This window comes from Nitrososphaerota archaeon, from assembly GCA_029785825.1.
Classification (GTDB): domain Archaea; phylum Thermoproteota; class Nitrososphaeria; order Nitrososphaerales; family Gagatemarchaeaceae; genus UBA183.
The window spans coordinates 791,574-906,916 of sequence record JAFLYY010000001.1; the positions used below are offsets into that span (position 1 = coordinate 791,574).

Annotated in this window: 117 protein-coding genes and 2 pseudogenes (2 of these 119 cut by a window edge); 44 read left to right on the forward strand and 75 right to left on the reverse strand. The window is 64.7% G+C overall.

Going from position 1 to position 115,343, the window contains the following annotated elements; translation table 11 throughout:
* Both JRN21_04335 and JRN21_04340 read left to right on the forward strand, forming a co-directional pair.
* Window positions 1–190 carry the end of a hypothetical protein gene (locus JRN21_04335; GenBank protein MDG6988536.1) on the forward strand. 455 nt of this gene lie to the left of the window's left edge, so the window shows 190 of its 645 coding nt (coding positions 456–645); its start codon lies off the left edge, out of view; the stop codon is at window positions 188–190.
* Window positions 191–321: 131 nt separating this feature from the next.
* Window positions 322–492, forward strand: coding sequence for a hypothetical protein (locus JRN21_04340; GenBank protein ID MDG6988537.1), 171 nt, complete (start codon window positions 322–324; stop codon window positions 490–492).
* 57 nt (window positions 493–549) lie between these two features.
* Here the strand turns inward: JRN21_04340 and JRN21_04345 are convergent, their stop codons facing one another.
* The 8 genes from JRN21_04345 to JRN21_04380 all read right to left on the reverse strand — a co-directional run bounded on the left by JRN21_04345 (window position 550) and on the right by JRN21_04380 (window position 6,279).
* Window positions 550–1,173, reverse strand: a complete 624-nt coding sequence (locus JRN21_04345) for a hypothetical protein (protein MDG6988538.1) — start codon at window positions 1,171–1,173, stop codon at window positions 550–552.
* Between the two features lie 276 nt (window positions 1,174–1,449).
* Entirely contained in the window at window positions 1,450–2,355 is a 906-nt protein-coding gene (locus JRN21_04350; GenBank protein ID MDG6988539.1) for a hypothetical protein, read from the reverse strand.
* 33 nt (window positions 2,356–2,388) lie between these two features.
* Window positions 2,389–3,090, reverse strand: a complete 702-nt coding sequence (locus tag JRN21_04355; protein ID MDG6988540.1) for an ABC transporter ATP-binding protein — start codon at window positions 3,088–3,090, stop codon at window positions 2,389–2,391.
* Window positions 3,078–3,560: a hypothetical protein gene (locus JRN21_04360; GenBank protein MDG6988541.1), complete on the reverse strand. Its 483-nt coding sequence runs from the start codon at window positions 3,558–3,560 to the stop codon at window positions 3,078–3,080. Before JRN21_04360 ends, JRN21_04355 begins: the two co-directional genes overlap by 13 nt.
* A gap of 62 nt (window positions 3,561–3,622) precedes the next feature.
* Window positions 3,623–4,297, reverse strand: coding sequence for a CdvA-like protein (locus JRN21_04365; GenBank protein ID MDG6988542.1), 675 nt, complete (start codon window positions 4,295–4,297; stop codon window positions 3,623–3,625).
* A 98-nt stretch (window positions 4,298–4,395) separates the two neighbouring features.
* Window positions 4,396–4,749 (reverse strand): hypothetical protein, encoded by a 354-nt coding sequence (locus JRN21_04370; GenBank protein MDG6988543.1) that lies wholly within the window; start codon window positions 4,747–4,749, stop codon window positions 4,396–4,398.
* Between the two features lie 44 nt (window positions 4,750–4,793).
* On the reverse strand, window positions 4,794–5,372 hold the full coding sequence (locus JRN21_04375; GenBank protein ID MDG6988544.1) for a hypothetical protein: 579 nt from the start codon (window positions 5,370–5,372) through the stop codon (window positions 4,794–4,796).
* A gap of 88 nt (window positions 5,373–5,460) precedes the next feature.
* Window positions 5,461–6,279: a hypothetical protein gene (locus JRN21_04380; protein ID MDG6988545.1), complete on the reverse strand. Its 819-nt coding sequence runs from the start codon at window positions 6,277–6,279 to the stop codon at window positions 5,461–5,463.
* 122 nt (window positions 6,280–6,401) lie between these two features.
* Between JRN21_04380 and JRN21_04385 the strand changes: the two genes are divergently transcribed.
* Window positions 6,402–6,791, forward strand: coding sequence for a hypothetical protein (locus tag JRN21_04385; GenBank protein ID MDG6988546.1), 390 nt, complete (start codon window positions 6,402–6,404; stop codon window positions 6,789–6,791).
* On the opposite strand, the gene JRN21_04390 is transcribed toward JRN21_04385, so the two are convergent.
* Window positions 6,763–7,965, reverse strand: coding sequence for a hypothetical protein (locus JRN21_04390; GenBank protein MDG6988547.1), 1,203 nt, complete (start codon window positions 7,963–7,965; stop codon window positions 6,763–6,765). The genes JRN21_04385 and JRN21_04390 overlap by 29 nt on opposite strands.
* Before the next feature lie 169 nt (window positions 7,966–8,134).
* Here JRN21_04390 and JRN21_04395 point away from each other — a divergent pair, with 169 nt between their 5' ends.
* Window positions 8,135–8,515 carry a hypothetical protein gene (locus tag JRN21_04395; protein ID MDG6988548.1) on the forward strand — a complete coding sequence of 127 codons (381 nt, stop codon included), beginning with the start codon at window positions 8,135–8,137 and terminating at the stop codon, window positions 8,513–8,515.
* On the opposite strand, the gene JRN21_04400 is transcribed toward JRN21_04395, so the two are convergent.
* Window positions 8,512–9,243 (reverse strand): AAA family ATPase, encoded by a 732-nt coding sequence (locus JRN21_04400; protein MDG6988549.1) that lies wholly within the window; start codon window positions 9,241–9,243, stop codon window positions 8,512–8,514. The genes JRN21_04395 and JRN21_04400 overlap by 4 nt on opposite strands.
* 54 nt (window positions 9,244–9,297) lie before the next feature.
* On the opposite strand from JRN21_04400, the gene JRN21_04405 reads away from it, so the two are divergent.
* The gene (locus JRN21_04405) at window positions 9,298–9,966 is read left to right on the forward strand and encodes a hypothetical protein (protein ID MDG6988550.1); all 669 of its coding nucleotides are present in this window, start codon (window positions 9,298–9,300) and stop codon (window positions 9,964–9,966) included.
* Here the strand turns inward: JRN21_04405 and JRN21_04410 are convergent.
* The 6 genes from JRN21_04410 to JRN21_04435 all read right to left on the reverse strand — a co-directional run bounded on the left by JRN21_04410 (window position 9,963) and on the right by JRN21_04435 (window position 18,027).
* Window positions 9,963–11,816: an Ig-like domain-containing protein gene (locus JRN21_04410; GenBank protein ID MDG6988551.1), complete on the reverse strand. Its 1,854-nt coding sequence runs from the start codon at window positions 11,814–11,816 to the stop codon at window positions 9,963–9,965. The genes JRN21_04405 and JRN21_04410 overlap by 4 nt on opposite strands.
* A 78-nt stretch (window positions 11,817–11,894) precedes the next feature.
* The gene (locus JRN21_04415) at window positions 11,895–13,472 is read right to left on the reverse strand and encodes a type II secretion system F family protein (protein MDG6988552.1); all 1,578 of its coding nucleotides are present in this window, start codon (window positions 13,470–13,472) and stop codon (window positions 11,895–11,897) included.
* A gap of 140 nt (window positions 13,473–13,612) precedes the next feature.
* Window positions 13,613–15,235: a type II/IV secretion system ATPase subunit gene (locus JRN21_04420; GenBank protein ID MDG6988553.1), complete on the reverse strand. Its 1,623-nt coding sequence runs from the start codon at window positions 15,233–15,235 to the stop codon at window positions 13,613–13,615.
* Window positions 15,236–15,245: 10 nt separating this feature from the next.
* The gene (locus tag JRN21_04425) at window positions 15,246–16,325 is read right to left on the reverse strand and encodes a hypothetical protein (protein MDG6988554.1); all 1,080 of its coding nucleotides are present in this window, start codon (window positions 16,323–16,325) and stop codon (window positions 15,246–15,248) included.
* Between the two features lie 6 nt (window positions 16,326–16,331).
* Window positions 16,332–16,946 (reverse strand): type IV pilin N-terminal domain-containing protein, encoded by a 615-nt coding sequence (locus JRN21_04430; GenBank protein ID MDG6988555.1) that lies wholly within the window; start codon window positions 16,944–16,946, stop codon window positions 16,332–16,334.
* A 634-nt stretch (window positions 16,947–17,580) separates the two neighbouring features.
* A complete protein-coding gene (locus JRN21_04435; protein MDG6988556.1) occupies window positions 17,581–18,027 on the reverse strand; it encodes a type IV pilin in 447 nt (148 codons plus the stop codon).
* A 108-nt stretch (window positions 18,028–18,135) separates the two neighbouring features.
* On the opposite strand from JRN21_04435, the gene JRN21_04440 reads away from it, so the two are divergent.
* A complete protein-coding gene (locus JRN21_04440; GenBank protein MDG6988557.1) occupies window positions 18,136–18,558 on the forward strand; it encodes a hypothetical protein in 423 nt (140 codons plus the stop codon).
* Here the strand turns inward: JRN21_04440 and JRN21_04445 are convergent.
* The 4 genes from JRN21_04445 to JRN21_04460 all read right to left on the reverse strand — a co-directional run bounded on the left by JRN21_04445 (window position 18,555) and on the right by JRN21_04460 (window position 22,289).
* Window positions 18,555–19,064, reverse strand: a complete 510-nt coding sequence (locus JRN21_04445) for a hypothetical protein (protein MDG6988558.1) — start codon at window positions 19,062–19,064, stop codon at window positions 18,555–18,557. The two genes, JRN21_04440 and JRN21_04445, sit on opposite strands and share 4 nt — an antisense overlap.
* 9 nt (window positions 19,065–19,073) lie before the next feature.
* Window positions 19,074–19,619, reverse strand: coding sequence for a hypothetical protein (locus JRN21_04450; GenBank protein MDG6988559.1), 546 nt, complete (start codon window positions 19,617–19,619; stop codon window positions 19,074–19,076).
* 133 nt (window positions 19,620–19,752) lie between these two features.
* Entirely contained in the window at window positions 19,753–21,435 is a 1,683-nt protein-coding gene (locus tag JRN21_04455; protein ID MDG6988560.1) for a VWA domain-containing protein, read from the reverse strand.
* A complete protein-coding gene (locus tag JRN21_04460; protein MDG6988561.1) occupies window positions 21,432–22,289 on the reverse strand; it encodes an AAA family ATPase in 858 nt (285 codons plus the stop codon). Before JRN21_04460 ends, JRN21_04455 begins: the two co-directional genes overlap by 4 nt.
* 265 nt (window positions 22,290–22,554) lie before the next feature.
* On the opposite strand from JRN21_04460, the gene JRN21_04465 reads away from it, so the two are divergent.
* Both JRN21_04465 and JRN21_04470 read left to right on the forward strand, forming a co-directional pair.
* Window positions 22,555–22,959 (forward strand): hypothetical protein, encoded by a 405-nt coding sequence (locus JRN21_04465; protein MDG6988562.1) that lies wholly within the window; start codon window positions 22,555–22,557, stop codon window positions 22,957–22,959.
* Between the two features lie 82 nt (window positions 22,960–23,041).
* The gene (locus tag JRN21_04470; protein MDG6988563.1) at window positions 23,042–24,193 is read left to right on the forward strand and encodes a hypothetical protein; all 1,152 of its coding nucleotides are present in this window, start codon (window positions 23,042–23,044) and stop codon (window positions 24,191–24,193) included.
* A 280-nt stretch (window positions 24,194–24,473) separates the two neighbouring features.
* Here JRN21_04470 and JRN21_04475 read toward each other — a convergent pair whose 3' ends face one another.
* From JRN21_04475 to JRN21_04490, 4 genes are all read right to left on the reverse strand, one after another.
* A complete protein-coding gene (locus JRN21_04475; protein MDG6988564.1) occupies window positions 24,474–25,052 on the reverse strand; it encodes a class I SAM-dependent methyltransferase in 579 nt (192 codons plus the stop codon).
* Window positions 25,049–25,792 carry a class I SAM-dependent methyltransferase gene (locus tag JRN21_04480; GenBank protein ID MDG6988565.1) on the reverse strand — a complete coding sequence of 248 codons (744 nt, stop codon included), beginning with the start codon at window positions 25,790–25,792 and terminating at the stop codon, window positions 25,049–25,051. The genes JRN21_04475 and JRN21_04480 overlap by 4 nt, the downstream gene beginning before the upstream one ends.
* A gap of 66 nt (window positions 25,793–25,858) precedes the next feature.
* Entirely contained in the window at window positions 25,859–26,224 is a 366-nt protein-coding gene (locus JRN21_04485) for a hypothetical protein (GenBank protein ID MDG6988566.1), read from the reverse strand.
* 457 nt (window positions 26,225–26,681) lie between these two features.
* Entirely contained in the window at window positions 26,682–27,710 is a 1,029-nt protein-coding gene (locus tag JRN21_04490; GenBank protein ID MDG6988567.1) for a hypothetical protein, read from the reverse strand.
* Between the two features lie 63 nt (window positions 27,711–27,773).
* Between JRN21_04490 and JRN21_04495 the strand changes: the two genes are divergently transcribed.
* Window positions 27,774–28,220, forward strand: a complete 447-nt coding sequence (locus JRN21_04495) for a hypothetical protein (GenBank protein MDG6988568.1) — start codon at window positions 27,774–27,776, stop codon at window positions 28,218–28,220.
* 48 nt (window positions 28,221–28,268) lie between these two features.
* The gene (locus JRN21_04500) at window positions 28,269–28,955 is read left to right on the forward strand and encodes a hypothetical protein (GenBank protein MDG6988569.1); all 687 of its coding nucleotides are present in this window, start codon (window positions 28,269–28,271) and stop codon (window positions 28,953–28,955) included.
* Between the two features lie 212 nt (window positions 28,956–29,167).
* On the opposite strand, the gene JRN21_04505 is transcribed toward JRN21_04500, so the two are convergent.
* Window positions 29,168–29,941 (reverse strand): hypothetical protein, encoded by a 774-nt coding sequence (locus tag JRN21_04505; GenBank protein MDG6988570.1) that lies wholly within the window; start codon window positions 29,939–29,941, stop codon window positions 29,168–29,170.
* Window positions 29,942–30,707: 766 nt separating this feature from the next.
* Here JRN21_04505 and JRN21_04510 point away from each other — a divergent pair.
* Window positions 30,708–30,995 (forward strand): GNAT family N-acetyltransferase, encoded by a 288-nt coding sequence (locus tag JRN21_04510; protein ID MDG6988571.1) that lies wholly within the window; start codon window positions 30,708–30,710, stop codon window positions 30,993–30,995.
* Between the two features lie 58 nt (window positions 30,996–31,053).
* Here JRN21_04510 and JRN21_04515 read toward each other — a convergent pair whose 3' ends face one another.
* From JRN21_04515 to JRN21_04555, 9 genes are all read right to left on the reverse strand, one after another.
* Window positions 31,054–31,383, reverse strand: a complete 330-nt coding sequence (locus tag JRN21_04515; protein ID MDG6988572.1) for a hypothetical protein — start codon at window positions 31,381–31,383, stop codon at window positions 31,054–31,056.
* Window positions 31,380–32,237 carry a CBS domain-containing protein gene (locus JRN21_04520; protein MDG6988573.1) on the reverse strand — a complete coding sequence of 286 codons (858 nt, stop codon included), beginning with the start codon at window positions 32,235–32,237 and terminating at the stop codon, window positions 31,380–31,382. Before JRN21_04520 ends, JRN21_04515 begins: the two co-directional genes overlap by 4 nt.
* 48 nt (window positions 32,238–32,285) lie before the next feature.
* Window positions 32,286–32,657 carry a hypothetical protein gene (locus tag JRN21_04525; GenBank protein MDG6988574.1) on the reverse strand — a complete coding sequence of 124 codons (372 nt, stop codon included), beginning with the start codon at window positions 32,655–32,657 and terminating at the stop codon, window positions 32,286–32,288.
* 147 nt (window positions 32,658–32,804) lie between these two features.
* The gene (locus JRN21_04530; GenBank protein ID MDG6988575.1) at window positions 32,805–33,887 is read right to left on the reverse strand and encodes a TIGR04084 family radical SAM/SPASM domain-containing protein; all 1,083 of its coding nucleotides are present in this window, start codon (window positions 33,885–33,887) and stop codon (window positions 32,805–32,807) included.
* Window positions 33,888–34,250: 363 nt separating this feature from the next.
* Window positions 34,251–35,027 carry a hypothetical protein gene (locus tag JRN21_04535; GenBank protein MDG6988576.1) on the reverse strand — a complete coding sequence of 259 codons (777 nt, stop codon included), beginning with the start codon at window positions 35,025–35,027 and terminating at the stop codon, window positions 34,251–34,253.
* Window positions 35,028–35,043: 16 nt separating this feature from the next.
* Window positions 35,044–35,592, reverse strand: a complete 549-nt coding sequence (locus JRN21_04540; protein ID MDG6988577.1) for a hypothetical protein — start codon at window positions 35,590–35,592, stop codon at window positions 35,044–35,046.
* Between the two features lie 3 nt (window positions 35,593–35,595).
* On the reverse strand, window positions 35,596–36,153 hold the full coding sequence (locus JRN21_04545; GenBank protein MDG6988578.1) for a type IV pilin: 558 nt from the start codon (window positions 36,151–36,153) through the stop codon (window positions 35,596–35,598).
* Between the two features lie 56 nt (window positions 36,154–36,209).
* Complete coding sequence (locus tag JRN21_04550) at window positions 36,210–38,060, reverse strand: hypothetical protein (GenBank protein MDG6988579.1); 1,851 nt, start codon at window positions 38,058–38,060, stop codon at window positions 36,210–36,212.
* Window positions 38,061–38,072: 12 nt separating this feature from the next.
* Window positions 38,073–38,615, reverse strand: coding sequence for a hypothetical protein (locus tag JRN21_04555; GenBank protein MDG6988580.1), 543 nt, complete (start codon window positions 38,613–38,615; stop codon window positions 38,073–38,075).
* A gap of 233 nt (window positions 38,616–38,848) precedes the next feature.
* Here JRN21_04555 and JRN21_04560 point away from each other — a divergent pair, with 233 nt between their 5' ends.
* The gene (locus JRN21_04560) at window positions 38,849–39,688 is read left to right on the forward strand and encodes an alpha/beta hydrolase (GenBank protein MDG6988581.1); all 840 of its coding nucleotides are present in this window, start codon (window positions 38,849–38,851) and stop codon (window positions 39,686–39,688) included.
* Here JRN21_04560 and JRN21_04565 read toward each other — a convergent pair.
* From JRN21_04565 to JRN21_04580, 4 genes are read right to left on the reverse strand one after another with little or no spacing between them, the layout of a single operon-like run.
* Complete coding sequence (locus tag JRN21_04565) at window positions 39,669–40,649, reverse strand: hypothetical protein (GenBank protein ID MDG6988582.1); 981 nt, start codon at window positions 40,647–40,649, stop codon at window positions 39,669–39,671. The genes JRN21_04560 and JRN21_04565 overlap by 20 nt on opposite strands.
* Window positions 40,650–40,656: 7 nt before the next feature.
* Window positions 40,657–41,520, reverse strand: coding sequence for a type II secretion system F family protein (locus JRN21_04570; GenBank protein MDG6988583.1), 864 nt, complete (start codon window positions 41,518–41,520; stop codon window positions 40,657–40,659).
* 1 nt (window position 41,521) lies between these two features.
* Window positions 41,522–42,418 (reverse strand): type II secretion system F family protein, encoded by an 897-nt coding sequence (locus tag JRN21_04575; protein MDG6988584.1) that lies wholly within the window; start codon window positions 42,416–42,418, stop codon window positions 41,522–41,524.
* Window positions 42,415–43,995 (reverse strand): type II/IV secretion system ATPase subunit, encoded by a 1,581-nt coding sequence (locus tag JRN21_04580; protein MDG6988585.1) that lies wholly within the window; start codon window positions 43,993–43,995, stop codon window positions 42,415–42,417. Before JRN21_04580 ends, JRN21_04575 begins: the two co-directional genes overlap by 4 nt.
* 457 nt (window positions 43,996–44,452) lie before the next feature.
* On the opposite strand from JRN21_04580, the gene JRN21_04585 reads away from it, so the two are divergent.
* From JRN21_04585 to allB, 3 genes are all read left to right on the forward strand, one after another.
* Window positions 44,453–45,238 (forward strand): hypothetical protein, encoded by a 786-nt coding sequence (locus JRN21_04585; GenBank protein ID MDG6988586.1) that lies wholly within the window; start codon window positions 44,453–44,455, stop codon window positions 45,236–45,238.
* Window positions 45,239–45,284: 46 nt separating this feature from the next.
* Window positions 45,285–47,210 carry a glycosyltransferase family 39 protein gene (locus JRN21_04590; protein MDG6988587.1) on the forward strand — a complete coding sequence of 642 codons (1,926 nt, stop codon included), beginning with the start codon at window positions 45,285–45,287 and terminating at the stop codon, window positions 47,208–47,210.
* A 102-nt stretch (window positions 47,211–47,312) separates the two neighbouring features.
* Window positions 47,313–48,710, forward strand: a complete 1,398-nt coding sequence (allB, locus tag JRN21_04595) for an allantoinase AllB (protein MDG6988588.1) — start codon at window positions 47,313–47,315, stop codon at window positions 48,708–48,710.
* Here the strand turns inward: allB and JRN21_04600 are convergent.
* From JRN21_04600 to JRN21_04620, 5 genes are all read right to left on the reverse strand, one after another.
* Entirely contained in the window at window positions 48,655–49,908 is a 1,254-nt protein-coding gene (locus JRN21_04600) for an amidohydrolase family protein (protein ID MDG6988589.1), read from the reverse strand. The two genes, allB and JRN21_04600, sit on opposite strands and share 56 nt — an antisense overlap.
* A gap of 8 nt (window positions 49,909–49,916) precedes the next feature.
* Window positions 49,917–50,351, reverse strand: coding sequence for a hypothetical protein (locus JRN21_04605; GenBank protein ID MDG6988590.1), 435 nt, complete (start codon window positions 50,349–50,351; stop codon window positions 49,917–49,919).
* Between the two features lies 1 nt (window position 50,352).
* Complete coding sequence (gene pyrB / locus JRN21_04610; GenBank protein ID MDG6988591.1) at window positions 50,353–51,264, reverse strand: aspartate carbamoyltransferase; 912 nt, start codon at window positions 51,262–51,264, stop codon at window positions 50,353–50,355.
* A 64-nt stretch (window positions 51,265–51,328) separates the two neighbouring features.
* Entirely contained in the window at window positions 51,329–52,213 is an 885-nt protein-coding gene (locus tag JRN21_04615; GenBank protein ID MDG6988592.1) for a polysaccharide deacetylase, read from the reverse strand.
* 73 nt (window positions 52,214–52,286) lie between these two features.
* Window positions 52,287–52,904: a pyroglutamyl-peptidase I gene (locus JRN21_04620; protein ID MDG6988593.1), complete on the reverse strand. Its 618-nt coding sequence runs from the start codon at window positions 52,902–52,904 to the stop codon at window positions 52,287–52,289.
* Between the two features lie 103 nt (window positions 52,905–53,007).
* On the opposite strand from JRN21_04620, the gene JRN21_04625 reads away from it, so the two are divergent.
* Window positions 53,008–53,961 carry a metallophosphoesterase gene (locus tag JRN21_04625; protein ID MDG6988594.1) on the forward strand — a complete coding sequence of 318 codons (954 nt, stop codon included), beginning with the start codon at window positions 53,008–53,010 and terminating at the stop codon, window positions 53,959–53,961.
* A gap of 4 nt (window positions 53,962–53,965) precedes the next feature.
* On the opposite strand, the gene JRN21_04630 is transcribed toward JRN21_04625, so the two are convergent.
* Window positions 53,966–55,663: an amino acid permease gene (locus JRN21_04630; protein MDG6988595.1), complete on the reverse strand. Its 1,698-nt coding sequence runs from the start codon at window positions 55,661–55,663 to the stop codon at window positions 53,966–53,968.
* 281 nt (window positions 55,664–55,944) lie between these two features.
* Between JRN21_04630 and JRN21_04635 the strand changes: the two genes are divergently transcribed.
* From JRN21_04635 to JRN21_04645, 3 genes are all read left to right on the forward strand, one after another.
* Window positions 55,945–56,622 (forward strand): hypothetical protein, encoded by a 678-nt coding sequence (locus JRN21_04635; GenBank protein ID MDG6988596.1) that lies wholly within the window; start codon window positions 55,945–55,947, stop codon window positions 56,620–56,622.
* Window positions 56,623–56,686: 64 nt separating this feature from the next.
* The gene (locus JRN21_04640) at window positions 56,687–57,310 is read left to right on the forward strand and encodes a pyroglutamyl-peptidase I (protein ID MDG6988597.1); all 624 of its coding nucleotides are present in this window, start codon (window positions 56,687–56,689) and stop codon (window positions 57,308–57,310) included.
* 10 nt (window positions 57,311–57,320) lie between these two features.
* Complete coding sequence (locus JRN21_04645) at window positions 57,321–58,499, forward strand: serine hydroxymethyltransferase (protein ID MDG6988598.1); 1,179 nt, start codon at window positions 57,321–57,323, stop codon at window positions 58,497–58,499.
* A gap of 113 nt (window positions 58,500–58,612) precedes the next feature.
* On the opposite strand, the gene JRN21_04650 is transcribed toward JRN21_04645, so the two are convergent.
* The 3 genes from JRN21_04650 to JRN21_04660 form a co-directional block, all read right to left on the reverse strand.
* Entirely contained in the window at window positions 58,613–59,974 is a 1,362-nt protein-coding gene (locus JRN21_04650) for an MFS transporter (protein MDG6988599.1), read from the reverse strand.
* Window positions 59,975–60,205: 231 nt separating this feature from the next.
* Window positions 60,206–60,562 (reverse strand): nucleic acid-binding protein, encoded by a 357-nt coding sequence (locus JRN21_04655; GenBank protein ID MDG6988600.1) that lies wholly within the window; start codon window positions 60,560–60,562, stop codon window positions 60,206–60,208.
* A complete protein-coding gene (locus tag JRN21_04660) occupies window positions 60,559–61,716 on the reverse strand; it encodes a thiolase family protein (GenBank protein MDG6988601.1) in 1,158 nt (385 codons plus the stop codon). The genes JRN21_04655 and JRN21_04660 overlap by 4 nt, the downstream gene beginning before the upstream one ends.
* 63 nt (window positions 61,717–61,779) lie before the next feature.
* Between JRN21_04660 and JRN21_04665 the strand changes: the two genes are divergently transcribed.
* Complete coding sequence (locus JRN21_04665) at window positions 61,780–62,532, forward strand: N-acyl homoserine lactonase family protein (protein MDG6988602.1); 753 nt, start codon at window positions 61,780–61,782, stop codon at window positions 62,530–62,532.
* On the opposite strand, the gene JRN21_04670 is transcribed toward JRN21_04665, so the two are convergent.
* Together JRN21_04670 and JRN21_04675 are read right to left on the reverse strand one after the other, a co-directional pair.
* Window positions 62,529–63,371, reverse strand: coding sequence for an enoyl-CoA hydratase/isomerase family protein (locus JRN21_04670; protein MDG6988603.1), 843 nt, complete (start codon window positions 63,369–63,371; stop codon window positions 62,529–62,531). The genes JRN21_04665 and JRN21_04670 overlap by 4 nt on opposite strands.
* Window positions 63,372–63,438: 67 nt before the next feature.
* Complete coding sequence (locus JRN21_04675) at window positions 63,439–64,629, reverse strand: CoA transferase (protein ID MDG6988604.1); 1,191 nt, start codon at window positions 64,627–64,629, stop codon at window positions 63,439–63,441.
* A 68-nt stretch (window positions 64,630–64,697) separates the two neighbouring features.
* On the opposite strand from JRN21_04675, the gene JRN21_04680 reads away from it, so the two are divergent.
* From JRN21_04680 to JRN21_04715, 8 genes are all read left to right on the forward strand, one after another.
* A complete protein-coding gene (locus JRN21_04680; GenBank protein ID MDG6988605.1) occupies window positions 64,698–65,741 on the forward strand; it encodes an NAD(P)-dependent alcohol dehydrogenase in 1,044 nt (347 codons plus the stop codon).
* A 215-nt stretch (window positions 65,742–65,956) separates the two neighbouring features.
* Window positions 65,957–66,820, forward strand: coding sequence for a ParB/RepB/Spo0J family partition protein (locus JRN21_04685; protein ID MDG6988606.1), 864 nt, complete (start codon window positions 65,957–65,959; stop codon window positions 66,818–66,820).
* A 353-nt stretch (window positions 66,821–67,173) separates the two neighbouring features.
* A complete protein-coding gene (locus JRN21_04690; protein MDG6988607.1) occupies window positions 67,174–67,983 on the forward strand; it encodes an Rrf2 family transcriptional regulator in 810 nt (269 codons plus the stop codon).
* A 55-nt stretch (window positions 67,984–68,038) separates the two neighbouring features.
* Window positions 68,039–70,324, forward strand: a complete 2,286-nt coding sequence (locus JRN21_04695) for a xanthine dehydrogenase family protein (GenBank protein MDG6988608.1) — start codon at window positions 68,039–68,041, stop codon at window positions 70,322–70,324.
* Window positions 70,321–71,214: a xanthine dehydrogenase family protein subunit M gene (locus tag JRN21_04700; GenBank protein ID MDG6988609.1), complete on the forward strand. Its 894-nt coding sequence runs from the start codon at window positions 70,321–70,323 to the stop codon at window positions 71,212–71,214. Before JRN21_04695 ends, JRN21_04700 begins: the two co-directional genes overlap by 4 nt.
* A complete protein-coding gene (locus JRN21_04705) occupies window positions 71,211–71,705 on the forward strand; it encodes a (2Fe-2S)-binding protein (protein ID MDG6988610.1) in 495 nt (164 codons plus the stop codon). Before JRN21_04700 ends, JRN21_04705 begins: the two co-directional genes overlap by 4 nt.
* A 22-nt stretch (window positions 71,706–71,727) precedes the next feature.
* Window positions 71,728–73,500 (forward strand): adenine deaminase, encoded by a 1,773-nt coding sequence (locus tag JRN21_04710; GenBank protein MDG6988611.1) that lies wholly within the window; start codon window positions 71,728–71,730, stop codon window positions 73,498–73,500.
* Between the two features lie 75 nt (window positions 73,501–73,575).
* Window positions 73,576–74,910, forward strand: coding sequence for an amidohydrolase (locus tag JRN21_04715; protein ID MDG6988612.1), 1,335 nt, complete (start codon window positions 73,576–73,578; stop codon window positions 74,908–74,910).
* 50 nt (window positions 74,911–74,960) lie between these two features.
* Here JRN21_04715 and arcC read toward each other — a convergent pair whose 3' ends face one another.
* A complete protein-coding gene (gene arcC, locus JRN21_04720; GenBank protein ID MDG6988613.1) occupies window positions 74,961–75,956 on the reverse strand; it encodes a carbamate kinase in 996 nt (331 codons plus the stop codon).
* Window positions 75,957–76,138: 182 nt separating this feature from the next.
* Here arcC and JRN21_04725 point away from each other — a divergent pair, with 182 nt between their 5' ends.
* On the forward strand, window positions 76,139–76,915 hold the full coding sequence (locus JRN21_04725; protein MDG6988614.1) for a hypothetical protein: 777 nt from the start codon (window positions 76,139–76,141) through the stop codon (window positions 76,913–76,915).
* 48 nt (window positions 76,916–76,963) lie between these two features.
* Here JRN21_04725 and JRN21_04730 read toward each other — a convergent pair whose 3' ends face one another.
* The 4 genes and pseudogenes from JRN21_04730 to JRN21_04745 all read right to left on the reverse strand — a co-directional run bounded on the left by JRN21_04730 (window position 76,964) and on the right by JRN21_04745 (window position 80,259).
* A complete protein-coding gene (locus JRN21_04730) occupies window positions 76,964–77,419 on the reverse strand; it encodes a hypothetical protein (protein MDG6988615.1) in 456 nt (151 codons plus the stop codon).
* A gap of 335 nt (window positions 77,420–77,754) precedes the next feature.
* Entirely contained in the window at window positions 77,755–78,234 is a 480-nt protein-coding gene (locus tag JRN21_04735; protein MDG6988616.1) for a methionine adenosyltransferase domain-containing protein, read from the reverse strand.
* A 285-nt stretch (window positions 78,235–78,519) separates the two neighbouring features.
* Window positions 78,520–79,452: pseudogene (locus JRN21_04740) on the reverse strand (hypothetical protein).
* An 18-nt stretch (window positions 79,453–79,470) separates the two neighbouring features.
* Window positions 79,471–80,259, reverse strand: a pseudogene (locus JRN21_04745) (methionine adenosyltransferase).
* 243 nt (window positions 80,260–80,502) lie between these two features.
* Here JRN21_04745 and JRN21_04750 point away from each other — a divergent pair.
* Window positions 80,503–81,075, forward strand: coding sequence for a CBS domain-containing protein (locus JRN21_04750; GenBank protein MDG6988617.1), 573 nt, complete (start codon window positions 80,503–80,505; stop codon window positions 81,073–81,075).
* Window positions 81,076–81,125: 50 nt separating this feature from the next.
* On the opposite strand, the gene JRN21_04755 is transcribed toward JRN21_04750, so the two are convergent.
* The 4 genes from JRN21_04755 to JRN21_04770 form a co-directional block, all read right to left on the reverse strand.
* On the reverse strand, window positions 81,126–81,347 hold the full coding sequence (locus JRN21_04755; protein MDG6988618.1) for a hypothetical protein: 222 nt from the start codon (window positions 81,345–81,347) through the stop codon (window positions 81,126–81,128).
* Window positions 81,348–81,399: 52 nt separating this feature from the next.
* The gene (locus tag JRN21_04760) at window positions 81,400–82,248 is read right to left on the reverse strand and encodes a UbiA prenyltransferase family protein (protein ID MDG6988619.1); all 849 of its coding nucleotides are present in this window, start codon (window positions 82,246–82,248) and stop codon (window positions 81,400–81,402) included.
* A gap of 43 nt (window positions 82,249–82,291) precedes the next feature.
* Window positions 82,292–83,188 carry a hypothetical protein gene (locus tag JRN21_04765; protein MDG6988620.1) on the reverse strand — a complete coding sequence of 299 codons (897 nt, stop codon included), beginning with the start codon at window positions 83,186–83,188 and terminating at the stop codon, window positions 82,292–82,294.
* A gap of 100 nt (window positions 83,189–83,288) precedes the next feature.
* A complete protein-coding gene (locus JRN21_04770) occupies window positions 83,289–83,963 on the reverse strand; it encodes an ABC transporter ATP-binding protein (GenBank protein ID MDG6988621.1) in 675 nt (224 codons plus the stop codon).
* A gap of 94 nt (window positions 83,964–84,057) precedes the next feature.
* Between JRN21_04770 and JRN21_04775 the strand changes: the two genes are divergently transcribed.
* The gene (locus JRN21_04775) at window positions 84,058–85,587 is read left to right on the forward strand and encodes a hypothetical protein (protein MDG6988622.1); all 1,530 of its coding nucleotides are present in this window, start codon (window positions 84,058–84,060) and stop codon (window positions 85,585–85,587) included.
* Window positions 85,580–86,083, forward strand: coding sequence for a hypothetical protein (locus JRN21_04780; protein ID MDG6988623.1), 504 nt, complete (start codon window positions 85,580–85,582; stop codon window positions 86,081–86,083). Before JRN21_04775 ends, JRN21_04780 begins: the two co-directional genes overlap by 8 nt.
* A gap of 13 nt (window positions 86,084–86,096) precedes the next feature.
* Here the strand turns inward: JRN21_04780 and JRN21_04785 are convergent, their stop codons facing one another.
* From JRN21_04785 to JRN21_04800, 4 genes are all read right to left on the reverse strand, one after another.
* Window positions 86,097–87,257 (reverse strand): glycosyltransferase family 2 protein, encoded by a 1,161-nt coding sequence (locus JRN21_04785; protein ID MDG6988624.1) that lies wholly within the window; start codon window positions 87,255–87,257, stop codon window positions 86,097–86,099.
* Window positions 87,258–87,306: 49 nt separating this feature from the next.
* Entirely contained in the window at window positions 87,307–88,950 is a 1,644-nt protein-coding gene (locus tag JRN21_04790; GenBank protein ID MDG6988625.1) for a hypothetical protein, read from the reverse strand.
* Window positions 88,947–89,909, reverse strand: coding sequence for a hypothetical protein (locus JRN21_04795; protein ID MDG6988626.1), 963 nt, complete (start codon window positions 89,907–89,909; stop codon window positions 88,947–88,949). The genes JRN21_04790 and JRN21_04795 overlap by 4 nt, the downstream gene beginning before the upstream one ends.
* A 204-nt stretch (window positions 89,910–90,113) precedes the next feature.
* Entirely contained in the window at window positions 90,114–90,671 is a 558-nt protein-coding gene (locus tag JRN21_04800) for a hypothetical protein (GenBank protein ID MDG6988627.1), read from the reverse strand.
* 199 nt (window positions 90,672–90,870) lie between these two features.
* Here JRN21_04800 and JRN21_04805 point away from each other — a divergent pair, with 199 nt between their 5' ends.
* The 3 genes from JRN21_04805 (at window position 90,871) to JRN21_04815 (ending at window position 91,920) form a co-directional block, all read left to right on the forward strand.
* A complete protein-coding gene (locus JRN21_04805; GenBank protein MDG6988628.1) occupies window positions 90,871–91,092 on the forward strand; it encodes a hypothetical protein in 222 nt (73 codons plus the stop codon).
* Window positions 91,062–91,205: a hypothetical protein gene (locus JRN21_04810; GenBank protein MDG6988629.1), complete on the forward strand. Its 144-nt coding sequence runs from the start codon at window positions 91,062–91,064 to the stop codon at window positions 91,203–91,205. The genes JRN21_04805 and JRN21_04810 overlap by 31 nt, the downstream gene beginning before the upstream one ends.
* 76 nt (window positions 91,206–91,281) lie before the next feature.
* The gene (locus JRN21_04815; protein ID MDG6988630.1) at window positions 91,282–91,920 is read left to right on the forward strand and encodes a hypothetical protein; all 639 of its coding nucleotides are present in this window, start codon (window positions 91,282–91,284) and stop codon (window positions 91,918–91,920) included.
* On the opposite strand, the gene JRN21_04820 is transcribed toward JRN21_04815, so the two are convergent.
* From JRN21_04820 to JRN21_04830, 3 genes are read right to left on the reverse strand one after another with little or no spacing between them, the layout of a single operon-like run.
* Window positions 91,917–92,429 carry a (2Fe-2S)-binding protein gene (locus JRN21_04820; GenBank protein MDG6988631.1) on the reverse strand — a complete coding sequence of 171 codons (513 nt, stop codon included), beginning with the start codon at window positions 92,427–92,429 and terminating at the stop codon, window positions 91,917–91,919. The two genes, JRN21_04815 and JRN21_04820, sit on opposite strands and share 4 nt — an antisense overlap.
* Window positions 92,426–93,310 (reverse strand): xanthine dehydrogenase family protein subunit M, encoded by an 885-nt coding sequence (locus JRN21_04825; GenBank protein ID MDG6988632.1) that lies wholly within the window; start codon window positions 93,308–93,310, stop codon window positions 92,426–92,428. The genes JRN21_04820 and JRN21_04825 overlap by 4 nt, the downstream gene beginning before the upstream one ends.
* Window positions 93,307–95,370 (reverse strand): xanthine dehydrogenase family protein molybdopterin-binding subunit, encoded by a 2,064-nt coding sequence (locus tag JRN21_04830; protein MDG6988633.1) that lies wholly within the window; start codon window positions 95,368–95,370, stop codon window positions 93,307–93,309. The genes JRN21_04825 and JRN21_04830 overlap by 4 nt, the downstream gene beginning before the upstream one ends.
* Window positions 95,371–95,467: 97 nt before the next feature.
* Here JRN21_04830 and JRN21_04835 point away from each other — a divergent pair, with 97 nt between their 5' ends.
* From JRN21_04835 to JRN21_04850, 4 genes are all read left to right on the forward strand, one after another.
* Window positions 95,468–96,250: a serine hydrolase gene (locus tag JRN21_04835; GenBank protein MDG6988634.1), complete on the forward strand. Its 783-nt coding sequence runs from the start codon at window positions 95,468–95,470 to the stop codon at window positions 96,248–96,250.
* 120 nt (window positions 96,251–96,370) lie between these two features.
* Window positions 96,371–99,160 (forward strand): hypothetical protein, encoded by a 2,790-nt coding sequence (locus JRN21_04840; GenBank protein MDG6988635.1) that lies wholly within the window; start codon window positions 96,371–96,373, stop codon window positions 99,158–99,160.
* Between the two features lie 42 nt (window positions 99,161–99,202).
* The gene (locus JRN21_04845) at window positions 99,203–99,415 is read left to right on the forward strand and encodes a hypothetical protein (GenBank protein ID MDG6988636.1); all 213 of its coding nucleotides are present in this window, start codon (window positions 99,203–99,205) and stop codon (window positions 99,413–99,415) included.
* A 62-nt stretch (window positions 99,416–99,477) separates the two neighbouring features.
* Complete coding sequence (locus JRN21_04850) at window positions 99,478–100,224, forward strand: stage II sporulation protein M (GenBank protein MDG6988637.1); 747 nt, start codon at window positions 99,478–99,480, stop codon at window positions 100,222–100,224.
* A gap of 47 nt (window positions 100,225–100,271) precedes the next feature.
* Here the strand turns inward: JRN21_04850 and JRN21_04855 are convergent, their stop codons facing one another.
* The 3 genes from JRN21_04855 to JRN21_04865 form a co-directional block, all read right to left on the reverse strand.
* The gene (locus JRN21_04855) at window positions 100,272–101,159 is read right to left on the reverse strand and encodes a hypothetical protein (GenBank protein MDG6988638.1); all 888 of its coding nucleotides are present in this window, start codon (window positions 101,157–101,159) and stop codon (window positions 100,272–100,274) included.
* A gap of 406 nt (window positions 101,160–101,565) precedes the next feature.
* The gene (locus JRN21_04860) at window positions 101,566–101,997 is read right to left on the reverse strand and encodes a hypothetical protein (protein ID MDG6988639.1); all 432 of its coding nucleotides are present in this window, start codon (window positions 101,995–101,997) and stop codon (window positions 101,566–101,568) included.
* 1 nt (window position 101,998) lies between these two features.
* Window positions 101,999–102,475: a hypothetical protein gene (locus JRN21_04865; GenBank protein ID MDG6988640.1), complete on the reverse strand. Its 477-nt coding sequence runs from the start codon at window positions 102,473–102,475 to the stop codon at window positions 101,999–102,001.
* 164 nt (window positions 102,476–102,639) lie between these two features.
* Between JRN21_04865 and JRN21_04870 the strand changes: the two genes are divergently transcribed.
* Window positions 102,640–103,584, forward strand: coding sequence for an AsnC family transcriptional regulator (locus JRN21_04870; protein ID MDG6988641.1), 945 nt, complete (start codon window positions 102,640–102,642; stop codon window positions 103,582–103,584).
* On the opposite strand, the gene JRN21_04875 is transcribed toward JRN21_04870, so the two are convergent.
* A complete protein-coding gene (locus JRN21_04875; protein ID MDG6988642.1) occupies window positions 103,529–105,310 on the reverse strand; it encodes an MFS transporter in 1,782 nt (593 codons plus the stop codon). The genes JRN21_04870 and JRN21_04875 overlap by 56 nt on opposite strands.
* Before the next feature lie 52 nt (window positions 105,311–105,362).
* Entirely contained in the window at window positions 105,363–106,196 is an 834-nt protein-coding gene (locus JRN21_04880) for a dienelactone hydrolase family protein (GenBank protein MDG6988643.1), read from the reverse strand.
* Between the two features lie 61 nt (window positions 106,197–106,257).
* Here JRN21_04880 and JRN21_04885 point away from each other — a divergent pair, with 61 nt between their 5' ends.
* The 4 genes from JRN21_04885 to JRN21_04900 are packed head-to-tail and all read left to right on the forward strand — an operon-like array spanning window position 106,258 to window position 111,530.
* On the forward strand, window positions 106,258–106,704 hold the full coding sequence (locus JRN21_04885) for a MarR family transcriptional regulator (protein MDG6988644.1): 447 nt from the start codon (window positions 106,258–106,260) through the stop codon (window positions 106,702–106,704).
* 23 nt (window positions 106,705–106,727) lie between these two features.
* On the forward strand, window positions 106,728–108,350 hold the full coding sequence (locus JRN21_04890) for a B12-binding domain-containing radical SAM protein (GenBank protein MDG6988645.1): 1,623 nt from the start codon (window positions 106,728–106,730) through the stop codon (window positions 108,348–108,350).
* A gap of 21 nt (window positions 108,351–108,371) precedes the next feature.
* The gene (locus JRN21_04895; protein ID MDG6988646.1) at window positions 108,372–110,084 is read left to right on the forward strand and encodes a B12-binding domain-containing radical SAM protein; all 1,713 of its coding nucleotides are present in this window, start codon (window positions 108,372–108,374) and stop codon (window positions 110,082–110,084) included.
* Between the two features lie 9 nt (window positions 110,085–110,093).
* Complete coding sequence (locus tag JRN21_04900) at window positions 110,094–111,530, forward strand: MFS transporter (protein ID MDG6988647.1); 1,437 nt, start codon at window positions 110,094–110,096, stop codon at window positions 111,528–111,530.
* Between the two features lie 211 nt (window positions 111,531–111,741).
* On the opposite strand, the gene JRN21_04905 is transcribed toward JRN21_04900, so the two are convergent.
* The 5 genes from JRN21_04905 to JRN21_04925 all read right to left on the reverse strand — a co-directional run.
* Entirely contained in the window at window positions 111,742–113,034 is a 1,293-nt protein-coding gene (locus JRN21_04905) for an ATP-binding protein (GenBank protein MDG6988648.1), read from the reverse strand.
* A 374-nt stretch (window positions 113,035–113,408) separates the two neighbouring features.
* Entirely contained in the window at window positions 113,409–113,795 is a 387-nt protein-coding gene (locus tag JRN21_04910) for a PIN domain-containing protein (protein MDG6988649.1), read from the reverse strand.
* A complete protein-coding gene (locus JRN21_04915; GenBank protein MDG6988650.1) occupies window positions 113,792–114,043 on the reverse strand; it encodes an AbrB family transcriptional regulator in 252 nt (83 codons plus the stop codon). Before JRN21_04915 ends, JRN21_04910 begins: the two co-directional genes overlap by 4 nt.
* 106 nt (window positions 114,044–114,149) lie before the next feature.
* Window positions 114,150–114,422: a hypothetical protein gene (locus JRN21_04920; GenBank protein ID MDG6988651.1), complete on the reverse strand. Its 273-nt coding sequence runs from the start codon at window positions 114,420–114,422 to the stop codon at window positions 114,150–114,152.
* 19 nt (window positions 114,423–114,441) lie between these two features.
* Window positions 114,442–115,343 carry the 3' portion of an oligosaccharide flippase family protein gene (locus JRN21_04925; protein ID MDG6988652.1) on the reverse strand. Its footprint extends 613 nt past the window's final position, so only the last 902 of its 1,515 coding nucleotides appear in the window; its start codon lies off the right edge, out of view; its stop codon occupies window positions 114,442–114,444.

Consider the following 115,343-nt stretch of genomic DNA (forward strand, 5'->3'; position numbering starts at 1 on the left):
AGGACTGGGCTTCACGTTCGCCGTTGCGACGGTCTTCGGGGCCGCGTCGGTGGTCGCGCTACTGCTCTTCCTCCTCCTCGGCATGACTGGACTGGGCGGGATATTCGAGAGGATACCCCCCGAATACAACGATGCAATCGTGGGATTCGTGATCGCGGTGGTCGGCCTCTATGTCATCGTCGTAGGATAGGCGGAGACTGCACAGAACCCCTCTGGCGCCACAAGGCCGGGCTAGCTTCTGGAGTGACCGTTTGTTGAGCTGTGACCCCACCCCTTTACACTTCCAATCCCAAATCACATTATCATATCGCTAGGAACGGATTGGCAAAGAAGGTGGCGATCTCCATCACGGTCGACCGGGACGTACTCCGGGACTTCGACAACGCGCTGCGTTCGGTGCAGTCGAGGGAGATAGAGAAGGGGAGGCTCTCGTCCAACCGGAGCAGCCTCATCGAGAAGGTCCTGAAGGACTGGGTCGACGGTCAGGTCTGAGCGGCCGAGCCGGTCACAGCGTCCGGGCACGTCGCTGACGTGGGTGTGACAGCGGCCCTAGCTGAACGTGAACTGAGCGGTCACCGTGGTGGTGTCGTTCAGGGAGGATGCTCCCCCTTCGCCGTACCCCCAGGCCAGGGTGAGCGTCACGGTGACAGTCCCGGGACCGACCAGGTCGAACTGGTAGCCGCTCCAGCACCCCGGAGTCGCAGCGGTTCCGCTCTGCCCAGGGGCGACTGGGGCAGGGGCCTCCGCGCAAAGGCAGCGGGGCCCAGCGTCCTGCTGCTCCAACACGCCTGAGCCTGCCGGGACGGCTGCGGTGAGGCTGCTCCCGCACCCCGTGACGGTGTAGATCGCGGAGGGGCCGACGTTCTCGAACCCAACATAGAAGGCGACCGTTTCCCCGGCCGAGCCCTGATACACGTCGGCCACGACAGAGTCTACCTTGACCGGGACGGACGACGGAGCCGAGAATGACCCCACGACGCTCGTACCCCCGGCCTGGGTGGAAGAGGCCGTGGTAGACTGCCCGGATGTGCAGGCGGTCCTGGTGGAGGTGGCCCCTCCTCCGGCAGCCGTAGGAGTTCCTCCGGTCGAAAGTCCACCGTAGAGGGAGGTGAACGCTCCGACGCCTATCACGGCCACCACCGCCACCGCGAGAGCGGGCCAGAAGGACGCCATGGCGGCGGATGTGGGGACCCTGGGTCTAAAAGACCAGAGGCAAGAACAGCGCGTTCAGGACCTCACATGGTTCTCTATAGAGAAAGGTGGAAGGGTTTTTATCCGCCTCAGCCGCTAGCCGTGATGTTCGTGGGGCAATCAGAACAGCCCGCCGCCTAACGACGGAGAAGCTCCGTAAAATCGGAGCCGGACATCTCTTCGGTTTCAGACTCGCAGGAAGAAGGATGCACCAGACTCCTCATCGACCTTGATATCGACATAGATAGAGGCTTGCCTTCAGCACGGTCCCGCAGGGTTGATCATCAGCTCCAGCGCGAGGGCTGCGAGCGCCGTGGTCTCGGTGTTCGGCCCTGAAAGCGGGGCGACCCCCGGGGCGCTCAGGCTGGTCGGGTTGGGACCGTAGGCGGTGGCGAACCCTCCGGTGGAGGCGGACTGCAGGCTGAGGAGGGTGCCTTCGGCCGCGCTCAGGCTGGTCGCGGTTGCCTGTTCCCCCAGGCAGTAGGTGGCGTAGACGTAGAGCGCCAGCTTGTATGTCTGGTAGACGTGTGGCGAGTTCGCGTTGGCTAGATCCACGATCCCGACGCCGTTGAAGTCCCGAGCGGCCAGCTGGTAGTAGTGCAGCGCCGCGGTTGCGTTGCCGAGCCTGTGGTAGTAGACGGCCTGGAGGAGGTAGAGGTCGGCGTAGTTCTGGGACGCGCATGCGGGGCTGCCGTCGTTGGAGGTCGTGGCGTAGACCACGGTCCCCCCGGGAGGCTCGCCGGACCAGGTGAGGACGTGGTTGGATGAGCAGTTGAACGAAGCCGTGGTGGAGTTCAGGGCTTCGTACTGGTTCCCGTCGAGGGAGGGAGGGAATGAAAGCGAGAAGGCGCCGACCGCGGATTCGAGGGCTCCCGCGAAGGCCTCCGTCGAGCTGTTCTGGGGGTCGTAGCGCGCGAGGGCCAGGGCAACCAGATAGTTGTCCGAGTAGATCCAGTATGTCTGGGTGGTGGGGGTCTCTGGGACGAGCGCCGTGGCCGGGCTGTAGTTCCTGACGAAGTAGGAGACCGCAAGGTCCAGCGGGCGCTGGTAGGGCGAGGCGCGTGGCGGGGAGGTCGTCGGGTACGCCGATACTACCGCCACCACTATGACGACAGCGATCAGCGCGACTAAAGGCCGCCTGTAGTTCCGCAGCCTATGCGACAACCCGCCCCCAGTTTCCAACCCCCTTAAGCCATCCTAGGGTATCTTCTTCGCGACCCTGATGGTCTTCCTCGCCAGCTGCGTCACCCGCCTGTCGTGGGTGGTGACGAAGATTGTCCGCCCGTCCGTCATGTTGTCCCCCCTCAGCACCCCCAGCATCACCTCCGACATCAGCGGGTCCAGGGCCTCGGTCGGCTCGTCTAGGAGGAGGATCGGCGGGTCGTTGGCCAGCGCCCTGGCGAACGAAACCATCTGCCTCTCCCCGACGCTGAGCGTCCCTACCACTCTGTCTGCCTCCCTCGATATCCCGACCCTCTGCATCACGGCCTCCGCCCTCCGCTTCCGGGCGTCCTTCCCGACTTTGGCGAAGTACAGAGGGAGCTCGATGTTCTCGTATGCCGTCAACTCGGGGATCAGAGTCTGCGTCTGAGGGACGAGCCCCACGTTCTTCGACCTGTAGGCTGCGAGGGTCTGTTCGTCCATCTGGGTGATCTCCTGGCCCATCACTTTGAGGCTCCCGGCCGTCGGCCGCTCGAGCCCGGCGAACATGTTCACCAGGGTGGACTTGCCGCTCCCGATAGGTCCGATCATGGCGACGAACGTCCCCCTCAGCAGCTGGAAGTGGAGGTCCGTGTAGACCTCGTTCTCGCCGTATGACTTCTTCACGTGCTTGACTTCGATGGAGTACCTGTCTCCGAGGACCGGCTGCTCCTGCTTGACCGCCGCTAGCTGCGCCACGAGAGCCTCCCCCCTGCGAACGCCCCTGTCGCGACAGCGGCCGACGAGGCGATGATCAGGGCGAGCGCGTCGAAGAGGGACGCTCCCGGCGGCGACGAGGACACCAGCGCGGCCAGCACCGCTCCTGCCGCTGCGCCGACCAGCGCGCCCCCCGCTCCGAACACGACCACGGAACTGGCGACGGCTCCCGATATCCTCCCCTGTGACGCCCCTATGGAACGGAGATTAGCCACCGCCTGGCTCGAACGCGACAAGACGTCGGCGGATAGGGCCGCAGTCACCCCAGCCAGCGAAACGAAGACCACCGCGACCACCGCCGCCTTCCCCGCTGCGCCCAGGGGCGCCGCTGCGAGCATCCCGTTGGCTGCGACAGCCGCCGCGAGCGATGCCACCACGGCGTAGGTGTAAGACGTGATCTTCAGGCTCTTCGCCACAGGTCCGCCCCACCGCAGCAGAGACCCTGGTTTCATCTGCCATCCTCTCCTTGGGGGTGCATGGAGTGCCTCAACAAACCCCGAGGACCAGCCCGGGCCTACTCTGCAGGCGCCTGGACTGCCTTCTGGACCGGGGGCTGAGCCACCTGCCTCTGCTGCTGCGCGGGCTGCTGTTGCTGCTGCGCCACCGGCTCTGTCATGGCCTTCAGCATCTTCGAGAGGTCCTCCATCTCCTGGGAGTTCCTCTTCTGCATGGACTGGCACGACTCTGCGGCCACCTTGAATGCGGCCTCGTCGACTTCACCGGCCCTGTACTGGACCTTGATCTCCACCAGGAACCTGTCGAGGGCCTCCCTCTGCCCCTCCAGCTCCCCTATGCGGACGACCATCCCCTCGGTGAGCGACTTGTACGACTCTTGGAACTTCGACGCCTCTGAGGAGTACCTCCCCGCCATCTCCTCGTAGAGCGCCCTCGGTATCTCCCCTTCCCTGGCCAGGTCCTGCAGCGCCTTCACCCTCCGCTTGACCCCGTCGAGCTCCTTCCCGAGCGCGTCGCACTCGACCTTCCAGGCCGGGATGAGGACGAACCCCTCTGCGGCAGACACGATCCTGACGCTCGGATACTCCGTGAACTCCCCGTTCCCCTGGTCCACGCCGACAGACTTCAACTCCCCGGAGGTGTCGACGGAGAACCCCACAACAAAACCGACGTACCTTCCGTAGGTGTCCTTCACTGGCTTGTCTACCAGCTTTTCGAGTGCTTCTGACCTCATAGGGGCGTAACGGCCGAGGTCGGGATATAGTGGAAAGTGTGAATTTAGGCGCGCCAACGGGTCAACAAAGAGCCATCACTTGACATCGGCCTCGATATCTACGTCGATGGGACCAGACTGGGCGGGGGACAGAGGACGCGCAGGAGGACCTCCCGCTCCGGCGCCGGAGCCGAGCGCTCGAGCCTCGCGGTGAGCGAGCTGACTATCAGGTCGACCGCCGCCTCGCTCCTGAAGATGGCGGTCAGGGTCTGCCTCGCCTTTACCGGGTCCCCCTTCAGCGCCTGGTAGAGCCCCAGGCCGACAGCGTCCCGGAAGTGGTGCTCCACCACCGCGGCGAACTCACCTCCGTAGATCCCGTTCAGGTACAGGTCCAGCAGCCTCGCAGCCTTCGCTTCCACCGCTTCCATGTCCACGGGCGATATGTCGGGGACGAGCGCGCGGACCGCCTGCATGCAACTCCAGGCGTCCGACCGCTTATAACGAGCCAGACCGCAGACTACCTTTCTTCTCCCGGAGGGACCCCGGCCCCGAGGAAGAGCCTCCCCAGCTTGGTCATGATGGACTGGCTCGGCTCCGTCTGGAAGTACAGGTCTAGGTTCACCAGCCCCCTCGGAGAGTTCGCGCCTGTGCCGAGCCTCAGCGAGGGCCTGTTCGTGCACTGCGCCGCGACCCCGGCGAGGAACCTTGTCCCGTCCACGGCAGACGCGTCCGGAGAGCCCTGGAACGACATGATCTCTCCCGAGTCGTAGTCCCTGGCCAGCCAGACGTAGTAGCTCCTCCCCTCCACGGTAGCGTCAGACCCGTCGATCGCGACTGTCCTCCTGTACCTCTTCTCTTCTCTGGGGAGACTGGTGAGAAGCGAGATGTAGGCGTCCCGGGCTGCGATGTGGGACATCCCCCCCAGCATCTTCGCCACGTCCCGGTAGGAGTATCCCGAGTTGCAGAGGGCGGCAGCGACCACCTTCTTGCTGGACGGGACTTTGTTCCTCCGGAACGCGTGGACCGATGCGGCCCACTCCGTCAGCACGAAGAGGGGCCCCTGGACCCCAGGCTCTGCCGGCCCTTGCGAATACATCTGGCGTTAAGTTGGTGCGGCACCGGCTTAGAGGAGAAGCTCGACTTATCTTAACAGACGAGACAGGGGTTGTTGACCCCGGTCCAGCCTAGAGTATCAGGGCCGCGACGTTGGTGTAGGCCAGGTACGTCGCCACTGCGAAAGCGGCGATGGCGACCCCCCAGACGACCTTGCTCCATCGGAAGACCTTGGCCCCGTCCAGGGGGCCGACCGGGAGGAGGTTGAACGCGCCAAGCTCGACGTTGACCCAGAGGCCGAAGCCTCCGATGAACTGCAAGACCCCGCCAGTGAAGAGGAAGATCGGGAGGAAGAGGGCGGCTATGACCGCGTTTGTCAGGGGCCCCGCCAGGGAGATGAGCCCGGTCTCCATCTTGGAGCTGTTCCCCCCGACTATGTACGTCGCGCCTGGGGCGGCGAAGAGGAACCCGACGAGCGCGACCAGTATCGCCATGGCGAGCATCTGCGGCCACATCCTGAACTCGGCCCAGAACCCGTACCGGCGGGCGACGAACTTGTGGCTCAGCTCGTGGAAGATGAACCCGGGGCCGACGGTCACCAGGGCTATCCCCATGGCCACGGCGAGGACGCGCGGGGAGAAGCTCCCGAACGCCCCTCCGGTGAACGCGATGGCGACGGCGAACCCTATCCCGAGCCAGGCGATGAGTATGTCCCGCACCTCGATCCTGGAGAAGACCTGCGCGGGCTTCGCCTGCTGAGCGTAAGGCGACGTGGCCCCCGAGGTCTGCCAGCTGAACGTCGTCTGGGGCGCGGTTATGGTTCGCTTCTGGGTGAGGTCTCCCCTGCACTGGTGCGCCTCGGGGAGCCTGTGGTCGGGGCAGAAGGCGCCGCCGCAGTAGTTGCAGACGAACGGGAGTGACTCGTCCTTGCCGCAGTAGTCGCACTTCATGCCAGAGCCTCCAAGAATAAACTAGGTGGTCGCCTTCCCCCCTGCTTTTAAATTTGTGAGACGGCCGCGAAAGAACAACTCCTCCGGAGGCTTTATGAACGAACGGGCCCTGTTCGGCGTTCGTGGGGGAGCACTCGGAGACATTCACCCTCGACGTGGAGAGGAAGAAGGTCAAGGACCTGATTGTCAAGCACCTTACGGGGTTCGGGTACAGGCTGACCAAGGAGCAGGGGTGGATACTCGTCTTCGAGAAAGGGTCGCTGAGGAAGAACATCTACACCACCTCCTTCGACTCCGCCTACAAGCAGGTCATCGTGTCGCTGGTAGGAGAGGAGTCGGTCCCCGTGACGACGGTGGCGATATCCTTCTCGCTCCCGTTCCTCATCCTACGCAAGAACGACATGCTCGCCATCAACAACCTCACGAAAGCGCTGAAGGACTACATAGTCATAACCACCGGGTACGCAGAAGTGGCCGAAAAGGCTAGGCGCCCGCTGCGACCGAGTTCCTGACCGCGGCTGCCGCGTCCACCGCGTCAGACCCGTCCACCACGGTCGCGCCCACCAGGCTCGCCAGGCTCTTCGTCCGCTCGTCGGGCTCGGGGCTCGCTATTATCAGGAGCCCGCTGTCCTTCAGGTCGAGCTTCTTCATGGCGGAGGCGGTCACCCTGTCCCCGACCGGAGACCCCTTCTGCCCTAGGACCACGTCCACCCCCACCCTTCGCCCGCCGGGGCCCGTGAGCACGGCGGCGAAGTCGTACTCCGTCCCCGACCCGCTCCTGATCCTCCCCGGCGACTCCACCCTCCACCCGCTCTCGGCCAGGGCCGTCCTGACCACGGCCACCATCGAGTCTATCTTCTCGCCGAACCGCATCTGGCCCCTGACGGCTGCGAGCCTGTCCGCCGCCGCTTCCGCCTTCGTGAAGGACACGCGGTAGAGCCCCTCCATGGTCTCGCCGTAGTCCCGGCTGTCGGTCCAGATGGCGATGTCCCTGTCGTTCTTGAGCCCCCTGGTGTCGTCCAGGACCAGAGAGACAAGGGTCTGGGCGCCGTCGGCCACCACCAGCCTGCTCCTCGGGGCTTCCTCCGAGTGCCTGAGCTCGACTGACTTCGCTATGGCGTCTGCGGCTTCGAAGGTCGTCGGGTCGATGGGCGCGACCATGGTCACCTTGACCCCGCGCCTGCGGGCCTCGACCAGCTTGTCGGCTATCCCGAGGACGTGGGCCTGGACCAGGTCGTTCTTCGTGAAGACAAGGTCGAGGGAGGCCGAGGCGAGCTCGACCATCTTGGCGACCGAGTTGTAGATCTGCTCCCTCCCCTGGATTATCCTGAACCTCTGCTCGAAGCTCTCGCGGGGGGCCCTGGGCATCTGCTTCCAGAGCGAGGAGAGCTCCTGCCTCGCGTCCTCCATCCTCCGGACGTACCCTTTCTGCTCGTCCGTCAGCAGGGAGATGACGCCCTCGAGGGACTCGGCCTGGTACTTGATCGGTTTCCCGGCGGTGGACACCACTATCCCCCGGTCGAGGAGGCGCTTGAGGAGGCGATAGGCCTCCATCCTCCTGATCCCCACGGCCTTCGCGAGCTCCCCCGCGCCGCAGGAGCCGTTCTTGGTGAGGAAGATGAACGTCTGCGCCTCCCGTTCGTTGAGGCCGTAGACCCCCAGGAGCTCTACGAGGCGCTCGTCCACGCCGCTCCGCGGCAGGTCAGGTGAGTTAAGGGTTGCACAGAGGCTGATACACCGGGCGTTTCATAGACGCCGCTGCTGAACGGGCGCTTGGGACACGCTCACCCTGGCGTTGTATGTCACTTCCGTGCTTACACCCCCTCTAATCCCCCCGGCCGGCACCCGGAGGCAGATGCTCCCGGCATACCAGACCGAAGAGCCAGCGCAGCAGGCCCAGGGGAACCTGAGGTCGAGGCTGTCCTCCCAGGCGAAGAACCGCGGGAGGCTGGATGTCGTGGCAGACATCCTCGGCGCGTGCGCCAGGCCGGCGACGAAGAACGCCATCCTGATCAGGGCCAACGTCAACTCCGTGACAGCCACCCACCTGCTGGCGCAGATGACGGACACCAGGCTGGTGGACACCGTGGTCGACGAAGAGGGCCGGGTGTCGTACATAGGGACGAAGCAGGGGGCCGCCTTCCTGGACTCTTATCGGAACCTGACGGCCATGCTGACGCCGGCGCTGCTCCCCGAGAGCAGGGCCGCGAGGCTGGAAGTCGGGCCCTTCGCCTAGAACATCTGTTCCGTCGGGAAGACCTCTATCCCGCCTTCGCCTATCTTGTACGGGTGCGGCTGGCTGTCGTTGTCTATCCCCCGCATCTTCTCGACGCTGAAGACCCGGGTGTAGGCCTGGCCGCTCAGCACCCTGGTCAGCACCAGGACGCCGTCGACCACGAACTCCTCGAACTGGAACTTGCGTTGCAGGGACGGGTCGCTCATCTCGGCCACCAGCAGGGTGGTGCACCTGCTCTTGACGGTCGCCGCCATCAGGTCGAGGAGGGCGATCCTCCGCTCGTAGTCCTCGGCATAGTGGACCACGAGGGTGGAGATGGGGTCGATGACGACCCGCTGGGCCCCCACCTTCTTTATGGCGTCCGTGACCGAGCTGATCAGGGTCGCGACCGCGAACTCCTTGCGCCCTATCTCGGTCGACCCGAGCTTGACCTTCGCCGGGAGGAGCCTGATTGGGGACGCGTCGACCATCGCTATCTTCTTGGCCGCTATCTGGTGCTTGACCCCCAGGCCGAGAGGCTCGGTGCTCTCTATCAGGCGGTCAGGGTCCTCGTCCAAGGAAACGTAAACGCCGTTTTCGCCCGCCTTTGCGCCGGCCACCAGGTACTGGAGCCCGAAGGTGGTCTTACCGCTCCCGGGCGCGCCGAGGACGAGCACGTTGTGCCCCTTGGGGATCCCCTTGTCGTCAAGGAGGTCGTCCACACCCTTGACCCCGACCCGGGTATACAACACCGGGATTTCTCATTGTAAACTCTTTAAGCGTTTCAGGAGGTGCGGTCGGGCGTGCAGAGGCTCAGGCTCGGGGTCTCCGAACTGGACCAGGCGATCTTAGGGGGTGTCCCGAAGGGGTCCCTCGTCCTCGTGCTGGGCCCGCCGGGGGCAGGCAAAAGCATCCTCGGGAAGCTCTTCCTCCACTCGGGGCTGGTCGGAGGGGACAGGGCGTTCCTGGTCTCCACGGCAGAGGCGGACTCGGCCATAGCGGAGACCATGGCGATGTTCAAATGGACGGAGGGGGTGTCAGAGAGGCTCCGGGTGCTGGATTGTTACTCGTGGAGGCTGGGGGGGAAGGGGTCGAAGTACGCAGTCCCGCTCACCTCCCTGACCGACGTCTCCGTGGCCCTGAAGACCCTCCTCGACGACGCGAAGGCGGCCCCGGAGAAGAACGAGAGGCTGGTTGTGGACTCGTTCACCGACTTCGTGAAGTATGCCGGGGTGGAGAAGTCTCTGAAGTTCCTGGACTACCTTAGGCAGAAGCTGAGGGAGTACGGCGTGACGGGGCTCCTCCTCCTGGAGGAGGGGGTGCACGCCCCGAGGACGATAGCGGCCGTCGAGTACTCCACGGACGGGACGGTCAGGATGCGGGTCTCTGATCAGGGGAGGTTCATGATGGCGAGCAGGATGCAGGCCACCCCGCTGGTCCAGAAATGGATCCAGTTCACGATAGGAAGCTAGACCCCCGGCAGACCGAAAGCCAGGCGGAGGTCATAGGCTGTCCCCTCTCCAGGCCCAGGCCCCAGCCCCAGCGAGTCCTCGTCCTCGACCGTCTCTCCGCGCCTCCGCCTCACCATAATCACCGCCACGATGGCCACGACCGCGGCGGCCGCTATGGCTCCCAGGTAGATTGGCGATTTGATCACTGTGGTGAGAAGCGAGGGGCGCACCTTCACCGGATACGGTATGACCAGTATGTTGGTCGTGGAGTTGACCGCCCCTATGGCCGGGTCTGTGGCTGTCAGCCGGATGGTCGCCTCGCCTGCTCCCGATGGGGTGAAGAGGGCTGATGCCGACCCGTCGGCGTCTGTGGTCGGCGACCCAGGCTTGATCGTCCCCCCGGTCGCCGTCCACGTGAGGGTGGCCCCCGCTGCAGGGCGCCCCTGATACTGGAGTGAATAGTATACGTAGGCCGTCTGGTTCGGGTAGATGGTACCCACCGATGGGCCTATGTTGGCGGTCACTCCCAACGGCGCTGCGGCGAACTGGACCGACGCGGAAAACAGGCCGTTTGAGATGGCGGTGAAAGTCCCTTCGGTCGCCCTAACTAGGGGAACACTCCCGTAGACGAGGTCAGTCCCCCTTGGGATGATCAGGTCGATGGGAGAAGACAGGAGGGTCGTGTTGGAGAACGACACTATCACGTTCGCCGAGGTCCTGGCTTCGGCAGGAAGCCCCTGGGAGTCCTGCAGCTGGACCACGAAGTCGAGGGCGTTCGCAGTCGGGGTGATTAGCCCTGAAGCGTCGGAGACGTACATCCCTAGCTTGGTGGGGGGGATGCTCACCGTGGTCACCGGGAGCGAGGCGGAGGTGAAGTTTACCGCCGACGCTGTGATGTACGCCTCCCCGGCCGCGAGGGAGGTGGATATGGGGACGGTGACGAAAGAACTGTTCGCCGGAATGCGCGCCGCCGGCTGCACCGAGACCAGGTCCGGCCTGGACGACGTCAGGAAGATAGGGATTGAAGCGTTCATGAAGGCCGGGCGGCTGCCGTTATCGGTTATCGACACGGTCAGGGAGTCATATGTGGCGCCATCGGCTGGCAGGGTTGCGGGGGCGGAAAGCGACAGCAGCGAGGGTTTTTCGCCGCCTCCGACGACCGAGATGAACGCCTCGGCCGTGACCAGCCCCGGGGCGGATACAGTGACGGACACCACCCCCGGCACCCCGGTGGTGCTCATTGTCCCATAGCCCACGGTTTTGTTTGCCGGGATGAGGGCGTTGCCCACCCTGACGACACCTGTGTCGGACGAAGTCGCTTGGATGGTGGCTTCCTGGATGGTCCTAGCAGGAAGGCCGGCGGCGTCCTCCACAATCACGGTGAAGTTCGAAGCGAACGCCTTCCCAGTAGGGAACTCGTCGGGCATCGGGTACACTTGCAGCTGGGTGGGGTAGCCTCTGGGCTCGTGCGTGCTGAATGTCGTGTAGGCCGCCTCGTACCCGGGGGCGACGGCCGTTATCGTGGCGCCGCCGGGGGTCGGGGACGCTGACACGGTGGCGATTGCGTACTGGTGCCCCGCCTCGATGATCACACTCGGCTCGACGGCCAGCACGGCTGGGTCAGATGAGGAGAGGTAGATCGTGATGTCGTTTGGCGCGACGGTCGGCTCGCCCTGCTGATTGGCGATGGAGACCACCAGGGCCGGGTACGACGCCAGTCCTCCTGAACTCGTCGGAAGCTCCGGCGGGAGGGAGGTCAGTGAGATATATCTGAAGGCGGAAGGAGCCGCGCCGAGCCCCTGGGGAGCCGAGCTCACGACGAAGAGGACGAGGGCGACGACCACACCGAAGGTGCGGAGACCGAGCCTCAAACTAGCTGCTTTTTCCTCTCTCAACGTATTTCAGCATGGAGGAATCGAAGTAAGAATTCCGAGTTCATGTCGGCCTGCCTACGTGACCGAGATGTGTAGGACCGCCTGGACCACGAGGACGGAGACCAGAGCTATGAGCACCAAGGCGAGGGCGTGCTTGAACCCCTCGGCGGTCCCTCCCTCTCCCATCTTCCCCGCGACCATGCCGATAAACCAACTCTCCACTACGGAGACGGTGAGGAGAATGCCTACCGTCGCGCCGCTGATCGTCGGCATAGGCGGCGCGAACTTGCTCGAGGGTCCGAAGTTGATCGGCTTGGCCACGAAATAGACCATGATGAACGTCGTGACCACGACCATTACCGAAGAGAAGTAACAGATGAACAAGTACGGCCTCAACGACGAGCGCTTCTCCGCCTCGAGGTCGTTCATCTTGCGGGTGAATTCGGCCATGTCGGAGAAGCTCCTCACTGTACCCCCTCCCACGTCTATCACCTCCGTCAGGAGCATGCCCGCTTCGCGGGTGACCCAGCTCTTCACCTCGCTCGCGAACGTGGAGATCACCTGGACGGTCGAGACCCCCCAGGAGACCTGGGCGCTCATCTTCTTGACATGCTTGGAGAGGAGCCCGTAGTGCTTGTCTGCCAGCGCCTGGATGGTCTGCTCCGGGGATAGACCGATCTTCCGTCCTTCGGAGATGTCTCTGATGAAGTCAGGGAGCGCCTTCTCTAGGGCGTTCCTTTCCCGCGCGGCCCTGCTTGCCACGACCGTCGGGGCGACTGTCATCAGTATCAAAGCGAAGGCCGTGTGCTCGAACAGGGACAGGGGGACCGGGATAAGGAAGAACGCGAGCCCTACAGGGATGGACGCCCCGAACGCGATGAACGGCTGGTAGTCCACGTATGGGTACCTGGCCTGGACAGCGTTGAGTAGATAGATGAAGAGGAAAGAGAACGCTGGGACGCCGACCAGACCAAAGACCTCAATCCCCTGAATCCCGGACGACGAGTGGCTTATCAGCGACTCCGACTGGAAGAGGACGAAGAGGCTTATCCCGAGGACGGAGGTGACCGTGACGTATCCTTCAGCAAGAGTCCCTATCGTCTCGGAGGACTTCTTGACCTTAAGCGCCCTGGTCTCGTAGATCTCTTTGAGTTTGTTGTTAAGGAAAGAGGACATGTCTCCGCCTGTCTTGATTATGGTCGTATAGCCATAAAGGAGCTCCGAGAACGCTTTGTTCGGGCTCGTCTCGGCAGCCTTCTCGAGCGCGGTCGTCGGGTCGAGGCCGAACACGTCGATGTCGAGCAGGATTCTTTTCGCCTCCTTAGCGGCGTTAGGGAAGATGTCAGACAACTTAGCGATCCGCCGGATGGAGGCGATGGGAGAAATGCCGCCTCCCGCCAAGACGACGATGAAGCCCACCATGAAGGGGAGCTCGTTGTCGAGCGCCGCCGACCTGGACCCCTGGCTGATACGCGGGGACCTCATTATGATTAGGAAGACGAGTGGAGGCGTCGCGGCAAACGCCCCTGAGACGAGCAAGAGCAGAGGGTTGGCGAGCAGGTAAGCGACGCCGATTTCAGCCACGAAGGCGACGGCGGAGAGGATGCTCCCCAGAAAGGCGAGCGATATCAGCCCTTCCGGGGTGATCCTCATGTTGGACCTCAGTATCTCGTCGCGGAGCCAGGGGGTGTTGGCCGCTATCCCTGTCGAATACCGGCCGAATATCCTGTAGGCGAACCCCGAGACGACGTCGAGAGGGCCCAGGTCGGCTTCCCCGGCCGCCTTCGCCGACTTCAGATCCTGAACCCCTCCGCGGCTATTGCCTCTGGGGTCCCGGCTATGCCGAGCTCCTTGACCGCTTTCTGGAAAACAGGGGCGGGCCTGGCAGCGTAGTCCTCAAGGACGGCGGACACCTCCCTGAAATTCCTTATGCCTCGCTCCTGGAGCCAGCGGAGGACCACAGCCCTCTTGTTGAGCTCCTCGGTGAGGTCGGCCAGCTGGACTCCCTGGTCCTTGGCCAGCCTCGTGAGCTTGGGGCTGTTGCGAAGCTCCGCGACCTTGAAGGTGTCGGTGGAAGGGTTCCATCTGAAGACGTTGAAGTACTCTCCCACCTTCGTCACCTCGTCTACGGAAACAATCCTCCTCACCGCCCTGAACCCGCCTCCCGGGTTCGGGACCGAGATCCTCCTGACGGTGAAGGTCAGGTCCAGGAACGGGATGAAGGCGGGAGGGACGTCCATAGGCTTCGACGTCAGCCTCTGGATGGCTGATTCGACGTCGTCGGCGTGTATCGTGCAAGCCCCTCCGTGCCCGGTGGAAATCGCCTGGAATAGGACGTAGGCCTCATCTCCTCTTACCTCCCCCACCACTATGATGTCGGGCCTCATCCTCATGGCCGCCTTGACGAGGTCGAAGAGGTTCACCTGGCTCGATGCCTCTCCCGTAGTCCCGTAGTTCTCCCTGGCAAGGAGGGCGGTCCAGTTGAAGTGGGGGATATTGACCTCCTGGACCTCTTCTATCGTGACGATCTTCGAGTTAGTCCTCGTCAGGGTGAGGAGGGCGTTGAGGAGGGTCGTCTTCCCGCTCCCGGTCGAGCCCACCACCAGACTTGTCGCCTTGTTCTCCATCATGAGCCAGAAGTATGCGGCCATCTTCTGGTCGATGACCCTGGCGTCGAGGAGGTCGACGAGGGTGAGGGGGTCTTCCCTGAACTTCCTTATCGTGAGGGTCGAGCCGTAGGGAGATATCTCACGCCTAAACGTCGCCAAGAGTCTGTGCCGCCCCGGGAGCGTCCCCTGAAGTATGGGGAATGCGGTCGAGATATGCTTCCCGGCCATGTGCGCTAGCCTTGTGATCAAGCTGTCCAAGTCGCTGTCCTTCCCGAAGACGAGGTTGGTGCCCAGGCTCTCGAACCTGCGGTGATAGATGAAAATCGGCTTCCCGACGCCGTCCACCGAGATGTCTTCGATGTTGGGGTCCTTCAACATCGCATCCAAGACGCCGAAGCCGACCAGGTCTCTCTCGGCGAAGTAGAGTATCTTCGCCCAGGGTAGCGGTGCGACCTTGATGCCGTACTTCTTCACTATCCTGTGTGCCTGCTCTGCGAAGTACCTTTTTGGGTCAACCTCCGTGCGGGGGATGGTGAGCTCAGTCTCCAGCTTGTCGAGGATGTAGCTGTAGACTCTCGCCTCCTGATTGGTGAGCGGCACCTCGTCAAGGTAGTATTTTCTGCCCCCGTTCTCGTCTTCGAGTATGGCTGCGTAGGCGTAAGGATTTGTCAGCGGGTACCTGTCGAGCAGGTTCCCTCCTGCAGGGATGGGGGTCCCGGTGAACGGGAACCTGACCACGTAGCTCCTCTCCTTTCCCGCGTCTGTCGGGAAACTCGGGTCCTTCGCCTTCTGTCCCCCGAGCCTCAATCTCTCGGCCTCAATAGTAGAGCACCGACACGTAGGGGGAGTTCTGTCCGTAGTTGTAGGGTGGAGGTGTGTCTCCCGTGATCGCTGAGTAAGAGTCACCCTCCCACCCGTGGGAGATGAGATTCACCGCGGCTAATGTCCCGCTCTTCGGGAGTGCGGACCATCCTCCGTTGGTGGGGGCAAAGCTGCCATAGCCTCCAGACGCGAAGACCAGGGTTCTGGGTTTGTCGTAAGTGAGCACTATGGGAGAGTAGGAGTTCACTATCTGGTTCGAGCTGTTGTCCACGATATACCAGACAGCGTTCAGGAAGCTGTTCCCCTTGGGGGCGTAATCCGCAATAAAGCTGTACTCGTCCAGAGTGATGTTGGCTTGCTGGGGATTCAGGTCGGTCACTGAGACCGAAAAAGCGACATTTCCAGATAGGTCTGATATCGGGACAGCGAACCCCTTCCCCTTGTAAGTGATGCAGTAGGGGCCGCTCGTCCCGCTGCAGTAGGCCACGGTGTAGAAGGAGTACGACTGGAAGTCTAGATACAGATCCCCGATGGCGCCGCTGGAGAGAGCTTGGGCTGCGAGGGAGACCCCGGTCTCCGGGTAGGTGGCGGTGAATACATTGCCGGTCGAGGTGATGAGCTTCAAGACGACTGTCCCTTTCTTGTAAGGATAATTCGTGACAAGGTACCCGTTCGATGGGGTCCCGACCCCTGGGTTGGCTACCGCTGGGAGTCCGGGAGTGGTGTTCTTGCATCCTTGGGTAGACGGAAGTCCGATGCCGTCACACTCGAGTACCGTCCCAGTGGCGTTAAGGAGGACCAGAGAGGTGACGTTAACCGTGCCACCCCCGGTGTTGTTCAGATAGAACTGAACGTAACCGGTAGAGTTGATGGAGGTGGAGATCTGCACGTCCTCCTGTAGCCTGGCTGCCAGGTCGTTCCCCCTGGCCACCAGGGACTGGGTCTCGACTGCGTTGGCATTGTTGATGAAAATGAAATACTCGCTCCCCACTGTGAAGAGCATGGTGAACAGGAACACCGCCCCGATTATCCCAGATATGGCTCGCCTCCGCTTCGTATTGAAGGGAATCTTCAACCCCGGTTAGCCCACCTCGCTGTAGGTGTAGGAGTTGCCGTAAATCCCGGCAATGGTGAAAAAGTACGTGTCGGTTGTGCTAATCGTCTGACCATACGACGGACAAGACTGACCCAGGGGGGCCGAGGATGGAATCCCCAGCTCGATGGTGGCGGTCTGGGTCATTGGATCTGCAAACGCCCCGGTGCCGTGGAGGGGCGGATTGGCATATGACGAGGTAGCGACCAGCGCGCACTGGCCGGCTCCCGTGATGACATCATCAACATAGTTGGTCCCGCTAGAACTGTAGTTGTAAAAGAGGTCGATCTTCCTAGCAGAGTCGTAGAAGCGTATCTGCAGGAGCGAGAGCTGGATGTTACCGGTGTTGTAGATCCAGACTGTCGCGCAGGCCGAAGTCCCCGTGGGGCAGGTGGCGGGCCAGCTTACGTCCACGACTGTGAACTTCTCTTCCAAGTACTGCACGCTGTTCCCGACCGATTGACCGTAAGCCTGTGAAGCGACTCCGGCCTCTCCGTTGATGTAACCCCAGACGGCAGCCGCCGCGATTATGGTCATAGAAACCACGAGCACCGTCCCGACGACCTCTGAGAGGGCTCGCCTACGTCGCTTCGATAGCCTCAACTTTGATGAAAGGAGGCTGCTCTTTAATTATTGGTTATGGACTCGGACTCTGGATTCCGTCTCTCGTAAACGAGGTAGGCGCTCCAAAGATAGGCAGACCCTGCAAAAGAGTAACTGGCAGACAAATGCCCGCGTGGCTCCGTCGTTGCGGGGGCCCACGCTTTGCGAGCGAAGCCCGGAACTACATGAAGGCTCGAACCGAGGATACGGTCAAATGATTCGCCCTGATATTCGTCCCCCTTCTGAGAAAGCGTGGAGTCTGCCTTCAGCGGCCTCAATAGTGACACCGAGACAGTCTACTTCGAGGTAACACCGAGAGTCTCCCGTAACGGTGGGAAGGATTGCGAAAACTCCGTCTCACACCGAGAATATGCTTCACTTGAACTAGTGCGCCTTCTCAAGCGTTGAGCACAAGTACATCCGCTGTCACTTCACTCTTCTTTCCCTTCGCTCTGCGCTTTGTTGACGTTTAGCCACCATACATGTCTGTTCTCTTGAGGAGGAACCGCCTGATCTGACTCGGAGAGTGGGGATCGGGAGGGTCAAAGGAGACACACATCGTTTTGCCCGACAGACTCCGAAAGAAAAGGGAGACGGTGGGTGGTTCTCATCCCACCGTCAAATGGGGATTCCCTTACGACATAGTCCCGGTGAACGAAGCTTCTGCTCCATTCGCCAGAGATATGTAGCCGTTAAACGTCTCGCCAGCGGAGCCCGACACGGTACCAGATACCGTGATAGTTCCAACTGTAAGTGGCGTGGTTGTTCCACCAGGGATGGAGACTGAAGCGAAAGTAAGTGTGTATGAAGTGCCTCCATATGTGATCGAGCCACCAGAAGCAGAAGTCGAACCGCTGCCAGAGTTGGTTACATATATTGTGCACGTTGGAGCAGTAGTTGCAGTACTGCCGTGGACACATGACGCACTCGAAACGGTCACATTCGCTGAGTTAGTTGAGCTGCCGAATATGCCGAAGATGTATCCAAGTACCGCCGCGAAGGCGATGAGTGTGGCTGCGATGATGAGGACTGTTGCTACGATTGGCGAGATAGCTTTTCTTCGCTGTCCCGATATCTTCATTGCCTCCACTTCCTTCCGGAGAATATTAACGGTTAGGGAGGGCGACTATGGATGTCGAATCCATATGTCTGAAAAGGGAGACCCCTATCATGCATCTCTGGCTGAATCTTGCGCTCCTGGACGACCCCTTTCGACAGGGAGAAGAGGTTCATCGACAGCCTCAACATGCCGCTCATCCAGAGGGCGCTTTGGCCTCTCCTAGCGGTGTATGTCCTCCTTAACTTCTCTGACGTCCTCACCACCTTGATAGCGTGGGCGACGGGCCCGGGGTTCATCGAATACAACCACCTCGGGTCGCTGATGTTCAACCTTGGGCCCATAGGATTCATGCTCGCCTACGCCCTCAAGTTCGTCACTATAGCGCCCCTTCTCTTCATGGCGTGGTACAGGGCCAAGCCCGGCACGGACGACTTCCAAGTCAAGCTCCTGAAGTTCGCTGCCTTCGTAGTGCTCGTCGCCGTCGACATCGGCCTAGGAGCGATAGTCGTGGGAAACAACCTCCCCGTCCTCTTGCGTCACGTAGGCGCCTAGACCGCCCTGAACCGGCCCGTGAAGGCGAAGACCTCTCTCTTCGCGATGCCTTCGACGATCACACCTTCGGGGACCCCCTTGTAGACGAAGAGCGTGTAAGAGCTCGCACCCGCCCTGCCCAGCGAGTCGACGTCGCTGAACGACTTCAGCGCCTCTGAGACCTTCTCCACCCTCGACTTGTAGTCTTCGACGATCCTTAGGGTGACCTGCGCCAGCGCGCCGAGCGGGTCAGAAGTATTCACCGGGAGGCTCCCCACCCTCGTCCACCCCTTCGCGACCGGCTGCTGGTCCTTCTTGTCCTTCTTGTCCTTCTTCTGCTCCTTCTCTTCGACCCTCTTCTGGGGCTGGGGCGACTGGGTGCTCCTCAGATGCTCCGCCAGCTGCTGCCCGTACTCTTCCTGGCGCGACTTGTAGTACTGGAGGAGGGTCTCAAGATACGCCGCAGCGCTCTCCCTGCTCTGGAACCTCACGAGCCCTGAGTTTAGCTCTAGGTTGTCGCGGAGCACCTGGAGCCCCTACTCCTTCTCTAGGGTGTCCTTGACGAGGTCTGACTCCACGGAGTCGTAGAACTGCTTGCGGGAGTCCTTGATGGCCGAGGTCCCCTCCTTGAACTCGCGGAGTATCTTCTCCACCAGATACAGCCTCTCCTCCGCCCCCTTCTTCCTCTCCGTTATCTTCACCCTGAGCTTCGGGGCCCACTCCTGGACCACGTTGAGTATGTCCACCGGCTTGAGGTCCGACAGCGGCCTGGAGAAGGGCTTGCCGTCGGCGTCAAGGCCTATGATCACCGCATCGGCGCCTATTATCGCCTGCTTGACATGGTTGAGGGGCTCGCCCAGCGAGACTGGCCTTATCGAGATGGCGGTCCCCACGCCGGCCTGGATGACCTTCATCGACTCCACAAGCTTCATCGTCTGCGAGTATTCCAACTCCTCTATCTCCGACAGCTGGGCCGCGTCGCTCTGGATCTCCCGCATCTCCCGTATGACCTCCTGCGGGTCGGGAGACTGCTCGTCCATCGCATCTTTCTCCTTCTCTTTAGCTTCCTGGGTGGCTGGCATTGGGAGCGAGATGCCCCGCCGTTGATAATAGGTTTGTGAACCCGTAATCCATACGTCGAGACCTGCAGAATCGCATAGCGGACGGAGCGCCCGCCCGTGCGTACCCCAAACTGGAAAGGGCGCCCGTCCGGTCTCACCCCTCCCCTACCCCGGAGAGCTCCATGTACGCCTTGGTGAAGAACTTCATCATCTCGTAGGGGGTGTTGAGGACCGAGTTGACCTTGAAGTACTTCTTGATCTCGGGGCTCTCCACCCCTATCCCGACGAGCATTATCCCCATCTTCCCGGTCTCCTTGACCTTGTCCAGCAGCTCTTCCTCGATCCCCGCGTACCCCGTCGGACGGCCGTCTGACACCACCACGAGATACTTGCTCTCTATGGGCCTCGAGTTCAGCGCCCTCGACGCGACCGCCAGGGCGTCGGGGAGGTAGGTCCCCCCCTTCTGAGAGAGCCCCCCGATCCTCGACTTCGCCTCGATGGAGTAGGGCTCGTCGAAGTCCTTCACCACCTGCAGCGCATCGTTGAAGCCAAAGAGCCCCCACCTGCTCCTCTCCCTCATGACGGTGGACGCCACCTCCGCGAGGCAGGTCGTTATCCCTCGTATCTCCATGGACGACTTCGACACGCTCTTGCTCGCGTCCACCAGTATCCCCCAGGCCTCGTCCTTCAGTACCGCCTCCTCCCTGACGAATACGTCAGACCTCTGGGAGCCGGAGGCGACCACCTGCATCGCCATGGGCATGTCCACCTGGCCGCTCAGCTTCCCCGGCTCTTCGTCGGTGACGTTCTTGATGGCGAGGAGCTGGTTCTTGATGTTCCGGATCGGCCCTGCCAGCTCGGCCCTCGCCCTGAGGAACGCCGCGTAGTCCCCGTCGGGGAAGGACACGCCGTTGAGCCTGGTGCTGGAGAGCAGCTTCCTGTAGTAGTCCGTGACCTTCTGCCTCTTCGCGTAGGTCTCCTGGAGGGCCGCGAAGGTGTCCTTGAACTCAGGCTCGTCAGGCAGCTCTGTCCCGCCCTCCACCCCGATGGCCGCCAGAGCCCCCGTCAGCTTCGCCCCGCCCTTCCCCTTCTTCACCTCGAGGTGGTCCCGGAAGAGCGAGTCTCCCGAGTGGGCCTCGGTGTGGGGGAAGGCGGGGATCTGCGGGAGGACCGTCTTGTCGAACTGCTTGTAGACGAGGTCTGCAGCCTTCAACAGGAGAGGGTCCTCGGGATTGTCTACCGAGTTCTCCACCATGCCGCGCGCCTTCTCGGTGAGCGCGAGCAACTCCCTGTCCTCGTCGACCCGCCCTCCCTTCGCAGGCGACACCCCCCAGAGCGAGACGAGGAGCTTGGCCGCGGTCCTCAGCCCCCTGCTCTCTATGTCGTCGAGGTCCGGCATCCTCATGGCGGCGATGGCGTTGGCGTAAGCCACGTCTGTCATGGTCCCGGGCCATCTGTCCCGGGCGGCGAGGGTGATGCGGTAGTCCTCGAGGAGCGAGATGGTGAATATCGCGGGGAAGCGCTCCTTCTCCTTCGCCCACTTCGCCAGGGGTCTGAGGTTCCCATAGCTGACGTGGAACGCCGCGTGGTAGAGCGAGGCCCGGAAGAGGCGCCAGAGCGTCGCCCACCCCTGGTCGTCGGCGTCCGCGAAGAGCCCCTGCACGGACATTACCCCCTCCTTTTCCCTCCGGGGGACCGGGACCTTGACGACGAACCCGTCCCCCTCGAGCCCGACCGACGGCCTCGGCGCCGACTCGCTGAGTATCAGCCTGAACTTGCTCTGGTCCACCCCCGAGACGCTGGAGAAGTTCGTCCAGGCGTACTCTAAGATGTTCATTTTGCCCCGGCTTTGGCGTCGCCGACGACCATCCTGACGACCCTTCTCACGTTGTTCTGGACCTCGGGGTCGTCGGCCGTTAGCGCGATGATGGTCTCCTCCGCCGCGGTCGCGGGGGACAGTCCGTCGGCGACCAGGGTCCCCCAGTTGATGAGGTCGCCCACGGAGGGGGCGTAGGGGAGGTCTCCGGTCTTGTACTGGCGCCTGATCTCAGCCGCCACCCTGACGAGCTTCTCCGCGACCGGGCTGTCTATCTTGGCCCTCTGAGCGATCATCTCGACCTCGTCAGGGGCGACCTTGCTCCCGACGCTCAGATAGTCGAAGTCAATCCAGACGGTCATCCTGCGCCTGAAGGCCGCGTTGAGCGGCTTGGTCCCCGCGAACTCCGCCGAGTAGGGGTTCATGCTGATTATGACGTACCCGTTCGGGTGCCTCGGGATCACCTCGTTGTCCCTCTCGTTGAGGACCATGTGCCCTCTGGTGTCGAGGATGGGGTTGAGCCTGGTGGCGATGTCCTGCTTCATCATGTTCGCCTCGTCCAGGTAGAGTATCCCTCCGTACCTGCACCAGGACACTATCTGGCCGTCCACCCAGTTCTCCTTTCCGAGGCCGACGAACCTGCCGAAGAGGTCGTACACGGACGTCTGCAGCCCGCAGTTGATCTCCCAGAGAGGGAGCCCCGCGAGCTCCGCGACGAGGTACGTGATGTGGGTCTTCCCCGTACCCGAGGGCCCGATCAGCGCGCACTGCTTGAAGTGGTAGAGGGCGCGCATTATCCGCTCCACGTAGTTCTCTCCGTGCTCCACGTAGCCGGGGGTCCCCTTCGGGACGAGCGCCTGCAGCGAGGGGCCCATAGAATACCCTTCGGAGAGCGTGTACTTCTCGACCTTGTACTTCGACTTCAGGTCTGCCTTGCCGTAGCGCGGCTTCAGCTGGATCTTTACGGTGACCCTGGCGTTGTCTCCTTCCGACCTGACGCTCGTCGTCCCTTGAAGGTCGTCAGTCTGAGACAAGATGCGGTGATAGACTGGGGATGACGTAAAAGGAATTGCGAACCTCTCGTATGAATCCCAAATCTATTTCCGTTAAATACCGTAGACGGGTGTTACACCCCATATCATGGTGCAGGTAGACGTCCTTGTCAAAGGTATCGAGGCCAACAAGACGTCTGACGACGCCGACGAGTCGACCCCAGTGACCTTCAACGTTAACTCTTCAATCAACGAGTCCGACCGGGGCCCCGGGTTCCTGAACCTGAAGTTCTCCATGGACCTGGAGACGTTGCCGGCCGCGGCGCGGGTCTTCGTTTCCGGAGGGGTCACGCTGAAGGGGAAGGACGAGGAGATCGACGAGATGCTAGGCGCGAAGGAGAAGGACGGGACTCCCACGCTCTTCATGAAGATCTACCAGAGGGTGTACCCCACGATGTACCTCCTCTGCGGGTCGCTCAAGATACCGTATCCGGCCCCAGGTCTCCTCAAGCTGAGCCAGATGGCTTCAGCGGAGGAGGAAGTTGCCCGTTAGGGTCGGATGTGTCTTCCTCCATGGAATTCCCATAGATTTAAGTGCGAAATACCCTGACCGTGCTAACTGAGGCGGGTCATTGGTGAGCACCGCGTCGATCGAAGAAGGGAGGGACACGAGCGCCCGCACCGCCGAACTCGTCGACCTGATCTCTGAGCTTGGCCCTGACATCCCTGAGATATCGAGGCGCCTCGGGCAGTTCAAGGAGTCGGTCAGGTACAGGTACAAGGAGAAGGTGATAGGGAAAGGGTTCTCCATCCACGTCCTCCCCGACCACGAGAAGCTGGGGCTCCAGAGGGTCGTCATGCTGGTGGAGTTCGCCCCCGTCTACAAGACGTACGCCCATTCGATCCTGACCGCGATGAACGAGCTCTGCTACATCGTCTCCTTCGAGAGGAGGATGTTCAGGGGCGACTTCCTGGTGGAGGCGAGCGTCCCCACCGAGTTCAGCGGGGCCTTCGCGGGGCTGATGTACAAGCTGAAGGAGAAAGGGCTCTTCACCAGCGTCGAGGTGGTCCCGTTCGAGTGGTTCAGGACCGTCCCCATGCGGACAAAGTACTATGACTTCGACACCGGGAGATGGGACTTCGACTGGACCAACCTGCAGAAGCAGTCGGACGACGCCGGGTACCGCCCTTCGGGCCGGGCGAAGTTCGACAAGCAGGACCTGCTCATCCTGAAGGAGCTCCAGATCGACGCGACGCGGAGCTTCATCGAGATATCTGGAAGACTGAAGGACAACTACAAGAAACTGGCGTGGCACTACAAGACCCACGTGGTCGACCGGGGCCTGATCAACGGGTACTACCTGAGGTGGATGGGGACGAGCTACAGCACCGTCCTGGAGAGGGCGCTGCACCGGAAGCACAGGTACCAGCAGCTCGCGATACTCGCTAGCGGCCTCACAGAGCTCGAAAGGATGAACCTGATGGCACGTGCCCACATGGTCCCGTTCATCTGGAACGAGATGGTCGGGAAGAGCGCCTACTGCGCCAACTTCTTCTTCCCCACCGAGTACATCACCGAGGCCTATCAGTTCCTGACAGAGACGATCTCGGACACGAGGGACAAGACGTCAGTCTTGGCGCTGGACCAGACGGAGGCGCTGTCCTTCACCATATCCCACCAGCTCTACGACGAGAAGAAACGGCAGTGGACCTTCGACGAGCCCGGGTTGTTAGAGAGATTCGACGAGCTGATAGCAAAAATAGTGGAAATAGGCGGAGCCGTCTAACCTGAACCGGCTCCACCTATGATTTCCAGCGGCCCCAGATGCAGACCGAGCGAGGCGAAAACAATGCTCGCGCCGGTCAATGCCAGCATTCCGAATCTGACCTTTTCGTCGAGAGTCATAGCCCTCATGCTCGCAACTTCAGCGATTTAAGGGTGAGCAATCTTAACGAACATTGTTAGACAGCTCCATGTGTTTTCTAAACGTTTATGTTAACCCGGGGCGGTAGTCTTGGGGCAAACCCGGGCCCCTCGCCGCAGACGCGGAAACGCGTCGACTGGATTCAGCGCCGGCATGCGAGGCCGTAGTGATAAGGCCCCGCGTCGAACGACCCCACGGCGGGGAGGCCGTTGTCAGCCAGGATCTTCCGTGCCATTGCTTCCGTCAGCCTGATCTCGTAAGGAGGACCCTTGTCCATCCTTGCCTTCTTCCAGTCTACGTCCACGACCGCAGCCCCAGGCTTGCAGATGCGCTTCACCTCTGCGAAGAAAGCGCGCTTGTCCTCCAGGTCGTGCAAGACGTTGGCGAAGAGCACGACGTCCACGGAGCCTGACGGGATGCCTGTGTCGGAGACGTCTGACTGTATGACCTTGACCGCCTTGCGACCTGTGCCCGACTCTGCCATCGTCGCGCGCAGGTGGTCAAGCATCGTCTTGCTTGCGTCGACCGCATAGACGACCCCGCCCTCTCCGACCAGCGAAGCCAGCGGCAGGGTGAAGAACCCAGGGCCGCACGCGAGATCGGCCACGGTCATCCCTCTCCCGACCCCCATGGCCTTCAAAATCTTCAGCGGGTCCTGCCACTTCCTCCTTTCGTCGGAGAGGAGGATGCGCGCGAACTCGTCTTCGTGCGGCATCGTCACTTCGCCCCTCCGGCCGACGGCGCTTCCTCCGCGGGCGCGCCTCCCTCCGTCGCCCGCGAGCTTCGGTCGCGCCTTGTCACCAGCGCCCATCTGCTCGCCAGCCCGTCTTTCCCCTCCAAGACCTCGAACTCTGCAAGAATCTTCCGCCACTCCTCCCGCGAGACGGCGCGTGGGTCGCTCTTCCTGAACGCCTTCGTGACGCTGAGATATGCCCTCCCGCCCGGCTTCAGTATGCGCTTGATCTCGCCGACGGCGCCTCCGTGGTCTGCCATGCAGCAGAGAAGTCCGCTGCCGAGCACGAAGTCGGTCGAAGCGTCAGGGATGAAACCGAGCTGCGCTGCCGAGCCTACTCGGGCGTCCACGACGGCGCCGAGGTTGAGCCCTTCGGCCTTCGTCGACAGGGCCTTGACCGCCTTCGCGTCGAAGTCCACGGCGAAGACCTTCCCTGAAGCCCCCACCCTTCGGGCCATAGGCAGGGCATAGAACCCCGACCCCGACCCCAGGTCCGCGACGACCTGCCCCGGCGCGACGTGCTTTTCCGCGAACTTCGAGGGTGAGCTCGCCAGGCGGCGGATGAGGTTGTCCATCAACAGGAGAGGGACGTGCCGGTCCCCTTCGGAGCAGGTCGGGCAGGTTGTGGCCGCCCCCCCGCAGGATGCCATCAAAATCCGGACCACGCCTTCCTGGTGCAGGGCGCTCCCCTGTCCAGAGCCTTCAGACCGCGTCCCAACCATCGTCACCAGGTCAAGGCAGCCGTCGGCATAAAAAACCTCCGAAGCGGCCTACGGCGCGCCACCCGGGCCGGTTCAGAACGCCGCCGAGAACTCTGCCGTGTCCTCTTCTCCGACTTCCTCGAGAATCTTCTGGTAGGCGTACATCACGCTCGACCCCTTCAGGGTGAGCTCGTAGCGCTTCCTGGTCCCTTCGGTCACCCACTTCAGCAGCCCCCTCTCTATCATCTGCGTCAGGTGCGTCTGCAGCGCGACCCAGGACAGGTTGGCCTTGTACATGATCTGGGTCGGCTTCTCCGCCCCGGCCTTGATGACCTTCAGCATGTCCATCCTTATCTCGAGCTGAGACCTCCGAGAAAGGACCTTTCTCTTGTCAGACATCGGAGTCTGCACCTGCAGCTCCGTTTCGCGGCTCCCGGCGTAGAGTCCTAGTTCAGCCATCTTGCTTACCAACCATCCATCCTCGAGGGGTTATCTTGGTGTGTCCGCACCCGCCGTGCATACACGCAGACGGCAGATTCAGGTCAGGATTACAGAGTCGGAGTCCACGTGTTGAAAATCCTTCAGCAATCGTCGACCTCCCGTACGGTCCGTAACAAAAAAGAGCGAACAGGTGGGCCATTCTTCTAGTTCGCCTCGCCCCTCTTCAGCGCTCCCAAGACGGGTTTCGAACCGTTTTCCGAGGGGAAGGCGTTCTGGCACCCTTGAGGTCGCATGAACATGTCCATGGCTCGCATATGCGTTTACTAATCCGGGCATTATAAGTGCAGAGGAGGTCAGATATGGACGCAGAGTACATCTTTGCCGGAGTCCAATAGGCGGGCCAGGGTTGGACGGCGGGCGGGCCGCGGTCTCCGCCCCTCTGCGACCCGACTGGCATCAGGGCGCGGAGGCGGGCCTAAAGCAGCGCGGGGAGGTAGGCTATCAGGCCGATTATCACCTGGAGCGCGACTGCCTTTCTGAGGGGGACCCCCTCCCGGGCCGCCATCTGGAGCGCGAGCAGGTTCGCGAAGGAAGCTGCGGGCCCAAGGTTTCCGGCCAACCCCGCCTCCACCGCTATCTTCGGCGCGGCCGCCGCGGTCACCCCCGAGGTGCTGACGAGGAGCTGCGTGACGGGGACGTTGCCTATCAGGCTGGACATCATCCCGACGAACGCCCAGGAGTAGGGCTCTTTCCCGGCGGCCGCGGGGGCGACGTAGGCCGCGATCTCCGGCGCGACGAGATACGCCACGACCGCTATCGCCGTGATGAAGCCGTAGAGCATCAGCACGCTCCTGACGTCGAACTCCCTCTTCACGGAGCCGAGCGCCCGCCGGTTGACCGCGAACCCTCCCAGGAATCCTACGCCGAGAGACGCGTAGTCGGGGAGGTGGAACACCTCGGCGGCCAGGACCGCGGCTGTGACAAAGAGGAGGTACGCAGCCGGGGCGGCCGACTTCAGCTTCGTCGTCGCGTCTCTCGGTCCCCCAAGGCGCCAGGCGAGAGGGGCGAGGGCTACGGCCGCCACCGCGGCTGACGCGAGGACCAGCTCCCAGGTCCCCCCGACGAAGGCATGGAAGCCGATGCCGGACGACGCCCAGAGGATGATGTTCTGCGGGTTCCCGATGGGGGTGAGGGAGCTGGCTATGTTTGTGAAGGTGACCTCGGCGACGATCAGCGGGACCGGGTCGAGCCCGTACTGTTTCGCATAGCGGATCAGGGCCGGGGTCAGTATGAGGACGAGGACGTCGTTGAGGATGAACGGAGAGACCACCAGGGTGACCAAGGACACGGCGTAGAGGAGGCCCACCCTCGGTTCGACGTGCGAGAGGACGCTCCTGAGGAAGGAGTAGCCGTCCATGGCCCTGAACTGGGCGGCGATGCCGAAGAGGAGGGCGAGGGAGACGTAGATCGAGAGATCGAAAGGACCGATGGCGAGGACGCTCAACTGAAGAGTAACATTTACGCGGGCAACTACCTCGTTTTATAAGCGGTGCAAGGCGCAAGAACCGTGAAAGCAGTCCCGGCCGCGCTGGCTGCCGGCTTCATCGTCGGGCTGGCGCTGCTAGCTCTTGTGACCCCGGCCGCCGCCGCGCCGACGAGGTCCCCAGCGGGGCTGCTCGTGACGGCCATCCCCCCGACCCTCCCGGCCGACTCCGCGACCCACGAGGCGGTCGTGGTCTCCCTGGTCGACGGGTCCGGGGACCCCACGCTGTCGTTCACGAACCTCACCATCTACCTGTCTTCTTCCAACGCGACGGTCGCGACGGCGCCTGCTTCCGTCACGCTCCTCGCAGGCCAGGCGTTCGTCCCGGTCGCCGTGACCACCACGTCTGTGGCCGGGTCGACCGTCTTCGCGGCCTCGTCTGCGGGGCTCGCGTCAGGCTCCGTCCGCATAGGCACGGTCGCCCCCGCGCCCGACGCCGCGGCGCTGGAGCTCTTCCTCGGGCCGCCTTAGTCGGTCATCTCGCTCTCTGGGGAGGACGAGGCCTACGCCGTCCAGGCGGTGGACGCCGGCGGGAACCCCGCGGTGTCTCAGGGCGGGACGGGGTTCGTGATCACCAGCTCGAACTCGAGCCTGCTGGCAGGAGCCATCTCCGGCGCCATCGCCCCCGGCTCGGACCTCGCATACGGGGAGTTCCAGGTCGGAGGGGCAGGGAGGGCAACCCTCACCGCGCTTGCTCCGAATCTGGCAACGGGGTCGGCGCAGCTCTCTATGGCTTCGGTGCCGGTGGCCTTCTCAGTGACGGCGGACCCCCCATACCTGACGCTGTTCGGGACCGGGTCCGTGACGGTGTCCGTGACCGTCCTGGGGATGCCTTTCCCCGGGCTAACGGCCTTCGTCTCAGCCAGCCAGGGGACCCTCGTCCCGACGGGGAACGTGTCCCTGGGACAGGGAGGCCAGGCCACCGTCACATTCATCCCTTCACAGCAGGGTCCGGTGACGGTCACAGCCTCGTCCACGAGCAGGCTGCTCGGCGCGCTCTCCGGGTCTGCGACGATAGTGGTGACGGCGCAGACCGCCTCGACGACGAAGCCCGCGCCCTTCCCGGCGGGATTCGACCTCTGGCTCTACGTCCCTGTGCTGGCCGTCATCGTAGTCGCCGCCGCCGGGTACCTCGTCGTCCGGACGACCCTGCGGAGGCGCAAACCGACCCCCGAGGATGAGTACCAGGCCGATCCGAAGGCGTAGGCGGGGCCTGCCGGACCGTCTGACCGCCGAAGAGAGCGGCCGCCAAGGCAACACGGTGTCACGACGACCCATGGGAGACCCTAAGAGCGACCGTATACGCTCCGTGACGCAGAGCTGCTCGTCAAGTCTGTCAGGGGCTGGCTTTCCGCCCGCGCAGGCAAGGACGAGGAGACCGACCCCGCGACCTGAAAGCTGGCCCTCGCTGGTCCCCGTCAGCCTATCCTAGCTGTGGTCTCTATCGCGATGCCGTCGCCCTGGACGGTGTGCCTGAACGACTTCGACTTTGGTATCACGCGCCTGAGCTTCTGTATCTCGACCTCCCCCTCAGCCTGGCCGAACCCCTGCGCGAACTTGAACGACATCACCCCGTCCACCACGCTCTTCAGGAAGTTCATGTGCTTCTCCTCGTGCACGCCTTCAGGGAGGGTGACGAAGTGAACCCCGCCGTACCTGTGGGCCGCGCTGACCCAGAACATGACCAGGTCGGTGACCTCCTGCTGCGGGTACACGTTCATCAGGTAGCTCGGGTTGAAGATGCTCCAGCGCCCCTCCTTCAGCTTCTCGACGAAGTCCTTCGTGAGCCCGCCCAAAGACGAGCCCAGCTTTATGACCTCTTCCAGAGGATCGTCCTGCATCACCCCGGCGAGCCCCTGCAGCTGCGGGGGCATGGGCCTGGAGTAGACGAACGACCTGTCGTCAAGGTAGGGACGTATCCCCCAGTGGTAGAGGGCCATGTCCTCCACGACGTCGTTCAGCGGCGTCTCCGGGTTGTAATACACGGCCTTCCCTCCCTTCGACAGATGGTTGTAGACGGCCTGGTCTGCGAAGGTAACGTAGTGGGTCCCCGGGCCCCCTGTGAGGAGGTAGACGGAGCTCTCGGGGAGACCCCCGCCCAGGACGTACTCGAGCCCCTGCAGGCCGAGGTTGGTTAGTTTGATTCCAGGAGCAGACCGTTCGGTGTCCGCGCGCTGGCCTTCGTAGGCCAAAGATATGGGAAAGCGCCTTTATGCCTCCTATATATGCGCTGCGCTCTCCCGGTCTACGATATCATGCGTTTTCTCCGCTGCGCTGTGACGGGCTCGGGGGACGTGATGGCCGTCGTCCCGCTCGGCTGGTCCGAGGAGAAGCGCCCCGTCCATCTCGCGAGCCTCTGGCAGACGAGCGGCCGTCTTCCTCCCGCTGTCGCTCGTCCTTTCCGTCAAGTCCCGTGCTCTTCGCTCTGACGACGGTGCCAGCGACAGCCATCTGCGCCCCTCCTTTGAGCGGGAAGGACAGCGTGTCTGAGAGAAAGGCGGACGTCAGGGACGAGCTCCCCTTCTTCGCGCCCCTTCCGTCGCTGACGCAGTCGGCCGGGCGGCCTTTCGTCGACGCGCTCAGAGGGAGCATGGGGAAGCAGACCTGCCTGCGGCATCGCTCAGGCTCTGAGCCCACACAGCACCACAGCCAAGCATGTGGCCTAACCTGGCGCCGTCCCATTCTTGGCGAGGAAGAGCTCAAGCCTTCTGAAACCCGCCTGCCTGACATTGAAGACGGTTGCGGACGGAAAGGGACGGAGCAAGACCGAGCTGCTCGTCGGAGACCTCAGACCAGCAGATTTCGAGGACATAGCGGGGTACTACTACAGGTTCTATGACGAAGTAAAAGAGAACCGCTTTTCGGCATCGTTCTCGCAAAGGAGGAGCATCCTGTCAGCGTGGAGCTCAGATGGTTCGCCGACCTCTACGAAGGGGCCGCGCGGTGGGGGTGTGCGAAGTGAAGACTCTTGGACGGAAAAGCTCCGAGGTCTCCCACAGGGGAGAGCTCGGGATAGCTGTGGGCGCGGGCCACAGGGGGAAGGGGGTCGGGAGCGCCCTGCTGCGGTCGACCCTCGAAAGGTGCAAGGGGAAGCTGGAGATCGTGGAGCCGACGGTCTTCTCGAAGAACGAAGCTGCCAAGAGGCTCTATGGGAGGTCCGGCTTCGAGAAATACGGGGCGAGACCTTCATCCGTCAAGAGGGGGAACGTGTACCTCGAAGAAGACCTGGTGCGCCTGGAGCTGTGAAGCGGCCGAGTCCGCGCCGTCAGCGCGGCCGCTCGAGGACGTCCTCGGCCCTGCTGCGCTACCCGTTCTCCACGAGAGTTATCCCGTAGGACTTCGCGACCACCTCCTCGACGCCTCCCCGCATGGCGTAACACGGCTCCGCGCCGACGTCGAAGGCCATCGCGAAGAGCCCGACCATCTCTTCGACCGGGTTGTTCCCCCGTTCCTTCATGCAGACGACCGTCCTCTTCTCCCCTCCGCCTTCAGTCTTCTCCGCCAGCAGGTCGAACCGGTGGACGACCCCTGACCTGCCGGCCAGGAGCGCATCGAATCTCACAGTGTATCCGTCTCTCCTGAGACTTTCCGCGAGGTCGTCAAATGACCTCCTGCGTCCAAAGGCCGCACTCACGGTCGGGCGCCCCTTGCCATCTTCAGCTCTCCTGCCTCCCAAGGCTTCATCACCAGGTCCCACGGAGTGACGACCCCCGCGCCTCCTTCGACAGTCAGGCAGACGCCGCTTCCTGGTTTGATGGCGTCTGCCGCATTCTTCACCCGTGCGCCGCCGTCGGCCTCGACCGCTTCCGTGCCGCCTGCATCCTGCAGCGTCGCCTCCAGCATCTTCTCCGGAGCGTCTTTGACGGTGCGGAGCCGCGCCGGGCTGAAGAGGTAGGCGAGGATCTCCCTGTCGGATACGAAGCGGTTCGAGCCCTCGACGCGGACCCGCCTCACCCTCCTCCTGAAGAGCTGGCGGACGGCTTCCCTGAGGCTGGCGCTGCCGGGAAGAGAGAAGACGGGCGAAGAGGCCACGTCACGCAGCCGGAGGCCGGTGCTAAAGAGGCCTTCCTGGTACAAGAGGAGGGCGTCGGCGAGCGTGACCATCCCGAAGGATTCGGCAGACTCGACCAGAGCGTACCCAAACCTCGTCCTCTGGAACGCGTCGAGCACGGCGGCTACCCCGTCTGACCTGACGGGATCGAGGAAGACCGACGCGCTCTCGCACGGTTGAAAGAGGAGCCGATACAGGTCCTTCGGCTCGGTCGCGAGCATCATTTCGAGGAGAGGGTATCCCGCAAACGCCATCCACTTCCCGCCCCTGCTCAGGTACCTGACCCCATCGTCTGTGCTGGATATCAGGAGAACTTCCCGTCTTGGGATGTCGAGCAGCGTCCCGGCGATCACATTGAACGTCCCCTGCTCCACGGTAGGGACCACCCTTCCGAACAGCTCGGGGACCGCTTCATTCAGCCGTAGCAGACCCGTCAAAATCCCCTCCGGTTATACTCGCATGCATCCGCCAGCCAGATTCCCAAGCTAAGCAGTTCCCACGGCCCGCGGTCGTCCTCCCGTCTTCTCCGCTTCATATTCCTTTTGTGTACGCCAGTATCTGAAGATGCCCAGAGAGAGGAGCGCCAGCGAAGCCGCCGTGAGGAGGGAGTGAGCGATGCCCAGGGCGTCAGACGGGACGGAAGACCGCGCCAGGTCAGCTGCGACGGCCAGAACGCGGTCCAGCACCAGGGGGCCCCCGGCGTACAGAATCGGCAGCCATACGCCTCTCTGCATCTTGAGCGCATCTTGGTTGCGGTTGAGCAGGGAGAGGGACCTGACGGCGTAGAACCCGCCCACGGCGGCGACCGCTATGGTCACCGCGTCGAGCGCCAGGTTGACGGACACATGCGCCGACACCGCGGAGGGTTATGGTACCCGGTCATTCAGCAAATTCACCCCCCGCACGGTATCAGCTCCGTGCCGGCCCTGACAGGCGCCTGAAAGACCGCAGCGCGAGTCATTGGTGGCGGGGAGCTCGTGGCAGAGCGTCAGAAGAATCTGCGCCTACGGTATGATTTCGCAGCCGTTGTTGAAGCCGGGATACCGAAGGTCAGAGAGCCCCACTATCCCTCCCTCGACGAGTGCCTCGACCCGCGGCTGAGCCGCTCTGAGCTCCTTCACCAGGTGTCTCACGGTCGAGCAGATGAGGGGATAGCCGTCCTGGCGCAGCAGGTGCTGCGACCTGTTGACGAACAGGCACCTCCCCCCGCAGACGCCGAGTATGTCGCAGGATGCGCATGGTTCCCCCACCGTTGCGATGTTGGCCAGAGACGCGGGGGTGTTCTTGAATATGGACCCCACCACGGAGAAGTCGAAGTCGACGGAGACAGGGCAGGCGGAGATTCTCCCGTCCGGCATGATCGAGAAGAAGTCGAGCCCCGAGCCGCATCGCAGGGCAGACCTTTCGCCGGTGAGCAGCGTTCTCATCACGCCCATGAACGGGACCAGGCCCTCCACCTTGCCCGTCCGCTCCATCTCGTCCACCCACCAGTTGACGAGGGAGGAGATCCCTGAGTTGTACTCATCGAGCCACCCGCGGATGTTAGGTTCCGTCTGAAGCCCGGCCTCCCAGAACATCCCGAAGTCGAGCTGCCAGTGGACATGGTCGAACAGCCGCAGGTCTAGAAGATGGCGGACGTTCTCCCTGATGTCAGTCCCCTGGACCACCGTCATCCTTGCCACCAGGTCTCCCTTGAACCCCCTCGTCCTGATCAGCTCAGAGTTGCGGACGGCGCGCCGATAGACCCCCTTCCCCCTTTGCCCGTCCGTCACGTCCTCCTTCCCGTCTATCGAGACGAGGACGGTGCTGAGCTTCGAGAGGTATCTCGGGTCGACCCCGTCGAGAAGGGTGCCGTTGGTCTGCAGCACGAATCGCCCGGGGACCTCTTCCATCATCGCCTGCATGCTCCCTGTCCGGAGGAGGGGCTCCCCGCCGTAGAACTCGATGACAGGGTCGCTGTCCTGCGACAGGAACGACCTGAGGTCGGACATCGAGTACTGGATCTCCTTTGGGGGGGTGTCGCTACCGCCTCCGCAATACCTGCAGAGGAGGTTGCACTCCTTGGTAAGGATAACGTGGTAGTGCATGCTATGGGGTTGGACCGGGTCTGGGGCCCTCGGATTATAAGGGGTTGCAGGAGGCATGAGAAATTAACTGCATCCCTTCCGGCCCATATCCTCCAGGGTCTATTTCCGTCCGGCCCGTTAAACGCCCCTACCGTCATCGTCTACGGGAGTTGGCCCGACCATGCAGGGAGGTGAAAGCAAGTACACCGAAATGCTCGATGACAGGGACGTAGCACGCTGGTCCGGGAGTCTCTCAGGGGCCGAACTTGTATGTGAGCGATGTCAAGGCTGCCGCTGTGAGGCCGAGGGCGCAGACGAGCCCCCCCGTCAGCGCGACCCGATAAGCCGCGACCGCCCCGAAGAGCCGCCGTGACCGGGCTCCGCTCAAGAGCGCGCCAGCGAAAACATGATCTTCCCATCTTCGAGGCGGAGCTTCTCGACCGAGTACTTCGCCGAGAAGACAACCTCCAAGGCCCCCCTCACGAACCCGATGATGAAGTGGTCCACGTGGTGGTCAGACTTTACTGTGGTGGCAGCCTCGCTGACGCTGGCTTCTACCGTCCCGTCGCTCCCCACGGAAAGGTCCAGGAGCCCCAGCCCGTCGGCCTTGAAGACAGCCTTCACGTTCTCCAGCATCGCCGCGTCGTCGGAGCCCGCCCCCGGCTCCCCGTCCTTGGAGAGCTTCTCCCTGACCTTGACGGTCACCTCCCGCCCCACCGACTCCCCCTCCGCCTGGAGTATGACGTCCCCCCCTGACCCGAACTTGGCGGAGATGGTGTTGACGAGGGCGGCCCAGCTGGAGGCGCCGATGAAGAACCCCCTGTAGTGCCCCCCGCTGGTGAGCGGGAACATCTGGCTCTCGAATATGATCTTCCTCTTCGACTCGGCCCGTATGTCGAGGACGAAGGGCATCGCCCTGAACTCGCTCATGACCCTCTCGGTGTCCACGTCCGCCCCCTGCATCTCCACGAACATGAGGATGTGCCCCACCTTCCTGTCGTCAGAGACCTGCCCGTGCGAGCCGAGGATGTCGATGTTATGCGCCCCCAGGACGTCTGTGATCTTTCCGAGGATGGAGGGCCTGGACTCGACCTTGAAGTAGAGCTCCCAGACGTCGCGGCCGCTAGGTGCGGTGATGCCTAGGACGAGTGGGACTGGCACGGAAGGCACTCCCGGGTCAGCCAGTCTGGCCGGCTACCACGTTGAAGATGAACTTGCCGCCGTCGACGGTGGCTATGGTGACCTGGTAGGAAGTCCCGGAGGAGGTACCAGTAATGCCGTATACGTTCAGCTCGCAGCTGGCCTGCACGGGTTGCGCTGTAGTTACAGGGTAGCTGGTTGCGATAGTTGTCGTCACCGTGCCGCTTACCACGGTGAGACTACTGCTCGTAGTTGTCGCATATGCGCCGCTTGTTACTACATTCTGCGCACCGCACGAACCATAGAAGCTCGTAAGAACCCCGTTGAAGTAGACTGCCGAAACCGTTATCGCGCCGGTGCCCGTGTTCCTGAGGTACATCGTCAGGTAGTTCGGCGGCGAGGTCTGGAAGTTGTATGCGTCGAGGCTGACCTGCTCCGTCAGCTGGTTGACGTGCGAGTTGGTCAGGGTCCCTGCTAGCCCGGTGGTGAACACATAGACTATGACCCCCGCGGCGACTGAAATCGCGATCAGGAGGAGGGTCGCGACTATGGGGCTAACTGCGCGCCTGCGCTGCTGGATCTTCAACGCCTAGCTCGAGCTCCCTGCAACCACGTTGTACGGCGTGATGCCGCCGTCTGCCGTGACAATCTTAACCTGGTAGGAGGTGCCTGCCGAGACGTTACCCAAGTCGAAGAGGTTGAGCTGGCAGGAGCTCTGGGCCGACTGTGGAGCTGGAACGGTGGTTGGCCAAGTGCCGTTGGTAGTCGCGGCGACTGAGGTGCTGCCGCTATTCACAGAAATCACCGCGGTGGAACCCGAGCTGCTAGTCGCGTACCCTGTAGTCGCTGAAACCGAAGTCCCGCAGCTCCCGTAGAACTGCGCCGGCGCCCCGTTGAAGTACACCGACGATAATGTCACGGCCGACGTCCCCGTGTTGCTGAGATAGACCGTCAGGAAGTTGGTTGACTGGAAGTCATAGGACTCGACGGTCACCTGCTCCGTCAGCTGGTTCCCCCCCTGCTTCGTCAGGTTCCCTGAGAGCCCAGTCACGAACACGTATACGATGACCCCCGCAGCCACGGTGATAGCTATGAGCAGCAGCGTGGCGATGATGGGCGAGACCGCCTTCTTCTGCGAGACGTTCATCGGCTCCCGTTGGCGTCCGGGCGCATATAACGGCGGTGAAGAAGTTCTACTCCAGGCTACGGCGGGGTCGCGACGAAGGTGTACTCCGCCCCGGTGGACGTCACCACTATGAACGTATAGCTCCCGCTGGACCAGGCGAAGTTCAGGGTCAGGGAATAGGTCTCCCCTGGGCTGAGGTACACGTCGAACGCCGGAGTCGACGCCGTGTTGTAGTCCACCTCAGAAGTCGAGCCGATGATCCACAGGCTGACGAGGTGCGAAGTCGCCCCCTCGAGGTTGCTGAGGTTCTCGAACCCGACGGTGACGTGGTTCTGGTTAGGCCAAGCGTCGGTCGCCGTGCTCCCGCTCGAAACCGTGAACGTCATGGCGCCGGGGTTGGTCGCCCGCGGCTGTATGACGTAGAAGCGGAACTCCATTGCCCCTACCGGGATGGGAGGTATCGCGGCGTTCCCGAAGACGAGCTCGTTCTGGTTGACGAAGAGCCTCACGTCGAAGACCCCGTTGTTCCAGGTAAAGCTGAAGGGGCCGTTTGATATCGTCGCCGTGTCTATCTGGTTCCAGTCGAAGGCGTAGCTGGCGCTAGGCCCCGTGCCTATGGGCCTCGCCTGAGTGAACTCGTTCACATAGATGTACACGTTGGCCTGGGAGGAGGTGCTCCCGGCGAAGTTGAAGGAAATCTGGGAGAGTATGCCAGGGGATTCCCCGGTGGCCCCGTTAGGGCACTGGGTGGAGTTCGTCGCTTCCTGCGCGGTCAAGCAGGACGGTATGACGTAGTTCAGGGTCTGGTCGACCACGTTGGCGCTGTAGAAGAGCCCTATCCCGATGTCGTCGAAGAACATCCTTGCCTCCTGAAGGCCGTTGTTCCCGCTGACGTGCTTCAGGTTGAATGTAGCATACAGCGCCAGTATGTAGAACCCCGTTGTGACGAACACGTTCTGGGTGGTCCCCGCCGCGGGGCCGCTGTTCGCCAGGAGGGACGTGATGTTAATCCCAGTGGTCTCCACCCATTGGGTGTCCGCGGCGGAAGGGCCAGTGTAGCAGAGCTCCCCTGTGGTGCCGCAGTTAGCCCCTGAGTTCAGCGGGATCGGAATCGTGTAGTTGTTGCCTGCCGGGTCCTGGATGGAGAACTGGACCACGAGCTTGTTGAGCTCGGGGATGCCCAGGTAAAACCCGCTCATGAACCGGGCGTAGCTGAAGTACGCCGTCGGACAGCTCGAAACGCAGGGGGAGGAGACCCCGAAGGTGGTCATATTGACGTACATCTCATACTTCCACTCGACCGTGAACCCCGGGTTGGACGACCCGCTGGGCGGATTGATGTTGGAGCTGATGAATATCACCCCGGGGCCAGACGGGGAGCCTGGCGACCCCAGCGACGTGTCCGTAGGGTCGTAGCCAGCGAGGAGCCCGGAGCTCACTCCAGACCCAGACGGGTAGAACACGTCCGAGGTCCACCCGGACGAGCTCGTGGTGAAGTTCTCGTTCTGTATCGGGGTGTACTCTGCGACTCGGTCCTGCGAGGTGAAGGAGAGGGGGAAGGGGAGGGACGCGGGGTAGGTGGACGGGGGGTTGTGCGTCGCCGTGTGGCAGAGCGTGGAGTAGTAGGGGGACGCGGTGTCGCAGACGGGCTCGTACCCGTTGGTGTAATTGTATGGGAGGAGCGGTGCGGCGATCGTGGGCCCGTTCCTGACGTCGTAGGGCCCCCTGGTGGCGCTCGCGCCGAAGCTCACCCCGGTGATCTGGGTGTTGTCTAGCCCCTTTGCCTGCTGGGCCGCGTCGTATCCCTTCACGGCCGTCTGATACCCCGTGTACTCCTGGAAGACGACTACGAACGTCCCCGCGACGAGGAGGGCGAGGACGAGGAAGATCGCCATCCCGACGACCGTCCCGACCCCCCGCCTCTTCACCCTCATCCTGCACTACGCCTTCCAGAACAGGGTGACCGTGTTCCCCCTCGCCGTAGACACCACTATGTTGTACGCGGTCCCTGAGACCCAGGTGTAGTCCACCTTGAACGAGCATGAGTAGCCCACCCCCACCACGAAGTAGTTGTCTCCGGCGGGGACCGAGCATGTGTTCGTGTCCGTCGGGTTGGGGGGCGCGGCCGCGATCTGCGACGGCCCGCTGAACTCCAGGAACTGCGACCCTGCCCCCGTGAAGCTGGTCAGGTTGCTTATCGCTATGCTGGACACCTCCGTGGTGATCGTCCCCACGTTCCGGACGGTCACGACGACGTTCTGGGTGGGATAGGTCCCGTTGAACTGGACGTACTCCACGACGAACGACTCCTGCAGCTGGCTCGTCTTCAGCCCGATGAGGTTCCCGAACCCTTGGGACCAGTTAGCGAACGCCGCGGACCCGAAGGCGAAGACCACCGTCCCGAGGACGACCACGATCGCGAGCATCAGGAGGGTCGCGACGATCTCGCTGACCCCCTTCCTGCGCTTCCCCTCCATCTTCATCCACTAGGCCCCTCCGCAGGAGCAGAGGGCGCCGCAGAGCCGACAGGTCCAGGCATCTCCCCTGCCGCTCCCTCCGGTGACCATCTCTTCGTCGCGAGGAGCGCGAAGTTCACTTAAAGGAATGTAACATCTCCGAGGACAGCCAAAAGAGAATCTCGCCCCGCCGCGCGTCTGTGCCCCGCAGAGGCGACCGTGACGCTTTTTCTAGCAGCGGCTCCGGCGACGACGCTGGAGTGAAGTCCGTCGGGGCCCACGCCCAGGTGGGCGGAGGGCGGCTCTACTATGAGCTGGCCGGGGAGAGGAGGGACCACGCCGTGGTCCTCATCCACGCCGGCTTCCTCGACAGGAGGATGTGGGACGGGCAGTTCGAGCTCCTCGGCAGGAAGGGGTTCTCCGCGCTCAGGTACGACCTCCGAGGGTCCGGGCTGTCTGACGGGCCCAAAGAAGAATACGACGACGCCGAGGACCTGAAGGACCTCCTCGGCCACGTGGGGGTGAAGGAAGCGACCCTCGTGGGGGTCTCCAACGGCGGGAGCGTCGCCATCGACTTCGCCCTCGAGTACCCCGAGCGCGCGAGGGGGCTGGTCCTGGTGGCCCCCACGGTGGACGGCTACGAGTACGGCACGCCGCAGGAGGAGCAGATGGACCACGCCAGAGACAAGGACTGGGAGCGGTGGGAGGAGGCTGTCAAGGACGGGAGGGTGGACGAGGCGGTCGACATACACCTCTCCATCATGGGGCAGGCGCTGGGGGGCGCCAGGCCGAGGGTCGCGTCGATAGCCAGGGAGAACTACCGCGTCTTCAGCGAGCCGTTCTGGCACCTGCGCCGGACGAAGCCGCGCCCCGCCTTCAAGAGGCTCGGGGAGATCCGGGCGCCGACCCTCCTCGTCTGGGGGGACAGCGACTTCCCCGGCCAGATCACCCTCGCCGAGAGGGTCCACCAGATGATACCGAAGTCGTCCAGGATACTCGTCCGTGGCGCCGACCACCTTGTCAACGTGTCGCAGCCCGCCGCCTTCAACGACGCCCTGCTTTCGTTCCTGAACACGGGCGCTACCGCGGCCGCGCGGTAGCCTCGAGGACCGCCTTCACCTTCTTCACCGCCCCGGACCCGTCGAAGTCTTCCACCACAGAGACCCCGTACCCGGTCTCAAGGCGCTTCGCGTCTTCCGAGGCGGCAGGTATCGTCACCAGCACCGACCGGTTCGGCTTTATGTCGAACGTCTTGGCGAAGAACGCTATCACGGCGCTCGCGTCCACGGGCTTGGTGTCAACGGCCACCTGCAGGGCCACGGTCTCTCCGTCCCTCTTGGCGTAGACGTCGAGGGAGTGCACCGACCCCGACTGCCCCTGCACCTTGGCCGGGGCGGAGACCTCGTACCCCATCTCCGTGAGCATCGCGGCCAGCTCGGGGTCGAGGAGGAGGGTGTTCCTGAGCTCCACCAGTACCCTCTCGTTGACCTCGTAGGTGTCGATGTTGACGAGGGTGAGGTCCGCGGAAGTGAACTCGTGGTTCCCCTCCTTGCAGATGAACACGAGCCTCGGCGAGCTCGTCTTGGAGAGACAGTTCTGGCACTCGTACCAGACCCCCGACACCCTGAGCTCCCCCTGGGTCTTGACGGGCCTGCCGCAGTTGGGGCACTGGAGCGTCCCGTCCTTGTCGAAGCGCGAGTCGTCCCCTATGTAGCCGCAGTAGACGTGCTCCACCAGGGACCGCTTCGAAGAGACCTTCGACCTGCACTTCACGCACTCCACCATCACCATGGGGTCGGCCCTGAGGTGCACCGGGCACATGACGACCTCCCTGCTCGAAGCCTTACGGAGTATCGCCTGCTCCAGCATCTCCTTGATCCACCCGTTCACGTCCACCTCCAGCCCGAGGACCTCGTCCGCCAGCGGGTAGTGGGCCTTCCCGTCCGAACCGATCTTCGGCTCGAGCAGGAGGTTCTCCGTGAGCATGCGGCGGAGGAGCTCCCTGGTGTTGGGGTCGCTGTAGAGCCTCGTCGCGTCTATCCTCGGGCCGGGGGTCTGCACTCCTATCTCATCTCACGAAGACCTGGAAGGCCAGTATCGTAGCCACCACGAGTATCACGATGTGCTTGAACCCGGCCGCGAAAGAAGCTTCGCCGAGCTTCCCTGCGCCCAGCCCCCCTATCACCGCCTCCACCAGGGCGATCTGGAGGAAGGCGCTCTTGATGCTCGAGAGGCTGATCCCCTGCAGCCCTGCGAAGGCCACGGCCGCCCCGGCCGCCGTGCTCTGGGTGCTGATGAGCCCGGAGAAGAAGGTGTCAAGCATCACTATGGCTATGCCGAGGAAGATGAAGACCGCTATGTACGTGGTGAGGGTGTACGGCTTGAGGGTGCCCCTCACTTCCTTCTCTATCTGGTGGAGCTCCATCGTGTGCCTCTGTATCGCCTCCAGCATGTCCTCCACCTTCCCCCCTGCCCTGTTGGCCTCCAGAAGGACCCCGAAGGTCCTCCTAGCCATGCGAGAGTCAAGCCGCCTCAGCTCCGACCTGATGACGTCCTCGAACGGTATCCCCCACGAGAGCTGGGCCGTCATCCGCCGCAGCTCCTTGGAGAGGGGGCCGTAGTCGTTTTCCGCGGCCATCTCGAGGGAGCGGGTGAGGCTGAACCCCGTCTTCGCGTTGCTGGTGACGTCGGAGAGGAACGTGGGGAGGGCGTCGTCCACCTTCTCCCTCCACCTGTTGAACCACCAGTCGACCCCTCCAGGGACCGCCATGAAAGCCACCCCCACGAGGAGGAGCGTCGACAGCAGCGGGAATGGGAGGGCAACCCCCGCGTAGACGTTCAGGGCCACCACAGACCCCATCGCGGCTGCCGCAGCCGCGGCGGAGGCCAGGTAGACCTCCGTCCTCTTCTCGTGCAGCTCCCGGAGCCCCACCTCAGTCCACCTCCTTCCTGACCGTCTGGTCCGCCATTATCAGGGTGAAGAGGCCCCCCACGGGGACGAACACGTAGGCGATGAGGTACATCATCGTCACGATGTTCAGCCCCCCGATGGTCCCGACGATCGCCCCCATCACGGAGAACATGATGAGCAGCAGGAGGGGCGCCACCACCAGCGTGATGGTGTAGATCTCCGCCACCATCCCCACGTTCTCCCCCACCGCCTTCGCCTGGAGCCGCTTGTTCAGCATCATGTTCGACGCCGCCCTCTGCAGGTAGGCGTTGAGGTCGTTCCCGGTGACCGAGGCCGACCTGAACCCTTCGAGGAACTCCCCGAAGGTGTCAGAAGGGGAGCGCTTGATCTCGGCGTCCACGGCCTGCGACAGGTCCATCCCCATGGCGGCCATGTCCCTGACTATCATGCTCGACTCCTCGGAGACCACCCCTCCCTTCTCCTCCCTGGCGAGGACCTCGAAGATCCTCTCAGGGGTGACCCCCGCGGTCGAGAGGACAGACATATGCCCGGCGGCGTAGGGGAGCTCGGCGTCGAGCTTCTGCCCCCTGGAGTGGGCCCTGGAGCTCGGGTAGAAGTAGAACATGGCGAGGCACCCCGCGAAGGCCAGCCCCCCCGACCCCGCCGGGAGGAGGAGGACGAAGCTCAGCCTCATCCCCGCGTAGAACGCCCAGCTGAACCCTGCGAGCGCGCCGGCGACCCCGGAGATGGTCGACAGGAAGAGCGCGCCGGCCACGTAGGCGCGGAAGGTGACCCTCATCCCGCTCATGGCCAGGTCCTTCCTGGTGTCCGCGAAGAAGCGCTCGAACGTCCTGGTGTAGGGGGCGTATAGGACGTAGGACGTCCCCCAGAACCCCAGCTTCGCGGAGCCCTCTTTCATCTGGTCACACCCTCCAGCTCGGCCCCGGCCCTGCTGGCCATGGCGTACGGGTTCGCGTAGAACTCGTGGACGTACTGGCTGACCTCCTTGTACGAGCGGTAGTTCTTGCTCGCCAGCCACTCGAGGAATATCTTCCTGGACTCGATGTCGCGCCTGATCTCGTCGGGCCTGAGCCCGTACCTCTGGTTGATCTTGTCCACCAGCCTGCTCCTCCCCGTGGCGTTGAGCCTGTCGGTCACGGGGTCCCACCTGTACACCTCGTTCATGACCATCTCGTTGGTCCTGTTGTCGTACCCCAGGATCTCGTTGACGCTCACCACGCGCCTCACCGACCTGTCCCCTATCCTGAGCTTCAGCTGCAGGACGACGCAGTCGAGGCTTGTCCCCACCATGCTCCGGGGGATGTTCATCGGCTCAGTGGTGAGCCTGTTGAAGACCGCCTCCACGGAGTCGGCGTGTATCGTCGACATCCCTCCGTGACCGGTGCTGATCGCCTGGAAGAGTGTGAACGCCTCCTTCCCCCTGACCTCCCCCACTATGATGACGTCCGGCCTCTGCCTGAGAGCGTTCCTTACGAGGTCGAAGAGGGTGATCTCCCCGGCCCCTCCTTCCGACCGGCTGACCTCCTGGATCCAGTTCTCCTGGGGCAGAGAGAGCTCCGGTGTGTCCTCGATCGAGATGACCTTCTGCCCGGGCGCGATGAACATGGAGAAGCAGTTCAGCGAGGTGGTCTTCCCGCAGGCCGTCGAGCCGGCCACGAGCATGGAGAGCCGCTTCTCCACGAGATACCAGAGGTATGCCGCGACCTCGGCGTTGACGGTGCCGTATTTGACGAGGTCGACGATTGTGAACGGGTCCGCCTTGAACTTCCTGATGGTGAATGTGCTCCCCTTCTGGGTGATCTCCTTCCCGTAGGTGAGGTGGAGCCTGCTCCCGTCGTCGAGGGACGCGTCGACTATGGGGAGCGCGAGCGAGACGTGCTTCCCCGACACGTAGGCGAGCTTGGACACGAACGTGTCCAGCTCCTGGTCGGACGCGAACGCGACGTTGGTGGGGATGGACTCGTAGTCCCTGTGCCAGACGTAGATCGGGATCTTGGCGCCGTCGCACGAGATGTCCTCTATCAGTGGGTCGAGCATCAGGGGCTCGATCTTCCCCAGGTGGATGAAGTCCCTGGTGAAGTAGTACTGGAGCTTCCTCATGCTGGGCTTCGGTATGTTGAAGCCGTAGGTGTCGGCGAGCCTCGCCACCTTCGCGGAGAGGAACGCCTCCGCCTTCTCCCGGGTCTCTATGCTCCTGAGGTCGACGTCCATCTCCTCTATCAGCAGCTCCTTGAGCTGGTCGAACTGCTTCCGCTCCTGGGAGGTCAGCTCCGGCTCTATCACGATGTACCTGTACCCCTCCACCCCTTCCTCCTTCGATATGGCCCCGTAGACGTTGAGGGCCCCGGTCCTCAGGGGGAAGACCTCCACGAAGTTCTGCGCCGAGTCGCTGAGCATCGCGTTGATGGAGGACCGCTGGATCCCCTTCACAGGGGCGGCGGCCGGGGGCGGGGTGGCAGGCTTGGCCGACCTCATGAAGGCGATGACGACCCCTTCGACGGCCACCACCGCGGCCATGGCCGCGGCCAGCGTCACCATCGCGGATGCGGTCCCCATCCCGAGGTAGTCGGCCACGAGCACGGCTATCGGGAGGCGGGGCACCCCCGAGACGGCCAGGGCGGCCGTCTCGACGAGCAGGTAGCATATCACGGCGGCTAGGGCCCAGAGCCTGATCCTGCCCGGAGTCCCCTCCGTAGGGGCTTTCAACAGTGCAAGACCATCCAAGGTTTTGCTTAAGGTTGTGTAACTTCCGGCCGGGCACACATCAGCGTTTCATGTCGAGGACAGGTCATGCCGCCGGCCAAGGTCGAAGGGAGGTCGCCTGAAGACGCCGTCGCCAGGACCGCCCGGGCTCCGCCTCCAGCGCTTGCGCGCCGGGGGTGTGAACAACTTCTTCACCCGTCTTAAGAACTCCAGCGGGGCGCTTCTCGTCGTGCGCCTGCGTAAGGACGTCAACGTCTACCTCTTCGACCCGACGAGGAAGTACTTCCACATCGTGATCGAGATGGAGAACGTCCCCGGGGCCCTCAGGAACGTCCTCGAGGTGATGCACGGCATCGGGCTCAACGTCCTCGGGAGCTTCTCCTCGGTGGACGGGTCGGCCAGGCTCGGGGTCTGGAGCGGGTTCGTGGAAGACAACGAGCACACGGCCTGGGACCTGAAACAGAGGCTGGGGGCGTCCCCATTCGTCCACGACGCCATGGTGGTCGAGAGCAGGCAGGGGTTCCTTGTCGACGGGGTCCACTTCCCCCTGGCGTTCAACACAGGGACCAGGGCGGTGATGATGGGCGCGAAGTCCCTGGCCAACATGCTGAGCACCGTCAACGAGAAGTTCGGGACCGGAGGGAACGTGATACTGTTCGAAGAGGGGAAGACCTACGGCAAGGACCTGGGAGAGGAGTACCTCCTCAAGCTCGGGGCCGACTTCATCCTCTCCAACTTCGCAGAGGTGGTCAAGCTCTACCAGGCGCTGGGGTGGTTCAGGGTCGAGAAGGTCAGGTTCGACCCCGCCGAGGGGAGGGTCGTCATAGACGCCGGGGAGAGCTTCGAGTGTTCCGGGGTGGAGTCGCGCGTCCCCAGGAGCCACTTCGTCAGGGGGCACCTCGAAGGGATGGTCACCACCTGGCTCGGGAAGCCCCTGGAGAGCAAGGAGGCCCTCTGCGCGGCCAAGGGGGACCGGGTCTGCGAGTTCGTCCTCACGCCGAGGCCGGAAGCGTAGCCGTTCGCCTGCTCAGCTTTTTTAGGCGACTTGGCGGAACAGAACCATGGCGTTCCAAGAACCGAGCGAGGAGCCTGTATCCCGGCTCCTTCTCGGGTTGTTCGCGGGTTCGTCGGCGGCTATCCTCCTGCTTCTCGTCCTGGTCATCATAGTCCATGCCTTGACGTCGGCTCCCAGCCTGGTCCCCGTGGTCGGGGTCCTGTCTGTGACACTCGCGGGGTTCGCGGTGATCTCGATAGCCGACGGGATTTGCTTCGCCTGGAGCCGGTATCCCGCCCACCGGAAGGCCGTGACATTCGTCGTGGCTGTGACGCTCGCGACCCTCCTGGCGCACGCGTACGTGATGGGGACCCCGGGGGTCTCCACTCCCGGATCGGCGTCGGGCGCCGTGGGGACACACTTCGGGAACAGCGAGGTCTCGGTCAACTCCTCCCGGGTCGGGGCCCAGCTGGTGGTGAGCGTCCAGGCTGAGGCCGGGGGGAGCGCCATCGCGAACCTTTCCATCCTGAGCGGCGGCGCCCCTCTCGCCGGGGGCGGGTTCGTCCAGCCGCCCAGCTACTCTTCGCCGCTGGAGCCTGGGAACACCGCCACTGGAATGTGGACCCTGGGGCCAGGGGAGACTGTCGCCAACGTCACTGTCGACTACCGCTCCCTCACCTGCTACGACTCCACGGACCAGGTGTACGGGTGCATAATGGACGAGGTCTTCTACGTCCCTGCCGCCCAGCACATGCTCGCCGGCGCGCAGTGCCAGCAGGGGGTCCCCAGGAACGACCCGGCGTACTGCAACCCCGAGCACCCGCCCCTCACTAAGGCGCTCGTCGCCGCGGGGATGGCGGTCTTCGGAGAGTACAACACGGTCGGCTGGAGGGTGATGCCCGCCCTCCTGGGGTCGTTCAGCATCCCCCTCGTCTTCGGGATAGCGTGGAAGGTGTCCGAGAGCAAGAAGATAGCGGCGCTGTCCGCCCTCCTGCTCGCCCTCGACGTCCTGTTCTTCTCCCAGTCGAGCGCCGCCCTCCTCGACATCCCGCCCCTCTTCTTCGAGCTCGCCGCGTTCTTCGTGGTCGTCGCGGGGGTGAAGTGGTGGAAGTTCGACAGGTACTTCTTCGCGGGGGTCCTCATGGGGCTCGCCGGGCTGGCCAAGGAGACGGCGATCTTCCCCCTGATGGGGCTCCTGACCTACATCCTCCTCTTCGGCGACGGGATCAGGCTGAGGAGGGTGTACTCGGTGCTGAAGGTGGCGCTGGTCGTTATAGTTGTGTTCTCGGTCGGGCTCCAGGCCTACGACTCGGCCCTGGCGTCCCAGTCATACCAGCTCTTCTCCCAGCAGATAGCCTACCTCCTCTCCTACGGGGCGAGCCTCACAGGAGGGTGCCCCTGGTCCTGCGGATGGACCAACACGGTCACCGGGGGGTACATCACCCCCTTCAACTGGGTCACCTACTACTCTCCCATCGGGTACTACCTGGTCTCCGTGACGGTCAACCCCGGCAACCTGCACTACGTGTCGGTGGGGTACTACGGGGTCACCAACCTGCTCGAGACCTGGACGATCTACGTCTGGGTCCCCCTCGCCGCGTACGCCCTCTACAGGCACCGCCGCAAGGAGAAGCAGCCCAGCCTCGACCAGTTCACAGCCGCGGAGGGGGCGGCCCCGCCCGCCGCTGAAGCGCCCCTCGCCGCGCAGGGGACCCCCGCAGACCTGAAATTCGCGGGGCTTGCCCTCACCATGTTCGCCTGGACGTTCCTGCCCTACATCGCGCTCTTCTTCGCAGGGAGGGTCACCTACCCCTTCTACATCATCGACGCGGTCCCGTTCATGGCGATGGGGACCGCCTACTGGCTGTCGAGGAAGTGGTTCCCGAAGTGGCTGGTGTGGGTGTACCTGGCGTTCGTCTTCGTCTTCTTCCTGGTGTACTTCCCGGACAAGGCGTTCCTCCCGGTCGGGCTGAGGGTGCTCCTCGGGCACTGACCGGTCCCGGAGAGGCCCGCGGCCCAGGGTGCGGGACGGAGCAGGGGCCAGAGCGTCGGCGCCTGGCGCACGCTTAAAATGAGAAGCGGGCCGGGACAGAGTGTGCCCGCGTTCGACCTGGTCGTCCGGAACGGCCTTGTGGTGAGGGCGAGCGGCCCCTTCGAGGCCGACGTGTACGTGTCCGACGGAAAGGTCGCCGCGGTCTCGAGGTCGGCCTCTGCGTCCAGGCAGGCAGGCAGGGCCGTGGACGCGAGGGGGGCGCTGGTCCTCCCCGGCCTGATAGACTCTCACGTCCATTTCCGCGACCCGGGGATGACCCAGAAGGAAGACTTCGTGACCGGGAGCAGGGGGGCGGCGGCCGGGGGCGTCACCGCGGTCTTCGACATGCCGACCACCCTCCCGGTGGTGACCGACGTCGCGAGGTTCCGGCAGAAGGCGGCGGCGCTGGAAGGGAGGTCATTCGTCGACTACGGCCTCTACGCGGCCGCGGGGCCGGGGAACCTCGGACAGCTGGGGCCGCTGGCCTCGGCCGGCGCTGTGGCGTTCAAGACCTACGCCGTCGCCCCTCCCCCCGAGCGGGAGGGGGAGTACGAGGGCGCGTTCGTCAGGGACTCTGGGGAGCTGCTGCAGGTGATGGACGCGGTCTCGAAGACGGGGCTCGTCCACTGCCTCCACGCGGAGGACAACGGGGCGGTGCGCTTCCTCTCAGGCAAGATGAAAGGGGAAGGGAGGAGGGACCCGATGGCCCACTACGACTCGAGGCCGAACTTCACCGAGGTGGTCTCCGTCTACGAGGCCGTGGCCTTCGCCGAGGCGACGGGGGCCAGGCTGCACGTGCTGCACATGAGCACCGGCGAGGCCGTGGCCGTGGTCGCGGGCGCGAAGAAAAGGGGGGCCGCGGTGACAGGTGAGACGTGCCCCCACTACCTCTGGTTCACGAAGGAGGCGCTCCTGAAGTTCGGGCCCTACGCGAAGTACAACCCTCCGCCGAGGACCAGGCGCGACGTCGACGCCCTGTGGAGGGGGATAAGGGAAGGGGTCGTCGACACTGTGGTCTCGGACCACGCGCCTCACTCGGAGGAGGAGAAGAAGGTGGGGTTCGAGGACATCCTGAGGGCTCCGGCCGGGACCCCGGGGGTCGAGCTGAGGCTCCCGTTCATGCTCACCAACGCGGAGCGCCGCGGCCTCTCCGTCGCCGACGTGGTGAGGACGACGTCGACGGCCGTCGCGCGCATCTTCGGCGTCGGGGGGGCGAAGGGGGACGTGAAGAAGGGGCTCGACGCGGACCTCGTCCTGGTCGACAGGAAGAAGGAGTGGACCGTGAAGGCCGAGGAGCTGCAGACCAAGGCCCGGAAGATGGTCCTCTTCGACGGGCTCAGGATGAAGGGGAGGGTCAGGGCCACCATCCTCAGGGGGGAGACCGTCTACGAGGACGGCGTCGGCTTCACGGGACCGGGCGGCTCCATGATGCGGGGGCCGAGGGCCCGGGGACCGAGCTGACCTCGTTTTCGTAGAGGACGGCGCCCTTCTTGACGACGAACCTGGCGACCGTCCTGCGCCGCAGGCACTCCCTCGGCGTCTCCGCGTCCAGGACGTTGAAGTCGGCCCTCCCCCCCGGCGAGAGGCCGTACCCCTCGAGGCGCATCGTCCTGGCGGCGTTGTACGTGTCCATCCTCAGGACGGACGCGAAGTCTTCCGACGAGTTGAGCTGGCCCTCGTAGGCGAGCAGCCAGCCGTTGCGGAGCGGGTCGAAGTCGCCGAACGGGTTGTAGGGGTCGACCAGGTTGTCGAGGCCGTACGAGACGTTGACCCCCGCGCGGAGGAGCTCCTTGATCCTCGTCACCCCCCTCCCCAGGGGAGGCGCCTTCGTGAAACCGCTCACCATGGCCGTGCAGGGGTTCGTGACCACGTTCAGCCCCGCTCTCCTGATCAGCCCGATGGTCGCCGCGGCCCTGGCGTCGTCCATGTAGGCGAGGGAGATGAGGTGCGAAGCCGTCGCCCTCCCTCCGAGCCCCAGGGCGCCCACCCTCTCCGCGAAGCGCTCGACCGCGGCGGTGGCGGGATTGACGTCGCAGTGGCAGTCGACGTCGACCCCCAGCTCCGACGACATCTTGGTGACGAGGTCGGTGTGGGCGTCCATGGACTCCTGCGACGTCTCTGTCTCCGGGATCCCTCCGAGGAGGTCGGCCCCCTCTTCCAGGGCCCGGGCAAGCAGCTCGGACACCCCGGGGGACCTCAGGATCCCCTCCTGGGGGAAGGCCACGACCTGAAGGTCGACGACCCCTTCGAACTCCTTCTTCACCTTCGCGAGCGCCCTGACCCCCGTGAGCCCAGATGTGCCGTCGACGTCCACGTGGGTCCTCACGAAGGTCACCCCCCCGGCCACGGCGAGGCGGAGGGCCCGGCGCGCCCGGGCGGCTATGTCTTCGGCCGTGAACCCCTTCTTCGCCTCGCGTATCCTCTCCCTCGCCTCCTGGATGGTCTTGGACTCGGGCATCCGCTCGGCCAGGAACGCCTTGTCCAGGTGGACGTGCGGCTCGACGAAAGACGGGAGGACCAGGCAGCCGCCGGCGTCTATCTCCGTCTCCCCTCTCCCCGGCACCGAGGGCTTGACCGCGACTATGGCGCCCCCTTCGACCCCGATGTCGACCGTCCCTCCCCCGTCCGGGACGCGCGCGTTCCTGACGACCAGGTCCATGGCCGCGCTCAGGTCCCGGGGTGCTGGCCCAGAAGCTCGGCGGCCGCCCTTTCGCCGTCAGCGTACCGCTCGCAGTAGTTGCACTGGAGCAGCAGAGGCTTCGAGCTGACGACTCGGAACCCCGCCTTCACCGGCTCCCTGGGCTGGTTGGTGACGCAGTTGCCGTTGGCGCACTTCATGAACGCGGGGAGCGACTTCGGCGGCGCGGGCTTCACCTCCTTCTCCTTCCCCCGGCTCGCGGCGAAGACGCGCGCGTCTGGCAGGAGGAGGGCCAGCATGGAGAGCCTCGCGTCACCGGGCCCCTCCGCCTCGAGCCTCAGGACCGCGACCCCTCCCTCCTCGGCCGACGGCGCGGCCGTGGAAGGGCCGAGCAGCTTGAGCGCCTTCTGGGCGTCTGAGGCGGCGACGCGGACCGTGAAGCTCTGCCGCGCTCTTCCGGCCATCTCACTCCACCACCTCGGACAAGAGCGCCATCCTGACCGGGAGCCCGTTCGCCGCCTGCTGGAAGTACCGGGCGTGGCGGGTGGAGTCGATGTCGAGCGGGATGTCGTCGATCCTGGGGAGGTGGTGCATCACTATCATCTTGCCGCGGGCGCCCTCGAGCATCTTCCTCGTGATGAAGTAGCTCCCCTTGAGCCTCTCGTACTCCGCCGGGTCCGCGAACCTCTCCTTCTGCAGCCTGTTGACGTACAGGACGTCCAGCTCCCCCAGGACGTCGTCCACGCGCTCCAGCTGGGTGTACTTCACGCGGGCGCCGTCGAGCTGGTCCAGGACCTCCTTCCTCATCCTCAGCGCAGGGGGGCTCACGAGGAAGAGCTCGACGTTCTTGAACATGGTCAGCGCTATGGCCAGCGACATCGCGGACCTGGTCTGCCTGAGGTCGCCCAGAAGCGCCATCTTCACGCCGTCCACCCCTCCCACCTCCCTGCTGATGGTGTACAGGTCGGTGAGCGTCTGCGTCGGGTGGTGGTGTGAGCCGTCGCCGCCGTTGAGGACGGGGACGTCGGACACCTCGGCGGCGAGCTTCGCGGCCCCTTCTATCTTGTGCCTCAGGACTATCACGTTGGAGTAGCTCGACCCCATCCTGATGGTGTCCGCCAGGGACTCCCCCGTCACCACCCTGGCGCTGGACGGGTCGGCGAAGCCGACGGCGGACCCTCCCAGCCTGATCATGGCGGTCTCGAAGCTCAGCCTGGTCCGGGTGCTGGGCTCGAAGAACATGGTGCAGATGACGCGCCTCTTCAGGAGGTCGGTGCCTGTCTTCGTGAACCTCTTCATCCCGTCCGCGACCTGGAACACCCTTTCGATCTCGCCGCGAGAGAAGTCGGTGATGGCCACGAGGTCCCTCCCCTTCAAGCCTGTGCTCCTGGAACGAGAACCGCCCGCGGGCAACCCCGTCCTCTCCGAACCTGGCCGCAGGTCAGTCCTTCCAGCAGTTCGCCAGATCGATCGCCCTGGCGAACCAGATGTCGGGCCTGGTCTGGATGTACTGCAGGGTCCGCTCGACCAGCATCAGGTGATGGGCCCTCCCGGTGCTCTCGGGGTGGAGGACGAACATGTAGAACCCGTCCTTCTCGTTGTCGTACATGTAGTCGAACTCCTCCTTCCAGTTCTCGAAGACGTTCGACGGCGCCTCCAGCCTCGGGTAGAACGAGTTGACCCCCAGGAAGTAGGCGAGGTCGTCCATTATCAGCTCGTTGACCGGGATGTTGAGCAGGTTGACCTCCTTTCCGAAGGTCGGCGGCTTGTCGAAGTGGTACACGTCCCCGTCCCTGACCTTCGAGGCGTGGAAGTCGTGCGGGCCCATGTGCTGCGAGATGTACTTGAACCCGTACTCGATCATCAGCTTGATGCTGACAGGGCTCAGCTCGTTGGCGGCGGGGATCTCGAACGGCACCCGGTAGCCGTAGGGCCTTTCGCCCGTTGCCCTCTTTATCGCGTCTATCCCCTTCTCCCACATCTCCCTCTCCTGCTTCTCGTTCAGGGAGGCCGGGCACTCGTGGAAGTACCCGTGGTGGGCTATCTCATGCCCCTTCGCGTGCATCGACTTTATCAGGTCAGGGTAGGTGTCTGCGATGACCCCCGGGACGAAGAAGGTGGCCTTTATGCCGTACTTGTCGAGCAGGTTCAGGATCCTAGGCATGCCCGTGACGATGCCGAACTCCCCCCTCGAGAAGTTGATGGGCCCGTAGTTCCCCGAGCCCATGAGCCCCACCGCCCTCATCCGGAGCATTATGGACCAGGCGTCCATGTCGAAAGAAACGCAGACGGCCGCCTTCTTGCCCTTCGGAAGTACCAGCGACATCGCGGGTGAGCGATGGTGACGGAGGACGGTATAAAAATCTGCGTCGGCTCCGCTTTGCTCCGGGGCTGGACCGCTAGGTCCCCACGCCGGCCGTCGCCCTCTTGCAGGCCCCTATCGAAGCCCGGACGGCCCGCGCCTCGTCCTCGAGGCTCATGCTGGGTCCGCCCGCGCCGAACATCCCCGGGAGCGGAGGGAGGTGGAGCTGCCCCACCAGACACCCTCCCCCCCTGACGGAGGTCCAGTGGAGGAGCGAGTACAGCGCGGCGTTCCTCACGTGGGTCCCCGCCTCATAGGAGGGGAAGGCGGGGATGCCTGCCTCCCTGATGGCCGCGACCACGTCGTCTGCGGGAAGGGTCGAGGGGTAGGCGAGCGGGCCCCCGGGGACGACCGGAGCCCCCGAGGGGGCGTGCCCCGCGTGGTCAGGCGTCACCCTGTCCCCGACGAAGGAGCTCATGACGTTCACCGCTATCTTTTCGACCTTGACCCAGCCGGGGAGGTCCCACGCCAGCGAGATGGCCACGTCAGGGCGCCACTTCAGCAGCGCGCCGTCGACCTGCGTAGAGATCGTCGGGAAGTCCTCGACCAGCTCGGCCCCGACGGCTTCGCCTGTCCTTTCGAACTCTGACACCAGCTCCATCGACGGGCTCCTTCTGCCAGGGACGGGCCTGAAACCGGTCAGGAGGACGCGCACGGGAAGGCCAGAAGGGGAGCCGCGGCTATAAGAATTCGGAACGCGCCGTCCGCCGGGGGCCCGGTTCAGCTTAATATTCCGTCGGGCCGCTGCCGGCGGCGGCGTGGCGACTTCGCGGATATTCTTCATCACAGACGTCCACGGCTCGACGCGATGCTTCAAGAAGTTCCTGAACTCGGCGAAGTTCTACAAGGCGAACGTGCTCGTCCTCGGCGGCGACATCACAGGGAAGGCGCTCATCCCCCTGGTGGACCAGGAGGACGGGACGTTCAGGTGCTCCTTCGAAGGGGAGGAGCTCCGGCTGAAGAGCAAGGGCGAGGCCGAGAGCCTGGCGGCCAGGGCCGCCGACTCGGGGCTCTACGCCCAGGCGATGAGCAGGAAGGAGGTGGGCGAGCTGTCTGCGGACCCGAAGGAGGTCACGCGCGTCTTCAACGAGGCGATGGTGGGGAGGGTCAGGGAGTGGGTCGCCCTCGCCGAGGAGAGGCTCGGGAAGAGCGGGGTGAAGTGCTACATATCTCCGGGGAACGACGACATCTTCGCCATAGACGGGGTGCTGAGCTCGTCCCCCTACGTGGTCAACCCGGAAGAGAGGGTAGTCGACCTGGACGGAGGGCACGAGATGATCACCCTCGGCTACACCAACCGGACCCCATGGAAGAGCCCGAGGGAGGTGGACGAGGACGAGCTGGGAGAGAAGGTGGAGAGGATGGCGTCACAGGTCAAGGACATGAAGTCTGCGATCTTCAACGTCCACGTCCCGCCCAAAGACACCCTCCTCGACAAGGCCCCGATGGTGGACGAGAACCTGAAGGTGGTGGTCAAGGCCAACCAGGTGCAGATGACCTCCGCCGGGAGCTCCGCCGTCAGGAAGGCCATAGAGTCGCATCAGCCTCTGCTGGGGATCCACGGCCACATCCACGAATCCAAGGGGATGGTCAGGATCGGAAGGACGCTCTGCGCCAACCCCGGGAGCGAGTATGGGGAAGGGGTCCTGAGGGGGTTCTTGGCCCAGGTCACCGACGACCGGATAGACTCGTATATGCTGACCGCCGGGTAGAAGCCTACTCTGGCGGGATTTCCTTGTACGCCAGGGTGATGTCGACCCCGCGCTTCTTGTTGTACCAGTAGGAGCCGCCGAAGGCGACGATCCCCAGGACCAGGCTCCCTATGATGAAGGAGAATGTGATGGAGTTGAGGGCCCAGACGCTCTGGTAGGTGAGGAACTGGTACGCCAGGTACCCGAAGACCCCCATGTTCAGCACGCCCGCCGCTCCCAGGACCCCTTTCATGTAGCCCGCCTCCTTCTTTATCGCGTGGACGACCGCCGAGAGCCCGACGATGATGAAGTATATCATCGAGGCCAGGATGGCGCCGAACAGCGGGTTGGTGCCTGCCCCGAGGTTCGAAGTCGTGTAGTTGTAAGCCGCAATCCCCACCAGGACGACTGTCACCACCAGGGAGATGCCGAAGGCGACGACGGGAGACCCGAACCGCGCGCTCACGCTCGATATCCTCGAGGGGAGGAACCTGTCGAACGACTGGGCCAGCAGATACCTGGAGATCACTATGACGCCATAGGCGAGTATGCCCAGGTTGGCCAGGATCCACCCTAGGCCGATGAACGCGGCCAGCGCAGGGTTCCCCGTGAGCCCCATCGCGAGGGTCCAGAAGTTGAACCCGACGGGCATCCCGTAGACGTAGGCCGGGGTCGAGAAGGCGGCGTTGGTGAACGGCTGTCCGGCCGCCCAGTACATCGTCGCGATGCTCCCGACCAGGAACGAGAAGGCGAGGACGGCGGAGATGGGCACGTTCCACTTCAGGGCGCCCTTCCCCTTGATCTCACCCGCGACGGCCGGGGCGGCGTTCAGCCACGGGAAGACGAAGGCCGCTATCAGAGGAAGGAGGAAGATGGTCGGCCCCCAGCTGAAGCCGCTGACCCCGCCGGGCCCGCCGGTGTGGTTGCCTGCGACCACGTTGGCATACGTCGACCCGGGCGCCGTGGCGTTGGTGAAGTACCCGTTCCCTGTCACCCCGTTGACGTAGTTCTGGACGCCCGCCGGGCCCGCGCTGAGCATGGTCCCGATGGCGACGAACAGGGCGATTATGCCGACGATGGTCAGTATCGAGACGAGCCTGTACCCGGCCTTCGGCTTTATGACGTTGATGCCGATCAGGATGGCGAATATGAGCCCGCCGATGAGGAACTGGAAGGCGGGGGTCGCGGGCGCGCCCGGATAGGCGCCCTGAGGCGTCGCGAGGCCCGTGTAGAAGGAGCTCGAGGGGCTGAAGAAGAGCCCCACGGTCCCGATGGCGAAGACGGTCGAAAGCGCGATGAGCGCGAGATAGGCGGTCGTCTCGCAGGTGTATCCCATGAAGGAGGCGATGCTCCCTATCGGGCCCCCGAGGTTCCTTGACACGAAGACGTAGTCCCCTCCGGCGCGCGGGTACCGCCGCGTCAGCACGGTGTAGATGACTATCTGGGGGACCGAAAGCACGAACGCGATGATGCAAAGATAGACCAGGTTCACCCCTGCGGTGCTCTGCCCCGCGAAGTACATGGGGAGGAGCCCGGAGATGCCGACGAGCCCAAGGAGCGCCCCTATCGACATGTTGCTCAGGTTCAGAGCGATGCTGTCGAAGAACGACACGTTCTTGACGAGGCCGGTGGCGTCGCGCACGAAGACCGGAGATGCGGACGGGCTCGTGGCCTGAGCCCCCGATGCCGGCGAACCGACAGCTAGTCTCTCCTTTTCTGACAAGGGTAGAACGTGCAGCGCACATCCCGTCGGAGTTCGTATTTAAGCACCATTAGCGGCCCTTTTTTCCGGCGCAGAGGGTGCCGGAGGGCCCTCTGACGGCGCGCGGAGTCTCCGGCCGACGAAAAGATTGATAGAGCCAGGAGAGCGGACAGACGAGTCGGAGCAGGAATCAACTGAGCGCCCCCAGCGTCCCCCTCGAGTCCCCGGAAGAAGAAGCAGCGCGGATAATCAGGGCCGCCGAGGGGAAGGGGATCACTCTGCGACTTTTGGGCGGCGTCGCCGTGTCTCTCCGTTGCCCGTCGGCCAGGAAGCCGCCGCTCGGTCGCCGCAGGGTGGACATCGACGTGGTCGGGCGAAGGAAGGAGGCTTCGAAGATCAACCAGCTCTTCAAGGAGCTCGGCTACAAACCCAGAGAGAGGTTCAACGCGCTCCAGGTGACCAGGCTCATATTCAACGACCTGGCGAACGCCCGGAGGGTCGACATCTTCCTTGACGTGTTCGAGATGAGCCACAAGTTCGACTTCCGGGGGCGGATGGGGCTCGATCCGGACACCCTCCCCCTCGCCGACCTCCTGTCCACGAAGCTGCAGATAGTGGAGATCAACGAGAAGGACATGAAGGACATCCTCGCGATCCTGCTCGACCACGAGATCACCCAGGACGACGCCGCCGGCGGGATCAACGGGGCCTACATCGCCAAGCTCTGCGCAGAAGACTGGGGGGTCTACAAGACGTTCACCACGAACCTTGGGGTGGTCCTGGACCATGCCGCAGGCCTGGGGGTGGACGAAGGGCAGAAGGGGCGCGCGTCGGGCCAGGCCGACAGGCTGAGGACCATGATAGAGCAGGCCCCGAAGGGGATGAAATGGAAGATGAGGGCGGCGGTGGGCGAGAAGAAGCGCTGGTACGAGCTCCCCGAGCGCGACCAGGAGGTCGTGGACTCGGGGGTCGGCGCCTGAGCCCCCTCGCGGCCCGTCCGGCCCGAAGAACGTTTTAATCGCGACCTCACGCCGCTCGGCCAGGTTGCGCATCCTCCTGGCGGGGTTCGAGCCCTGGAAGGGGTCGGTCAACCCGGCTGGCGCCGTCGCCAAGAGCCTCGACGGGATGACCATAGAGGGGGGACGGGTCGTCGGCGTGGAGGTCCCGGAGGACTTCTACGGGCTCCCGCGCATCACCCGCTCCCTCGTCAAGGAGCACAGGCCAGACGCCGTGATATCGCTCGGATGGGACTACACCCGCGCCGTCAAGGTGGAGAACGTGGCGGTGAACATGATGTTCGCTGTCTTCGGCGACCAGCTGGTCCCCGACAACCGCGGGCGGTCCCCCCGCGGCGTCCCCATATCCAAGCGCGGGCCGGTGGCGCTCAGAAGCACGCTGCCGGTCAGGTCGATCGTCTCTGACCTGTCGGCCGCAGGCATACCTGCCGTCGAGTCCTACGACGCGGGCACCCACGGCTGCAACACCATGATGTACTCGTTCCTGATGGCCGTCAGGAAGGAGCGCCACGGCGTGTCGGGCCACATACACCTGCCGCCGACCGAAGGGGTGGACGCGCGCTTCCCCGTCGAAAAGATGGAGCTGGATACCGAGAGGAAGGCCATAGAGATAGCCGTCGGCTCGTGCGCGAGGAGCCTCCGCAGGAGGTAGGGGAGAGCCCTTGGCCCGCAGCGACTTCCTCAGGCTGGCCGCCTCCTACGAGGGGTACAGGCGGACCACCCTCAACATGATCCCCAGCGAGAACGCCCTGAGCGACGACGTGCTCGCCGCCCTCGCGTCCCCCATGGCAGGGAGGTACGCGGGGCTCCCCGAGACCTATGGCGGGAGCGGGAAGTTCCACGAGATATGGGAGAGGTGCGAGGAGCTGGCCAGGTCGGTGTTCAGGTGCAGGGGCGCGAGCGTGGTCCCCGTCTCGGGCCATGTGGCCGGGATGATGGCGCTCGAGGCCCTGGCGAAGCGGGGAGCATCCGTCGCATCGGTCCCTCCTTCGCACGGCGGCTACAGGGGTTATTCGCAGCCCTACGTCCCCGAGATCCTGGGGATGAAGGCGTTGGAGCTCCCGTTCGACCAGGCGGCCATGAACGTCGACGTCGAGAGGGCAGTCGCGCTCGTGAGGCGGGAGAAGCCGGCCGTGACAGTGCTCGGCGCCACGGTCTTCCTCTTCCCCCATCCGGTGAAGGAGATCGCCGAGGCGGCCCACGCGTCTGGGGGGAAGGTGGTCTACGACGCGTCGCACGCCATGGGGCTCGTGGCCGGCGGCGTCTTCCAGGACCCGCTCCGAGAGGGCGCCGACGTGGTGGTCGGCTCCACCCACAAGACGCTCTTCGGGCCGCAGGGAGGGATAATGTTCTCCGACGACGAGGAGTTCATGAAACGCGTAGCCGGAGGGTATGCGTACCGGTTCGTCGACAACTTCCACCTCAACAGGGTGGCCGCGCTGGGGGTGGCCCTGGAGGAGGTGAGTCGCCACGGCGCCCGGTATGCCAGGGACGTGGTGGCGAACTCCAGGGCGCTGGCCGAGGCGCTCCACGGAGCCGGCCTGCCGGTGGCCGGCGCGGCAGGCGGGTTCACCCGGTCCCACCAGGTGCTCCTCTCGGTGGGGGGGAAGGGGGACGAGACCATGGGGACCCTCGAGGAGGCCGGGATCATCGTCGACTCCAGGGTGAGGTTCGGGACCAACGAAGTGACGAGGAGGGGGATGGGGCCCAGAGAGATGAAGGCGATAGCGGGGCTCGCAGCCCAGGCGCTCCTCGACGGACGGGCGCGGGAGGCGAGGGCGCGCTCGAGGGCCCTGGCCTCGAGGTTCAGGAAGCTGCGCTACACCCTGAAGAGCGCGTGACATCCGGGAAGATAGGCCTGAAGTCTGCCAGAGCTCGACGCCTCCGCCTGAGCGCCTTCGGCTCTCGTCGCGTCATCGTCGTCCTAGCAGGTGGAACGGCGCCGGCGCTCGTGTCAGGCGTTCTCTTCTTGTGAAGCCACGGTCACGCTGGAGTAGTGCCCTGTCTCTCTGCCGTACTGCAGCCATATGACGGCCCCTACCACTCCGACTACCCACAAGAGCACGTTCAGGTACGCGAACCCCGTTATGTCCAGATAGGCCAGAGCCAGCGTGGCAGGGACGTTGAGGGTGTAGGCTATGATCCTTACCGCGCCCGTGTACAGGGCTCTCCTGCCGGTGGGCCAGATCTCTCCCTTCAGCGTGTTAAGCGCGGCATATCCGAGCGCGAGGAACACGTTGAAGACGGCCACGTACCCCCAGAACAGGTTCACGGAAGTGGACCACTGGGAGATGGTGCCGGTTATGAGCAGGGCCATCACCAAAGTGCCTATGTAGAATCCGAATATGTTCCACCTCCGACTTATCCTGTCAACGTAGAACGCGAAGATGATGGTTACGATAGCCTCGATTGTGTCCGACACGAAGATGATCTGGGAGGTGATTGAAGAGAAGTAGACGGGCCCCATGCTGAACACGAACAGGCCGAAGCCGATTACGTTGGCTATCGTCATGCACGTTATGGCAACCAGCCTGAGCGATATCGACGGAGACTTCAGCGGCGCGACCAGCCGCGCGGTTGGAGCAGCGGCCGTCCCGGCGCCGCCAGCGTCGGCCGCCACGTTCGAGGAGCGTGCAGACGACGGACTGGTCCCATAGTACTTCTGGGCAGTCGCTCCTGCGTCGCTTTTCCTCCCTTTGGCTTCCAGCCACCTGATGGACTCGGGCATCTTGTATCTGCTGACCAGCAGGATGACCAGCAGCGGCACCGCTGACGAGGCGACGAGCTCCCTCTGGAAAGTGACCTGACTGGAGATGCTCAGGAAGTCGATGGCGGCGAATATGGCGGGGCCGATGGACACGAAAGAGTAGACCAGGTACAGCACCTTCGCGCGGATACGCGTCGGGAACATCTCGGGGATGGCCGCGATCACCGTGTTCGTCTCTCCTCCCCCCGCGATCTGTGAGAGGGCGAGGAACACCAGGACGAGATAATAGTTGAAGGAGAGGAGTATGCCTACCGCCGACAGAAAGTAGAGCGCCATCGTGACAAAGAACGCGGTCTTCCTGCCGATCCGGTCGGCCAGCACCCCCATGAAGAGTATTCCGACTATGAAGAAGACGCCCGGCCACACCAGCAGGAGATACTTGAAGACGGTGTTGGTGACCGCGATCGAGTACCATCCGGTGGCCAGATACGCCCAGCTGTAGAAGGAGGCCTGCATCATTACGCCGATGGCGAACGAGACGAAGGTCCAGGTATTCGCCTTCGTCCATTTGGACTCCTCGATGACTTCATGACTTATGTCAAAAGTCAACTGCCGCGAAATCGGTTATGGCCATTTATATTCGTTAGGTGGGCATGGACCTTCCGGGACTGTCATCCGGGTAGCGCCCGCGCGGAACCCGGGCCCATCCAAGCCAGCCGGCCGGCCCAGGCACCCGTGACTCCCTACGTCGTTGACGCGCCTCCTCAGCGGCGAGGCGGCGTCCGCGCCTGAGGAGAGGGCGAACTCCGCGCCGGAGGGCCCAGGGCGCGGTCACTGCCGCTAAGCGTCGGCCCTTGCGACCGGGTACTTTCGCCCTTTCAACTCGGCGAAAGCTACGCGGACGTCCGTCCCGACGTCGGCCTTCCCGCTCTCCAGTACATTGCAGTATATCCTGAACCCGTCGAACTCCACGATCCCGTAGGTCGTCCTTCCACCGTCTTTCTTCTGGATCCGGGTCAGAGCGAATATCTTGCCCCTTCCATCGCTCTCCTTGACCTCCAGGGAGGTGGAAGAGCACCTAGGACAGAGCGTCCTGGGATAGTAGAACCTGTGCTTGCACCCGCTGCACTCGAGGTAGGGGAGCCTGTCCGCGTCAAGTTTCTCATGATACGCCCTCCTCAGCTCGTCCAACTTCAATTCTTCTCGCCCAGGACCAGGGTGACCGAGTGGCTCCTGCTCCAGCCACCGATCCCGTTGAGATACACCGAACCGACGCCAGAGACTTGGTGCCCCTCCGCCATGCCGTTGAGCTGCAGCAGAGCCTCCTCGAGGAGGACGCCGCCGCTCATGAAACCTGGCTGCCCCATGTTCAGGCTCCCGCCGCCCGTGTTCAGCGGCACGTCGCCCTTGTATGTCAGGTCGTGTTTCTCGACGAACTCTCCGCCTTTCCCCTTCGCTGCGAGCCTGACGTCTTCGATCTGCATCAGCGTGGTGATGGTGAAGGAGTCGTAGAGCTCGTAGGCGTCGGCCCTTCCGGCTTCGAACGAAGCTCGTCGGGAGCTCTCGACGGCCGGGGTCGACACGATGTCCTCCTGCTCAGGGGGGAGCTCGTGCCAATGCCCTTCGCCGTACCCGAGGATGTCGAGCGTCCTCAGCCGCGTCTGCTTCTTGCTCACTATGAATGCGTGGAAGCCGTCTACCGGGTAGACTATCTCCAGAAGGTGGAGCGGCTCCGCGACCATAGGGGATGCGATCACCTGCTCGGGCGTAAGATCGTCTTTGAACAGAGCCCTGGCGTTGCGCTTGGCGTTGAGCCTCTGCTGCGCCGCGATCGTCGCCCTTTGCTCGTCGGTCGTGCCGAACAGCCTGGAGTGCCTGAATGCGGCCAACGCGTAGTCCGAGACCGGGTTGAGGTCGTCGTAGACACGGAGGAACTCGTCGAACGGCGAAATCGCCACGTCCGGGTAAGCCCTGTCGATGGAGTCCACGGTGACCGCCTTGGCCCTCACGTCTGACGCCTTCCCGCCGATGAGGCAGAGGACGCTTTCGGCCTCCCCCGCCCTGATGGCCTTGTAGGCCCTGTGGACCGAAGCGAGCGCGGACGCCCCTCCAAAATCGAGGGTGTCGACGTATCTGGCCTTCAACCCCAGATATTGCCTGACCTGGTTGGTGAACATGAGCAGGTTGGCCTTCCCGTCGAAGATCCCCGGCAGCTCCGTCGTCACCAGGCCGTCGAGCTGCTTCATTTCCATCCCTGCCATTTCCAGGGCCTCGGCGACGGCCTCGCTCAGCAGGTCGAAGGCGCTGCCGTCGTACTTCTTGTAGATCCTCCCGGCGAAACCGGCGAACAACCTCTGCCCTCCGACGGCGGGTCTGGCCACCACTTATATGACTCTCAGGAGGGTCGTGACCGATTGCCGCCCCCGCAGGGAGTCTGGTGCCTGAAGGTGGGAGAGATCAATCTGTGGAAAGCCGAGCTGACCTACGGGGTCGACTTCGACGTCCGGGTGGCGGCCCCGATCTTCGTGTTCCTGATAAGGTCCGAGCGGGAGCTGACGTTGGTGGACGCTGGCTTCAGGCCCGGAGCCGCTCGCGCTGACAACTCGGCCAAGGGGACCATACAGCTCCTTCGGCGCGCCCTGAAGAGAACGTCTGTCGAACCCGGCGACGTCAAGAACCTGGTCCTCACTCACCTTCATACAGATCACTCGTCTTTCATCGGGGAGTTCAAGCGGGCGAGGGTCTTCGTACAGTCGAGGGAGGTCGAGTTCGCAAGGAACCCCCTCCCGACTCAGGCGCCGTTCTTTGACGCCGGCGCACTGGACGCCCTGCAGAAGTCCGACGTCGAACTGGTCGAGGGAGACAAGGAGATCTCCGGCGGCGTTCGACTGGTTCACACCCCCGGACACACCCCGGGCTCCCAGTCGGTCGCGGTCAGGCTGGGCAGGTCTGGCTTCGTCATCTGCGGCGACACCATACCGATGTATCACAACTGGCACCCGTCGGACAGGCGTTTCGGCACCCCCGTTGCGCTTCCCAGAATACCCCCGGCCATCCACAGCGACCTCGGGGACTGGTTCCGAAGCTGTCGAAAGATTGAAAGCCTTTCTGGGACTTTGATTCCTAGCCACGACCCGCTTCTCGCGGACGGCACCGTTTTCCGCTAGCGGGCTGGGCGCTCTTCCCGCTCGCCGCCTTCAATCTCTCGGAAGGGCCTGTCCCTCAGCTTCAGGAACTCCTTGAAGCCGACCTTCTCGGCCAGCTTCATCCACTCCGCCGAGGCCCCTGAGCCCAGCAGCAGCGCTTCCTGGCGGGCGGCGAAATCCATAGGGAGTCCGAACCTTTCCGCTCCGTACCAATGATTCACCATCGCCTTGTTCATCCGGAGAGCTCGCAGGTCTATGTGCCCCAGCTTCCTGGCGAGCTTCGACACCTCCCTGTCAAGAGCGTCGTCATCCACCGCCCTGTTTATCAGGCCGATCGACTCCGCTTTCTCGGCGTCGACCAGGTCGCCTGTGAGGAGGAGCTCCATCGCCAGGTTCCTGCGCACGTTGGACGGGACCAGCAGCCTTGCGACCCCCTCGGCCTGCCTTATCTCGGGAGTTCCGAACCTGCAACTGCGGGCGCTCAGGATGATATCGCATGCATTGGCGAGGAAGAACCCGTATCCCAAGGCGTAGCCTCTGGTGGCCGCGATCGTCGGCTTAGGATAGGACAGGATCATCTTGAAGAGCCTGTTCTCGCTGAGGAAGAGCTTCTTCCACGCGCTCGTCGGCTTGACTTCGGTCGACGGATTCCCCAGGTCCGCCCCAGCGGAGAAAGCCCTCCCTTCCCCCTTCAGCACCACGGCGTGGACCCTGTCGTCCGCAACGCAGGCGGCAAGATGCTCGCGCGTCTTGGCGCGCATCTCGTCGTTGAACGCGTTCAGCTTGTCCGGCCGGTTGAACGTTATCTCTGCGTAGCCATCGTGGACGTTCAGCAGGACTACGGAGTTCGCGCTTGGCATGCTGCCGGGGTTTTGAACTGGCCCTCGGGGTGGAATAAGGGTTTGCGCCTGACTGACGCGGCCGGGTCTATGAGATGACGCCTTTGCCGCGAAGCGTCAGCAGCTGGTCTTTGGTGTACCCGAGGGCGCCGAGAACCTCGTCGGTTTGCTCACCCAACGCCGGAGGTCTCCTGGTGACCCGGGCGGGAGTCTCTGAGAATTTCATCGGCAGATTGAGCATCTTGAGCTTCCCCACGACCTCGTCCTGGAACTCCACTATGCCGCCCCTGTAGATGAGCTGCGGGTCCTGGAGGGCTTCGGCCACCGTCTTCACGGCCGCGCAGGGGACATCGACCTTCTCGAGTTCCTGGACCCAGTACTCCCTGGGCTTCCGGCTCAGAACGCCCTGCAGAGCCTGATGCAGCTCCTGCCAGTTGCTCGCCCTGGCCGGCCGGGTCGAGAACTTGGGGTTTGTCACTATCTCCTTCAGCTCGGGTATGCTCGCCGCCCGCTGAAAGACGCCGTCGTCGGGCGCCTCGATCACGAAGAAGCGACCGGACGCATCGGAGTAGACGCCCATGAAGCCGACCTGCCTGGCCCTCGTGAGGTTGTCGAAATTCGAGTCCATTCCCTGCAGCACGGGTATGGCCATGTACTGGAGCAGGAAGGCGGCCGACTCCAACAGCGACACCTCCACGAACTGGCCGACCCCCCGCTTCTCTCGGGCGAACAGGGCCGCCAGGATGGCCTGCGTGGCGACCATGGCGGTGGTCAGGTCAGCCAGCCCGAGCGGCGCCGTCGGCGGCGCCCGACCGTCGCTGTAGAGGCTCAGGAGCCCGCTCAGCGCCTGTGCCACCAGGTCGTAGGAAGGCCTCTTCGAGGACGGCCCGTCGTGGCCATACCCCGAGATCGAGCAGTAGACTATCATTCTGTTGACCTTAGAGATGTCCCCGTAGCCGACGCCGAGCCTGTCACAGACCCCCGGCCTCATGTTCTCCACGAAGACGTCAGCCGTTTCGCTCAGCTTCTTCAGTATCGAGACGCCGTCCGGCGTCTTGAGGTTCAGAACAACGCTCTTCTTGCTCCGGTTCGAGCCCATGAAATACGTGCTCATCCCGTGATAGACCGGGGTCGCGGCGCGTTCAGGGGAGCCCACTCCCGGGGGCTCGATCTTGATCACCTCCGCCCCCATGTCGCCGAGGATCATGGTGGAGAACGGACCCGCCACGTGCCTCGTCATGTCGACTATCCTCACGCCTTTAAGTGGGCCGTCACTCATTCGAGCTAGAACCGCTCCGCGGAAGAGCTCGGATTTATCTTTGACTTGCGTCGAGGGCCTGTTTCTAGTTGAAGGCAGCCAGGCTGCATGAGTTCGGGAAACCGCTCTTGTGGGACGACGTCCCCATGCCTGAACTGCGAACCGGGTCCGACGTGGTTGTGAGGATAGCGGCCGCGGGACTTTGCCACACCGATCTTTCAGTGATGGACAGAGCCCTGCCAGACATCAAGGGGCGCTTTCCCCCGCTGCCGTTCATACTGGGACATGAGAACGCGGGCTACGTCCACGCGGTCGGCGATTCTGTCACCGGACTGAAGGTGGGAGACCCGGTGCTCGTCTACGGAGCCTGGGGGTGCGGCACCTGCGTGTTTTGCAGGAGAGGGGAGGAGCAGAGGTGCCCCGTGAGCCCGCTCACCCCCGGGATCAGCCCCGAATACCAGGGCGGCTTTGCCGAGTTCATGTACGTGCCGTCGTCCAGATATCTGCTGAAGGTCGAAGGCAACATGGAGGACCTCGCGCCTCTCACCGACGCGGGTCTGACTTCTTACAGGGCGGCGAAGAGGGTCCGAAGCCACCTCTCGCCCGGCTCATTCAGCCTCGTGATCGGCGCGGGCGGACTGGGACTCTACGCCCTGCAATATCTGCGGCTCTTCGGGTCAAGCACTGTGATCGCTGCCGACATAGCGGATGACAGACTCGCGCTGGCTGAGAGCTTCGGTGCGAGCGTCGCCTTGAACCTGAGCAAGGGTGATCCCGCAGAAAGGGTCGCCTCGGCGACCGGAGGCAGAGGAGTCAAGTCGGTCTTGGACTTCGTGGGGACAAGCGGGACCGCCGCTCTCGCGATGCGGGTGTTGTCCGCCGACGGCATCTACGTAGATGTCGGTCTTGGCGGCGGCACGCTGAGCGTCCCTTTGATCGACCTGATCCACTCGGAGTCCCTGATCACAGGGAGCATATGGGGCACCTATGAGGAACTCGCCGAAGCCTACGAGCTGCTGAAGTCCGGCAAGGTCAAGAGCACCGTGCAGAAGTTCAGGCTTTCCGACATCAACAGCGCGATAGCACAGATGCGGCGGGGAGAGCTGCTGGGCCGAGCCGTGTTGACCAGTTGACTGCGGCCCCTGGCATCAGAGGTTCAGCGCCGTCGCCTCCTGACCTCTCCCCTCGGCAGACTTCTCTACGACGCCCTCCGTAGGCGCCGGGGCTGGGTCAGAAAGAGCGTCGGGACCGCGCCGTGCGAGCCGTCCCCGGTCGAGACATGCGAAAGTCTCCTCTCTCGGCTTTTCGAAGTCACCTTATATGAGGAGCGCCGGCATCCTGAGCCGACGTGGCCCGACACGGGGCAGGGGAGTTCAGCTACGTTACTACCTACGAGGAGCTCGAGATGTCATTGCTCGTGTCCAGCCCCTTCCAGCCAAGGGAGGGGATAGGAGACATCGCCGAACTGGTGGAGTCGATCAAGGCGTCAGGGCTCATAGAGCCGATCGTCGTCCGGCCCAAGGCGAAGTACTTCGAGATAATCGCAGGGAACAGGCGGTATCACGCGTGCAGGAAACTGAACTTTCGCCGAATACCGGCGATAGTGGTGGAGATGTCAGACAAGGAAGCTTACGAAGCCGCCCTCGCCGAAAACCTTCAGCGCAAGACCCTGGACCCGATCGAGGAGGCCGAGTCGTTCAGAAGATACTGTGAGGACTATGGATGGGGCAGCCAGTCCGAGCTCGCGCGCCGCCTAGGCAAGTCGCAGGCCTACGTCGCCCACAGGCTGCGGCTGCTTTCTCTTCCGGAGAGCTTCAAGAGCGTGATCAGGGACGGCACCCTGAGCGCCAGTACGGCTGAAGAGATCAGTCGGCTGAAGGACTCGGAGCGCCAGAGAGAGATTCTCGAATCCGCCGTCAGGCACGAGATAACCCGGGACGATATCCGCGGGGCCGCAGCCTCCCAACCCGCAAGTCGAAACGAGACCTCGGCGCCCGACTGGCTCCAGACAACGCGACGGAATTGGAAAGACTCGGACGCGCTTATCATCGACAGGGCGATCCTTTCGCTCAAGGTGTCCATGGTCCGGATCGATTCGCTGCACGAGAGGGCGAGGAGCGACGCGTTGAAGAAGATCCTTCTGAGCAAGCGCATAGCCGTTCACCAACTGATTGACGAGCTGCTGAGCTACAAGAGGACCCGGGTCGCGTAGCATCACCGTCGCAGGGCCACGGGTGGTCCGCCGCGCTTCCAGATGCCTGAGGTCGCGCCCTCCTCGGTCCAGATTTCCGGGGCCCGCGGCTCGCGAATGCCCTCGGACCTGCTTCAGGTCGGGCCCTTAGTAGCATGCCACTAAATGGCGACCGCGCCGGGTCAGGCCGGGGCCTCGTCCGCGCTTGCCTTCTTGACGCAGGAGTGACAAGAGGCATATCAACTGCAGGACCGTCTAGCAGCGAATTAGCGCAGCTATGTGAATCTCTGCCGGTCAGCGCCCGGAGCAGCCTCGGCCGCATCGCCGCTCGCCATAAATCAAGGTCATGACGGAGCAACGAGGGTCGAACTGGCGTGACGCAAAGCCAAGTTGTTGACGACCTGATATCGTTCGGCCTTTCTCCGCTTCAGGCGGAGGCGTACGTTGCGCTCGCCCGGAGCGGCAAAGAGACCTCCACGTCGATGGCTCAGACGATCGGGATATCTGTGTCAGACGCTCGCAGGGTCCTCCACTCGCTGAGGAGGCTAGGGCTGGTCGAGGTGGAGCTTGGCCGGAACGACTACTTCTTGGCCGTCGCGCCGAAGAAGGCGCTACGGACCCTTCTCGACGCAAAAGAGACCGAGCTTCAGAACCTGAAGAGAGAGAGCGAAGCCCTCACCAGGCTGCTCGAGGACTCCAAGCGCAACAGGGGCACCGCGGATGAGGAGAGCTTCTTCAGGTTGGTATCGGGGAGCCTGGTCTTCAACCGGTGGGCTGACGCGATCCGTCGGGCAAAGACCAGGGTGATTAAGGTTGTCCCAGCCTACACTCTGAGTACGCACTTCAGAGAACTCTCGGACGCAGAGTCCGCCGCCGCGCGGAGAGTCGACGTGACGATCATATCAGAGATAACTGAGCAGAATCTCAGAACCGCTGAACAGTACTACCGCAAGGTCCCGTTCTTGCATGCGGACGGGTTGACGCCTTCGTTCAGATACCTGATCATAGACCAGTCAGAGGTATTCATGGGAGGGACGCCGCCGACCGAGTCCATCGAAGACCACGTCGTGATCTGGACCAACAACAGGGTGTTCGTCGACGCGTGCTCGACGCACTTCGAGTCGATCATGAGAGCAGCGCTTGACGGAGCGAAACGGATAGAGGTTCTAAAGCACGTTTCCTAGATTACACGATAAGATCCAGTAGGATTTAAAACTCTGCGGGGCCGCGCGGCCCGCCTTGGCGGTTCAAGAGCTCAAAGCCCCCCGCCGTCCGCCCGTGGCCACCACCCGGCTCGACGCGCTGGAGAAAGCCGCAGGCGAGACGAAGTACACGGGTGACAACGTCCACGAGGAAGCTCTCTACGTCAGGGTGGTCAGGTCCCCGCACCCCCACGCCCTGATAAGGCACATCGACGGCTCGGCGGCGGAGAAGGTCCAGGGGGTCGTCAGGGTCGTGACGGCCAGGGACGTCCCCGGCTCGAACTACATCGGGTATGTGGTCCCGGACAGGCCCCTGCTCTGCCACGACAAGGTCAGGTTCGTGGGGGACTCGGTCGCGCTCGTGGTGGCCGACGCCCCGGAGTCTGCAGAGCTCGGGGTGAGGGAGGTGAAGGTCGGATACGAGGAGCTCCCGGCCGTCCTCGACCCCCGCGAAGCGCTCCGTGAAGGCGCTCCGGCGATACACCCCGGGGGGAACCTGACCGCGAGGCAGCTGGTCAGGAGGGGGGACGCGGCGAAGGCCCTCGCTGAGGCGGACTTCGTGCTGCGCGGGACCTACAGCACGCCGGTCCAGGAGCAGGCGTACCTCGAGACGGAGGCGGCCTTGGCCTATCCGCGCAGCAAAGGGGTCACGGTCCTGGGGTCCATGCAGAACCCGTTCATGGTGAAGAAGGCCGTCGCGACAGTGCTGGGGGGCGCGGCGCCCGACGTCCGCGTCATACAGGCGCCCACCGGGGGCGGGTTCGGAGGGAAGCAGGACGCACCTGACGAGGTCTGCTCGATGGCGGCCCTCGGCGCCTGGCTGACCAAGAAGCCCGTCTTCCTGGCGTTCTCCAGGAAGGAGTCGACGGCGTTCCATCCCAAGCGCCACCCGATGGTCTTCGAGAGGGAGATGGGTGTCACTTCCGGCGGCAAGATAACGGCGGTCAGGGCCAGCATACTCTCCGACGGCGGAGCCTACGCCTCGCTGAGCGAACGCGTGCTCTTCGTGGCCACCACCGTGGCGGCCGGCCCGTATGAGGTGCCTAACGTGCACGTGGACGGCTCGGTGGTCTACACCAACAACGTCCCCATGGGCGCCTTCCGAGGGTTCGGGAAGCCGCAGGCGGTCTTCGCGGCGGAGCTGCAGATGGACGAAGCGGCGGAGAAGCTCCGGATGGACCCTGCCGAGTTCAGGCTCCGCAACATCCTCAGGAGGGGGTCGGCCACGCCCACGGGGCAGACCCTGACTGGCGGGGTCGGGCTGGAGGAGTGCCTAGTTCAGGCGAGGGCCGCGTCCGGGTGGGAGAGAAGGCGCACGGCCGGCCGGGGGACGGGCGCGAAGAGGCGCGGGGTCGGGATGGCTTGCGCGATCCACCCTGAGGGGCTCACGGGGGAGGCCGACGCGGCGACGGCGTCGGTCGAGGTCGCGTCCGACGGGCGCGTGATAGTGAAGACGAGCCTGACCGAGTACGGGCAGGGGATCCACACCGGCTTCGTCCGCATAGTCTCGAAGGCGCTCGGGACGAGCCCGGAGAGGGTGTCGATCCAGAACCCCGACACGGACCTGGTCCCCGACACCGGTCCCACCGTGGCTTCCCGGAGCACTGTCTTCGGAGGGAAGGCGGTCCTCCTCGCGGCGGAGAAGATCAGGGAGACGCTGTCGAAGGCCGCGTCCGAGATGCTCTCCTCCTCCGCCGGGGAACTTGTCTTCGAGGACGACGTAGTCAGGGGCCGGGGCAGAGAAGCGACGTTCGACGACGTCGTCTCCGAGTGTTTCAGGAGAGGGATGAAGCTGAGCGAAGAAGGGAGGGTGGTGAAGCCGATGCCGTTCTGGGACAAGGAAGCCGGCCGCGGAGACCTGGCGCCGTCCTACTGCTTCGCCGTCCACGTGGCCGAGGTCGAGGTGGACGTGGAGACGGGGAAGGTGGACGTGGTGAACTACACCGCGGCCCACGAGTCCGGGAAGGTCATAACGCGGGACCAGTTCGAGAGCCAGGTCATCGGAGGGGTGGCGCAGGGGCTGGGCTACGCCCTGATGGAGGAGCTCATCCTGAAAGACGGGGTGATAAGGAACAAGACGTTCCTCGACTACCACATCCCCACCGCGGCCGACGTCCCCGACGTCAAGGTCCTGGTGGTCGAGGAGCCCGACGAGTTCGGTCCGTTCGGGGCGAAGGGGATCGGAGAGGGGGGGCTCGAGCCCGTGGCCGGGGCGGTCGCCAACGCGCTTTACGACGCGCTCGGGTTCCCTATCCGCAGATTCCCGTTCACCCCCGAGAGAGTCTCGGACGCCATCGAGGAGGCGGGGAGGCGGCGGGGATGAGGCCGTTCCAGTACCTGGCCCCCTTCCCGAGCTTCCGGTACCTGGCGCCGAAGAGCGTCGCAGAGCTGCTGGAAGCCCTGGACGGCGAGGGGAAGGGGTCGGTTGTCATAGCGGGCGGGACAGACGCCATGATAGCCCTGAAGGAGCGGACGACGGCGCCGGAGACGGTCGTCGACATCAGCCGCCTCGGCAGGGAGCTGGGAGGGATACGGAAGGACGGGGAGACGCTGCGCATCGGCGCCCTGACGACGTTCGCGGAGATAGAGGCCAGCCCGCTGGTCGACAGGTTCGCGACGGCGCTGAAGACAGCCGCGGCAAACGTGGGGACCCTGCAGATCAGGAACCTGGCCACGGTCGGCGGCAACCTCGCCACGGCCTCCCCGGCAGGAGACTCGGCCCCCCCTCTGATAGCCCTGGGGGCGCGCGTGAAGCTCTTGAGCAGGTCGGGCGAGAGGACGATCCCGGTCGAGGCCTTCTTCACCGGGGTCAAGAAGAACGCCCTCCACGGAGGGGAGATAGCGGCCGAGGTCGTCGTGCCGGCGCGGGAGGGGGTCTCGAGCGCCTGGGCGAGGGCGGCCGTAAGGAACGAGAACGCGCTGTCCACCGTCTCGGTGGCGGTCTCGGCGTCCATCGCGGACGGAAGGTTCGGGGAGAGCAGGGTGGCGCTGGGGGCCGTCGCGCCCACCCCCGTGCTCGCGGAAAGGAGCTCCAAGCTGATGACGGAGAGCGGTGCCACGGCGGAGAAGGCCGAGGAGGTCGCGGCGCTCGCCGCGGAAGAGGCAAGGCCGATAACCGACATAAGGGCCAGCGCCGCCTACAGGAAGCGCCTGGTCTTCGTGCTCACCAGGAGGCTCATCGACGGGCTCCTCTCGGAGGCGGGCGCCGCATGACGGGCGAGGTCAAGGTTAGGTTCAGGCTGAACGGCGAGGACGTGGCCGCTGAGATCGAGCCGAACCAGACGCTCTGCGACTACCTGCACGACGTGGCGGAGAAGACGGGCGTGAAGAAGGGGTGCGACACCGGCGAGTGCGGAGCGTGCACCGTCCTGATGGACGACAAGCCTGTGACGTCCTGCCTCGTCCTCGCCCCCCAGGTCGACGGCCGGGACGTGGTCACGGTCGAGGGGCTCGGGACGAAGTCACGACCCAACCCCGTCCAGCAGGCCTTCGCCGCGATGGACGCCGTCCAGTGCGGTTACTGCATCCCAGGGATGATCGTGACGCTGTCATGGATACTCGAGCACGCGCCCCGGGCCTCCGACGGCGAAATCAGGCGCCTGATGTCAGGGAACCTCTGCAGATGCACCGGGTACCTGCAGCAGGCAGAGGCGCTGAAGAGGGCGGCGGCCGACGGCGCCCCGGAACCGCACGAGGCTTATTAGGTCCTGGCTAGAGCGGCCGTCAATGACCGTCGGGGTGCGCGAGTATGTGGAAGCGGCCCTGGGGAAGCGCCCGCTGACGCTGCTGATCGAGGGCGCGAACCTCGTCAACGTGAACACCGGGGAGATCTACCCGGCTTCCATAGGTTCCTACGGGGACAGGATAGTCTACGTCGGCGCCGACGGGAAGGCGCCGCCTGCCGCGGAGGTCGTCAACGCCAGGGGGGCCTACGCCATCCCCGGCTTCATAGACACCCACCTGCACGTGGAGAGCACGATGCTGACCCCGGCGAGGTTCGCGGAAGCTGTCATCCCCCACGGGACGACCACGGCGGTCGCCGACCCCCACGAGATCGCCAACGTCCTCGGCAAGGAGGGGGTGAGGATGATGGTGGATAACGCGAAGGGGCTCCCGATGAAGCTGTACTTCCTGGCGCCCACCTGCGTCCCCGAGTCCCCGGCGGCCACGTCGGGGGCCGAGATATCCCCCGCCGACATCGAGGAGATGGTCTCCTGGGAAGGGGTCGCAGGCCTGGGAGAGGTGATGGACTTCGACGCCGTGCTCGCCATGACCCCCAAGATGGAGGAGATACTGGAGATCGGTAGGAGGGGCGGGCTGTTCACCGACGGCCACAGCCCCCTGCTCTCCGGCCGGGAGCTTTCGGGTTACATGGCCGCCGGCCCCGACTCGGACCACGAGAACTTCACCGTGGAGTCGATGCTGGAGAAGCTCCGCGCCGGGATGTACGTGAAGCTCCGGCCGCCGTACGTGGCGAACACCAAGAGGTTCGTCGCCGCCCTGAAGGGGCTCCCCGCGCCCTGGAACGTCATCCTGGTCACGGACGACGTGATGCCCGACAACCTGGAGCGCCTTGGCCACCTGGACTACAGCTGCAGGTCGTTCATAGAGGCGGGGATGGACCCCATCGAGGCGATCAGGAGCTGCACGCTCAGGCCCGCGCAGCACGTCAGGATGCCCCATCTGGGAGCGCTGTCCCCGGGGAAGGCGGCCGACGTGGTCCTCGTCGACGACCTGAAGAAGCTCAGGGTCCAGGCCGTGGTCTCGGATGGCGCCCTGGTCGCGAAGGGAGGGAAGATGCTGTCACACCGGACCCCCAGGCCCTTCGACAGGAGGGCCCTGGACACGATGAAGACGGGGACGCTCGGCCCCGACGACTTCGTGGTGAAGCCTCCGGTAGCGGACGGGGCGGTGACGGTCAACGCCATAGACTTCGGCCTGCTCCGTAGGCCCAAGGACCCCGCCGAGGCCTTCATGAAGTCGGTCCTCACCACCCTGACCAGGGTCGAGGTGAGGGCGGAGGGGGGCGTCCTGAAGCTCGGCGACCTGGCGGCGGTGCTGGTCTTCGACAGGCACCGGGGCGTCAAGCGGCGCTCCTTCGGCTTCGCCAGGAACCTCATGAGGAGCGGCGCCATCGCCTCGTCGATAGCCCACGACGGGCACAACCTGGTCGTGATGGGGAAGGACCAGAGGGACATGCAGGCCGCCGCGGAGAGGGTCGCGAGGGGGAAGGGCGGGATCGCCGCAGTCGACTCGAGACCCCTCGCGTTCGTAGACCTCCCCGTGGCCGGGCTGATGTCGGAGGAGGGGCTGGGCCCGGTCTCGAAGAAGATGCGGGGGCTGAGGTCGGCGTTCGAGAAGATGGGGGTCATAGACCACCCCTACATGCCGGTGGTGGCGCTCCTGACGCTGTCCGTCATACCTCACGCGAGGATCACGGACAAGGGCATATACGACGTGGACGGCCGGCGGTTCGTGGAGCCGTTCGTCCCCCGGTGAGAACCCTTAGATTGTGAAGGAGCGGGGGCCCCCGCCTTGGGTTCGGTGCTGATAGAAGGAGGGACCGTGGTGACCATGGACCGCGCCCGCAGGACGCTGGAGGACGCCTCCGTGCTCGTGGAGGACGGGAAGGTCGCGGCGGTGGGGCCGAGGGGGTCGGTCGGAGGGAAGGGGGCAGAGGAGAAGATAGACGCCCGGGGGATGGCGGTGATACCGGGCCTCGTGGACACGCACCTGCACCTGGCCCAGAGCCTGATCAGGGGGTACGCGGACGACCTGTCTCTGATCGGGTGGCTGAGGGAGCGGGTCTGGCCGATGCAGGGGAACTTCTCGAAGGAAGACGGGAGGGCGAGCGCCCGGCTCTCCCTGCTCGAGATGATGAAGAGCGGGACCACCTCCTTCGTCGGGGTGGACGTGGTCTCCAGGTACGGGTTCGAGGGGATAGCGGAGGAGGTCTCCGCGTCGGGGATGAGAGGCGCCCTGGCGAAGTCGATAATGGACAGCGGGAGCTACGGCGGGGAGAAGAGCATAATGCACCCGGGGCTGGTCGAGGAAAAAGGGGAGTCCCTGGCGGAAGCGAAGGCCATGGCCGGGAGATGGAACGGGGCCAGGGACGGCCGGGTGAAGATCTGGCTCGCGCCCCGGTCCCTGGGAGGGTGCAGCCGCGGCCTCTACGAAGAGGTGGCCGAGCTCGCGGTCCGCCTGAAGACAGGGGTCACCATGCACCTGGGCGAGGTCAAGGAGGACGTCAGGTACGCCAAGGAGGCGTTCGGGATGACGCCGGTGGAGTTCGCGGAAGCCGTCGGCCTCGTCGGGCCCCACGTCCTCTTCGCGCACATGGTCTGGGCGGACGACAGGGAGATCGGCCGGCTGGCCGCTACGAAGACCAACGTGGCGCACAACCCCTCGTCCAACCTCAAGCTGGCCTCGGGGATCCCGCGGGTCCCGGAGATGCTCGAGGCGGGGGTGAACGTCGGCCTCGGGTGCGACGGGGCGCCGTGCAACAACAGCTACGACATGGTCAGGGAGATGAAGCTCGCTGCCATCATCCAGAAGGCGAGGCTGCTCGACCCGACCGCCATGCCCGCACAGAGGGTGCTCGAGATGGCCACCGTCGGCGGGGCGAGGGCCATGGGGACCGAGAGGGACGTGGGCTCCATCGAGGTCGGGAAGAAAGCGGACCTGGTGCTGGTCGACCTCCGCAAGCCCCACCTCACCCCCCACCCGAACGTCGTCTCGAGCGTCGTCTACTCGGCGATGGGGAGCGACGTGGACACAGTGATGGTGGAGGGGAAGGTCATAGTGAAGGGGGGGTCGAGCCTGACCCTCGACGAAAGCGCCGTGATCCGCGAGGCTAACGAGAGGGCCGCCGACCTGGCAGAGCGGAGCGGCATAAGACCAGGGACATAGGCAAGGGCTGGCTCGGCCCGGGGCGCGGGCCCGCGAGCCAGGACGACATGTCAGGGCTTGCTTCTGCCTTCTTCCGCCGGGGCTGGATCCGGGACGATCCGGGTCCCCGAACCGCCTTGCAGCGCCTCGACCGCCTTCCTGACCGAGGCTATGACCCCGAGGGCGCCTCCCTGCTCGACAAACCGCACGCAGGCCAGCACCTTGGGGCCCATGCTGCCAGCGGCGAAGTGCCCTTCGCCGGCGTACCGCCGGGCTTCGCTCGCCGTCATCCTGTCGATCCCCCTCTCGCCTGGCTTTCCGTAGTCGAGCTTCACCTTCTCCACGTCGGTGAGGATGAGGAGGACGTCGGCGCCCACGGCCTCGGCGAGCTTCTCGGCCGCGAGGTCCTTGTCCACCACCGCGTCGACCCCCCGCAGCCTCCCCCTGCGGTCGGAGACGACCGGTATCCCGCCTCCCCCAGAGGCGACCACTATGGCCCCCGACCTCACCAGGGTCGAAAGGAGCCCTGCCTCGACGATCTCTATGGGCTCCGGGGAGGGGACGACCCTCCTGAAGGCCGTCCGGCCGCGGGGTTTCACTCGCCTGACGACATATCCCCTCTCCTCGGCGAGCCTTTTTGCGGTCCTCTGATCATAGAACGGGCCTATCGGCTTGGTCGGGGCACCGAACGCCCCGTCTTTGGCGTCGACCAGCACCTGGGTCACGATGGAGACCACCGGGCGGGCGATCGAACCCTCCTTCAGCGCGTTCCCCATCTCCCTCTGCAGCAGATAGCCGATCTGGCCCTGGGTCATCGAGTCCAGGACGTGCAGAGGTTGAGGCGGCACGTCCGCAGCCGAAAGCTCCTGCTGCAGCGCCAGGTTTCCGACCTGCGGGCCGTTCCCATGGGTGAGGACCACCTCGTGGCCCGCCCTGACGATCTCGAGGACCTGCCGCGACGCGGCGAGCACGTTCCGGACCTGGACCTCGTACACGCCCTGCTGCGCTTCGCCGTCGAGCGCGTTCCCCCCCAGAGCGACGACGACCCTCAACCCGAGGAGCCCCAGGAGCCTGTCATTGCCGCCAGTGCGCCTCCCTTGATAGTTAAGCCCTTGTCGCCGCCGGGCCGGCGACGGGGGGGTGCGCCACGGCAGGAGGGCGTGGCGGACGGGGCCCGTCTCTCTGCACCCCGCAAATGCCCGTTTTTGTTGACAAATGTTAAATCAAAGCGCGCGAAGTCGAATGCAAGGTGTCGTCAGACCCCTTCGCACCCAGGTTCCTCATGGCTACGAGGCCCCCCGGGGACGACGTTTACGAGCTCTTCGTGAGAGGGACGGACGTCATCGGGGCGGTGAACAAGATCACCGGCATCCTCAGCGACAAGGGGGTGAACTTCGCGTCGCTGCACGGCCAGTTGGACGAGGACGGGAAGACGTTCGTCAACGTCTTCTTCTGCGCGATGGGGGGCGCGAAGCTGTCCCCCGAGGACCTGAAGAAGAAGGTGGAGAAGCTCCCCTTCGTCACCGAGGTCCGCCTGGAGCCCATGAAGGGAGGGATGTACGAGAAGTTCATGTTCCCTCTGAAGGCGATGTTCGCCGGCAGGGTCCTCACCGTGGGGGCGAGCGCCTTCGCTGACATGGAGGACAGGCTCACGGAGATATTCGGGAGCGCAGGGGGGACGATGGCCTACGAGCAGGGGAAGGCATACGCCGAGTCCACAATCGCAGACCTCAGGAAGTACATGGAGAGGGTGGACGCCCGGTGGGACCTGGCCAACATCCAGGACCTGTTCAGGGCGGAGGGGTGGGGGGTAGTGCGGATAACAGAGACAGGCACGGGGTACGAGGTGTCCGTGAAGCGGCCTCCGGTGGGGAAGAAGGAGGAGGGGCCCGGGAGGTTCGTGGTCGGGATGATAGTCGGGATGCTGGAACATTACGGGAAGGGGCACATGGCGGCGGAGCCGGTCCGCAGCGACTCCGCAGGGGAGAAGTTCGTCTTCACCGTCAGGAAGGCCAGGCGGGGCTGAGCCCCGGACCGCAGGCTGGAACCGTCTCGTCCGCGTCCTTACGGCAGGCTATGCGGCGGCGTCCTGGACAGGAAGGGGGGCTTCGCCGTGCAGGAAGTAGTCCCTGATCGACCGCCTCTCCAGGTAGAAGACCAGGGCCCCTGAAGCCACGACGTACAGGAGCCCGGCCTGCAGCTCCGTGTAGTCTCCGTAGGTCGCGACGAAATACGAGCCGAATCCGACATAGAAGACCATGTATGCGACGCTGAAGTAGGTCCCCGCCGTCAGCCCCCACCTCTCGCCCCTCCAGACCCCGTAGGCGACGGGGACGGCGGCTGCGCCGACCGCCATGAGTATGCCGAAGTAAGAATAGAAGTCAGGGAAGCCGATGGGCGAGAGCCCCAGCGAGGAAGTGAAGGCGTAGATCTGCTGCAGGTAGCTCGCCGCGCTGGCGAAGGTCACCACCCCCGCGGTGGCTACCGCGGTGGCTAGGAGGGTCAGCCCCCGAGGCTTCGCGCCGGACAACGGAGGGTCTTCCCCGTGCATCTAGTTAAGGGTCGTTGACGCGAAGACGGGGCGACGGCCGGGGCAAGGCGTCAGGGTGATGATTGAGGTTATTTGCCGCGTCATAACGGGCGTTAATATTCAGGGATGCACCCTCGAGGGCGCCGTCGCTCCTCCCCCTCAGACCGTAGGACCAATGTTTATCGGGGCGCGGCCTGCCATGGGAGGGGTGACCAGGACCGGCCGCTATCTCGCCCTCGCAGCGGCGGCGCTCACTATCGCGGAGCTCGCGATAATCGTGTTCGCGGTGCTCCCTCCGCTGTCGCACTTCATCCGCCTCCCCTGAGGGGGCGCAGCTACGCGAGCTTCCTCTTGAGCAGGGCGGCCCTGTCGGTCCTCTCCCAGGTGAAGTCTGGGTCGTCCCGGCCGAAGTGGCCGTAGCATGCGGTCTTCCTGTAGATGGGCCTGAGGAGGTCGAGCTCCTTGATGATCATCCCCGGCCGCATGTCGAAGACAAGGCTCGCGGCGTCGGCTATCTTCTCGTCGTCGGCCTTCCCTGTCCCCAGGGTGTCGACCATGAAGGAGACGGGCTTGGCCACGCCTATGGCGTAGGCTATCTGCACCTGGCACTTGGCGGCGAGGCCCGCGGCCACCACGTTCTTCGCTATGTACCTGGCCATGTAGCTCCCGGAGCGGTCCACCTTGGTGGGGTCCTTGCCTGAGTTGTGGACGACGAAACCGTTGGCCGTGAAGGTCTGGGAGCCAGGGACGCTGATGTCGAACACGTGGTTTACGGACGGGGCGGTCAGGTCCACCCGCGAGTAGTAGTGTCCCATTTCGTAGAGGTATTCGAGGTATGCGAGGTCGTCATCTCCCCGCAGGAGGGCCCCATAGGCGTCGAGGAACTCCCTGAGTTTGGCGTAGGTGAGCTGCCTGGTGGCCTTCCCTCTTGACGCGCGCGTGAAGCGGCCGATCTTGACGGCATCCTCCCTCTGGACCTCCAGGGGGAGTTTCCTCCAGAGGCGGGTTATCCTCTCCCGCTGGTTCGGCACCGCCTGGACGTCGTCCTTCTTCGAGTAGTCGAGGCTGGCCGAAGTCTTGCGCTTGCTGGGGAGCCCGAAGCCGATCTCATTCTGGAAGACACGCACCGATTCTGCCCCCTTCACCCGAAGCCTGTAGGCGCGACGTCTGCTGGTGGCCTTGCGCCCGCCGATTTCGGACGCGTGCCCCTCGCGACCGACTGGCGCCACGGAAGAGACGATGCCGAAGCTCAGGAGCAGGGCCTGGACGTTCGAGATGAGGCTCCTCGAAGTCGAGCCGAACCGGATGTCGGCCGAAGCCTTGTGCCTTCCTGTCCTTCCGACTCTTCCGTCGGTGTCGAACAGACCCCTCAAGAAGGCGGCTACGATCTTCTTCGGGGCACCGAAGATCGCGGCGGGGACGTCCTTCTCCCACGCGGGGCTCTCGTCGACCCCCAGGTATCCGAGATAAGCTCGAAGCTCAACGCCTGCCATCTGCCACCAGCGGCCGAGAATCTTCCCCCTGTCGCCGAACAGGCGCAAGGAGAGATCCTGTACGACCCTTCTCGTCTCCGGGTCGGGGACGCAGACTTCTATGGCGTCGTACCTCTTGCAGTAGCCGTCTCCGATGAGGAGCCCCATGAGGTAGGCGAAGTCTTCCGTAAGGGTCTTCGGCAGACTGACGCTGTTGCGTCTCCTGGTTCCCTGCTTGTATGAATAGGCGAACTTGCTCAGGTCGACGTCGGGCCCGAAGATCCTGTTCCTTCTCTGGATAGCGACGAAGTCCCCTTTCTTCAGAGAGTCCAGCTTCTTCCATTCGTAGTTCCCTCTTTCGTCGATCACGCGGACGAGCTGGTGTTCTGACCCTTCCAGCTCATACCCGTCCTCCGTCGCCACCCGAACGGTGTTCATCACGCCGTTGTCGAACCACTCGTTCGCCAGCATGGGGTGGGTGTCGGTCTTCACGATCAGCGTAGAGTCGACCTTTCCGCTGAGGTCTTCGAGCCGCGACAGCCCCCCGAGATGGTTGACCATCGCGTCTCCCGTGATGCAGTAACACCCTCCTCCGTGGGCGCCGAACCCCCCGTAGGTGTCCACTATGATCTTCCGCCCTGTCAGCCCCGAGTCCGCCAGGGTGCCGCCTATGACGAAGCGGCCCGTCCCGTTGACTATGAACTTCGTGTCCTTGTCGATCAGGTTCTTGGGGACCACCTGCTTCACCACCTTCTCGACCACGTCTTTCTTCACCTGCTCCTCGCCGACGCTCTCGTTGTGCTGCGCGGCGACGACCACGGCGTCCACCCGCTGGGGGCTCCCGTCGTCGTACTCCACCGTGACCTGGGACTTGCCGTCCGGCCTGAGGTAAGGCAGGATCCCCTGGTGCCTGGCGTCAGCCAGCCTCTTCACTATCCCGTGCGACAGCGTTATGGGGAGCGGCATCAGCTGTTCGGTCTCCCTGGTCGCGTATCCGAAGACCAGCCCCTGGTCCCCTGCCCCTATCTCCTCGATGGGCCTGTTTACCCCCATGGCTATGTCCGGGGACTGCTCCTCGATGGAGGTGAGCACCCCGCAGGTCTCCCAGTCGAGGCCGTCTCGGGCGTTGTTGAATCCGATGTCCTTGAGGACCCCCCGGACCACGTTCTTCACGTTGACGTAGGCCCTGGTGGTGACCTGGCCGGTGACTATGACGGTCCCCTGCATGATGAGGGTCTCGGCGTCGACCCTCGCCTTCTTGTCCTGCCTCAAGATGTCGTCGAGGATCGAATCGGATATCTGGTCCGCCACTTTGTCAGGGTGGCCTTCGGCAACGCTTTCGGAGGTGAACAGGTGATGCCTGGCCATGTGGGCAGGTCTCCGGCACGGCGTTAAATATACTACTGGCAGGATTATTCCCATGTGAATAGGGCCCTCGCCCCCGCGACCGTTCAGGCTTGCTTGCTCAGTCCGCCGTCGCTCACTGTCCAGCCCCTTCGGAGACCGCCTGGGGTGGACCTGGTCGCGGATGGTGGTCGTCTTGACAGGCGTGGCAACCACGCCCTTCCAATCGGATAAATAGCATGTTGGCGCGGTTATTCCCGTAAGAATATGTCGTCAGCCCTGATAGAGCCGAAGCAGCTGAAGAAGGTCCGGAACCAGCTCGGATACACCCAGGTGAGGCTGGCCAGGGAGGCAGGGGTCAGCCAGTCGATAATCGCCAAGATAGAAGCGGGGTCGGTGGACCCGACCTACAGCACCCTGGCCGCCTTGTCGAGGGCGCTGAACTCAGTCACCCAAGCCAGGGTCAGGAAGGCGGGAGAGGTGATGTCTTCGCCGGTGGTGGGAGTGCAGGAGGACGCCAGGCTGAGGGAGTGCGCCGCGCTGATGAAGCGGGAAGGGTTCTCCCAGGTCCCCGTGTTCTCGGGGGAGCGCATCGTCGGGACCATCACCGACAGCCACGTCATGGACCTGCTGGCGGCGGCCCAGGACCCCAAGAAGGTCCTCGACGAGAAGGTCAAGGACCACGTCCAGCCTGCCTTCGCGGTGGTGGGGAAGGACACGCCGGTGGACGCGCTCTTCTCGCTATTCAAGTACCTCCCGGCGGTCCTGGTGGAGTCAGGGGAGAAGGTGCAAGGCATAGTGACGAAGATAGACCTGATGGCCGCTGCCGGGTCGGAGTAACACTCCCCCTCTTCGCTGCCGCAGAGGCCGCGCGAGACCTGAGGGCTCCTTCAGAGGTACCCTAGCGCCTTCAGCCTCGCCTTGATCTCTTCGAGGTCCTGGCTGGTGAAGGGCTCCGGGGCCTGCCTCGACTCGTGCATCGCCACCACCTCGCGGAGGACGTAGGTGACGTAGTCTGACACCGACTTGAACCCCGTCTTCTCCCCGATGACCTTCTCGAGCCTCTTGTGCAGGGTCTGAGGGATGGAGACGGTGGTGTACTTCGTAGGCAACTTCCTGACGGGGCAGGCTGCAGTTACATATAATTAAGCTTCCCCGGACGCGTCAGGCCGCCGCGACCAGGGCGTACGCCGCGACCGCGAGGACGGCCAGGACGAGCCCCCTCGCCCTGATGGCCGCTATCGCCTCCCCTGCGTCTGCCCTCCCTCTCCTCAGCGCCAGCAGCGGGGCCGCGACGACGTACGCGGCCGGGGTCAGCGCCGCCATCGCCGGTGGCATCGCCCCCGAGAGCGACGCGACGACGAAGAGGATGAGCCCCGCCCCCAGCAGCGCCAGGGCCGCGTCGGAGCTCGCGGCCTTCCCGAGGAGAGATGCGGTCGTCTTCCTGGTGGAAGCGTCCTTGTCGAGGTCCCTCACCTCCTGCAGGAGCCCTGACATCGCCGCGAAGCAGAAGACGGCCCCCGACAGAGCCAGCACGCCTGGGGACGGCTGCCTGGAGAGGGAGTACCCCATGAAGACGAAGAGCGCCGGGACAGAGCCGTGGACGACGATGTCCGCCACCGGGCGCGACTTCCACTTCGGTCCGACCGAGTACCCCCAGTAGAGCGCGTACGCCAGCGGGGCGGCGGCGAGCGCGCGGGTCCCCACGAAGGCGAGGGAGACGGCCGACGCGGCCGCGAGGACGCAGAACGCCGCGACCCCGGTCCTGAGGCTCAGCTCCCCGGTCGAGATGGGGTTCCTCGCCCCCGGCGCAGCCGAGTCCTCCCGCCAGTCCGTGACGTCGTTCAGGACGAAGGCGGAGGCCGAGAAGAACCCGATGAAGGACAGGAGCCCCAGGAGCCCTGCCATGGACGCCAGTCCCGCATAGAGGGCGCCGACGAAGCCGCAGAGCAGGAACAGGGGCCCGTATTCTTCGAAGCGGACGAGCGAAACCCACGGCCTGACCGGGCCCAACGGCGCCGTCGCCCCCCCGTCGCGACTTAAGCGTTGGCGCGGCTTACTGGGAGGGAGCGGGGTCGGGTTTCTTCGCCCTGCGCTTCGCCAGGACGTCGAGCCAGGGGTTGTCGGTGGTGGAGTCGGGAGCGGACGCGGCCGCCGGCGCCTCTTCGCGCTTCGCCTCGGCGACCGGCTTCAGGACCGTCACCCGCTCCCTGGGGAGAGCGACCTGCCTGGCCTCGGGAGCCATCACCCTCACGCTCGACGCGCCGGGCGACGGAGTTGGAGCGTAGACGGCAGGGCCGGTGGTCTTTATGGTGGACAGCTCCTTCCTCACGGCGGTCACCTCGCTCATTATCGCCGACACCTTCTCTGCGAGTGCAGGGTCCATCTTCTGGTCGGGCCCCTTCATCCTCTGCCCCACCAGGGCGACGGTGTCCGCCAGCTTCCCCAGCGAGGTCTCGATGTCGGCGTAGACCCTCTCGGAGGGGGGCTTCGTGAAGGGCTGGAGGGCCACCCTCAGGACCACCAGCATGGCCCAGAGGAACGTCAGGGAGTACATGCCGATGGGGAAGGCTCGGATGTAGAACAGGTAGAGCATCGTGCCGGCAGGGAACGCGCCTATGACGGGGAAGACGAAGCTCCAGACCAGTATCCCGATGACCCCCACCCAGGCGAGGACGTCGAGGAAGGCCAGGGACGCGGCCCCTGCCAGGCCGTGCTTCCTCATGTACGACATGAACCGCATGCCGAAGAGGGAAAGGCCCGCGAGGGCGCCGACCCCGGCGGTGGCCGCGTAGTCGTCGGGCATCAGACGGGCTACCGGTGCGATGATGAGGGCCAGCAGGGCCACGGTGAGGGCCAGGAAGGCGAGGGTCAGGCCCAGGCCGAGGGGCTTGCTCTCCCGTCCCCCCGTCAGCGCCGCGAGGCGGCGCTTCTCTACTTCCTCGAAGGTCAAATCGGAATGCCTGCGGCTTTCGCGGTCTGGCGCTTAAACGCGTCGATGGAAAGTGGGTGAAAACCCGGGCGTTTTCGGAGGTGCGGCGGGGCCCTCGGGGTCATACTTCCCGCGACAGCGACCCGCTCCCCATCCTGTAGACGGATGTCCCGGCCCTCGCTTCGTCGGGGTCGGTAGACACCATGACCACTGTCGTCCCGAGCTCCCGGTTGAGCTTCGTCACGAGCCCCAGGAAGGTCTTGGCGCTTTCGTCGTCCAGCGACGAGGTGGGCTCGTCTGCCAGTATCATCTCGGGCCTGCTGACGGTCGCCCTGATGGCGGCGACACGCTGCTGCTCGCCGTGGCTCATCTCCCTTGGATAGCGCCCAGCCAGGTGCTCGAGGCCGAACCGCTTCAGGTCGGCCATGGCCCTCTCCCTCCGCTCGTCCCCCTTCACGCCGTTGAGCCACATCGGGACCTCGATGTTCTCCAATGCGGTGACGTGCGGGACGAGGTTGAACCCCTGGAAGATGTACCCCAGCTTCTCCCTCCTGATCCTGGCCGAGTCTGACGTCCCCAGGCGCGCGGCGTCCTCCCCGACGACGGTCAGGGAGCCCTTCGTGGGCCTGTCCAGGAGCCCTATCAGCCTGAGGAAGGTCGACTTGCCAGACCCGGAGCGGCCGTGGACCCCGACGAACTCGCCCCTGGGGACCTCGAACGAGACGGACTTCAGCACGTAGTCCCCGTCCGCATATGACTTCCAGACGTCCTCCATCTTCACTATCGCTTCTGCCATGGGGCCGGGGCGCTCCCCCCGTAGGGACCCCCAGTTACTATAAGAGGGAAGGGGCCGAGCGAGCTTATATCGGCAATCCGGGGGACGTGGCCGGTTGCCGCGCTCCAGGATAGTGCTCGTCCTCAACGTCCTGATCGTCGTCGCCGTCCTCGCCAGCGTGGGCGTGATAGGAGTCCTGGCCCTCGGCGGGGTCTCCTCCATCTCCGCACTGAAGATCGGGTCCCCCACCTCGACGACGGCCGGCTCGACGACCACCATCACGGTCCCCGTCACGGTCGGGAACCGCGGGTACCTCCCCCTCTCCGGAATAGACGTGAGGGTGGCGGTGACGGACTCGGCCGGGAACGAGCTGATCAACGGGACGGTGGGCCCCGTCACCGTCCAACCAGGGCAGACCGAGACGTTCGACGCCACCCTGGTCCTTGACACTTCGAAGCTCTCTCCGACGGCGCTCCACGACCTGGCCACGGCCGCCCAGAACCTCACCGTGAGCGCCTCCCTCGCCGCGGCGGTCCCGCCGTTCGTCGCCCTGTCGGGGTCGGTGACGGCGCAGCTGGCGTGGGGTGCGCCGGTGTCGAACCTGGTCGAGGGCACGCCGACCTTCCGGCAGTACAACTCCACCACCATCGAGGCGATGGTCCCCGTTTCGTTCAGCAACGACAACAGCTACTACACGGTGTCCGGAAACGGGGTGGTCACGGTCCTCAACTCGTCAGGCGCGGTGGTGGGAGGCGGGACCGTGGCCCTCAACGTCCCTCCGGGGTCGAAGTTCAGCAAGACCGTGGACCTGTTCGTGACCCTCCCCCAGAGCGAGGTGCGGTCCCTCCTGACCCAGGACCAGACGCTTTTGTTCACGGCGGAGTTCGGCCTCCCTACCGGTTCGGGCTCGTCTTTCAGCCTCAGCCAGCCCATATCGTTGGCATGGGGCGCCCCGCTGGCGGGGCTCGCGGAAGGGACCCCTACGGTGTCCGCGTACAATTCTACCGCGTTCCAGGTCTCCGTCCCCGTCTCGTTCACCGACAACTCCACCTCCATATCCGTCGACACGGTCATCTCGGCGGCGGTGTACAACGGGACATCGGGGGAGGAGGTCGGCTCAGGGACGCTGACGGTGCAGGCATCCCCGGGAGCCAGGTTCTCCCAAGACATGGCGCTGTACGTGAAGGTCCCGTCCTCGAGCCTCCAGTCCCTCCTCTTCAACGACGCCACGCTGAGCTTCGCTGTGACCGGCACCGGGACATCCTCCGGCGTATCGTTCACCTTCACGGAGCCGGTGACGGTGGACTGGGGGGCGCCGGTGAAGTCCCTCGCGTTCGGGACCCTCTCCCACACTCCGGTCAACGCCACCTACTCGCAGGTGTCCGTCCCGGTCTCCTTCACGGACGCCTCGACGTTCCTCTCCCTCAGCGGCGCCTTCAGCGGGTACATCACGGACTCCTCTGGGAGCACGGTCGGGACGATATCCAGCCTGGCCGTAAACGTGGCGCCGGGGCAGCAGTTCTCAGGGACCCTGACGGGATACGCGCTCAACACCGCCGTGGCGGGAGGAGGGAGCTTCACGCTGCACCTTACGTGCGCGTCCCCGTGGGGGACGGTGACGACGGAGGTCGTGATAAGTGGCTAGGCTCCTAGGGGCAGAGGTCACCTCCGGGCAGCTGGCGGTCAGGGCGGTCCTGGCCGTGGTGTTCGGGGGCCTGGCGTTCCTCGTCTTCTACTATCTTCCGGTCTCAGCGGCGGGCCTCGTCAAGCAGGTCGCCGGCCCCGCGAACGCGTCCGTGGCGTCTGTCGTGAACGGACTGGTGAGCCCGGACCTCCCCGCGATCGGGGCGGCGGTGGCCGCGCTGGTCTTCCTCGGGGTCTTTCTGAGGGGGACGAAGGCGTACGGCCCCATCCTCATCGCTGCCGGAGCGGCGTTCTTGGCATACTTCTACGTCGCACTGCAGGGCGGGACGATCACCCTGGCCCTCCCCCAGGGGATCCAGTACTCCGCCTCCGGTAACATCTCGATCGGCGTGGCCGACCTGATGTACCTGCTCATGGTCGCCCCCGCCCTGACCATAGTGAAGGGAGCCGTCCTCACGGCGACGAAGCCGGGGGACGGGAAGACCCCTCCCGCATAGAACTGACACGCGCTCATCCTGCCGGCGCGTCCCCCGCCTTCGGGGTCCTCTCCCAGCGGATCTTGACGTGGAAGAGGAAGGCCCCGAGGGCCGCGAGCGCCACGACCCCCTGCACGAGGGCGTAGGGGACGGAGTAGAGCAGCACACCCGCCCTCCCCTCTTTCACCCTGGATGAAGCGACCCATGCCGACGCCAGGTAGAGCGCGGCGGCGGCCAGGAGGACGGGGAGGACGAAGGCGGGCCAGAGCGGGGAGAGGAGCAGCAGGACGACGAACGCGCCGGGGGCGAGAGGCGAGGTCAGGTCGAGAACGACGTCGGCGGCCTTCATGGGAGGGAGCCTGACGACCGACCCCCTGTTCTTCCAGAGGGCGTCGAGCATCCCCTTGTACCATCGGAGCCGCTGCCGCGCCAGCGCTCCCAGGGACGAAGGCGCTTCGATGCCGACCCTGGCCGGAGAGACCCTCGTCCTGAGCCCCCTGGCCCCCTGTCTCAGGGAGAGGTCCGTGTCCTCGGCCAGCGCCCCTTCGTCCCAGACGTCACCACCCGGAGGGCTTTCCAACGACGACCTCCTGACCAGGGAGAAGAAGCCGTTGGCGGGGATGAGGAGCCCCAGCCTGTCCCTCGCGCAGGACATGGCCCACCACCCCGAACCTTCCATCTCCAGGGTCCTCTGGAGGGCCCCCGACGCGTTGGTCGGGTAGGGCCGGCCGACGACCGCCCAGACCCGCTCGTCCTGCATGCATGGGAGCATGTTCCGGACGCAGTCGGGGTCGACCCGAGAGTCCTCGTCTAGGAGGAGCAGGAACTCCCCCTTCGCCCTCTCGGCCGCGCGGTTCAGCGCGTGCGCCTTCCCCCCGGGAGCGTCAGGCTCGAAGACCTCGAGCTGGTGTGCCGTCTTCAGGTCGCCGCCGGCATGTCCGCCCCCCAGCGCGAGCAGGATGTCGAGCCCCGGACAGTCGACCTCGTCCGTCCGGCGGAGGGTCTCGGCCAGCGCCCCCGAGAACCCGGAGGAGGTGACGATGGCGGTCACCCCCGGGCCGTCCGGAGCCGGGCGGGGCTCGAGGGCGACTGAAGACCCCAGGGCGTAGAGCGCGACCGAGTAGGCGGCCGTCCCGAACAGCACGGCCCCGGAGACCCAGCCTACCGCGGCGAGGACCAGGGTGACGGCGTCCAACGTCGGGGCGGGCCGCGGGGCATTCTTTTGGGTTCTCGGTCCGCGAGGGTCACGGGTGGCAGTAGGTCCAGACCTCCCCGTTCGAGTAGACCTCCTGCAGAGCGGGCTGGCCGGAGAGGGTCCCGACCGTCGTGGAGTTGACCGGGAGGCCGTAGGTCCCGCCGATGAACCCGACCTGGAAGATGAGCCTGTCGACCAGCATGCACCCGGCAGGCGGTCCGCCGACCCCCGCCAGGAACAGGTACTCCCCTTCGGAGCTGACGTGCTCTCCCGTGTAGTATGACGCGAGCAAGCTGAGCCTTACGTCCCCGCTCACCGTCACGTTGGCCGGGGCCCGCTCCGTCCACCCGAGCGCCGACGCCTCCGCCTGGGAGAAGACCCTCTGGCTCCCGCCGATCGGCCCCGACCAGTAGGCGGAGTAGGGGACGACGTACGCGGAGCCGACCACGAGCACCCCCAGGACTGCGATACCCGCCGCCGCCCTGGCCTTCCCGGAGCCGATGAACAGCGAGAGCGCGGCCGCGCCGAGGATGGCCGCCCCCGGGTAGACGAAGTCGAGGATCCTCATCGTCGTCCCTATCACGCCGGGGGTCGAGAAGACCGAGAACCCCACCATGCCGAGTATGCCGAGGGCCCAGAGCGAAGCGAAGACGGCCCCCCTCGACCCGGGCGTCTTGCCTGACAGCCTCGCCCCGGCCGACGCCAGGAACGCCACCGCCAGGTATGGGGCCGCGAGGGCGATCACGTAGGGCGAGACCACGGGGGAGTCGAGGAGGAAGTGGAAGGCCAGGGCCGACCCGAAGAGCCCCGACACCCCGAGTGCGAGGACCCCCATCCAGGCCCCGGCCCACTTGAAGACGTCGGACCTGAAGGCCCCCGCCAGCCAGACAGGGGCGGTGAGGAGGACCTCGTACCCGAAGACGGCTATCACGTCGGACGGCTGGAGGGGGTACGGGAGGTTCGAGACGGCGTAGACGTAGAAGTAGAGGTAGGAGACGACGGCGAAGAGGGAGAGGACGCCGACGGTGGCCCCGACCCTCCTCCTGTCCCCCCCTGGGACGACGACGTAGGCCATGGCGAGGTAGGAAGCGAGCAGGAGCCCCACGACGCTGGTGAGGCTGTGCGCGGCCAGCAGGACCCCGAACGCGACCGCGGAGAGCCCAAGCGCCCCCTTCCGGCCGTCCCTGAGCCAGAGGTTCAGGAGGAGCAGGACCAGGACCATCAGGGGTATCGCGAACCCCTCCTTCGTCACCCCGGTCGATATCATCACGGTCCCGCCGGCGACCTCGAAGAGGAGGGCGGCGATCGCCGACGTCCGCGCCGAAAGGCCGAACGACCTCACGAGCGCGAAGAAGAGGACGGCGGTCAGGCTGGTGACGAACGGGCCGACGATCGGCATGGACGCGACCGGGGGGGCCCCGAGCAGGACGGTGGTGACGGCGAAGAAGAGGGCGTCCGCGGGCCAGTAGATGTTGTAGGAGTCGAACCCTCCCGAGGGGCTGAGGGGGACGGGGGTCCTCGACACGAGGTTCCGGACGTTGGCGAGCTGCGGGAACGTGTCGGTGTGGTAGGGGAACCCCGACGAGAGGTAGGGGAAGACCCTCAGGAGGAACCCCGCCGCGACGATGGCGGCCAGGATGATGAGGGCGTGCCTGGGGAGGCCTGGGGTCCCCCCCGGCGGAGCCTCGGTCAACCCCACGCCCCCCGCCTGGCCCTGACGGCCAGGGACGCGACGACCGCCGCCGCGGGGACCAACGAGGAGAACAGCGCGGGCGCGGCCTGGAGGGCGACCGGGAGGGGCTGGAAGAAGAACTGGAGGGACCCGGAGGCGGACAGGAGCTGCAGGGCGCCGTAGGCTGCAAGGCACCCCGCCCCGCCGGCCAGGATAGAGGCGGGAGCTGCGACGGCCAGGAGCCAGGCGAAGGCCTTCCCTCTGCTCATGCCGAGGGCGCCTAGAGACTTCAGCGTCGGCTCGACCCCGTCGTACCAGTACGACGTGGCGAAGTAGACCGCCAGGAGGGACACCCCGACGACGACGGCCCCGAGGGACTCGAAGACAGCCTGCTCGAGGCCGAGCCCCCGGTCGAGGGCGGCGGTGAGGGACGGCGGGGCGATCCCGGAAGGAAAGAGGGAAACGAGGGTCGTGGTCGGCGCTAGCTGCAGCTGCTGGAGGAACGGGTTCGTGGCTCCGGAAGCCCCGCCGGACGGCTTAGCCTCGAGGGCCCGGACGAGCTGCGTCCTGTTGAAGACCGCAGGGTCCACCTTCAGCCTCACGAAGGTGACCTGCCCCGAGGAGAGGCCGCGCAGCCCCTGCGCCACCCCGAGGGTGGACAGCACCTCGTCGCTGAACGGAAGAGGGGCGGAGAACACCCCCGCCACCGAGACCTTGAAGGAAGAGGAGGCCAGGACCCCCTCGAGGGTGAGGGAAGCCCCCGGGGCGAGGCCGAGGGAGCGGGCGAGCACGTCCCCGACGTAGACGGCGCCGCTCCCACCCTCCGCCAGGGTCCCGGAGACCGCCGCCAGAGGCTGGACGGTGGCGAAGTCGGTGAGGTTGACCCCTCTCACCACCACTATGCGCCCGTCGAGGACGGCCGGCGCGAACACCTCGGGGCTGTACCCCACGACCCCCGGGACCTCCGTGGCGTTGAGCACGCTCGCCAGGGCGACCGCCCCGGTCTCGGGGACCCTCCCTCCCCCCGCGACTATGACGACGTTCTGGCCGCCCCCCGCACTGGACGTGTAGGCGCCCGCCGCCCCTGCGAGGAGGGCCGAGGTGGACGCGAGGGAGGCGGAGAGGACGAAGACGAGCGCGAGGAGGGAGGCCAGGCTCCTCCACCTCGTCAGCCTGAGCAGCGTCTACGGTCCCCTCCTGCGGAGGGAGGCGGCGAGGGTCCCGGCGAGGAGGGCCGAAAGGGAAAGCGCAGCGACGGCGCCGAGGGACAGGGGGGACAGCTCCGGGACGTAGTACTGCGCGCCGACGGCGACCGCGAACACCCTGAAGACGACCTGTGAGGCGACGAGCCCCAGGGAGAGCCCCAGCGCGAAAGAGAGGGCCGAGAGGATCGCCCCCCGGACCAGGACGAGGGACCTCGACTGACCGGTCCCCCCGACTTCCGAGACGAGGCGCGCGGTCCCTTCGAAGGAGCGGGCGGAGTCGAGAGAGACGGCGAAGGCGGCCGCCGCCATCAGGAGCCAGACGGGGACGAGCCACGCCGACAGAAGAGAGTCCACCTCCGCCAGGAAGACGGAGACCAGGAGGGCGCCCCCTCCGGCCGCCCCGGTGGGAGCGGCGGCCAACACCGCCCCCCTCAGCGCGAGCGACCCAGCGACGAGGGCCACCAGCGAGGAGAGTGCCAAGACCCTGGCCGCGAACGAACCTCTGTCGCCGAGCGCGAGGTTGACCCGGAGGCTCACGACCCATGTCCCGGATGGAATCAAGATAAAGGGAACCACGCGTGCGAAAGCGCCGCGTCTGTCAGGGCGGACGGCGCAGGTGTCGGCGAAGAACAGTCGGGCCGTCCCAGAGAAGACGCCGCCGTCCCCCTCTCTCATGAGAGGCGTCGACCCACTACCTCAAACGCCGAAGTCCGGGAAACGGGCAGCGCGAACCCCTTTGAACGCCGAACCCGCCCTCCTTTGGCACGCCGAAGAGCTCGGCATGGAGAAGAAGGGGTCGACCACGAAAGAGAACTTCGGCAGCAGGATGAGGTCCCAGAAGGCGTCGTTCCTGCTGCGTCATACGGGGGTCGAGCCCTTCAGGTCTTTTCACTTCGACGTGTATCCAAGGGATCTGGGGGGTGCCCGATGGACGCCATGCGCCTCGCTCATGCCCTGACAGACAGGCCGGCGTTGGGGTACCTGGCATTTGACTACAAGGTCTCCAACAAGCTGAAGAAGATGGACGTACGGCGGGAAGGCTTCGTCATCGGCGACGACCCTGGGTTCTGAAGCGCGCTGCCGGCCGCGTCCTCCCCCCGACCTCCGACGCCGAACGATTAAGAGAACCTGACGGACCGGGGGCCCGTTGGCCAGGACGGGGGTCCGCGCCCTGATCGCGGGAGCGTACAGGGACGGACGGGGGGCAGTCATCGTCCTGATGGCCCTCAACGCCGTCTTCGTCGCTCTGGCCCTCTCGGTGCAGACCGCGGCCCCTGGGAGCGGGCCGTCCCCGTCCCCGCCCGGCCCCGTCCCATGGATCGCAGACCCGAGCATAGCGGTCGTGCAGGTGCTCGTGCACGTCGTCACCGGGTTCCTCGTGGGGGCGCTGACCCTGGACCTGGAGAAGGGGGTGATAGGCGCCGCCATGGGGGCGCTCATCGACATCGACCACGTCTCGGTCCTGCTCGGCTTCACCTCGGTCGGGAGGGAGGGGCACTCCTTCGTCCTCATGGCGGTCCTGATCGTAGTTGTGTGGAGGCTGGGCCTCTGGAGGTGGGGACCGGCAGATTTCGCCCTCTTCGCAGTCGCCCAGTTCGCCGCCCACTTCGCGGTCGCCCCGCCCGGGTTCCCCCTCTTCGAGCCGTTCACATACCAAGTCTTCAGCCTCCCCCCGGCTGACTTCGCCGCGGTGGCCGCGTTGTCCCTCGGATGCTTCTGGGGGTTGAAGGCGCTCCGCCACCGGGCTCCTCTTCGGGAGGGGCAGGCCGGGCCCCATGCGCCCTAGGACTTTCTGGCCCGGGAGGTGCGCGGCGCGCGGCCCTGCTTCCGCCGCAGCCTGGCCGCCTCCTTCACCGAGTCGACAATATTCCCGTAGCCGGTGCACCTGCAGATGTTCCCGGATATCGCCGCCCTGATGCGCTCCTCGGTAGGGTCAGAATCCTCGTTCAGGAGGGCGTACGCTGACATCAGCATCCCCGAGGTGCAGAAGCCGCACTGCATGCCGTGCTTCGACCTGAACGCCTGCTGCACCGGGTCAAGCGCCCCGTCTTTCGCGAGCCCCTCCACCGTCGTGACCTCCTTCCCGTCCGCCTGGACGGCGAGGACCGTGCACGACTTCACCGGGACCCCGTCGAGGAGGACCGTGCAGGCTCCGCAGTTCGTGGTCTCGCACCCGACGTGCGCCCCCGTCAGCCCCAGGTTCTCCCGCAGGAAGTGGACCAGCAGGAGCCTCGGCTCCACCTCTGCCTCCCTCCTGTGTCCGTTGACCTCCAGCGCGATTCTCACCTTCGTCACTTCGTTCCCCTCCTCGCCCGCTCCCCCGCCCTCTCCAGCCCCCTCGCCACCAGCAGCCTGACCAGCCTCCTCTTGTACTCGGCGGTCCCCCTGATGTCAGACACGGGCGAAGTCGCATCCGCCGCCAGGTCGGCCGCCTCTCTGAGCGCCTTGCCGTCGGTGATCGCCCGTCCGACCATGGCCCCTTCTGCCTCCTTCGCCTTCATCGCCGTCGCCCCGACCCCCGCCAGGCCGATCCCCACGTAGGTGCACCTCGACTCCCTGTCTAGGGTGACCTGTACCGCCGCCGCTGCGGTCGCGAAGTCCGCCACCTTCTGCTCGACCTTCAGGTAGACCCCTCCGCTGCGCGGCGGCTGGGACGGGACCCTCGCCTCTGTGAGTATCTCGTCGCGCGCCAGAGCCGTGGTGAAGGTGTCGACGAAGAACGCGTCTGCCCTGACCGTCCTCGCCCCGGCGGGGCCGGTGGCGACGAGCTCGCCCCCCATCGCGAGCATCACGGCCGGGAGGTCGTTGGCAGGGTCGCCGTGACAGAGGTTCCCTCCCACGGTCCCGAGGTTGCGGACCAGCGGGTCGGCGACCGTCAAGGAGGCGTCATGGAGCGCCTGGTACCTCCTCCGGACGAGGTCCGACCTGCAGAGCTCGGCGACCCTTGTCAGCGCCCCGACCCTCAGGAACCCGCCCGACTCCTTCACGTAGTCGAGCCCTGGGAGCCTCTGTATGTCGACCAGGAGCGCCGGGGCCGCGACCCTCAGCTTCAGAAGCGGTATCATGCTCTGCCCTCCGGCGAGGACCTTCGCGTCGTCCCCCCTCGCCTGCAGCATCCGGACGGCCTCGTCGAGGGTCCTGGGGGCCGCGTACTCGAACCTCGGGGGGAGGGTCATCTCCGCTCCTCCTCTAGCAAGCCCTTCCTCCAGAGCCTCTCCGAGTCTATCGGGAGGTCGGCGAACTTCTTCCCCAGGAGGAGCTCGAGCGCCCTCGTCGCGGCCGGCGGGACCCCGATGGTGGGGCTCTCCCCGACCCCCTTCGCCCCGTGCGGGAGCGGGGACCTGTGGGAGGAAGTCATCACCTTCATCCTCGGCATCTCCGTCGAGTGCAGCACCCCCGCGTCGGCGATGGAGGCGGTCAGGATCTGCCCGTCCTCGCTGTAGAGGGCCTGCTCATACATCACCTCGCCGATCGCCTGGGCGATCCCTCCGGCGATCTGGCTGACTATCATGCCCGGGTTCAACGGGGTCCCGACGTCGTAGAACGTCTCGACCGAATCGACGACCGCGCTGCCGGCATCCGTCAGCCGGGCGGTCGCCAGGTTGGCGCCGAGGGAGTTCATGAGCTCCGTCGGCTTGAAGAAGACCTCCGCCTCGTAATCCCCTTCCAGGAGGGTCGCCGCAGAATAGCGCTTCCCGAGCTTCTTCTTCGCAATCGCCTTCACCTTCCTGCTCGCCTCGACCACGGCCCCGCCTCCGACTATCGCGGTCCTGCTCCCCCAGCTCCCGACCCCTCCGGATATCGCTCCTGTGTCAGAGCGCTGGAGCTCTACAACCCCGGCGGGGACGCCGAGCTCCCGGCTCACCAGGCTCCTTACCCACGTCCCGTGCCCCTGGCCGGTGGTGCTCCCCCCTATCCAGACGAGGACCTTCCCAGCTTTCACGGCGACCTTCCCCGACTCCCCTGCGCCTGCGGCGGGTATCAGCATGAAGAAGGAGAGCCCGAGCTTCCCATTCTTCCTCCTCCTCCTCTTGTAGTCGAACGCCTCCAGCGCCTCCGCGAAGAAGCGCCTCGACGGCGGCGCCTCCATCCCCAGGGGGGACGTCGTCCTGCGGACGGTCGCGTTCCTCAGCCTCAGTTCCGCGGCGTCGACCCCCGTGGCGTCCGCGAGCCTGTCCATCGCGCGCTCCATGAAGAAGGCGGCCTCCGGCCTCCCGGCTCCGCGGTAGGGGCCCATGTTCACCTTGTTAGTCAGCACCCCCTTCGCAGTCGCGTACGCCTTCGGGACCGCGTATGGCCCGACGAGCTGGGACGCGATCCATCTGGGGGTCCACGCCCCGCCCCCAAGGGGGTAAGCCCCCGAGTCGACGAGGACGTCTGCCTTCAATCCCAACACCTTCCCCTTCCTGTCCGCGTAGAGCTTCACCTTCCCCCTGACCCCGCGCCCCTGGTTCGAGGCCACCTGGTGCTCGTACCTGCTCTCCACCCACTTCACCGGCTTCTTCGTCTTCATGGCCGCGTAAGCCGCGACCACGTACTCGGGGTAGATCCCTCCCTTCACCCCGAAGGCTCCCCCCGTGTCCAGCTGCACGACCCTCACCGCGTCGGGCTTCAGCCCCAGCGCTCCGGCCAGTCCGTCGCGCCAGGAGAAGACAGACTGAGACGAGGCGTAGACCGTCAGGACCGACCCGTCGTAAGCGACCACGACCCCCCTGGTCTCGAGAGGGTTCGTGGCGACCCGCGCCATCCTGAGGGTCTCCTCGACCTCGACGGGGGCTGTGAGGTCGAAGTCCTTCCCGAGCTCCGCCGACGCGACCAGGTTGCTCTCCATCCCCGGATGGATCGGCTCGGACTGCAGCGCCTTCTCCGGGTCCATGACGGGCTTCAGCGCATCATACTGGACGTCCACTTCGTCCGCCCTGTCTTCGGCCTCGTACCTGTCCGCCCCGAGGACGGCCGCCACCGGCTGCCCGACGTAGTTGACGCGGTCCGCCGACAGCGCCGGGAATGGGACCCTCGACCTCCCTCCGGCGTCCTCTCCGACCGACTCCATCGTGGCCTGCAGCTCGTTCCCCGTTATCCCTCCGCTCACCGAGAGCACTCGGGCCCTGGCGTAGGGGCTCCTGACGACGTGGAGGTGGAGCATCCCCTCAAGCTTCAGGTCGTCCACGTATCTCCCCCGGCCGCGGACGAACCGCTCTTCCGGGTCATCCTCGCCGAACCCTGCGCCCGCCATGCTAGACTGGAGGTACCGCGAAGGAGCCGGAGTAAAAATCTTCGGAAACCTCCCCTCGCTCAGCTTAATACTCCTCCCCGGGCCGGAGAGGGCAGGCATGGGTGACCCCGCGGACCTGGCGGGCCTGATCGACCGCTACAAGGCGGAAGGGTGGGTCAAGGAGGCAGGCGCCCACTCCATAGACCTGACCAGGGACGAGGTCGCCTTCGAGTACGACTCCAGGAGGGAGTTCAGGGCAGCGAGCACCATCAAGCTCGCCATAGCATGCGAGGTCCTCCGGCAGGCGGAGGCGGGGGCTTTCAAGATGGGCCAGCCGCTCAGGCGGGGGGACCTGGTGGGGGGGTCGGGGCTCCTCCGCCTCATGAAAGACGAAGTGAAGCCGACCCCCTCCTCCATGCTGAACCTCATGCTGGACGTGAGCGACAATTCAGCCACCAACTGGCTGATCGACCTCGTGGGGAAGCCGAACGTCAACAGGCTGATGGGACGCTATTCCCTCGACATACACCTCTCAGGGAGGCTGATGCGCCCGAAGAAGCGCCCGAACACAGCGACCCCCGAAGCCATGTCGCGGCTGATGGGGCTGGTCCACCGGAGGAAGATGGTCTCCCCCTGGGTTTCGTCCCGGCTCGTCCAGGTGCTGAGGTTCCAGCAGCACCTCGACATGATCCCTGGCGGGCTCCCAGGGGAGCGGGTCAGGTGCGTGAACAAGACGGGGGGGCTCGACGATCTCCGGGCCGACGTGGGGGTCGTCTGGGGGAGAGGGTACGCGTACACCGTGGCCATGTTCGTGGAAGGGTTCGAGGACGGCTACCGGGGCGGGTCGCTGGTCCGGGAGGCCAGCCACGCCCTGTGGGAGTCCCTCGGGGCCAAGCGCTAGGGGTCCCGCAAGGGTTGTCAGCAGTTATTCTGCGGGTTTCGAGAATTATCTCCAGTCCGGGCAGGGCGTAAATAGTGTCGCGCGTCGGGCGGCCCGTTCTAGGAGAGGAGCGATGGTCCATTGGCTGATGTAGAAGGGTCGAGGATAGGGTCGCGCAACGTCTCCCTGATAGTGGGGGCGTCCATGGGGGCCGCCGTCGCCGCCGCGGCGGCGCTCTACGTCTCCTACCGCCTGCTCCTCTGGCAGGTCTTCGAGCAGATGTACGCCGCGAAGTTCGGGCTCGACTGGTGGGGGACGGTCTTCTACGGCGGCTGGGCCTTCGTCGTCCCGGCGGTTTTCGCCTTCGCGGTCGTGTACCCGATCCCCCGGGGGAGCGACCTGTTCGCCTTCCTGAAGGCGGTGAACGGGAGGCGCATCGAGTTCAGCGGCCTGGAGCCAGAGAGGGGCTCGCCAGGCGGGAACGCCTCGCGGAACGCCTGGATGGCCTGGCAGGGGATCAAGTGGCTGATGGCGTACTACATCGCCTACCTTGCGCAGGGGTTCATCCTCTACCCGAACGTCACCGAGACCCTCGAGTTCGACTTCCACGGCATCGGGTCATGGGCCCAGGTCCCCAGGCTCCTCGCCCTCCCCCTCTTTCCGGCGTCGGGGAGCGGGCTGATCTCTCTTGTGCCGACGATGGAGACCCAGTACTACCTGGTTGTGGCCGCCGTGGGGTCAGTCCTGCTCGTCCTCGGGATCAGGTACTTCCTCCGGTTCCTCACCGACTTCCTCTACCGCAAGACGAACGCCTGGATAGTCGACCTCCTCGTGATGGGGCTCCTCATCACCGTCACCGCCTGGCTGGGGGCCCCCTACTGGCTGATGAACGCCTTCACGCCATACCTGTACGGCCTCCTCCTCTCTGCGATGTTCGGGCTCGTCTACGGCCTGCTCTACTTCCGGCTTTCCGGGAAGGGGCTCGTCCCCATAAACAGGAGGAGGCGCACCGTGACGCGGGTCGTGGCGGTGGCCGTCGTGATCGCCATCGGCTTCAACGCGGTCAACGTGGCCTTCATCGGGTTCAACTGGAACAACAGCTGGCCGACCTACGGGTGGACCCCGCAGGTCCAGAAGCAGATCAACGTGACGAGGTGGTCCGCGGGGCTCACCAACGTCACCACCAGCGACGTCTCCAGCGTACCGCACGGCAACGTCTCCCAGATACTGGGGCTGGTCAGGCAGTGGGACCAGAACGCCTCCCTCATCAGGAGCCAGGCGCAGATAGGGGTGAACTACCTCTCGATCCCCAACTCCGAGATAGTGTACCTCAACGGCCAGCAGTACTGGGTCCAGCCGACGACGATATCCTACCCTCCCGGGCACACCGACTGGATCAGCGAGCACCTGATCTACACGCATGCGGACAGGGTCATAGTCCTCAACGCCCACACCGGGGCGTACACGTCCCTGGACCAGGCCCTGGGGCTCCCGGCCAACGGGACGATCGACAACCCTCTCATCTACTACGGTGAGGGGGCGGGGTTCAACAACGACGTCTACGTCAACGTGACGGGGGAGCCGGCCCAGGTCGGCGGGGCCAACTACACCTGGCAGCCTGACTACGTCCTCTCCGGCGCCCAGCGGTCCCTCTGGTTCTTCATGGGCGGGCCGACGACCTGGGGGTTCGCGTTCACCCCTCCGCAGAACAGCATCGACACGCTCGTCAGCAGGGACGTCTTCTCGAGGGTGTCGCAGACCCTGATCCCCGGGCTGGTGGTCGACCCCCAGACGTACCTGGTGACAAACGGGTCCCAGCTCTACTACGCCATGATGGTCTACATCGACTACCCGCTGATGTCGGGGTTCGCGCAGTCGAACTTCCTCAGGAACTTCGCGGTGATCCTGGTCAACGTCAACGACGGGAGCATGCAGCCGTACATAGTCAACAACTGCTCCTCGTTCCTCTGCAGCTTCTTCAAGCAGTACTATCCGAGCTGGAACCAGGCCCCCCCGAGCTGGCTCGTCCCGCAGCTCCGCTACCCTGACCAGCTCCTGGGGACGCAGAGCGCTCCGGGGCAGCTCGACGCCGACTTCTACTACCACGTCGGCACCCAACAGGTCTGGAGGTCGGGGTCCGACTTCTACGAAAGGCCGACGGGGACGTACGTGTACTACGTCCTGGTCAACCAGGGGAACAAGGTCTACTACGTGGGGATACAGCTGGCCGAGTTCAGCAACTCCCCCGGCCGCAACCTAGGGGGGATCTACATCGTCTACGGCGGCTCGAGGCTCGGGGAGATGTACCTCTACGACGTCAACCCGTCCAACCTATCCACGGAGAAGCTCTTCGGCCCCTCTGCGGCGCTGGCCGCCGTCACCACCAACCCGCAGATCAAGGAGCAGATGACGCTGCTTAGCAACCCGACCCAGGGGAACGTGCTCCCGTACCTCATAGGAGGGCAGCTGTACTACTTCATCCCATACTACGTGGGGTCCGGGTCCTCGGCCAACGTGATAACCAAGCTCGCGTTCATGGCCGTCGTCGACGGCAGCAACGGGGTCTCGGCTTACGGGCAGTCGTCGGCCCAGGCCTTCGCCAGCCTCCTGAGCAGCGAGAACGTCACCGCGCCTGTCAGCACCGGGCTCGGGGCGAAGGACGTCGCCCACGCCTTCGCCTCGGACGGGTACAACGTCACCCTCCCCGCCTCGGTGAACGTGAACGTGGGATACCTCGAGGGGACCGTCTCCCTCTCCAACGCCACCTCCGCGTCCATCGACGCCACGGTAGCCGGGTTCCTTGCGGGGTACGCGTCCCCGCTCCACGCCAGCAGCGTGTACGAATGGGTCTCGGGGAGCGACACGTACTTCGGCGTAATCACCAGCGTCTCAGGCGTGGTCACTGCGTACTACATCGAAGTGATCCCATGAGCGGCCAAGTCGTAAATACCACGGAAGGGTGATGGGGAGCCTGTGACCGAGAAACGGGACGACTTCGCCTGGATCTTCGACCTTCTTGGCAAGAGGGAGGGACGCGCCGCCCCCCGGAGCGGAGAGGGGTACGAGACGGTCGACCAGATCTTCGAGAGGAGGACCAGGCAGAAGCGGACCTGGAAGGCCATCGCCAGGCTCATCATACAGCTCCTTCCGCTCATCATAATGGTCGTCCTGATGTACCTGGCCTGAGCCGCCTGGGCCCCCCCTAAGGCGTCTAGGTTCATTAACAGCCGCGAGAAGGTCGGACTCTGATGTCAGAGACCTCCCAGGGCCCTGTCGCGCCGCCTCAGCCGCAGAAGGGGGCGTTGGAGGAGCTCTTCGACCGCGGACGCGTGAGGGTGGCGCTCGCCGTCCTCGTCGTCGAGGTCGCGGTCTTCGCGGCGGGGCTCCTTATCCCCCTCTCGCCCTCGACGCAGCAGAGCCTCGCCCAGCAGGCGAACACCGAGTTCAGCCCCCTGAAGACCGCCGGGTTCGCCCAGACGGTGTACTTCATCTTCAGCCACAACCTGACTATAGCGTTGGGCGAGACGGTCCCCCTGTTGGGGGCGCTCTTCCTCCTCTTCTCGATATACAGCACCGGGCTCGTGGGCCAGGCGCTGATGGTCGCCCAGGGGCTCCCGGGCCCGTGGGCGATGTTCCTCTTCGCGTTCCCGGACACGATCGTCGAGCTTTCCGGGTACGCGATCGCGGCGGGGTCGGGGGTGATGCTCCTCGTCGCCTGGAGGAGGAAGAGGCTGCACCGGGAGGCGAGGGTCTTCGGCCTCGAACTGGCCTCCGTCGCCGGGGTGCTGCTGGTTGCCGCCACCATGGAGACGACGCTCACGTTCTATCCCCTCCTGGGGCTCACCCTATGGATCCCGACGGCCCTGGCCGTGGTCGCCATCGCGGCGCTGGCCAGGAGGCACGGCAGGAAGATGCGCGAAAGGCGCGAGGCGCTGCTCCCGCCCCCTGCCCCGCCGGCCTGGACCCCCTCTGAAGTCCCCGCGCCCCCGGCGTAGAAGGATGCCGACAGGGCCCTGGCACGGAGCCTACCTGCGCGCGTGGCTCAGGCGAGCATCCCCCAGAGCACCCTAGCCATGGAGAGGGACCTTTCGACCTGGAGGGAGTAGAGGTAGGAGGGGACGGTGCACCCGCACCGGGCGCAGTCCATCTCGTCCCCCATGACGCACTTCCCCTTGACCTCCCCCTTCGACGAGTAGGAGGGGAGCTTGTCCCTCAGGATGCAGTTCTCCCCCCAGGCCGCGCCGGTCCTGAAGTTCTGTATCTCGCCGTCGGGGTGGAGGACGAAGTCGCCGTACTTCGACCTCAGCCGCTTGAGCGCGTCGAAGACCTCGTCCCTCGACGGGAGGAGGGGGTCGTCCACGACCCCCAACATGGGCGTGTAGGAGGAGAACCTGATCCCCCTGACCGGGAGGGAGGAAAGGCTTCCGACCATCTCGTCGAGCCCCCGGATGTTGAGCCTGGTGACCGTGGTGTGGACGAAGTTCCGGTTCCTCGAGGACGCGATGTTCCGGGTCGTCCTGTCGAACATCCCCTTCCCCCTCGTCCTGTCGTGGTCGGCCCGGTTGCCGTCGATGGAGAAGAAGAATGTCATCCAGGGCCAGCGCGGGAGGGGGAGGGTCCCGTTCGTCACGATGCCGTTGAAGGGGAAGAAGCAGCGTAGCCGTTCGATGAGGCGGCTCCTCAGCATGGGCTCCCCGCCCACATACGTGGCCATCTTGACCGAAGGGTGCTCCCTGAGCAGGTGGTCGCGGACGAACGCCACCCACTGGTCGTCGGTCAGGTTGTCCTGCTCGAACGGCTTGGCGTAGTAGTAGCAGTGCGCGCAAGCGAGATTGCACCTGTTGGTGATGTCGAGGGAGGTGGAGCTCGGCCCGCGGCCGAGCATCGCCGGGACGGCCATGGCCACGCGGACGGGCTTGGGGAGGAGCACGGGGAGTCGCTGATGGGGAGCCGGCCTTTTGAACCTGCGCGCGGACCGCGGCCACGGTCTCCGGAGGCAAGCCGGAGCGGCCTCACCCGGTAGACGAAGAAACCGAACGCAGCCTCGGCGTAAGCCGCGCCGTAGGAGACGTTGGGGGGAGAAGGGCCCGCGGAGCGCTGCGCGACGACCGCGTAGGCGAACGCGCCTTTCCCGGCGACTCCCAGGATGACCGCCGCCGTCGGGAGCTCCCGGGCCCTCGCCACCCTCACTCTCATGAACAGGAGGATCCCGATAGGGCAGGGAACCGGCCAGCAGAAGGGCGCAGCCGAGGAAGCAGAAGGCGTCCGCCTGAGACGGGACGGGGACGAGGGCCCCCAGGGCCGCCTGGTAGGAGACCCGGACCGCCTCTCCTGCTCTACCCTGATCTGCGCTCTCCGGCTAACGCCCTCAGCGTCGCGACGCTGAACACCACCAGGAGCGCGTCGATGGGGAACAGCACGAAGTCGCTGAAATCGGGGCGCCCGCTCCCGCTCAGGATCGCAGCCGGTATGATTATGAGGAGTGCGGCTGAATAGACCGCAGACGCAGCCGCACCGGCCCTCTTCCTCTTCCATGTGAAGTAGATTATCGGGAGCCAGACGGCTGCGGCGACCACGAACCTCAGCACGAGGAACCCCGACGGTGGCTGCTCGCTGGGGATGTACTCCGAGATCGAGCCGGGCGAGAGCATCACGAAAGCGTACCAAGGAGCGAGGACGAACTGCACGAAGGCCACGAACGACTGGAAGAGGACGGTCGCGTGCCAAGTCCCGATCCCGCCGGCCGCGGTCGACGGCTCTGCGTTCAAGTCACTTCATCCTAGCCAGGTTGGCCTGGTCCTCCTCGTAGAGCGTCTCCATCACCTGGAGCACCGCCGGCTTCACCTGCTCGGGGCTGAGCGTCGGCGAGGTCCATTCCCCGACCGACGTGACGCCGGTCTCACCGCCCTGCGGGAGGTAGAAGCTGAACTCCTTCGAGCCTGCGAACAGCCCCTCCAGCCACTCGAACGAGAACCCAAGCGGAGGGTAGGCAGTCAGCTTCATCTCGTTCTTCACCCTCGTCCCGTCCTTGAGGGTGAGCGTGGCGCGTATGTAGGTGACCCCCTCGCCCGCGCGCTCGAAGACCGCGTCGGGGTCTGAAGGGTGCACGTGCTCGGGGCTGGAATGGAGCCTCCAGATCTTCTCCATGGGCGCCTTGAAGACGCCGCCCTCGTCGAGGACGAACGTGAACCGCGAGAGTTCCGGATGGGCATCGGTTCCGCCGCCGGGCTTCGACTGCGCTGTCATGGCGACAACGGCCTCCTCCATCGGGGCTCGGCGTATATCAGAAGGCGGGGAAGCCGGTTGGCCGTCCGGGAAACGGGACGGCAGGGGGTTTCCCGACCGACCCATCGCGAGCGGGCGCCCGGAACGCTTATACTGCGAAGCGCCTCCGATAGCCGCCGTCCTCCTTGGACGTTACAGACTTCCGGATACTGGCCGCCATGGGCCTCTCTCATCACTCCCCGAACGGCACCCTTCACCGCAGGCCCAGCGTGGCCAAGATGGCGAGGGACCTGGGGGTCGACCCCAAGACGGTGAGGGCGAGGGTCGGGAAGATGGAGCGCGTCGGGCTGATAAAGTACTACCAGGCGTTCCCCAACCTCTCGGCGCTGGGGCTCAGGTGTTCCGTCTACGTGTTCCAGTTCTCCGACCGCGACACGAAAAGGAAGGCAATGTCGAAGCTGAGGCTGCTCGACGAGGTCCAGATGGTGGACGAGTACGTCCACTCCCTGCGCGTCGTCCTGCTCTACGAGGGTCAGGACGACGTTGAGAAGAGGCTGGCCCTGATGAGCGAGCTGACCGGGGTCGTGCCCACCAAGCTCTTCGACGTGCCCATGCCCCCGCTGGGCATGAAGCTGTCCGCGACGGACATGAAGATACTACGGGCCCTGAGGTGGGACGCGCTGAAGCCTGCCAGGAAGGTCGGCGAAGAGGTGGGCTTGACCGCGAGGGCGGTGAACTACAGGCTGAACAGGATGGCCGATGCGCGGGCTTACTTCGCGGTGCCGGTGTGGGGGCTGGAAAGCGTCTCGGGGACGATAGTCTACGCGTTCTCGTTCTTCCTGCTGGAGGAGGACAGAGAGGGGACCATCAACAGGATCGCTCAGAGGTTCGCGCAGAGGAGCGTCTGCTGGTTCGCGGCCTCCGAGGGCGTCGTCTTCTTCATGCTGTTCTCGGACAGCGTGGGCGAGCCTGAGCGGATGTATGAAGCCGCGAGATCCATGGCCGGGGTCTCGAAAGTGCTCATGGACATGTTCGTCGACACCCACGACCTGCCGGGGCTGGTCGACAAGATGCTCAACAGACAGGCTCGGCGGCCGTCGTCTGAGATTCCGGGTCAGAAGCGGCGCTGACGGGCGCGGGGGCGGGAGAAGGCGCGCCTGGGTCCGCCCCGGTAGCGGCTTCCTTCTCGTAGATGTACACCTTCCCGCGGAGCAGCGAGGAGACGGCGGCAGCCGCAGAGAGGCCGAGCCCTATGTAGAACACGAGCCCGAGCGAAGTCATGAACGCGGGCGCCATCGCGTGGGGGAAGAAGGAGTTCCCGGTGATGTAGCTCATGGTCTGCTGGGGTATCGACGCCACAAGCTGCGCCGTCTGGGGGCTGTTCTGGAGCTGGGCGATGATGCTCCCGACGGGGTTGTAGCCGAGGAAGGCCGCGAAGAGGGCTCCCGTCGGGGGGACCTTGGCGAAGACCGCGCCCAGCTGCGGCACCCCGGCGCTCTCGAAGGCCGAGATGAAAGACGCGGGAAGGCTGCCGGCGAGCGCGCTGATGATTATCGAGAAGAACAGCGCCATGCTGGCGACGGAGCCCGTGTTCTGCAGCGTGGACCGCATCCCGGACGCCGCGCCCCGGTGCTCGGTGGGGACGGAGTTCATGATCGACGCCGTGTTGGGGGAGGCGAACATGCCGCTCCCTATCCCCATGATGAAGAGGATCGCGGCGAAGGGGAGGTACGAGAAGTCGTACGGGAGGGTCGCGAGCGCGTAGAAGGTGGCTCCGACTATGACCATGCCCAGCGTCGAAAAGCCGCGCGCCCCGTACCTGTCGGAGAGCCAGCCGCTTATCGGGCCCATCACGGCGAACCCGGCGAGCATCGGGGTCATGTAGATCCCCGCCCAGAACGGGGTGGACTGGTAGCTGTAGCCGTGGAGCGGGAGCCAGATCCCCTGGAGGAGGATGACGAGCATTATCATGACCCCTCCCCTGCCGACCGAGGCCAGGAAGCCTGCGAAGTTGGCAGCCGAGAACATCCTGTTCTTGAAAAGGCCGAGCCTGAACATCGGGTCCTCGACCCTGGCCTCGACGAAGGGGAAGGCGGCCAGGAGCGCGACCCCGACGCCGAGCGCGGCCACGACCCAAGGGTCTCCCCACCCCATGGTCGAGGCTCCGTATGGCATGAGGCCGTAGGTCGCCGCGATGAGCAGGACGGTCAGGCCTGCGCCCCAGGTGACGTTCCCCCAGACGTCCAGCTTCTGCCCCTTCTTTATCGTGGCTATCTCCTTCAGCTTCCAGTAGGACCAGGTGGCGCCGACGACCCCCACCGGGACGCTGACCAGGAAGACGTCCCTCCAGTCGAAGACCGAGAGCACGCCTCCCAGGATGAGCCCGCCCAGCGAGCCGACGAGGGCGGCGACCTGGTTGATCCCCAGCGCTTTCCCGCGCTCGCTGTATGGGAACGCGTCTGTGATTATGGCAGCGCTGTTCGCGAAGAGGAACGCGGCGCCGAGCCCCTGGATGATCCTGAATACGATGAGCTCCTGGGCGCCGAGGTCCCCGGCGCTGGGAGTGAGGTAGAGGAGGACGGACCCGGCGGTGAAGATGGCGAACCCCAGGTTGTAGAGCCTGACCCTGCCGTACATGTCCGAGATCCTCCCGAACATCACCAAGAGAGAGGCGGTCACCACCATGTACCCGAAGAGGATCCACAGGAGGTATTGGAAGGAGCCCGGCGCCAGAGGGTCTATGTTGATTCCCCTGAAGATGGCCGGGAGAGATATCAGGACTATGGTCGAGTTTATCGAGGCCATCAGCACCCCCAGGGTGGTGTTGGAGAGCGCGACCCACTTGTACTGGACCATCGGGCCGTCTCACCCTTCCGTCGGAGCCGGAAGCTGAGCGTTCAACGGGCGGCTAGCCACCCTGCAGGGTCCGTCTGAAGAAACTGAGCGTCAGGCCCCAGGCTTCCTTCGCGGCTCCCTCCCTGTAGGTGGTCTTGTTGGTGTCGTTGAAGAAGGCGTGCGGCGCGCCGGGAAAGACCCTCATCTCGAAGTCCTTCCTGTGCTGCACCATGGCGGCCACCAGCTTGTCGAGGGTGGAGTTGATCCTCATGTCGTCCCCTCCGTATAGCCCGAGGACAGGGGACTGGATCCTGGCTACGAGCTCTATCGGCGTCGGGTTCTCCCCGTAGAAGACCACGCACGCCGCCGTCTTTGTGTGGCACGCCGTGTTGATCGACATCCCTCCGCCGAAGCAGAAGCCCATGGTCCCGACCCGTCCGTCCCTGACGTAGTCCTGCGAGTTCAGGTGCTCCACCGCCTTCACGGCCTCCTCCGTCAAGGCGTCCTTGGGCATCCCGCCGAACAGCTTCCCCATCACCCGCTGGGCGACATCCCTGGTCGCGGCGGGCTGCTTCGCCAGCTCCTGCTGGACGAAGGCCATGTCCGCCCTCTTCTCGGGAGGGAGCGTCTGCATGAAACCCATGGCCGTCCCCACGTTCTGAGGCGTGATCAACGACGCCAGCTCGGGGTCCGAAGAGTAGAGGTCGGGGGCCAGCGCCACGTACCCTTCCCTCGCGAACCTGTCGGCGACGTCCTTGATGTGCCCCACGAGCCCCCATATCTCGTGGATCACTACGACCGCGGGCCTCGCCTCCTCGGTATCGGGCCTGGACAGGTAGGCCGTCACGGGCCCCCGCGCGCCCTTGAAGCTCGTCATTTCTGAGACCACGCCGGTTCCGCCTGGCAACTTGCCTCGACGGAGAACTCAAAGCATTAACTATATATGTTTTGACTAGTCCTCTCGTCGCGTGCCAGCGCAGGGGGGGTCGGGCCACAACGAGACCTATGGTGCGATCCTATCCGCCTACAGGGCGATGGCCCGCCGGATCGCTGAGATGCTCTCCGAGGAGGGGCTGACGCAGCCCCAGTTCCAGGCGCTGAGGGTGGTCGCGAAGAAGGGGACGGTCTGCATGCGGGAGATCAGCGACGAGATGCTCGTCACGCCTGCGAACATCACCGGGATAGTCGACAGGCTCGAGTCCAGGGGGCTCCTCATGAGGACGGGCCGCAAGGGGGACAGGAGGACCACGGACATCGAGCTCACGCCCAAGGGGAGGGCGCTGCAGGAGAGGGTGGCCGAGAGATATGGCGAGTTCGTGCAGAACGCGTTGCGCGTGTTCACCCCGGCCGAACAGAGGACCCTCCGCGAGCTCCTGGTGAAGCTCCAGGAAGCGATGGCGCAGTCGGGAGGGTGAGCGCGGGGGCAGAAAGAATGAGCCTGAAGACCCTCCTCATACGCCCCTCGAACCCGACAGGGAGCGCGTACCTCACCAAGTGGGGGTTCCTCCCCGCGCCGCTGGGCCTGCTCCAATTGGCTGGCTCCCTGTTGACCCTTGACGACTCCCAAGTGAGAGTCATAGACATGGAGGCCGACGAGGAGAAGACTGTCGACGGCGTCGTGAAGGAGGCTCTGGCCTTCGACCCCGACATCGTGGGCCTGACGATCCACGCCACGGCCGCCCACACGACTTCGACGGAGATCGCCAAGAAGGTGAAGGAGGAGAAGGGGGACGCCCTCCTTGTGGCGGGGGGGCACCACGCGACGTTCGTCCCCTACGACCTGCTCAGGAGCGGTTTCGACGTCGTGGTGCTCGGCGAGGGCGACCAGACCATCCTCGACGTCGCCGCTTCGCTGAGAGACGGAAGGGGGCTGGAGGAGGTCCCGGGGATCCTATTCAACAGAAGGGAGGACGGAAAATCCAGCGTGGTCCAGACGGTGCCCAGGGCCCTCATCCCGGACCTTGACGCCCTGCCGCTCCCCGCCCTTCACCTGGTCAAGAAGGAGCCCTATACAATCAAAGTGTTCGGGAAGGGGGCAGTCGCCTGCCTTGAAACTGCCAGGGGGTGCCCCTACGCCTGCGACTTCTGTTCTGTCACCCCGACGTGGGGACACAGATGGAGGAACAAGTCCAACAAGAGGATACTGATGGAGCTGGAGCTCGCGAAGAGGCTGGGCTACGACTGGATATTCTTCACAGATGACATATTCGTCGTCTACCCCAACGTCGACCGGAGGATGGCCCTCTTCGACGCCATGATAGAGAACGGGTACGACAGGCTCAAGTGGCTCGTCCAGATGAGGGCCGACGTAACATCGAAGAACCCGGCCCTGATAAAGCGGGGCGCGGAGGCGGGGATGCGCTTTGCCTTCCTGGGGGTGGAGTCAGGGAGCCAGGAGACGCTCAAGAGGATGCACAAGGGGCTCCTCACCCCGCAGTCGGTGAAGGCGGTCAGGATCCTCAGCGAGAACGGGGTCATCGTCCTGATCGGCATGATGCTCGGCGCTCCGTACGAGAGCTTCAGGGACATGCTCGCCACCTTGAGGTTCTCGCACCACCTCGCGGACGCGGGCGCCGACGGGGTGCAGTTCACGACCTACACCCCGCTCCCGGGGACGAGGATATTCGACGACGCCCTGAAGAACGACAGGCTCTTCACGCTCGACTGGAGCAGGTACGATGTCCTGACGCCTGTCATGAAGACCAGGGTCAACCCGGCAATCATACAGATGCTCCAATTCTATGGGAACTATTCTTTCTACGTCCTGAAGTGGCTGGAGGGGAAGCTTAGGCGCGGCGGAGGGCGTGAACCCAAGGAGTTCAAGCGGGACCTGATGTCCAACGGCCAGAAGTTCGTCTTTGAAATGATCCCGGCCTATCTGAAGGACGCGGCGGATTTCCCTTCGCAGGTTGGGAGGACGCACAGACTTTACTCGTCCTTGAAGGACATGGCGGATGTCTCCAAGGAGAGAGTCATGGAGCTCAGGGGGTTCTCAAGCAAGGTCATCTACCAGGAGACAGGGGGGAAGAACCCGTACTTCCTCATCAAGGAAGCGGAGTGAAAGGGAGAGGGTCTGAGGACCATGCCGAACCCCAGGTACCTGCTCGTCTCCGACACGACGCTCACCCACGACTACAGGAACTTCCCGTTGCTTGACTTTCTGCCGAGCGCGCCATTCCAGGCAGTGCCCAGGCCCTTCTACTCCTTCCTGAAGGGAAAAGTCCCTTCCCCCCTTGCTGACGGCCAAGCGTCGATAGCGCCTTACTCCGTCAGAAAGATGGAGTCGGCGCTCCTGAAGGAGCTCAAGGAAGAGGAGGTGGCGGTCCCGCACGAGGACTACATCGAGAGGTTCGTCACTCCTGAGACCGAAGTGATAGGCGTAAGCACGATGGACCCGCTGGGGCTCGGTCCCCTGACCATGTCATACGCGGTGCTCTTCGGCCGCCCGGACTTTACGCCGTGGGTCAGGAGAGAGTTCGAGGAGCTCATGGCCAGGATAAGCAGGGCGAAGGCCAGGGTCAACTCAAAGGCGAAGGTGCTCGTAGGAGGGCCGGGCGTATGGGAGTTCACGGTGATGCCCGAGGAGCTCGACAGGCTCGGCATAGACTGCGCGTTCCAAGGGGAGGCAGACGACATCGCGTGCGAGCTGTTCGACAGTGCGCGAGAGGGATTCACCAGCGGCGCCCGGGAGGAGAGTCCTTTCTTCGCGGGGTTCCAGACCTTCGACCCCGGGTTCCACAAGTCCTGGGTAGGGCATGGAAGGTTCCTGACACGGGCAAAGTTCTCGAATCAGTCTCCCACCCTGGACGAGATTCCCGAGATACGCAGGCCCGCTGCGAAGGCCATCACTGAGGTGATGCGGGGGTGCGGCATCGGATGCGACTTCTGCGAGGTGACGCTCAGGCCGCTACGATACTATCCCTACGACAAGGTCCAGAGGGAGATCGAGGTGAACGCCAAGCAGGGGGGGTTCCCCAACGCGTGGCTACACACAGACGAGGTATTCGCCTACGAGCACGGGAGGAACTACGAACCCAACTTCGAAGCGCTCACCGGCCTGTTCAGCGCCGTGATGTCGGTCAGGGGGATAGAGAAGACGAATCCGACTCATGGGAGGATATCCATCCCTGCAGCGCATCCGGAGTTGCTCAGGAGCCTCTCCCGGATTGCGAGGGCCGGCCCGTCCAACTGGATAGGGGTTCAGGTCGGCATAGAGACCGGGAGCGAGAGGCTCGCGAAGCTGCACATGCCGAACAAGACCCTCCCCCTGAAGGTGGGAGCAGACGGCTCCTGGCCGGAGATAGTGTGGAGGGGCACGTACACCTTGAACAAGTACTACTGGCGACCGGCGTTTACTGTTCAAGTGGGACAGTCCGGAGAGACAGACGAGGACAACTGGGACACGGTCGCCCTGGTCAACATGATGAGCAATTCGTCGCTGGACGGAGGAAGGCCGTTCGAGTTCACCGTGACCCCGATGCAGAACGTCCCTCTGGGCATGATTAAGGGGAGGCGCTTCTCTATAGGCATGCTCAAAGAGTCGCAGCTGGCGGTCTACTACGCCTGTTACAGGCACCTCGCCAAGATGGCGCTGAGGGATGCAGCGAAAGACAGCGAGGGAGGCGCTCTCGGGAGACTAGCGACCACTGCGCTGCTGAGCCTCGGCGGGGAGACGCTGCTGCACGCCATTTCGACGGTGTGCAGGAGAAAGGGGCTCGACCTCGAGAGGGCGTCCAGGCACGGCGCCGGGGAGAGGGTCAGGAGTCAGATCTCCCTTGAGGCGCCCGCTTCGTAGAGTCAGAGCGTGAAAGACCGTTTGGAGTACAAGTGGAAGGCGTTCTCGGTTACTTCCCTCGGTTCGATGATGTCGGCGGTTGACAGCACGATCGTGATCCTGGCCCTGCTTCCGATAGCAGCGGACCTGCATTCAGACTTCGTCACCGTCGTATGGGTCGTGGTCGCCTATCTGCTCGTCAACACGGCGCTTGTGCTGAGCCTCGGCCGGATAGCCGACGTCTATGGCAGAAAGAGGATGTACAACGTCGGATTCGTAGTCTTCACCGTCGGATCTGTCTTGTCCGGGCTCGCGCCGAGCGGTCCGGCGCTGATTGGGTTCAGGGCCCTGCAGGGGATGGGTGCGGCGCTGCTCACCGCGAACTCCTTCGCGATACTCTCCGAGGCATTCCCGCAGGAAGAGAGGGGGAAGGCCTTCGGCGCGACGGCGATACTCTGGGGAGCCGGTTCCACGCTCGGAATCGTGCTCGGCGGCGTAATCATAGCCTACACGACTTGGAGGCTGATATTCCTCATCAACCTGCCCATAGGAGCATTCGGGACGGCTTGGGCATACAGGGCCCTGAGGGAGCCGAAGAGCCTCGCGTCAAAGGAGTCCTTTGACATCCCAGCCGCCCTGCTGTTCACAGCGGGTCTGTTCTCCCTCCTCTTCGGGGTCACGTGGGGCCTGCTATACTCTTGGAGCGACCCCGTGACGTACGCAACGGTGGCCGCCTCTCCGCTCTTCTTCGCCCTGTTCGTACTGTGGGAGTCGAGGTACAGCAAGTCCCCGATAGTTGACTTTTCCATCTTCCGCAACAGGGTCTTCTCGTTCTCTGTCATCACCGCGCTGCTCCAGTCGCTGGCCCTGTTCAGCGTGAACTTCCTGCTGATATTCTACCTGGAGGGGATCGGCGGATTTTCGGTCCTGACCGCGTCCTACCTGATACTGCCGATGGCGGCCGTCACGGCTTTCGTCGGCCCTTTCGCGGGGTCCCTCTCAGACAAGATTGGAGCGAGGATAGTAGCATCCGCCGGCCTCGCGCTTCAACTGCTTGTCCTGATACTCCTCAGTCGGCTCAGCGTCTCCACCCCCTTGCTTTACATAGCGATGGCGGAGGCGGTCTACGGCTTCGGAGGAGGGCTCTTCTGGCCGGCCAACACGAGCACGATCATGTCGTCGTCCCCAGTGGGAAGGTACGGCGTCGGCTCCGGCCTGATGAACACGTTCAGGAACACCGGGATGGTGCTGAGTTTCGCGCTCTCTCTCGTGGCGGCCACCAGCGTCATCCCGAGCCAAGTCGTCTACCAGCTCTTCATCGGCAGCCTGGGACACAAGCTCTCTCCTGACTTGGCTGCAGGATACCTCTCCGGCCAGAGCTTCGCCTTCGAAGTCTCCGCTCTCCTGCTCGTGGCCGCCACCGTATTCTCAGCGGTGAGGGGAAAGGTCGGAGCCGCGAGGTACTGAGTTCGACCGGTCGCGTCTCTCGTGCCGCGCCTACCGGCCCGCCTGAACGTCTCCTTCCGCCGAGGCCAGCCCGAGCTCCCGGGAGAGGATGCCACAGGCGCATGCGTACGCAAGCCCGACCTTCGATCTCCACCCATGAAGCTGGCCACGGAGCCCGCCAACGCTTCCTCCTCGTCCTTCGCGTCGCAGTCCGCCAAGACCTCGAACCGCTTCACGCCTTCGCCCCCTCTCTTGGGGCGCCGGGCCGCAGGAACCATTTCCACGCCGGGACCACTTCCACCTCTCTCCCCCCCTCGCGGAAGACCTTCTCCTCCTTCGAGGTGACGACCGTGAGCCTTTCCGCCCCCAGCTCGCCCGCCGCCTCCTTCAGCGCCCCCACCTCCCTGTCGTAGGTGGCCGGGTCGGCGACACTCCATGCGGCCTGCACCAGCTCCGGCCTCCGCCCACCGACGACGAAGTCCACCTCCTTCCCCGTGGTCTGGCTCCGCCAGTACGACAACGCCCCCCCTCTCCGGACGAGGTCGACGAACACCTGGTTCTCGAGCTTCTTGGACGAGTCCCCCCCGACGAGGGCGAGGAAGCCGGAGTCGAGGGCGTAGACCTTGGGGCTCACCCTCCTTTCCTTCGGCTTCTTCGAAAAGGGATACGCCCTTTTTATCATGAAGACGTCTTCGGCGCCGTCCAGGTAGCTCAGCGCGGTCTGCCTTCCGAGCTTCAGCCCTTCGGCGCCGAGCCAGCGGGATATGGAGCGGGCCGAAAGCGGGCGGCAGGCCGAGCCCAGCACCGCCGAGACGAAGGCCCGTAGCAGCGGGAGGCTCCTCACTTTCAGCCTCTCGATCATGTCCCTCTGAACGACCGTGTCGAAGAGCTCCTGGAGTATCCTGTGCTTGAGCTGGGCCCCCTCGGCGAGGACCACGGCCGGGTACCCCCCGAATTCGACATACTCGTCGGCGAACGAGGCGAGCGCGCCCGCCTTCTCCGGGGACGTGAGCCCCTCAGCTTCGGCCCCCTTCGCCCTCAGGAGCTCGGCGAAGGAGAAAGGGAGGACAAGGGTGTTGAGGGCCCTCCCCCTGAGGACTGAAGGGAGCCTGTCCGTCGACAGCTCGGAGGTCGAGCCGGTGACCATCACCCCGTACTTCCCGGAGTCGTGCAGGGTCCTCACCCACCGCGCCCAGCTGGGGAACCTCTGGACCTCGTCGATGAAGAGGCGCAGATCCTTCGTCGGGTCAGGCCTGTAGAGCCTGAACACCGCCTCCTCGATCTTCGGCAAGTCGTCAGCCGTCATGCCTTCGAAGGCGACGTCCTCCCCGTTCACGAAGACCTTGTTGCTCGCCGGGAGGGGAAGGCCGTCCATGAGCTGGAGCATGAAGGTCGTCTTGCCCGCCCGCCGCGGCCCGATGATCGCGGACATGAAGCTCCCGTCCTCCACGGCCGCGTCTCTCTTGACGGCCCCCCGAGGAGCCGTCGCTCCCCGATATCGTCCGACCGCCAGGTCGATGTCCAACGGCGTCGGCGTCTGACGGGCAAGGATATAATTGTTGCCCAACGGCGTTGGACAGATATGGCGCAAGGAGCCCATGCGCCCTGGCCTCTAACGCCAGGGTCGAAGCGCCGCCTGAGCGGGTCCCCGGGCGGCGCGCTGCCTCAAACCCCCGGGAGAAAGAGCCGGGAGGGAAAGAGGCCCTACACTAATCGTGTTTAGTACCAATCGTGATTAGTAAAATCGCCAACAGGAAGGAGGAGCTCTCGCTTCTGGAAGGTGAGCTATCCGCTTCTCCTTCGGCTGGTCAGAGCAGCCCGAGGACCCGCTGCATGGCGCCGGGGAGGAAATCGCGAGGTACCGCCGGCCCAAGCAGAGGGGAAAGGCGCAACCGCCAGTCACCACTCCGTCTGCACGACGTCTTCGATCGATGCGTCCGTGGTTATCACGCGAGAGCCCGATTCCCTGGCCAGAGCGGCTATCAAGGAGTCGAAATAGTCCATCCCCATCTTCTGCAGCTCCACCGCCGACCGAACGGAAGAGACCGAGTTGGAGACGACTTTGGTCCCCGGGACCGCGCTCTCTAGTGCAGCCCAGGACGTCTCCCTTTCGAGGTCGTTGTACCCCCTGACCTTCATCACCAGGTCCGCTTCAACGAGGGAGGTGACAGGGACCAGCACCTCGTCATCTGAGGTGAGCCTCTCCATGTGATGGACTGACCGTTTATGCGCCCTGTCCCTGGGATTGAGATACCCAATCAGGGCCACGGTGTCAACGAGCTTCATTCGGGTTTCCTGAGCGACCTCACGAAGTACCCCGTGGCTTCGTGGTCCTCCTCCCTCCAACCTTCGAGCTTCTCGGCCCCAATCTTCCTTGCCTTCGCGTTCAGGACCTCGGGGTCAAACAACTCCACCCTCCCCGCTCCGCTCACCCTCGCCAGGAGCTCCGCCCGCGGTTCTATGCCTGCCGCTTCCCGAACCCTCTTGGGAAGCACAAGCCTCCCCTTTTCGTCCACGGATACGGTCTCGCCCATGATTGCCGGACACGTGTCCCACTATATAAAAAGTGGGAAAAAGTGGGCTGATTTCCCAGTTCCAGGGTTCTGGGACCACTCAGAGGTTGATTGTGGAATGGCCCGCTCAGGAAGCAGGCGGCGCTCGTGAGCTGCATCGCAGTCCGTCCAGACCTCGAACCGCTTCATGCCCTCGCGCCCTCTCTTGGAGCGCCGGGGCGCAGGAACCGCTTCCGCGCCGGGACCGCTTCCACCCCTTTCCCCCTACGCGGAAGACATCCCCCTCCCTCGAGGTGACGACGGTGAGCTTGTCCGCACCCAGTTCCTCCGCCACCTCCTTCGGCGCCCCCGTCTCCCTGCCGCAGGTGGCAGGGTCGGAGACGCTCCGCGCGACCTGCACCAGCTCGGGCCCCCGCCAGTCAGAGCAGCCGGAGGACCCACTGCAGTCCCCTCGGGAGGAGATGCGAGAGGAACGACCTGTCCTCGTCGCTGATGAGCTTCAGTGCCTTGGCGCAGGCGGCGAAGAGGACGAGGCCGAGGGCGGCGTAGGGGACGATGGTGATCACCCTGGACGAGACCAGCTCCGAGGGGAGGTACACCGCGAGGGCGGGGACAGCCGAGGCGACCAGGGCCTTGCCGAGGAAGCGGTAGTCGAAGGGGCGGGGGAGGTAGCGCCGGATGTAGTAGAGCGAAAGGGCGCACCCGCCCGCGAACATCCCCACGCGGCTGTAGGCGGCCCCCGCGAGGCCGATGCTGGGGACCAGGGCGGCAGAGAGGACCACCTCCCCTATCGCCGTGACGGCGCCGATGACGAGGACCCGGCGGGTCAGCCCGACCCCCTGGAGGACGTAGATGGCGACCGTCTCGACCGACTGGAACCCGTAGAAGAGCGTGATGAGCTGCAGGTATGGGACCCCGCCTGCGTAGGCACCGCCCCCAGAGAAGAGGTCGAAGAGCTGGGGCGCCATGGCGGCCGCGAAGAAGGAGGCAGGGAGGACCGTGAGGAAGGTGAACCGGAGGGCGAGGCCGGTCCCTCTGGAGACCTCGGCCGAGGTCTCGGCGCTGAAAGACGTCTCCGCGAAGAGGGCCGTGGCGAGGGGGGTGACGAAGAGGGCGGAGACCACGCCGGAGATGACCACGGCCGCGTTGTACACCCCAAGGGAGGTGGGGCTCAGGTACCCCCCGACGACGACGATGTCGGCGTTGCTCGCCACCGCGGCGACGATCCCCGCCACGGCGAGGGGGGCGGCGTACCTGAGGACGGGCGAATAGTACGGCCGAGCGACCCCCGACGCAAGGAGCTTCCTGTACCTGAGGAAGG

Excerpts from the sequence above, each read along its gene's own strand:
- JRN21_04345 (MDG6988538.1), bottom strand. The coding sequence starts at position 1,173 with ATGGCGTCCTTCTGGCCCGCTCTCGCGGTGGCGGTGGTGGCCGTGATA.
- JRN21_04360 (MDG6988541.1), bottom strand. The coding sequence starts at position 3,560 with ATGAAACCAGGGTCTCTGCTGCGGTGGGGCGGACCTGTGGCGAAGAGC.
- JRN21_04365 (MDG6988542.1), bottom strand. The coding sequence starts at position 4,297 with ATGAGGTCAGAAGCACTCGAAAAGCTGGTAGACAAGCCAGTGAAGGAC.
- JRN21_04370 (MDG6988543.1), bottom strand. The coding sequence starts at position 4,749 with ATGCAGGCGGTCCGCGCGCTCGTCCCCGACATATCGCCCGTGGACATG.
- JRN21_04375 (MDG6988544.1), bottom strand. The coding sequence starts at position 5,372 with ATGTATTCGCAAGGGCCGGCAGAGCCTGGGGTCCAGGGGCCCCTCTTC.
- JRN21_04380 (MDG6988545.1), bottom strand. The coding sequence starts at position 6,279 with ATGAAGTGCGACTACTGCGGCAAGGACGAGTCACTCCCGTTCGTCTGC.
- JRN21_04395 (MDG6988548.1), top strand. The coding sequence starts at position 8,135 with ATGCTCCCGGCATACCAGACCGAAGAGCCAGCGCAGCAGGCCCAGGGG.
- JRN21_04415 (MDG6988552.1), bottom strand. The coding sequence starts at position 13,472 with ATGAGGATCACCCCGGAAGGGCTGATATCGCTCGCCTTTCTGGGGAGC.
- JRN21_04435 (MDG6988556.1), bottom strand. The coding sequence starts at position 18,027 with ATGAAGATATCGGGACAGCGAAGAAAAGCTATCTCGCCAATCGTAGCA.
- JRN21_04450 (MDG6988559.1), bottom strand. The coding sequence starts at position 19,619 with ATGCCAGCCACCCAGGAAGCTAAAGAGAAGGAGAAAGATGCGATGGAC.
- JRN21_04455 (MDG6988560.1), bottom strand. The coding sequence starts at position 21,435 with ATGAACATCTTAGAGTACGCCTGGACGAACTTCTCCAGCGTCTCGGGG.
- JRN21_04460 (MDG6988561.1), bottom strand. The coding sequence starts at position 22,289 with ATGGGCCCCTCGCTGCAGGCGCTCGTCCCGAAGGGGACCCCCGGCTAC.
- JRN21_04465 (MDG6988562.1), top strand. The coding sequence starts at position 22,555 with ATGGTGCAGGTAGACGTCCTTGTCAAAGGTATCGAGGCCAACAAGACG.
- JRN21_04485 (MDG6988566.1), bottom strand. The coding sequence starts at position 26,224 with ATGGCTGAACTAGGACTCTACGCCGGGAGCCGCGAAACGGAGCTGCAG.
- JRN21_04530 (MDG6988575.1), bottom strand. The coding sequence starts at position 33,887 with ATGCACTACCACGTTATCCTTACCAAGGAGTGCAACCTCCTCTGCAGG.
- JRN21_04545 (MDG6988578.1), bottom strand. The coding sequence starts at position 36,153 with ATGAACGTCTCGCAGAAGAAGGCGGTCTCGCCCATCATCGCCACGCTG.
- JRN21_04555 (MDG6988580.1), bottom strand. The coding sequence starts at position 38,615 with ATGAAGATGGAGGGGAAGCGCAGGAAGGGGGTCAGCGAGATCGTCGCG.
- JRN21_04575 (MDG6988584.1), bottom strand. The coding sequence starts at position 42,418 with ATGAAAGAGGGCTCCGCGAAGCTGGGGTTCTGGGGGACGTCCTACGTC.
- JRN21_04580 (MDG6988585.1), bottom strand. The coding sequence starts at position 43,995 with ATGAGGTCGGCCAAGCCTGCCACCCCGCCCCCGGCCGCCGCCCCTGTG.
- JRN21_04590 (MDG6988587.1), top strand. The coding sequence starts at position 45,285 with ATGGCGTTCCAAGAACCGAGCGAGGAGCCTGTATCCCGGCTCCTTCTC.
- JRN21_04600 (MDG6988589.1), bottom strand. The coding sequence starts at position 49,908 with ATGGACCTGGTCGTCAGGAACGCGCGCGTCCCGGACGGGGGAGGGACG.
- JRN21_04605 (MDG6988590.1), bottom strand. The coding sequence starts at position 50,351 with ATGGCCGGAAGAGCGCGGCAGAGCTTCACGGTCCGCGTCGCCGCCTCA.
- JRN21_04615 (MDG6988592.1), bottom strand. The coding sequence starts at position 52,213 with ATGTCGCTGGTACTTCCGAAGGGCAAGAAGGCGGCCGTCTGCGTTTCT.
- JRN21_04670 (MDG6988603.1), bottom strand. The coding sequence starts at position 63,371 with ATGCCAAGCGCGAACTCCGTAGTCCTGCTGAACGTCCACGATGGCTAC.
- JRN21_04675 (MDG6988604.1), bottom strand. The coding sequence starts at position 64,629 with ATGAGTGACGGCCCACTTAAAGGCGTGAGGATAGTCGACATGACGAGG.
- JRN21_04700 (MDG6988609.1), top strand. The coding sequence starts at position 70,321 with ATGAGGCCGTTCCAGTACCTGGCCCCCTTCCCGAGCTTCCGGTACCTG.
- JRN21_04705 (MDG6988610.1), top strand. The coding sequence starts at position 71,211 with ATGACGGGCGAGGTCAAGGTTAGGTTCAGGCTGAACGGCGAGGACGTG.
- JRN21_04710 (MDG6988611.1), top strand. The coding sequence starts at position 71,728 with ATGACCGTCGGGGTGCGCGAGTATGTGGAAGCGGCCCTGGGGAAGCGC.
- JRN21_04715 (MDG6988612.1), top strand. The coding sequence starts at position 73,576 with ATGGACCGCGCCCGCAGGACGCTGGAGGACGCCTCCGTGCTCGTGGAG.
- JRN21_04735 (MDG6988616.1), bottom strand. The coding sequence starts at position 78,234 with ATGGGACACTACTACTCGCGGGTGGACCTGACCGCCCCGTCCGTAAAC.
- JRN21_04750 (MDG6988617.1), top strand. The coding sequence starts at position 80,503 with ATGTCGTCAGCCCTGATAGAGCCGAAGCAGCTGAAGAAGGTCCGGAAC.
- JRN21_04770 (MDG6988621.1), bottom strand. The coding sequence starts at position 83,963 with ATGGCAGAAGCGATAGTGAAGATGGAGGACGTCTGGAAGTCATATGCG.
- JRN21_04810 (MDG6988629.1), top strand. The coding sequence starts at position 91,062 with ATGGACGCCATGCGCCTCGCTCATGCCCTGACAGACAGGCCGGCGTTG.
- JRN21_04825 (MDG6988632.1), bottom strand. The coding sequence starts at position 93,310 with ATGACCCTCCCCCCGAGGTTCGAGTACGCGGCCCCCAGGACCCTCGAC.
- JRN21_04830 (MDG6988633.1), bottom strand. The coding sequence starts at position 95,370 with ATGGCGGGCGCAGGGTTCGGCGAGGATGACCCGGAAGAGCGGTTCGTC.
- JRN21_04835 (MDG6988634.1), top strand. The coding sequence starts at position 95,468 with ATGGGTGACCCCGCGGACCTGGCGGGCCTGATCGACCGCTACAAGGCG.
- JRN21_04850 (MDG6988637.1), top strand. The coding sequence starts at position 99,478 with ATGTCAGAGACCTCCCAGGGCCCTGTCGCGCCGCCTCAGCCGCAGAAG.
- JRN21_04865 (MDG6988640.1), bottom strand. The coding sequence starts at position 102,475 with ATGACAGCGCAGTCGAAGCCCGGCGGCGGAACCGATGCCCATCCGGAA.
- JRN21_04875 (MDG6988642.1), bottom strand. The coding sequence starts at position 105,310 with ATGGTCCAGTACAAGTGGGTCGCGCTCTCCAACACCACCCTGGGGGTG.
- JRN21_04895 (MDG6988646.1), top strand. The coding sequence starts at position 108,372 with ATGCCGAACCCCAGGTACCTGCTCGTCTCCGACACGACGCTCACCCAC.
- JRN21_04910 (MDG6988649.1), bottom strand. The coding sequence starts at position 113,795 with ATGAAGCTCGTTGACACCGTGGCCCTGATTGGGTATCTCAATCCCAGG.
- JRN21_04915 (MDG6988650.1), bottom strand. The coding sequence starts at position 114,043 with ATGGGCGAGACCGTATCCGTGGACGAAAAGGGGAGGCTTGTGCTTCCC.